Origin of the sequence: Actinokineospora sp. PR83, from assembly GCF_021056305.1 — a bacterium.
In the GTDB taxonomy this organism is placed as follows: Bacteria; Actinomycetota; Actinomycetes; order Mycobacteriales; family Pseudonocardiaceae; genus Actinokineospora; species Actinokineospora spheciospongiae.
Genome location: NZ_JAJCXD010000040.1, coordinates 134,316 through 247,169, shown reverse-complemented (window position 1 = coordinate 247,169; position 112,854 = coordinate 134,316). Strand labels below are relative to the sequence as shown.

Below are 112,854 nucleotides of genomic sequence, written 5' to 3'. Positions count from 1 at the left end.
TGATCCGGGTGGACGCGGACGACGCGCACGCCGAGGTCACCTACCGGACCGCCGACGGCGAACAGGTGCTCGGCGCCGGGCACGTGCTGTCCGGGGTGGCACCCGCTGTGCTGGACCGGTTGCGCGGCAGGGAATCGGTGTCGCCGGTGGGTGCGCAGTTGAAAATCAACGTCCTGCTGGACCGGTTGCCCCGACTGCGGTCCGGTGTGGACCCGCGTCAGGCGTTCGCGGGCACGTTCCACCTCGACGAGTCCTATTCGGACCTGGAAAGGGCTTACCGGCAGACGGCTTCCGGTGCGCTGCCGGACACGCCGCCCGGTGAGATGTACTGCCACACGCTGACCGACCCGTCCATCCTGGACCCGGAACTGGCGGCCCGCGGTGCGCACACGCTGACCCTGTTCGGCCTGCACCTGCCACCCGCCCTGTTCGCAGGCGACAACGACGGCGTGCGCGACACCCTGGTCCGCCGCTACCTCGACGGCCTCGACCGCCACCTCGCCGACCCGATCGACGAGTGCGTCGCGCGCGACGCCGACGGGCGGCCGTGCGTCGAGGCGCGGACCCCGCTCGACCTGGAGGCGGAATTGGCCATGCCCGGCGGCAACATCTTCCACGGCGACCTGTCCTGGCCGTTCGCCGACGACCCCGACTGGGGTGTGGAGACCGACGTCGCCGCACTGCGGGTGTGCGGTTCGGGCTCCCGGCGCGGCGGCGGGGTCAGCGGCATCGGCGGGCACAACGCGGCGATGTCCCTGCTGGAGCCGGTCCGATGACGACGTGGAGCAACCGCCGGGCGGCCCGCAAGGTCGCGCTGGCCTACCTGGTGGTGGTCACGCTGGTGTTCATCGGCGTCGCCCTGGTGATCGCCACGAACGACTCACCGGACGGCTCGTTCGCCCCGGTGCTGGCGTTCGTGGTGACGCTGCCCGCGTCCCTGGTGATCATCCTGCTGCCCGAGTTCCCCGAGCCGTGGGGCGGGGTCGTCGCCGGGGTGGGCCTGGTCGCCGTCGCCCTGGTGCAGGCGTGGCTGCTGTGGCTGCTGTTCCGCGGTCACCGCAGGCCCTGACCCGACGCCGAACCCGGACCGGTCGCGGGTCGGAGCCAGGCGGTGCGCCCGATCCTGACCCGCGCGGTCCGGCCGTGGCCCGGTCACCGACCGGGCGCGGGCCTCAGGCGGCCAGGGCGGCCTTGACCTGCGACACCGACGGGTTGGTCTGGGTCGAGCCGTCCGGGTAGTGCAGGGTCGGCACCGTCCGGTTGCCGTTGTTGACGCTCATGACGAACTCGGCGGCGTCCGGGTTCTCGTCGATGTCGATCTCGGTGTACTCGATGCCCTCGGCTGCCAGCCCCGCCTTCAGGCGCGCGCAGAAGCCGCACCAACCGGTGGAGTAGAAGGTCAGGGTGCTCGGCGCGGACGACATTCGGTGGCGCTCCCGGTTCGCTGGGGGATCGGACACCACAACAACACCGGCGACCGGGCCGACCATGCCACCCCCGGGTGAGTCCTGGATCACAGCAGGCGCGATCGGCCCCGCCTCCCGCCCGCCCGGCCCGGCGGCGACCCCCGTTCACACGTGGTTGTGGGCGCTCACCTCCAACCGCACGACGATCGACTTCGAGGTCGGGGTGTTGGACTGGTCGGCCGTGGAGTCCAGCGGCACCACCGCGTTGGCCTCCGGGAAGTAGGCGGCCGCGCAGCCGCGGGCGGTCGGGTACGACACCACGCGGAACCGCTCCGCCCGACGCTCGACCCGGCCGGTCGGGTCGTCCGGCCACTCGCCCACCAGGTCCACGATCGCCCCGTCCGCCAACCCCAGCTCGGTGAGGTCGCCGGGGTTGACCAGCACCACCCGGCGCGCGTCCTTGATGCCGCGGTAGCGGTCGTCGAGGCCGTAGATGGTGGTGTTGTACTGGTCGTGGCTGCGCAGGGTCTGCAACAGCAGGCGGCCCTCGGGGACCTCCAGCACGGTCAGCGGGTTCGCGGTGAACACCGCCTTGTCGTCGCGCGTGCCGGTGAACTCCCGGGAGTCGCGCGGCGCGTTCGGCAGCACGAACCCGTCGGGCCTGCGGACCTTGGTGTTGTAATCCTCGCACCCCGGCACGACCCGGGCGATGTGCTCCCGGATCAGGTCGTAGTCCCCGGCCAGCTCCGCCCACGGCACCGGGTGCTCCGGCCCGAACAGCGCCAGCGCCAGCCCGCAGACCACACCCACCTCGGACAGCAACCGGTCGCTCGCGGGTTCGAGCCTGCCCCGCGACCGGTGCACCACCGACATCGAGTCCTCCACGGTGACGAACTGCTCGCCCCCGGCCTGCAGGTCCCGCTCGGTCCGACCGCGCACCGGCAGGATCAGCGCCGTCTCCCCGTGCACCACGTGCGAGCGGTTGAGCTTCGTCGACACCTGCACGGTCAGCTCGCACGACCGCATCGCCGCCTCGGTGACCTCGGTGTCCGGGGCCGCGGCGACGAAGTTGCCGCCCACGGCGAAGAACGCCCGCACCTTCCCCTCGCGCATGGCCCGGATCGCGCCCACCGTGTCCAGGCCGGGTTCGCGCGGCACGTCGACGCCGAACTCCCCCTCCAGCGCGGCGAGGAACTTCTCCGGCATCTTCTCCCAGATCCCCATCGTGCGGTCGCCCTGCACGTTGGAGTGCCCGCGCACCGGGCACAGCCCCGCCCCCGGCTTGCCGATCATCCCGCGCAGCAGCACCACGTTGGCGATCTCGCGGATGGTCGGCACCGAGTGCTTGTGCTGGGTGATCCCCATGGCCCAGCACACGATCGTCCGCTCGGAGTCGGCGAACATCCGGGCGACCCCCTCGATCTCCGCCCGGTCCAGCCCGGTCGCCCGCAGCACCCGCGCCCAGTCCAGCCCGCGCAGGTGCTCGGCGTACTCGGCGAAGCCCTCGCTGCGGGTGTCGACGAAGTCCCGGTCGACCACCGTGCCGGGGGCCTCGTCCTCCCAGGCCAGCAGCAGGTGCCCGATCGCCTGGAACAGCGCCTGGTCGCCGCCGAGCCTGATCTGCAGGAACTCGTCGGCCAGTTCGGTGCCCCGGCCCAGCAGGCCGCGCGCGTTCTGCGGGTTCTTGAACCGCAGCAGCCCCGCCTCCGGCAGCGGGTTGACGGCCACGATCTTCGCCCCGGCGTCCTTGGCCTCCTCCAGCGCGGAGAGCATCCGCGGGTGGTTGGTGCCCGGGTTCTGCCCGACCACCACGATCAGGTCGGCGATCGTCAGGTCGGCCAGCGTCACCGAGCCCTTGCCGATGCCGGTCGTCTCCGCCAGCGCCGCGCCGGAGGACTCGTGGCACATGTTGGAGCAGTCCGGCAGGTTGTTGGTGCCGAACGAGCGCACCATCAGCTGGTACAGGAACGCCGCCTCGTTGCTGGTGCGCCCCGAGGTGTAGAACGCCGCCTCGTCCGGTGTGGACAGACCGCGCAGCTTCCCGGCGATCACCTCGAACGCGGTCGCCCAGTCCACCGGCTCGTAGTGCGTCGCCCCCGGCCGCAGCAGCACCGGGTGGGTGATCCGGCCCTGCTGCCCCAGCCAGTGGTCGGTGCGCCCGGCCAGCTCGGCCACGGAGTGCTCGGCGAAGAACTCCGGGCCGACCCGCCGCTTGGTCGCCTCCTCCGCGACCGCCTTCGCGCCGTTCTCGCAGAACTCCGCCAGCTTGCGGTGCCCCTGCGGCTCCGGCCAGGCGCAGCCGGGGCAGTCGAAGCCCTCGCGCTGGTTGAGCAGCCGCAGCGTCCGCGCCGTCCGCGCGGCGCCCATCTGCTGCACCCCGCGTTGCAGCGACACCGCGACGCCGGGGATGCCCGCCGCCCAGCGCTTGGGCTCGCGCACGTCCGGGTTGTCGTCGTCGACATCGTCGACAGGGGGTTTCCGCGTCATGGGGACCATGGTCACCCCTCGGCGGAACATGCGCCACCAGTTGTCCACAGGCACCTCCCACGTAGCGCTGACCTGCGCCGGAGCCGCTGGTGCCTGCCGGAACGCGACCTCAGACCCCGGGCGGGCGGCTCAGGGCGGGCAGCCGATCTCGGCGGGCAGCGGGGCGCTCGGGTCGAAGTAGGCACCCGGGTCCGGGCGCGGCAGCGGGCGCCGGTCGTCGAGGTCGGCGTGGGTGGGGGCGAGGAAACCGCGCTTGTAGGCGTCGCAGGCGATCGAGTAGCCGTAGCCCGCGACGCGCCCGTACCAGAGCCCCTGGCTGCTCTTGGTCCACTTGCCGCCGATCCGCAGGACGTAGTCCACGTCGGCGCGGACGACCACCACCGCGTCCATCGGGTCGACCACCGCGCCCGGCGGGGCGTCGAAGGCGTAGGCGAACAGGTAGTTCGTGTGCACCACCAACTCGCCCACCTCCCCCACCTCCACCCGCATCCCCCCGGTCACCCGGGGCGGGACGGGCAGCAGCGGGCTGGCCGGGTCGGCCAGGCTGACCAGGGCCTGGGCCTCAGGCTCGCGGCCGGTGCCGAACAGCGGGCGCAGCGCCGCGGCCGCGTCCTGGGCCAGCAGCCCCAGGTACCCGCTCGGGTCGTGCCCGCTCACCAGGTTCGGGTCGAGCCTGCTGGCCACCAGCGCGTCGCGCACCAGCGACGTGGCGGCGGCGACCTGGGCGGCGTCGTACGGCCCGACCGGGGCCGGGGGCGGCGGGACGATCCCCGCCGCGCCCTCGGCCCAGCCGGACGCGGGTGTGCCCTCGAACGGCGCGGTCCGGCTGCGCACGGACTCCGGCGGCGCCCCGGCGGCGCCGTCGGTCGGCGACAACCCGCCGCGGCCCGCGAACAGCCCCATGCCGACCAGCAGCATCAGCACCGAGACGGCGACCACCAGCACCATGGCGGTGACCAGCCTGCGCTCGAGCGCCCACAGCCGGGTCCGCCGCGCGTCCCCTCGTCGATCCACCGGCCTCCCCTGCCACCCGCCTGGTGACCACCACATCGAGAGGACGACCGCTCGCGTTAACAACCTGACCGCTCGCTGCGTCGAACGGCACAGGGCGCGCGCTCAGCCGAGGGTGACGGCGACCTCGAACGCCTCCCCGCGCCGGTAGCGCACGGCCGTGATCGAGCCCGCCGCCCGCAGGTCCGCCTCGACCGCCCGCAGCACGTCCTCCTGCCAGGGTAGGCAGGTCAGGTCCACCGCGGCCACCGGAGCGCGCTGCGACAGCTTCGCCGCCGACTTCGCCCCCCTGACCTGTGCCAGCACCAGCGACACCAGCGGCAGCACGCCGGAGGTGTCGGCGCCGCCGGTCGCGGTCGGCCACGGCGCGCGGTGCACCGAACCCGCCTGCCACCAGGACCAGCACTCCTCGGCGGCGAACGGCAGGTACGGCGCGAACAGCCGGTGCAGCCGCGACAGCGCCGCCCGCAGCGCCGACCGGGCCGAGTCCGCGCCCGGGCCGTCGCCGTAGGCGCGATCTTTCACCAGTTCGAGGTAATCGTCGCACCAGAACCAGAAGAACCGCTCCACCTGCACCAGGGCCTCGGTGTGGTCGAACCCGGCCAGCGCTGCGGTGGCCTCGGCGACCACCGCGTCCAGCGCGCCGAGCACCGCCAGGTCGACCCGCTCGGTCACCTCGCCGGTCCCGGCGGGGAAGCCGAGCACGAACCGGCTCGCGTTGAGCAGCTTGGTGGCCAGCCGCCTGCCCACCCGCATGGTCGACTCGTCGAACGCGGTGTCGGTGCCGGGTCGCCCGCCCGCCGCCCAGTAGCGCACCGCGTCGGCGCCGAAGCGGTCGAGCAGGTCGGTCGGGGACAGGCCGTTGCCGCTGGACTTGCCCATCTTCTTGCGGTCAGGGTCGAGGATCCAGCCGGAGATGACGGCGGTGCGCCAGGGCAGCGTCCCCGAGTCCAGCCCGGCCCGCAGCACCGAGCTGAACAGCCAGGTCCGGATGATCTCGTGCGCCTGCGGGCGCAGGTCCATCGGATAGGTGCGGGCGTAGAGGTCCGGGTCGTCGTCGCGGCCGCAGACCAGCTGCGGGGTCAGCGACGAGGTGGCCCAGGTGTCCATCACGTCCGGGTCCGCGGCGAACCCGCCCGGCACCCCGCGCTGGTCCTCGGTGTAGCCCGGTGGGGTGTCCGAGGCCGGGTCCACCGGCAGCGACGCGGGCAGGATCGGGTGGGCGTGGTCGGGTTCGCCCGCCGCGTCGAGCGGGTACCAGAGCGGGAACGGCACGCCGAAGAACCGCTGGCGGCTGATCAGCCAGTCGCCTGCCAGGCCCTCCACCCAGTTCTCGTAGCGCACCCGCATGTGCTCGGGCTGCCAGCGCAGCTCGCGCCCGCGCGCCAGCAGCTCGTCGCGGTGCGCGGTCGAGCGGATGAACCACTGCCTGCTGGAGACGATCTCCAGCGGCTTGTCGCCCTTCTCGTAGAACTTCACCGGCCGCACCACCGGCCGCGGCTCGCCCGCCAGCGCACCCGCGTCCCGCAGCATCGCCACCACCCGCTCCCGGGCGGTGTGCGCGGTCGCGCCCGCCAGCTCGGCGTAGCGGTCCGCGTCCACCCCGGCGGGGGCGTCGGGCAGCAGCCGACCGTCGCGGCCGATCACCGTGCGCGCGGGCAGGCCCAGCTCCCGCCACCACTGCACGTCGGTCAGGTCGCCGAAGGTGCAGCACATGACCAGCCCGCTGCCCTTCGCCGGGTCGGCGGCCGGGTGCGCCAGCACCGGCACCTCCGCGCCGAACACCGGCGTGCGCGCGGTGGTGCCCACCAGGTCGCGGTAGCGGTCGTCGGACGGGTGCGCGATCAGCGCCACGCACGCGGGCAGCAGCTCCGGGCGGGTCGTCTGCACCGGGTGGCCGTCGAACAGCAGGGTGTGCCAGGCGCCAGGGTGGTCGCGGTCCACCAGTTCGGCCTGGGCCACCGCCGTGCGCAGCCCCACGTCCCACAGCGTCGGCGCCTCGGCCTGGTACGCCTCGCCCGCCGCGAGCAGGTCCAGGAACGACCGCTGCGACAGGCGCCGGGCCCGCTCGCCGATGGTCGTGTAGGTGCGCGACCAGTCCACCGACAGCCCCAGCCGCCGCCACGTCTCCTCGTAGACCTGCTCGTCGCGGGCGGTCAGCTCCGCGCAGAGGGCCACGAACTCGCGGCGGGACACCGAGCGCGGCTTCTGCTTGGGCTTCGCGGGTGGCGGGATGCGGAAATCGGGGTCGAACGGCAGGGAGGGGTCGCAGCGCACGCCGTAGTGGTTCTGCACCCGCCGCTCGGTCGGCAGGCCGTTGTCGTCCCACCCCATCGGGTAGAACACGTCCTTGCCGCTCATGCGCTGGAAGCGGGCCACCACGTCCGTGTGGGTGTAGGAGAAGACGTGCCCCACGTGCAGGTCACCGCTCACCGTCGGGGGAGGGGTGTCGATGGAGAACACCTCGGCGCGCGGGCGGTCCCCGGCGAAGCGGTGGACGCCGACCCGGACCCACTCCGCGGCCCATTTCGCTTCCAATCCGTCCAGGGAGGGGCGCTGCGGCACCGCGTGCGCGTGGGTCGTCATGGCGAGACGGTATAGCCCCAGGTCCGCCCGCCTCGACCCCATTTCGCGGACGTTCGTAGACTCTTTCCCGTGACTGAGACCCCCACCCTGCGCAGTATCGACCTCCCCCCGGCCTGGGAGCCGGCGACGGTAGAGGCGGAGCTGTACCGGGGCTGGGTGGACGCCGGGTACTTCACCGCCGACGCGACCAGCGACAAGCCGCCGTTCACCATCGTGCTGCCCCCGCCCAACGTGACCGGCAGCCTCCACATGGGCCACGCCCTCAACCACACGGTCATGGACGCGCTCACCCGCCGCCGCCGGATGCAGGGCTACGAGGTGCTGTGGCTGCCCGGCATGGACCACGCGGGCATCGCCACCCAGAACGTCGTGGAGCGCACGCTCGCCGGTGAGGGCGTCTCCCGGCACGACCTGGGCCGGGAGAAGTTCGTCGAGCGGGTCTGGGAGTGGAAGGCCGAGTACGGCGGCAGGATCCTCGACCAGATGAAGCGCCTCGGCGACGGTGTGGACTGGTCCCGCGAGCGCTTCACCATGGACGAGGGCCTGTCCCGCGCGGTCCAGACGGTGTTCAAGCGCCTCTTCGACGACGGCCTGATCTACCGGGCCGAGCGGATCATCAACTGGTGCCCGCGCTGCCGCACCGCGCTGTCGGACATCGAGGTCGAGCACTCCGACGACGACGGCGAGCTGGTCTCCATCCGCTACGGCGACGGCGCCGACGCGATCGTGGTCGCCACCACCCGCGCGGAGACCATGCTCGGCGACACCGCCGTGGCCGTGCACCCCGACGACGAGCGGTACCGCCACCTCGTGGGCACCGAGGTCGAGCTGCCGCTGACCGGCCGCCGCATCCCGATCGTGGCCGACGAGCACGTCGACCCCGCGTTCGGCACCGGCGCGGTCAAGGTGACCCCGGCGCACGACCCGAACGACTTCGAGATCGGCCGCCGCCACGACCTGCCCTCGATCACCGTCATGGACGACTCGGCGGTCATCACCACCCCCGGCCCGTTCCAGGGCCTCGACCGCTTCGAGGCCCGCCCCGCGGTGGTCGCCGCGCTGCGCGAGGCGGGCCGGATCGTCGCCGAGAAGCGCCCGTACGTGCACTCGGTCGGGCACTGCTCGCGCTGCGACACCGTGGTCGAGCCGCGGCTGTCGTTGCAGTGGTGGGTCAACGTCGAGCCGCTGGCCCGCGCCGCCGGGGACGCGGTGCGCGACGGCCGCACCCAGGTCCACCCGCCGGAGCTGGCCAAGCGCTACTTCGACTGGGTCGACAACATGCACGACTGGACCATCTCGCGGCAGTTGTGGTGGGGCCACCGCATCCCGGTCTGGTACGGCCCGGACGACCAGGTGGTCTGTGTCGGCCCGGACGAGCAGCCGCCGACCGGCGAGGGCTGGCGGCAGGACCCCGACGTCCTCGACACCTGGTTCTCCTCGGGCCTGTGGCCGCTGTCGACCCTGGGCTGGCCGGACAAGACCCCGGACCTGGCGAAGTTCTACCCGACCAGCGTCCTGTCCACCGGCTACGACATCCTGTTCTTCTGGGTCGCCCGGATGATGATGTTCGGCCTGTACGCCGGCGAGGACGTCCAGCCCTTCGACCACGTCTACCTGCACGGGCTCATCCGCGACGCGCAGGGCAAGAAGATGTCGAAGTCGCGCGGCAACGTGCTCGACCCGCTGGACTGGCTCGACCGCTTCGGCGCCGACGCCACCCGCTTCACCCTGGCCCGCGGCGCGAACCCGGGCAGCGACATGGCGCTGGCCGAGGAGTGGGCGGCGGGCTCGCGCAACTTCTGCACCAAGCTGTGGAACGCCAGCCGCTTCGCCCTGATGAACGGCGCCACCACGGCCACCGCGGTCCCGGACCGGTCGACCCTGACCGACGCCGACCGCTGGATCCTGGACAGCCTGGACACCCTGGTGTCCGATGTGGACGCGCTGTTCGACGGCTTCCAGTTCGCCAAGCTGTGCGACGCGCTCTACCACTTCACCTGGGACCTGTACTGCGACTGGTACCTGGAGCTGGCCAAGGTCCAGATCGCCGAGGGCGGCGAGCGCGCCGACGCCACCCGCGCGGTGCTCGGCCACGTCCTCGACACCGTGCTGCGGCTGCTGCACCCGGTGACGCCGTTCGTCACCGAGGTCCTGTGGAAGTCGCTGACCGGCGGCGAGAGCCTGGTCGTCGCCGACTGGCCGAAGCCCGCCGGTGCGACCGCCGACGCGGCCGCCGCGCAGCGGGTCGAAGGGGTGCAGAAGCTGGTCACCGAGATCCGCCGCTTCCGCGCCGACCAGGGCGTCAAGCCGGGGCAGCGGGTGTCCGCCCGGCTGTCCGGTGTGGACGCCGCGGGGCTGTCCGCGCACACCGCCGCCGTGACCGCGCTGGCCAGGCTGACCGCCCCGGGCGAGACGTTCGCGCCGAGCGCGGCGCTGGAGGTGCCGCTGGCGGGCGGCGCGGTCACCGTCGAGCTGGACCTCTCCGGCACCGTCGACGTGGCCGCCGAGCGCAAGCGGCTGGGCAAGGACCTGTCGGTCGCCGAGAAGGAACTCGCCCAGTGCGAGGCCAAGCTGGGCAACCCCAAGTTCACCGACAAGGCCCCCGCCGACGTGGTCGACAAGATCCGCGCCCGCCGCGACACCGCCGCCGCCGAGATCACCCGCATCCGGGGCAGGCTCGACGCCCTCCCGACCGGGGGCGAGTGACCGTGATCGACCCCGGGGCGCTCGACGACCTGCGCCAGGTCGAGTCCGAACTGGACACGCGGTGGTCCGAGGACAGGATCGAGCCCTCGCTCGACCGGATCCGCGCGCTGCTCGACCTGCTCGCCGACCCGCAGACCGCCTACCCGGTGGTCCAGGTCGCGGGCACCAACGGCAAGACGTCGGTCACGCGCATGGTCGACGCGCTGATGACCGCCCTCGGCGTGCGCACCGGGCGGTTCACCAGCCCGCACCTGCAACTGGTCACCGAGCGGATCAGCCTCGACAACGCGCCCATCGACCCGGCCCGCTACGTCGAGGTCTACCGCGACGTCGAGCCGTACCTGGCGATGGTCGACAACGCCGGGGACATCCGGCTGAGCAAGTTCGAGGTGCTCACCGCCATGGCCTTCGCCGCCTTCGCCGACACCCCGGTCGACGTGGCCGTGGTCGAGACCGGCATGGGCGGCGGCTGGGACGCCACCACCGCCGCCGACGCGCGGATCGCGGTGATCACCCCGATCGGCCTCGACCACGTCGACCGGCTCGGCCCCGACCTGATCTCGATCGCCCGCGAGAAGGCCGGGATCATCAAGCCCGGTTCGATCGCCCTGCTGGCCGAGCAGGACACCGAGACGGCCAAGGTGCTGCTGGAGCGCGCCGCCGAGGTCGACGCCACGGTCGCCCGCCAGGGCCTGGAGTTCGGCGTCCTGCGGCGCGACGTCGCCGTGGGCGGGCAGATGCTGCGGTTGCAGGGCCTCGGCGGGGTCTACGACGAGGTTTTCCTGCCGCTGCACGGCGCCCACCAGGCCGCCAACGCGGCACTCGCCCTGGCCGCGGTGGAGGCGTTCTTCGGCGCGGGCGCGCAGAAGCAGCTCGACGTCGACGCCATCCGCCAGGGCTTCGCCTCGGTCACCACCCCCGGGCGGCTGGAGCGGGTCCGGATGGCGCCCAGCGTGTTCGTCGACGCCGCGCACAACCCCGACGGCGCGCAGGCCCTGGCCACCGCGCTGGACGAGGAGTTCGGCTTCCGCAAGCTCGTCGGCGTCGTCGCGGTCCTGGCGGACAAGGACGCCGAGGGCATCCTCACCCCCCTCGAACCGGTGCTCAGCGACGTGGTCGTCACCACCAACTCCTCGCAGCGCGCCATGGACCCCGACCGCCTCGCCGAGATCGCCGTCGACATCTTCGGCGACGAACGCGTCACCGTCGCCGCGGGCCTGGTCGACGCCATCGAGCGGGCCGTCGCGCTGGCCGAGGAGAGCGACGACCCGAGCGAGTCGATGTCCGGGGCGGGCGTGATCGCCACCGGTTCGGTCGTCACCGCGGGCGAGGTCCGCGCCCTGTTCGGGAAGGAACCGGCATGAGCGAGCAGGACCCGCCGCCCGCCCCGGTGGACCCGATGAAGGGCTTCCGCGGCGTCATGTCGGCGATGTTCGTCCTGGAGGCGATCGTGGTGCTGCTGGCGCTGCTGGTCGTCGCCAAGGACGACACCATCAGCACCGGCCAGGGCTGGTTCGTCGGCCTGATCGCGCTCGCCCTGGTGCTCGGCTGCGCCCTGGTCGCCCGGCCGTGGATCACCTGGGTGGTCGCGGGCCTGCACGTGGCCCTCATCGCCTGCTTCCTCTTCCTGCCGACCCTCGGCATCGTCGGCGTCCTGTTCGCCGCCGCCTGGGGCTGGATGTTCTGGGCCCGCAACGACGTCCGCAAGCGGATGGCCGAGGGGACCCTGCGCAGCCGGCAGTAGCCTGGCGCCATGACGCCGGAGCAGTTGACCCAGTCGATGCCCTTCGCCGCCGCCAGTGGTGTCCAGGTCACCTCGGCCACCCCGGCGGAGGTCCGCGCCCGCCTCGACTGGGCACCCGACCGCTGCACCCTCGGCGGCGCCCTGCACGGCGGCGCGCTGATGACCCTGGCCGACAGCGCGGGCGCGGTCGCGGCGTTCCTCAACCTGCCCGAGGGCGCCGCGGGCACCTCGACCCTGGAGAGCAAGACCAACCTGTTCGGCGGCGTCCGCACCGGCCACGTCGAAGCGGTCGCCAAGCCCCTGCACGTCGGCCGCACCACGATCGTCGTGCAGACCGACCTGTTCGACGCGGCGGGCAAGCGGGTCGCGCAGACCACGCAGACGCAGGTGGTGCTCCAGCCCCGCTGAAAAGCGTCACCCCCGCGTCGCCCGGCGTTGGCCGGGGCGTCGGACTGCTCACCTAGACACCGCACATGGAAATCTCCCGGCGCACCCTGCTGCGCGCGAGCGGTCTGTCCGTGGCGGCCGGGGTCGCCGCCCCCGGGATCGCGTTCGCGGTCCCGAAGGACCGCCCGGTCCTCACCCACGGCGTGCAGACCGGCGACGTCACCACCGACGGCGCCGTCGTCTGGACCCGGGCCGACCGCCCCGCCCGGATGCTGGTCGAGGTCTCGGGCAACCCAGACTTCCGGCACGCCCGCACCCTGCGCGGCCCGCTGCTGACCCCCGCCACCGACGGCACCGGCCGACTCCGCCTCACCCACCTGCCCGCGGGCCGCGAGGTCCACTACCGCGTCCGCGCCGAAGACCTCGACGGCCGCACCACCAGCGCCCCGCTGACCGGTTCCTTCCGCACCGCCCCGCAGGGCCGTGCCGATGTCCGCTTCACCTGGTCCGGCGACGTCGTCGGCCAGGGCTGGGGCATCAACCCCGACCTCGGCGGCCTCACCGCCTACCGCGCCATGGCCGCCCGCGACCCCCACTTCTTCCTGCACAGCGGCGACACCGTCTACTCCGACGGCCCCCTCGTCGAGCGCGTCACCCTCCCCGACGGTCGGGTCTGGCGCAACCTGGTCACCCCCGCCAAGTCCAAGGTCGCCGAAACCCTCGACGAGTACCGAGGCCAGTTCGCCTACAACCTCCTCGACGACAACGTGCGCGCCTTCGCCGCGAAGGTGCCCACCCTTGCGCAATGGGACGACCACGAGGTCACCAACAACTGGTACCCCGGTGAGATCCTGGACCTGCCGCAGTACACAGAGAAGCGGGTCGACGTGCTGGCCGCGCGGGCTTCGCAGGCGTTCCACGAGTGGCAGCCCATCGACCGGCGCCGGGCCGTCGACGGGCGGATGTACCGCAGCTTCTCCCACGGCGCGCACGTCGAGGTGTTCGTGCTGGACATGCGGACCTACAAGGACGCGAACACCGCGCCCCGCGACGGCGTCGGGCGCATCCTGGGCGATCGGCAGGCGCGCTGGCTGGTCGACGGGCTCAGCCGCAGCCGGGCCACCTGGAAGATCGTCGCCAACGACCTGCCGGTCGGGCTCACCGTGCCGGACGGGGCGGACATCGAGGGCGTGGCCAACGGGCTGCCGGGGGCGCCGGGCGGCCGGGAGCACGAGCTGGCCTGGGTGCTGCGCTCGCTGGCCCGGCGGCGGGTGCGCAACGTCGTCTGGCTGACCGCGGACGTGCACTACACCGCCGCGCACCACTACTCGCCGGACCGGGCCGCGGTGGGCGACTTCGACCCGTTCTGGGAGTTCGTGTCCGGGCCGCTGCACGCGGGCGCGTTCGGGCCCAACGCGCTGGACCCGACGTTCGGGCCGGAGGCGGTGTTCGTGCACGCCCCGCCCGCGGCGAACACCTCCCCGATGGACGGTTTCCAGCACTTCGGCGAGGTGAACGTGGACGGCCGCAGCGGTGAGCTGACCGTCGACCTGCGCGACGGGACCGGTGCCGCGCTGTGGTCGAGGACCTTGCGGCCGGAGCGCTGACCGGTCGGGTTACCCTGCTCACACAATTCTTCCCCACTAAGGAGTTCGGAACGCCGTGAGTGAGCGCACGCTGGTCCTGGTCAAGCCCGACGGTGTGAGCCGCGGTCTGGTCGGCGAGGTCATCTCCCGCATCGAGCGCAAGGGGCTGACCCTGGCCGCGCTGGAGCTGCGCTCGGTCGAGCGCGCCGTCGCCGAGCAGCACTACGCCGAGCACGACGGCAAGCCGTTCTTCGAGTCGCTGCTGGAGTTCATCACCTCCGGCAAGGTGGCCGCGATCGTGGTCGAGGGCGAGAACGCCATCGCCGCGTTCCGCCAGCTCGCGGGTGGCACCCACCCGGTGGAGAAGGCCACCCCGGGCACCATCCGCGGTGATTTCGGCCTGGAGGTCCAGTACAACCTGGTGCACGGTTCGGACTCCCCGGAGTCCGCCGAGCGCGAGATCAAGATCTGGTTCCCCGCGCTGTAACCCCCGCCCCCCGACCGGCCCGGAATCCCCGCGATTCCGGGCCGGTCGGCGTTCCAGAGGAGAACCTCCACCGACCGCGGCCCGAACTCGGGCGAAATTGTCGTGCCCCCCGTTTAGGGTCTGGGGTGTGGCGGGTGACGGTGCGCTGGTGCGGGCGCGGGGACTGGGCAAGCGGTTCGGGGACTTCGAGGCGGTCAAGGGCATCGACCTGGAGGTGCGGCCGGGGGAGGCGTTCGGCTTCCTCGGCCCCAACGGGGCGGGCAAGTCCTCCACGATGCGGATGATCTCCTGCGTGTCGCCGCGCACCGGGGGTGAGCTGACCGTGCTCGGGATGGACCCCGAGCGGGAGGGACCGCGGATCCGGGCCCGGCTCGGCGTGGTGCCGCAGCAGGACAACCTCGACACCGAGCTGACCGTGCGGCAGAACCTGCACGTCTACGGCCGCTACTTCGGGCTGTCCAGGGCGCACGTGCGGGCCAGGGCCGAGGAGCTGCTGGACTTCGCCCAGCTCACCGAGCGCGCCGACGACGAGGTCGAACCGCTCTCCGGCGGCATGAAGCGGCGGCTGACCATCGCCCGCTCGCTGATCAACGACCCCGAGTTGCTGCTGCTCGACGAGCCGACGACCGGGCTCGACCCGCAGGCCAGGCACCTGCTCTGGGACCGGCTGTTCCGGCTCAAGCAGCAGGGCGTCACGCTCATCGTCACCACCCACTACATGGACGAGGCCGAGCAGCTCTGCGACCGGCTGGTGGTCATGGACGGCGGCCGGATCGTGGCCGAGGGCAGCCCCGGCGAGCTGATCTCCCGCTACGCCACCCGCGAGGTCCTGGAGCTGCGCTTCGCCCCCGGCGCCCAGGCCGCCGCCGAGCCCACCGTCGTCGACCTCGCCGAGCGCGTCGAGGTGCTGCCCGACCGGCTCCTGCTCTACACCGGCGACGGGGAGTCCGCGCTCAAGGCCGCGCACAACCGGGGTGTCGTGCCGGTGTCCAGCCTGGTCCGCCGCGCCACGCTGGAGGACGTCTTCCTCCGCCTCACCGGCCGAACGCTGGTGGACTGATGACCACCACCGGTCAGCGCTCCACCGGCACCGTGCCCAGTTCGACGCGGGCGGCGCTGCTGGTCGTCGAGGGCCTGTGGGCCTGGTACCGGCGCAACTGGCGCTCCACGGTCATCTCCACGCTGGTCCAACCGGCGCTGTTCCTGGTCGCGCTCGGCGTCGGGTTCGGGTCCCAGGTCGAACCGGGCCCGGCCACCGGGGGGCTGCCGTACGTGCAGTTCCTGGCCCCGGCCCTGCTGGCCGCCACCCTGATGCAGACGGCGACCTTCGAGTCCACCTACCCGATCCTGTCCGCGTTCAAGTGGCAGCGCACCTACTGGGCGGTCGTCGCCACCCCGATCAGCGCCGCCCAACTGCTCGCCGGGCAGCTCACCTGGCTGGCCGCCCGGCTGGCGTTCACCGCGGTCGCGTTCCTGGCCGTGTCCGCCGCCCTGGGCGCGGTCGCCGGGCCCGGGTTCCTGCTCGCCGTGGTGTTCTCCCTGCTCACCGGCCTGGCGTGCGGGGCGCCGATCGTCGCCTACGCGGCCACGATCGAGTCCGAGGGCCAGCAGTTCAACGTCATCTTCCGGTTCATCGTGCTGCCGATGATGATGTTCTCCGGCACGTTCTTCCCGGTCGAGCAGTTGCCGGGGTGGGTGCAGCCGGTCGTGTGGCTGACCCCGCTGTGGCACGGCACCGAGCTGTGCCGGGGCGTCACCCTGGGCACCCTCGGCGCGCTGCCCGCCCTGGGCCACCTGCTGTACCTGCTCGCCCTCCTCGGGGTGGGCGCGTACCTGGCCCGCCGCAACTTCGTCCGCAGGCTGGAGGTCTGAGGTGACGACCACCGCCCCGCCGCCGTCGAGCGGTCTGCTGCTGCGCGTGCTCCCCACCGGCCTGTACGCGGGCCGGGCCCGGGTGCTGGTCGAGCGCTCGCTGCTGGTCAACCGGCGCGCCTGGCTGGCCCTGTTCTCCGGTTTCTTCGAGCCGCTGTTCTACCTGTTCGGCCTGGGTTTCGGCTTCGCGCAGCTCGTCGGCGACGTGGTGGGCCCCAGTGGCCAACCGGTCAGCTACGTCGCCTTCGTCGCCCCCGCCCTGATGGCCGCCGCGGCGATGAACGGCGCGGTGTACGACGCCACCTTCAACATCTTCTTCAAGTTCAAGTACGCCAAGCTCTACGACGCCATGCTCGCCACCCCGCTGGGCCCGCTCGACGTGGCGATCGGCGAGATCGCCTGGGCCCTGATCCGCGGCGCGCTCTACTCGGCGGGTTTCCTCGCGGTCATGCTCGGCATGGGCCTGCTGACCTCCCCGTGGGCCCTGCTGGCGCTGCCCGCGTCCGTTCTGGTGGCGTTCGCGTTCGCCGCCATCGGCATGGCCGCCACCACGTTCATGCGCTCCTGGCAGGACTTCGACCTGGTCCAACTGGCCCTGACGCCGATGTTCCTGTTCTCCACCACCTTCTTCCCGCTGTCGGTCTACCCGGAGCCGTTGCAGGTGGCGGTCCAGTGCTTCCCGCTGTACCACGCCATCGAGGTCATGCGGGCCCTCACCATGGGCGACGTGGACCTGTCCCTACTCGGCCACCTGTCGTACTTCGTGGTGATGGCCGCCGTCGGCACGGTGGTCGCCTCCCGCAGGCTGGGCAAGCTGCTGCTGTCCTAGGTCAGCCGCGCCCGCAGGGCCTCCAGGTCGGCCGCCGCCACCCCGGCGGCCAGCAGGTAGGCCTCCGCGTCGAAACCGTCGAGGAGGTCCAGGACGGTCCGGGTGGTCGTCGTGCCGCGCCCGGCGAGCAGGTCGGCGATGAACGGGCCGTGGTCGTCGCGGCCTTCGGCGGCGAACAGTTCCCGCAGCGCGGTCGTCGACAGGTCGTAGTCCGCGGCGATGGCCTCCGGTTCGACCCCGACCAGCGACAGCAGCAGCAGGGCCACCAGCCCGGTCCGGTCCCGGCCGATCGCGCAGTGGAACAGCACCCCCGGCTCGGCCGCGGCCAGCGCCGTGAACGCCGCCGCGCACCGCCCGGCCTTGGCGGCCAGGAACGGCCGGTAGTACAGCGGTGTCCCGTGCAGGCCGCCCGCCCGGATCTCCGCCCAGAACGCCGCGTCCGGGGTGTCGTCCAGGTCGACGTGCGCGACCGCGATGCCCTCGGGGACCGCCACCGCCCCGGCGGTCGACCGCAGGTCGAGCACGGTGCGCACCCCCGCCGCCCTGGCCGCCCGCCAGCCCTCCTCGGTGGCGCCGCCCGGGTCGGCCGACCGCACGAACGCGCCGAACCGCGTGGTCCCGCCCCCGGTCAGCGGCAGTCCGCCCAGGTCGCGGGTGTTGTGGAAACCCGCCCAGTCCCGAGTCCGCCCGTCTCCCACGCCTCGCCCTCCGTTCGCCGCTCCCGGACACCGTCTACCCTGGTTCGCTGTGAGCGTCGAGTCTGTTTTCCCCCAGCTTGAGCCCCTCCTGCCCCGGATCTCCAAGCCGGTGCAGTACGTCGGCGGGGAGCTGAACGCCACCGTCAAGGAGTGGGACAGCACCACCGTCCGGTGGGCGCTGATGTACCCGGACGCCTACGAGGTCGGGCTGCCCAACCAGGGCGTCATGATCCTCTACGAGGTGCTCAACGAGATCCCGGACGTCCTGGCCGAGCGCACCTACGCGGTCTGGCCGGACCTGGAGGAGCTCATGCGGGAACACGGCGTCCCGCAGTTCACCGTCGACGGGCACCGCCCGCTCGGCGCGTTCGACGTGCTCGGCGTCAGCTTCTCCACCGAGCTGGGCTACACGAACATGCTCACCGCCCTCGACCTGGCGGGCATCCCGCTGCGCGCCGCCGACCGCACCGGGGACCACCCCGTGGTGCTCGCGGGCGGGCACGCGTCGTTCAACCCCGAGCCCATCGCCGACTTCATCGACGCCGCCGTGCTCGGCGACGGCGAGGAGGCAGTCGGGGAGATCACCGACATCATCCGCCGGTGGAAGGCCGAGGGTCGCCCCGGCGGGCGCGACGAACTGCTGACCCGCATGGCCGAGACCGGCGGCGTCTACATCCCGCGCTTCTACGACGTGTCCTACCGCGAAGACGGCCACATCGACTCCTACGCCCCCAACCGCGAGCGCGTCCCCGCCACGGTGGCGAAGCGGACCACGATGGACCTCGACGCGTGGCCGTACCCGAAGAAGCCCCTCGTGCCGCTGGCCGAGAGCGTGCACGAGCGGATGAGCGTGGAGATCTTCCGCGGCTGCACCCGCGGCTGCCGGTTCTGCCAGGCCGGGATGATCACCCGCCCGGTGCGCGAGCGGTCCGTCGAGGGCATCGGCGCGATGATCCAGACCGGCCTGGAGAACAGCGGCTTCGAGGAGGTCGGCCTGCTCTCGCTCTCCAGCGCCGACCACTCCGAGATCGGCCCGCTCACCAAGCAGCTCGCCGACCGCTACGAGGGCACCAACACCGGCCTGTCGCTGCCCTCGACCAGGGTCGACGCGTTCAACATCGACCTGGCCAACGAGCTGTCGCGCAACGGCCGCCGCTCCGGGCTCACCTTCGCCCCCGAGGGCGGCAGCGAGCGCATCCGCCGCGTCATCAACAAGATGGTGTCCGAAGAGGACCTGATCAAGACCGTCAGCGCCGCCTACGCCAACGGCTGGCGGCAGGTGAAGCTGTACTTCATGTGCGGGCTGCCCACCGAGACCGACGAGGACGTGCTCCAGATCGCGGAGATGGCCAAGAACGTCATCCGCGCGGGCAGGCAGGCCAGCGGCCGCAAGGACATCCGCTGCACCATCTCCATCGGCGGGTTCGTGCCCAAGCCGCACACCCCGTTCCAGTGGGCCGCGCAGTGCGACCCGGACACCGTGGACAACCGGTTGCGCAAGTTGCGCGCGGCGGTCAACTCCGACTCCGACCGCAGCCTGGGCCGCAACATCGGGATGCGCTACCACGACGGCAAGCCCAGCCTGGTCGAGGGACTGCTCTCCCGCGGCGACCGCAGGGTCGGCCGGGTCATCGAGCGGGTGTGGCGCGAGGGCGGCCGGTTCGACGGCTGGAGCGAGCACTTCTCCTACGAGCGCTGGACCTCCAGCGCCGCCGCCGAGCTGGAGCCCCTCGGCGTCTCGCTGGACTGGTTCACCACCCGCGAGCGCACCGAGGCCGAGGTCCTGCCCTGGGACCACCTGGACTCCGGCTTGGACAAGGAGTGGCTCTGGGACGACTGGCAGGACGCGCTGGACTCCCGTGAGCAGGACGACTGCCGCTGGACCCCGTGCTTCGACTGCGGCGTCTGCCCGGCCATGGGCACCGACATCGAGATCGGCCCCACCGGCCGCACGCTCCTGCCGATCAGCCCGGTCGGCGTCGGGTCCCCGGTCCAGAACCCGTCGCTGCTGCGGTGACGGTCCGCCGCGCCGGGGAAGCCGACACGGCTTCCCTGGCCGCGCTGCGGCGGGCCTGGACCGAGGAGGACCGCGGCCCGGTCGACGACCCCGGCTTCGACGCCGCGTTCGCCGACTGGCTCGCCGCCGAGTGGCACCACCGCGCGTTCTGGCTGGCCTTCGACGGCGAGACGCCGGTGGGCTCGCTGAACATGCTCGAATTCACCCGGATGCCCAGGCCGGGCGTACCCGCGAGCCGGTGGGGCTACATCGGCAACGCCTACGTCGTCCCCGGCCACCGCGACCGCGGGATCGGCGCGGAGATGCTGGCCGCCGCCCTGGCCCACGCCGACGCCGAGGGGTACGTGCGGGTCGTGCTGAGCCCCACCGAGCGGTCCGTCCCGTTCTACGGCAGGCACGGCTTCGCCCCGGCGACCTCGCTGCTGCTGCGGCTCCCGCCCGGCTGACCGGCTAGCCGACCGCCGCCAGCGCGTCGACCATGCCGTGGCCGTAGAAGCTGTTGAACGCCGCGTAGCCCGAGCAGTAGGCGTCCTGCGCGCCGGAACCGTCGAGGTCGTAGTCCGACGGGCACGGGACGGACTCGGCCTGCGCGGTGACCATCCGGGTGAGCTGCTGCGGCGTGGCCCACGGGTGCCGGGAGGCCAGCAGCGCGACCACCCCGGTCGCGTGCGGGGTCGCCATCGACGTCCCGCAGTCCGTGGCGTAGCCGCCGGGCACGGTGGACAGCACGCAGCGGTCGTCGCGCTCGCCGCCGGGGGCGGTGACGTCGACCGAGCCGAGGCCGTAGGAGCTGTACCCCGCCTTGAGCCGGTCCGGGCCGACCGCGGACACGGTCAGCACCCCGCGCAACCCGCCCGGCAGCACCTTGCAGCCCGAGTCCAGCACCCGCCTGCCGCCCGCCAGGTCCGAAGCCTCGCCGCGGGGCTCGGCCAGGTCGATCCCGCCGTTGGACGCCGCCGCCACGGTCAGCACCCCGGAGTCGGTCGCGTGCTCCACCGCCCGGCGCACCGCCTCGAAGACCACGTGCTCGGCACCGCGGTCGCAGGTCAGCTGCCACGGGTCGACGAAGTAGCTGCTGTTGGCCACCCGCACGCCGTGGTCGGCGGCCCACATCAGCCCGCACACCACCGCCTCCGGGAACACCAGGCCGCGGTCGTCGACCACCCGCACCGAGGCCAGCCGCACCCCGGGGGCCACGCCGGTGACGCCCCGGCCGTCGTCCGCGGCGGCGATCAGGCCCGCCACGTGCGTGCCGTGCGCCGAGGTGGTGGGCGCCCAGGCGGCGGGGGAGGGGTCGGCCACCCCGGTGAGGCAGCCCGCCGACGCGGCCGGGTCCACCGTGGCGGCCAGGTCGGGGTGGCTCGCGTCCACCCCGGAGTCCAGCACGCCCACGAGCACGTCCCGGTCGCCGGGGGACACCCGGTGCGCGGCGGGCGCGTCGATCATGTCCATGTCCCACTGCTCACCGGTGCGGTCGGTCTCGGGCACCGGCCCCACTGCCTCCGGCAGCGGCTCCCGCTCGGCCACCCGGCCCACCGCGGCCCCGGCGCTGAACGCCCGGTCGCGGCCGATCCGGTCGGCGAAGCGCGAGTCGGCGGAAGTGACGACCGCCACAGCGATCGCGTCGTGGAAGACGACCGCGGTCCCGCAGGCCAGGGTCGTCGACACCGAAGCCGCCTCGGCGGTGGTCCCGGGGTCGAACAGCACCAGGTAGCGGGCGGTCGGCACGTCGGCACGGCACGGCACCGCGTCGTCGGGCAACGGGGCCGCGTCCGCTGTGACCTGGGTCAACAGCGCGCTCGCGGCCAGCGTGGCACCGACCGCGGCCGCCGTCGCGCGGCGGAGCAGGAGCACGGCGACCTCCAGGGCTGGACCGCCGGATCTCCTCGGGCACCGGCTGTCGACTCGCCTGCGGACGGTAATCACCACCCCGGACCGAAACAAGCGCGCGGACCGAAATGGGGCTGCCGGTACGGTGCCACCATGCCGCTCCGCGCACCACCGGAGCGGTGCCGCACCACCGTAAGGAGTAGTCCTGAGCCGCCAGGATCAGCCCAACCCCTCGGCGCCGCCGGTGCAGAAGCTGCGCCTGCGCTACGCCAAGCGGGGCAGGCTCCGCTTCACCTCCCACCGCGACGTCGCGCGCGCCTTCGAACGGGCGCTGCGCCGGGCGGGCGTGCCGATGGCCTACTCGCAGGGGTTCAACCCGCACCCCAAGATCTCCTGGATCGGCGCCGCGCCGACCGGGGTGGCCAGCGAGGCCGAGTACGTCGAGCTGCAGGTCGTGCAGGCGCTCGACCCGGACCGGCTGGCCAGGGTGCTCGACGCCGCGCTCGCCCCGGGCCTGGACGTGCTGGAGGCCGTGCAGGCCGGACCCGGCGGGCTGGCCGAGCGGATGGAGGCCAGCCGCTGGCGGATCGCCCTGCCGGGCGTCGGCGCGCCCGAGCTGGCCGCCGCGGTGGACAGGCTGATGGCCACCGAACACGTCGAGGTGGAACGCCTCACCAAGGACGGCAGGCGCCTGATCGACGCCCGACCTGCGGTTATCTCCGCCGAGGTGGTCGATTCCGCGGAACTCCCGGCGGACTCGCCGGACGCTGTGGGCATCGACATGTCTGATGCGGGGGGTTCGTGTGGGATACTGGTGGTGGTCGTCCGGCAGACAACACCGGCCGTGCGACCCGACGACGTGCTGAGCGCGCTCCGTGTCGTCGCCGCCCTGGAACCGCCGGTGCCCGCGAAGGCGACCCGGATGGCCCAGGGACGGCTTGACGACGGTGGCGGTCTGACCGATCCGCTCGCCCACGACCGGGCGGCGATCGGCTAGTCCGACCGGGGAGACAACAGAGCGCCTCGACCCGTTGTCGAAAGACCTGCCGTCCGCAGGCCGCCGGTCCCATGTCCGGTGGTCAGGGCGGTGAGAGGCGAGGATTCCCGCCGCTTCGCGCGGTGGAAATGACAACGAGGCCCCTGAGCGGCGGCGTCCACACGACGCGCCCGGGGGTGGAGGAGCTACATGTCCGACAAGTCCAGCCCTGCCGGCACCACCGGCGGGGACACAACCACATCCACCGAGGCCGCACTGGCCGAGCTGCCCGCCAAGGTGCGGGTGCACGCGCTCGCCAAGCTGCTCTCGGTCAGCAGCAAGGACGTCATCGCCGCCCTCGCCGACCTCGGCGAGGCGGTGCGCGGCGCGCAGTCCAGCGTGGCCAGGGAGACGGCCCTGCGGGTCGCCGCGGCGCTGACCGGCGACGCTCCGTGGGAGGGCGACGCCCCCGCCGACGAGAACCACGTCGAGCCCGAGGTCGTCGAGGCCGCCGTGGTCGAGACCGCGCTGACCCCCGAACCCACCCGGCGGATCCCCCCGACCCCGGTGTTCGCCTCGGCCTCCCCGCTGTTCCTGCCGCCCGAGGCCGCCCCGGTCAAGCCCGTGCGGGTCTCCCGCCCCGAACCGGTCGAGGACGAGCCCGCCCCGGTCGAGTCCGACGAGCACTTCGACGACGGTGACGACGACGAGGACGGCTCCGGCAGCCGCCGCCGCCGTCGCGGTCGCCGCGGCCGCGGTCGCGGCAAGGGCGCCGCCGACGACACCGACCAGAACGACTCCGAGCAGCCCGACAAGCCGGAGAAGCCCGCCAGGGCCGAGGCCGAGCAGCCCGCGGACGCCGAGGAGCCCACCGAGTCCGACGCGGACTCCGACGGCGACACCGACGACGACGGCGACTCCGGTGGCAGCCGCCGCCGTCGCCGTCGCAGGCGCCGCAAGGGCGGCGACGACGACAGCACCACCCACGACGACCCGCCGAACACCGTCGTCCACGTCCGAGAGGCGCGCGAGGCCCGCGAACCGCGTGAGCCCCGCGAACCGCGCGACGAGAAGACCGAGGCGGCCAACGCCCGCGACGAGGTGCGCAGCGTGCGCGGCTCGACCAGGCTGGAGGCCAAGCGCCAGCGCCGCCGCGACGGCCGCGAGGCGGGCCGCAGGCGCGCGCCGATCCTGTCCGAGGCGGAGTTCCTGGCCCGCCGCGAGGCCGTCGACCGCGCCATGGTCGTGCGCGAGCACTCCGACCGGATCCAGATCGGGGTGCTGGAGGACGGCGTCCTCGTCGAGCACTTCGTCACCTCCGCGGGCAGCGGCTCGCTGGTCGGCAACGTCTTCCTGGGCCGGGTGCAGAACGTGCTGCCCAGCATGGAGGCCGCCTTCGTCGACATCGGCCGCGGCCGCAACGCCGTGCTCTACGCAGGTGAGGTCGACTGGGACGCCGCCGGGCTCGACGGCAAGGCCCGCAAGATCGAGCAGGCGCTGTCCACCGGCGACAGCGTGCTGGTGCAGGTCACCAAGGACCCGGTCGGCCACAAGGGCGCCCGGCTGACCACCCAGATCAGCCTGCCCGGCCGCTTCCTGGTCTACGTGCCCGGCGGCGGCGCCACCGGCATCTCCCGCAAGCTGCCGGAGAACGAGCGGCGCAGGCTCAAGGACGTGCTCAAGCGCATCGTCCCCGAGGACGCGGGTGTGATCATCCGCACCGCCTCGGAGGGCATCAGCGAGGAGGAGCTCGGCCGCGACGTGCGCCGCCTGCAGGCGCAGTGGCAGGTCATCAAGGAGAAGTCCGACGGCAGCGTGGGCAAGAAGACCGGCGCGCCGACGCTGCTCTACGAGGAGCCCGACCTGCTGGTCAAGGTCGTCCGCGACCTGTTCACCGAGGACTTCACCTCGCTGGTGGTGCAGGGCGAGACCGCCTGGGAGACCATCGACGCCTACGTCCGCCACGTCGCCCCGGAACTGCTGGAGCGGGTCCGCCGCCACGTCGGGCCCAAGGACGTCTTCGCCGAGCACCGCATCGACGAGCAGCTGCTCAAGGCGCTCGACCGCAAGGTCTGGCTGCCCTCGGGCGGCTACCTGGTGATCGACCGCACCGAGGCGATGACCGTCATCGACGTCAACACCGGCAAGTACACCGGCTCCGGGGGCAACCTGGAGGAGACGGTCACCCGCAACAACCTGGAGTCGGCCGAGGAGATCGTCCGCCAGCTACGGCTGCGCGACATCGGCGGCATCATCGTCATCGACTTCATCGACATGGTGCTGGAGTCCAACCGCGACCTGGTGCTGCGTCGGCTGACCGAGTGCCTCGGCCGCGACCGCACCCGCCACCAGGTCGCCGAGGTGACCTCGCTGGGCCTGGTCCAGATGACCCGCAAGCGGGTCGGCACCGGCCTGCTGGAGGCGTTCAGCCACACCTGCGAGCACTGCAAGGGCCGCGGCGTCATGGTCTCCACCGAGCCCAACGTCAAGGCCGCCGCGGGCGGTGGGCAGCCCCAGCAGCCCGCGCAGCCGGAGAAGAGCCAGGGCGGCGGCAGCGGTCGCAACCGGAACCGCAACCGCAACGGCGACGACAACGCGGCCAAGGACTCGGCGGCCAAGGACTCGAAGGACTCGACCAGGGACGAGGGCCAGAACAACGGCCACCAGCCCGGTCAGTCCAGGGACAACGGCAACCGGGACAACGGCCGCGAGAACGGCCAGCGCGACGGCGGTCACAAGGACAACGGCGCCAAGGACAACGGCAGGGACGGCGGTCACCGCGGCGACCGCGCCAACGGCAGGGCACAGCGCGCCGCCGCCGCGGACGAGCAGGCCAAGACCCCCGTCCGCGACGTCCCGGAGGCCGTGAGCACCCCGGCGGCCCCGCCCGCCCAGCGCGACGGCTCCGAGCCGCTCACGGGCGAATCCGGGGACCGCAACGGCCACGCGAAGGTGGAGAGCCCCACGCGGCTCGACAGCCGCACCGAGGCCGCCCTCGCCGAGCCGGAGCCCGTGTCCGTGCCCGCGGCCCCGCGCAGGCGCGCCCGACGGGCCGCCTCGCGCCCGGCGGGCCCGCCCGTCGGCGGTCCGGAGGCCTGAGGAACCGGGGTCGGACCGGGGAAAGCACCCCCCGGTTTGACCCCGATTCCCGCCGACACGTAACCTGACACACGGCCCTCCCATCGGCGGGCTGTGTCGTGCGAAGCCCGGACCGCGGTCGTTTCCCTCGCGGTCGAGGGCGCGCAAGACCCCCATCGTCTAGTAGCAGGAGACTTCCGTCCCGATGTACGCGATCGTCAAGACCGGCGGCAAGCAGTACAAGGTGGCTGTTGGCGACGTCGTCGAGGTCGAGAAGCTCGAGGGCACCCCGGGCGCCGAGCTCAACCTCACGGCTGTCCTCGTGGTCGACGGCACCGACGTCACCACCGACGCGGACGCCCTCGCCAAGGTGTCCGTGACGGGCAAGGTGGTCGAGCAGACCAAGGGCCCCAAGATCCGCATCCACAAGTTCAAGAACAAGACCGGATACCACAAGCGCCAGGGTCACCGCCAGAAGTTGACCCGCGTCGAGGTCACCGGCATCACCAAGTAGAGGGACTGAGCAGACATGGCACACAAGAAGGGTGCATCCAGCTCCCGCAACGGGCGTGACTCGAATGCCCAGTACCTCGGTGTGAAGCGCTACGGCGGCCAGGTCGTCAAGTCCGGCGAGATCCTGATCCGCCAGCGCGGCACCAAGTTCCACCCGGGTGTCAACGTCGGCCGCGGCAAGGACGACACGCTGTTCGCCCTCGCCGCCGGTGCCGTCCAGTTCGGCGCCAAGCGCGGTCGCAAGACCGTGAACATCGTCCCGGTCGAGGCGTAAGCCCGAACCGAGCGAGAAGACCCCACGAGGGGCGGGCTGGAGCTTCATCCGGCCCGCCCCTCGTTTTTTGTCTCTGAGAGGAACCCCAGGTGTCCCGATTCGTCGACCGCGTGGTGATCCACGTCGCCGCGGGCAGTGGCGGCAACGGCTGCGCCTCGGTGCACCGCGAGAAGTACAAGCCCCTCGGTGGCCCCGACGGCGGCAACGGCGGCAACGGCGGCAACGTCGTGCTGGTCGTCGACAGCAACGTCCACACCCTGCTCGACTTCCACTTCCGCCCGCACGCCAGCGCGGCCAACGGCAAGCAGGGCCACGGCGCCAACCGCGACGGCGCCACCGGCGAGGACCTGGAGCTGCACGTCCCCGACGGCACCGTCATCCTCGACCCGGACGGCGAGATCATCGTCGACCTCGTCGGCCACGGCACCCGCTTCGTCGCCGCCCAGGGCGGCCGGGGTGGCCTCGGCAACGCCGCGCTGGCCTCCAAGGCCCGCCGCGCCCCCGGCTTCGCCCTGCTCGGCGAACCGGGCGAGACCCGCGACCTGGTCCTGGAGCTGCGCTCGGTGGCCGACGCCGGGCTGCTCGGCTTCCCCTCGGCGGGCAAGTCGTCGCTGATCTCGGTGCTGTCGCAGGCCCGCCCGAAGATCGCCGACTACCCGTTCACCACCCTGGTGCCCAACCTCGGGGTGGTCACCGCGGGCGAGTCGATCTACACCATCGCCGACGTGCCCGGCCTGATCCCCGGCGCCAGCCAGGGCAAGGGCCTGGGCCTGGACTTCCTGCGGCACATCGAGCGCTGCTCGGTGCTGGTGCACGTGGTCGACTGCGCCACCTTCGAGGCCGACCGCGACCCGCTGTCGGACATCGACGCGCTGGAGGAGGAGCTGGCCCGCTACACCCCCGCCCTCGGCGGCGACCTCGCCGACCGGCCGCGCCTGGTGGTGCTGAACAAGGTCGACGTGCCCGAGGCCCGGGAGCTGGCCGAGCTGATCCGCCCGGACATCGAGGCCCGCGGCCTGCCGGTGTTCGAGGTCTCCACCGCCACCCGCGAGGGCCTGCGCGAGCTGAGCTTCGCCCTGGCCAAGGTCATCGAGGACGACCGCGCGGCCAAGCCCGCCCCCGAGCCCAGCCGCATCGTGCTGCGCCCCACCGCGGTCGACGACGCGGGCTTCACCGTGGTCGCCGACCCGGAGGAGGAGGGCGCGTTCTTCGTGCACGGCGAGCGCCCCGCCCGCTGGATCCGGCAGACCGACTTCAACAACACCGAGGCCGTCGGCTACCTGGGCGACCGGCTGGCCCGCCTCGGGGTCGAGGACGCGCTGGCCAAGGCCGGTGCGGTCCCCGGCTGCCCGGTCACCATCGGCGGCGTCACCTTCGACTGGGAGCCCTCCACCCCCGCGGGCATCGCCATGCTCATGCACAACCGCGGCAGCGACCCGCGGCTCGACCTCAACGAGCGCGTCGGCGCCTCGGAGCGCAAGGCCGCCAAGATCGCCCGCCGCACCCGCACCGACGACGAGGACCTGTGAGCGTCGTAGGCTCCCCCACCCGGGCCGCCATCGCGGCGGCCCGGGTGATGGTGGTCAAGGTCGGCTCGTCGTCGTTGACCACCGCCGAGGGCGGGCTCGACCCGGCCCGGCTCGACGCGCTGGTGGACGCCCTGGCGGCCAGGCTCGCCGCGGGCAGCCAGGTCATCCTGGTGTCCTCGGGCGCCATCGCGGCGGGCCTGGCGCCACTGGGCATCGCCCGCCGCCCCCGCGACCTGGCGACCCAGCAGGCCGCCGCCAGCGTCGGCCAGATCCTCCTGGCGCACGCGTACGTGGAATCCTTCGCCCGCTACTCCCTCCAGGTCGGCCAGGTCCTGCTGACCGCGGACGACGTGGTCCGCCGCTCGCACTACCGCAACGCCCAGCGCACCCTGTCCCGCCTGCTGGCCCTCGGCGCGGTCCCGGTCGTCAACGAGAACGACACCGTGGCCACCGAGGAGATCCGCTTCGGCGACAACGACCGCCTCGCCGCCCTCGTCGCCCACCTCGTCGGCGCCGACGCCCTGATCCTCCTGTCCGATGTGGACGCCCTCTACGACGGCGACCCCCGCCTCGGCGCCGCCCGCCGGATCGACGAGGTGGCAGGCGAGTCCGATGTGGATGGTGTGCGGGCGGGCAGCACCGGCGCCTCCGGCCTCGGAACCGGTGGCATGGCGTCGAAGCTGGCCGCCGCCCGCCTCGCCTCCGCCGCGGGCGTCCCGGTCCTGCTGACCTCCGCCGCCCAGGCCAAGGCGGCCCTCGGCGCGGCCGACGTCGGCACCGCCTTCGCCGCGGGCGGCCGCCGCCTCACCTCCCGCCGCTTCTGGCTCGGCTACGCCGCGGACACCAAGGGCACCCTCACCCTCGACGACGGCGCCGTCACGGCCGTGGTCACCCGCCGCCGCTCCCTCTTGGCCGCGGGCATCACCACCACCACCGGCGACTTCGTCGCAGGCGACGTCCTGGAACTGCGGAACACCAACGGCGTCACCGTCGCCCGAGGCATCACCAACTTCGACTCCGCCGAACTCCCCGCCCTCCTGGGCCACTCCACCCAAGACCTCCCCCTGGACCAACGCCGCGAAGTAGTCCACGCCGACGACCTCGTCCCCCTGATCTAGCCCCGCCCCGAAGCCGGTAGACCACCCCGCGCGCCACAAGGCCGGCTATCACCCGGAAGCCCGCCACCCCGGCCCGAACCTCCGGCCTGCACCCCGCAGGCACCGCGCCGACCGCTGGTCCGGCTGCCAGGCACCCAGAACCCACCGGCGCAGCGGCCAACCACCCCGCCCCCGGTCTGGCGACCAGCTACACCAAACCCCACCGTGCGCAGCCGCCGACCACCCCACCAACCGGCGGCCTGGCGGCCCGCCACCCGCCACCCCATCGCGCGCAGCCGCCGACCACTCTGCCAACCGCCGGCCTGGCGACCAGCCACCCCGAGCCGTCAGCGGCGTAGCTGCCGATCACCCCCACTCACCCGGGCACCACCACCAAACGATCGGCGCTTGAGCCGACAGCACACGGCAAGGTTCCGGCGAAGCAGATCCACCCACCCGAGCACCCGCGACAAATCCCCGGCGCTCATAACAGAACACGGCCCAACAGCCACGTCACGCCGCCCCCGGCGTGCCCGCGCTACCGCCCCCGCCCCACATCAACTGGTGGCAGCCAACACAAACGGCAACACCCCCTTCGCCCCAACCCCACGCAGCAGATAAGCGGCCAAAGTGACAGTCCACCCACTGTCCACCCGCTCATCGACCAGCAGAACCGGCCCGTCCGCCTCCGCCACCCGCGCTGCCAGCTCCTCCGGCACCCGCAGCGCCTCCCACAGCCGCGCCACCCGGTGCGCACTGTTGCCCGGCGCCACGGCACCCGCCACCTCGACCACCCCCAGCACCGGCAACCTGCCGATCGAGGCGATCCGCGCGCCGAAGTCCACCGCCAGATCCGACGACCCCACCGTCACCACGCCGACCGGCCGCTGCTCCCACCCCCAGCCCGCCAGCACCTGCACGCACCCGCGCATGACGTCGTCCGGCACCGACGTGGCCCCCTCGGCGAACAGCGCCCGCAACCGGTTTCCCCACCCGATGTCGGTCAGCCGCCCGAGTGCCCGCCCCACCTCGGCCACCCGCCCGGCGGCGATCTTGCCGCTCAGCGGGACGTCCAGCGCCGACATCCCGGTGGGCCACATCTTCTTCGGCGCGACCTCCACGCCCGGCCGCGCCAGCCGCTCCTCCGCCGCCGCGGACCCGGCCTCCGACACCGCGTCGCTCCACCGCTGCCCGGTGCAGTTGTCGCACCGGCCGCACGGTGCCGCGTGCGGGTCGTCGAGCTGCCGCAGCAGGAACTCCATCCGGCAGCCGTCGGTGCGCTGGTACTCCAGGATGGCCTGCTGCTCGGCGGTGCGCGCCTCCGCGATCCGCCCGTACCGCTCCCCGTCGTACTCCCACGCCGCCCCGGTGGCCTCCCAGCCGCCGCGCACCCGGCGGACCGCCCCGTCCACGTCGAGCACCTTGAGCACCATCTCCAGCCTGCCCCGGGCCAGGTCGACCATCGGTTCCAGCGCCTGCGTCGACAGCACCCGCCCGGCCCCCTCCAGCGCGGCCAGCACCTCCCGCACCACCGGCTCCGGCGGGAACGCCAGCGACGCGAAGTACGCCCAGATGTCGCGGTCCTCGGTCCCCGGCAGCAGCAGCACGTCGGCCCGCTCGACCCCGCGGCCCGCGCGCCCGATCTGCTGGTAGTAGGAGATCGGCGACTGCGGCGCCCCCACGTGCACCACGAAACCCAGGTCCGGCTTGTCGAAGCCCATGCCCAGCGCGGACGTCGCCACCAGCGCCTTGACCCGGTTGGCCAGCAGGTCGTCCTCGGCCCGCTGCCGCTCGGCGGTGTCGGTGCGCCCGGTGTACGAGGCGACCTCGTACCCGCGGTCGCGCAGGAACGACGCCAGCTCGTCGGCGGCGGCGACGGTCAGCGTGTAGATGATCCCCGATCCGGTGAACTCGCCGAGGTGGTCGGCCAGCCACGCCAGCCGGGCGCGCGCGGTGGGCAGCCGCAGCACCGCCAGCCGCAGGCTCTCCCGGTCCAGCGGCCCGCGCAGCACCAGCGCGTCGTCCTCGGCCAGCCGCAGCTGCTGGGCCACGTCCCGCACCACCCGGTCGTTGGCGGTGGCCGTGGTCGCCAGCACCGGCACCCCCCGGGGCAGTTCGCCCAGCAGCGTCCGCAACCGCCGGTAGTCCGGCCGGAAGTCGTGGCCCCAGTCGGAGATGCAGTGCGCCTCGTCGACCACCAGCATCCCCGCCGAGGCGGTCAGCTTCGGCAGCACGGTGTCGCGGAAGTCCGGGTTGTTCAGCCGCTCCGGGCTCACCAGCAGCACGTCGACCTCGCCCGCGGCCACCGCGTCCTGCACCCCGTCCCACTCCTCGACGTTCGCCGAGTTGATCGTCCGCGCCCGCACCCCGGCCCGCGCGGCGGCCTCCACCTGGTTGCGCATCAGCGCCAGCAGCGGCGACACGATCACCGTCGGCCCCTCGCCCCGCTCCCGCAGCAGCGCCGTCGCCACGAAGTACACAGCGGACTTGCCCCACCCGGTCCGCTGCACCACCAGCGCCCGGCCGCGCCCGGCCACCAGCGCCTCGATGGCCGTCCACTGGTCCTCGCGCAGCCGCGCGCCCGGACCGGCGAGGGCCCGCAGCCGTTCCTCGGCGGTGGCGCGCAGTGCGGTCGTGGTCGTGTTCATGCCCTCTTGGTACCGGACCGGTACGACACGGCCAACTCTTTGTCCACAGGCCTGTCCGCGATGAGGTGGGCCACACGCCGCGACGGGGTGCCGAACCGGACGTAGGCTCACCCCCATGCGGCGTCGCGTGGGGATCATGGGCGGCACCTTCGACCCGGTGCACCACGGCCACCTCGTGGCCGCCAGCGAGGTGCAGGTCAGGTTCGGGCTGGACGAGGTCGTGTTCGTGCCGACCGGCCAACCCTGGCAGAAGACCGCACACGGGGTCAGCGCCGCCGAGGACCGCTACCTGATGACGGTCGTGGCGACCGCCTCCAACCCGAGGTTCTCCGTCAGCCGGGTCGACATCGACCGGGAGGGCGCCACCTACACCGTCGACACCCTGCGCGACCTGCGCGAACGCCACCCGGACGCCGAGCTGTTCTTCATCACCGGCGCCGACGCCCTGGAGCAGATCCTGTCCTGGCACCGGGTCGAGGAGCTGTTCACCCTCGCCCACTTCGTCGGCGTCACCCGCCCGGGTTACACCCTGGGCGACCAGCACCTGCCCAGCGGCTCGGTCACCCTGGTCGAGGTGCCGGCCATGGCGATCTCCTCCACCGACTGCCGCGCGCGGGTCGCCAAGGGCGAACCGGTCTGGTACCTGGTGCCCGACGGGGTCGTGCAGTACATCTCCAAGCGCGGCCTCTACGCCGATGGTGTCTGACCGGCAAGACCCCGTACCGGTGCTTCCCCGTCGGGCGCCGCGCGCACCCGGGTACCCTCGCCTGGTTGAGTCCCCAGCAGGATCCCGAGGAGAACTGTGACCGCGACGCCCGACGCCCGCGAGCTGGCCCTGGTAGCCGCCAACGCGGCTGCCGACAAGAAGGCCAGTGACGTGCTCGTCCTGGACGTCTCCGATCAGTTGGTGATCACCGACTGCTTCGTCATCGCCTCCGCGAGCAACGAGCGCCAGGTGAACGCGATCGTCGACGGCGTCGAGGAGAAGATGCGCGAGGCCGGGAGCAAGCCGGTCCGCCGCGAGGGCACCCGCGAGGGCCGCTGGGTCCTGCTGGACTTCGTCGACGTGGTGGTGCACGTCCAGCACGCCGAGGAGCGCACGTTCTACAGCCTGGAGCGGCTGTGGAAGGACTGCCCCCGGATCGAGTTCGACCCCGAGCCCCCGGCCGAGGACGGCGCCGAGTGACCCTGCGCAGGGTGGTGCTCTGGCGCCACGGGGAGACCGACTACAACGCCACCGGGCGGATGCAGGGTCACATCGACTCGCACCTGACCGAGACGGGCTGGAACCAGGCGCGGTTCGCCGTGCCCGGCCTGGCCCGGTTCTCCCCGGACGTCATCGTCGCCTCCGACCTGCGCCGCGCCACCGACACCGCCACCGTGTTCAGCGACGCCATCGGGGTGCCGCTGCGGCTGGACAAGCGCTTGCGCGAGACGAACCTCGGGCAGTGGCAGGGCCGCACCGGCGCCGACATCGACCTGGAGTGGCCCGGCGACCGGGCCCGCTGGCAGACCGACGCCACCTGGGCACCGCCGGACGGCGAGACCCGCGTCGAGGTCGCCGCCCGGGCCGTCGAGGTGGTCGCCGACCTCGACGAGGGCACCGACGAGACCGCGCTGCTGTGCGCGCACGGCGGCCTCATCACCGCGCTGACCGGGCGGATGCTGGGCCTGCCGGTGGAGAACTGGTCGCAGCTGGGCGGCATCAGCAACTGCCACTGGACCGTGCTGGCCCGCCGCCCGAACAGCGGCCCGACCTGGCGGCTGGTCGCGTACAACGCCGGGACGACCAGCTGAACCGCATGTCCCCGACCCTGCTCGTGTTCGGCGACTCGCTGTGCTTCCACGGGCCACGGGGACCGATGCCCGCCGACGACCCCCGGCTGTGGCCCAACCTGGCCGCCGCGGCGGTCGGCGGCCGCGCCGAGCTGTTCGCCGGGCTCGGCTGGACCGCCCGCGACGCCTACTGGTCGCTGACCGGCGACCCGCGCGTGTGGGCCGCGCTGCCCGACGTCGACGTGCTGGTCCTGGCCGTCGGCGGGATGGACACGCTGCCCTCGCCGCTGCCGACCTACCTGCGCCAGGGCATCCGCTACCTGCGCCCGGACGGCCTGCGCCGCCGCGTCCGGAGCGCCTACCTGGCCGCGCAACCGCACCTGGCCCGGCTCACCCGCGGGTGGCCGGTGGTGCTGCCCGTGGCCCAGACCGTGCGCTACCTGGACGACATTGTGGTCGCCGTGCGCGCCCTGCGCCCCACCCTGCCCGTCGTCATCGCCCTGCCCGGTGTCCACCGCGCCGCCTCGTACGGCTACGTCCACACCGCCCGCGACGCCGCCGTGGCGGCCATCGAGGCGTGGGCCGAGGAGTCCGGGGTGCCCGCCCTGGACCTGCGCGCCACCATCGGTGACCACGTCCTGGGCGGCCACGGCAACGTCGACGGCCTGCACTGGGGCTGGGAGGGGCACGCGCTGGCGGGCAAGGCGCTGGCGGAACTCATCGCCCCGCTGCTCGACCCGCGCACGAACCGCGTGTCGTAGGTTCCCGGCGGGGCGGCAACTAGGCTCCCGCCCCGTGCCGTTCGCCGTAGTCACCGACTCGACCGCGTACCTGCCGGAAGGCTTCGCCGACCGGCACGCCGTCCGCGTCGTGCCACTGCTGGTCCACCTCGACGGCCGCGAGTTCCGCGACGGCGTCGACCTCGGACCCGGTGAACTGGCCGAGGCGCTGGCCCGGCACCGCGCGGTCACCACGTCCCGGCCCAACCCGGACGAGTTCATCGCCGAGTACCGCTCGCTGCTGGACGCGGGCGCCGACGGCGTGCTGTCGGTCCACCTGTCCCGCGAGCTGTCGGGCACCTGGGAGTCGGCCCGGCTGGCGGCCGAGGAGGTCGGCTCGGACCGGGTGCGCGTGGTCGACTCCCGCACTACCGCGATGGGCCTGGGCTTCGCCGCGCTGCGGGCGGCGGAGGCGGCCGCCACGGGCGCCGGGGGAGCGGAGGTCGAGGCGGCGGCGGTGGCGGCGGCGGAGCACACCAGGAGCTTCTTCGTGGTGGAAACCCTCGACCACCTCCGCCGCGGCGGGCGCATCGGCGCCGCGGCGGCGCTGATGGGTTCGGCGCTGGCGGTCAAGCCGCTGCTGCACGTGCACGACGGTCGGATCGTGCCCCTGGAGAAGGTGCGCACGACCAGCAGGGCGCTGGGCAGGCTGGTCGACCTGGCGGTCGAGGCGGCGGGGGACGGCCGGGTCGAGCTGGCCGTGCACCACCTCGCCGCCCCCGACCGCGCCGCCGAGGTCGCCGCCCGCTTGGACGAGCGCGTCCCGAACTCCTCCGGGTGCGTGGTCTCGGAACTGGGGTCGGTGATCGGCGCCCACACCGGTCCCGGCGTCATCGGCGTCGTGGTCTGCCCCGGCCGCCTCTGACCAACCCTTCAGCGTCCCACCCGAAACCGACGTTTTTCCTTTTCCACAGGGGCATTCCGCCTGAGTTGTCCACATGGGTCGAATCCATCCACAGGCGACGAACACCCCTCGATTCCGCCTCGCCCCGCCCCTAGCGTCGATCTCATGACCGACCGCACCGCACGCACCGCGCAGATGGACACCGTCCTCACTCGGCTGGCCGCCGTGGCGGGCCGCCCCTGGGACGCCACCGCACCCGAGTCCCGCGAACAGCGGTGGCGCGGCACAAGCCAACGCCACCCCGATCCGCCACCCGGCCCCGGCACACCCCGGCCACCCCGCACCGATCCCCCTCCGACCCCCGGCGATCCCCGGCCCCGCACCACGAACCCCACCAACAGCGGTTCGCCCACGACTGCCGATCAACCCGACCCCGCCTCCCCACCTGACCCGCACGCCGCCGAACCCACCCAGGAGGAGCCCTTCGTCGTCGACCCCCAGACGCGGCCCGACCGCGAGCGCACGCCCCGGTGGTGGCACGACCACCCCGCCGCGGCCCTGCTCCGCCGCGTGACACCGCCCCGCCGCACGCCCATCGCCCTCGTCGTCGGCGCCCTGGCCCTGCTGGCCGTCGTCACCTACTGCACGCTCTCCACCAACCCGACCCCGGAACCGGCCCCCGACCTCGCCGCCGCCACCGTCGACCACTCCCCGCGCCCGTCGTCGACCGCCCCGCCCCAGGTCGTCATCGACGTCGTGGGCAAGGTCAACGCCCCGGGCGTGCGCACCCTGCCCACCGGTTCCCGGGTCCGCGACGCCCTCACCGCCGCGGGCGGCCCCACCCCCGACGCCGACCTGACCACCCTCAACCTCGCCCGCCCCCTGGTGGACGGCGAACAGGTCCGCGTCGGCCTGCCCGCTGCCGTCCCCGCCGCCGCCGACCCCCAGAACCCGCCCACCACCGCACCCGTCGACCTCAACACCGCCACCGTGCAACAACTCGACTCCCTGCCCGGCGTCGGAACCGTGACCGCCCAACGGATCCTCGACTGGCGCACCCGCCACGGCCGCTACTCCGACGTCGCCCAACTCCAGGAGGTCGACGGCATCGGTCCGGCCCGCTTCGCCAAACTGCGCGAACTGGTGACCGCCCGATGAGCGCATCGACACCACCACCCGCCCACCGCCCCACCCGAGTCGGTTCGACGCTTGGTTCCTGCCGCTTCCGTGGTGTGCTCACCACGGCAGGTGCCCGAATCCGGTGTCGGTGCGGACCAGCGCTCCCCGCCTGTGGCCCACACGGGTTCCTCGATCCGGCGGTTGATGTGCGAGCGGCTCGTTCACCCGGCCGAGCGTGCGGGCCCAGGTCTTGGGTGTCCCGTCCTGGACGGTCGCAGCGAGCATGTCCTGTGCGCCGCGTTTCGCGGGGAGCGGGTGACCGCCCGGTGAGTCCGTCGTGATCGGTGCCTGCCGGCTGACCGATGCCCCGGTCCGCCACGACTGGCGCCTGGTTCCCGGTGCGCTCGCGGTGTGGGCCGCCGCCCTGCTCGCGCTGCTCGTGCACTGGTCGTCCGCCCTGGTCATCGGCGCGGTGACCGTCGTGGTCGCCTGCCTCCTCCTCCGCACCGGGCGGCGTGCCTGGCCCCTGCTGGTCTCCGGGCTCGTCGCGGCCTGGCCCGTCCTGGCGGCCGTGCACGACGCGGCGACCCACCCCCTGCGCGAAGCAGCCGCCCGCCAGGTCTCCCGCGAGCTGGACCTGGTCGTCGCCGAGCGGCCGCGGCCGGTGCGATCGGCCGGATTCGGGGCCACCCCGACCGGCCCGCGGTCCGTGGTCGTCCCCGCCGACACCCCCGACGGTGCCAGGGTCGCGCTCCTCGCCCCGGTCCAGGCGTGGGCGGACGTCCTGCCCGGGCAACCGGTGCGGGCACGCGGCACCCTCGCACCCGCCGACCCCGGCACCCTGACCGTGGCCCTGCTGCGCGTGCGCGGTCCGCCGCTGTGGGCGGGGGAGGCGCCGGGCTGGCAGCGACTCGCCCGGGACCTGCGGGTCGGCCTGCGGGACGCGGCCGGGGTGCTCGACCCGGACTCGGCGGGACTGCTGCCCGCGCTGGTCGTCGGCGACACGGACGGCCTGCCCGACGTGGTCGAGGACGAGTTCCGGGTGGCGGGCATGTCCCACCTGCTGGCGGTCAGCGGCTCGAACCTGGCGATCATCTGCGTGGCCGTGCTGTTCCTCCTGCGGTTGCTGTGGTTCGGGCCGCGCGGGTCGGCGGCCGGGGCGTTGGCGGCGCTGGTCGGGTTCGTCGTCCTGGTCGGGCCGGAGCCGAGCGTGCTGCGGGCCGGGGTGATGGGCGCGGTCGGCCTGCTGGCGTTGGCGCTGGGCCGGGAGCGGTCGGCGATCCCGGCGCTGGCCGGGACGGTCCTGCTGCTGGTCGCGGTCGACCCGGGGTTGGCGGTGGCACCGGGGTTCGTCCTGTCGGTGTTGGCCACCGGGGCGCTGGTGCTGCTGGCACCGAGGTGGGTGGACCGGATGACCCGGCGGCGCGTGCCCAGGGTGGTGGCGGAGGCGTTGGCCGTCCCCGCCGCCGCCCACCTCGCCACGGCACCGGTGGTGGCCGGGCTGAACGGGCAGGTCAGCGTCGTCGCCGTGGTGGCCAACCTGGTGGCGGCGCCGGTGGTCGCGCCCGCAACCGTGTTCGGGGTGCTCGCCGCCGTGCTCGCGCCGCTGTGGACCTGGGCCGCGGTGTGGTGCGTGCGCCTGGCCGGGCCCGAGGTCGACTGGCTCGTCGCCGTGGCCCGGTGGGCGGCGGACGTGCCGGGAGCGGCGATCGACTGGCCCTCGGGGTGGTGGGGCGGGCTGGTGGCGGTGGTCGTCCTGCTGGTGCTCGTGGTGGCCCTGCGCGGCCGGGGGACCGTCGTCGCGGTCGGGTTGGTCGCCGTGCTGCTGGTGGTCGTGCCGGTCCGGGTGCTCGCCCCGGGGTGGCCGCCCGCCGGGTGGGCGGTGGTCGCCTGCGACGTCGGGCAGGGGGACGCGCTGGTGCTGGCCACCGACGAGCCGGGGCGGGCGGTGGTGGTGGACGCCGGACCGGAGGCGAGTCCGGTCGACGGCTGCCTCGACCGGTTGGGAGTGGACAGGGTGCCGCTGGTGGTGCTCAGCCACCTGCACGCCGACCACGTCGGCGGCCTCGCCGGGGTCCTCGCCGGACGCGCCGTCGGCGGGATCGCGGTCGGTGCGGGTCGTTCGCCCGCGTGGGCGTGGGACCAGGTCCGGCACGAGGCCGCCGACGCCGGGGTGCCGGTCGTGGGGCTGCTGCCCGGGCAGCGGCTGGGCTGGCCGGGCCTGACCCTGGACGTACTGGCACCACAGCGGAAGGAGGCAGGAAGGGCACCGGACGGCACGGAGATCAACAACCGTTCGGTCGTGCTGCGCGCGTCGACCCGCGCCGGGCGGGTGCTGCTGGCGGGTGACGTGGAACTGGGCGCCCAGGCGGAACTGCTGACCTCGGGAGTGGACCTGCGGGCGGAGGTGGTCAAGGTGCCGCACCACGGCTCCGGCTACACCGCCCCGGAGTTCCTCACCGCTGTCGGCGCCCGCATCGCCCTGCTCAGCGTCGGCGCGGACAACCGCTACGGCCACCCGAGCCCGCGCACGCTCGACGTCCTCACCCGCGGGCACACCCTGGTCGGGCGCACCGACCGCGACGGCGACAGCGCGGTGGTCGTCGACGCGGGGGTACCCGCCCTGATCGGTCGCGGTGGTGCCCGCTCACCGCCGAAGCCCTGAGCGGCGGCGAACCGGGACAGGCGGGTGGTGCGAAGACCGGTGCCGCCGTGGGATCACGGCGGCACCGGTCGGTCGGGGCGTGGCTCGCGGTGGCCGCGAGCCGGGTGGCTCAGTAGCCGAGGACCTCGCGGACGGCGGCGGCCGACGGCGGGATCGTGGCCTTGGGGCCGATCTGGTCCTGGACCGCGTCCAGGGTCTTGAGGCCGTCGCCGGTGATGAGCAGGACGGTCTCGGCGTCGGGGTCGATCTTGCCCGCCGCGATGAGCTTCCTGGCCGTGGCGACGGTGACCCCGCCCGCGGTCTCGGCGAAGATGCCCTCGGTGCGGGCCAGCAGGCGGATGCCCTCGACGACCTCGGCGTCGGTGACGTCCTCGACCGCGCCACCGGTGCGGCGGACGGCGTCGAGCACGTACGGGCCGTCGGCGGGGGCGCCGATGGCCAGGGAGCGGGCGATGGTGTCCGGCTTGACCGGGCGCACCACGTCGTGGCCGCCCTTGAACGCCGTCGACACCGGCGAGCAGCCGGTGGCCTGGGCGCCGAACACCTTGTACGGGGTGGCCTCGACCAGGCCCAGCTCGCCGAACTCGCGGAACGCCTTGTCGACCTTGGTCAACTGGGAGCCGGAGGCGACCGGGATCACGATCTGCTCGGGCAGCCGCCAGCCGAGCTGCTCGGCCACCTCGTAGCCCAGGGTCTTGGAGCCCTCGGCGTAGTACGGGCGGACGTTGACGTTCACGAACGCCCAGTCCTCGTGCTCGGCGGCCAGTTCGGTGGCCAGCCGGTTCACGTCGTCGTAGTTGCCGTCGACGGCGATCAGGGCGCCGTCGTAGACCGCGGTGGTGAGGATCTTCGCCCGCTCCAGGTTGGAGGGGATCAGCACGACCGACTCCCAGCCCGCCCGCGCCGCGGCGGCGGCGACGGCGTTGGCCAGGTTGCCGGTCGACGGACAGGCCAGCACCCGGAAGCCGAGTTCGCGGGCGGCGGCGAGCGCCACGGCGACGACCCGGTCCTTGAAGGAGTGCGTGGGGTTGCCGGTGTCGTCCTTGACCCACAGCGACTTCAGGCCCAGGGCGGCGCCGAGCCGGTCGGCCTTGACCAGGCGGGTCATGCCGGGCTCGGTGTTGGGGTGCTCCCGCACGTCCGACGGCACGGGGAGCAGGCCGCGGTAGCGCCAGATCGACTGGGGCCCGGCCTCGATGCTCTCCCGGGTGATGTTCCCGAAGTCGTAGGAGACCTCGAGGGGGCCGAAGCACTCGGCGCAGGCGAACTCAGCGGCAAGCGGGATGCGGTGGCCGCACTCCCGGCACGACAGGGCGCGGGCGGGGCCGAGGTCGAAGGCGCCGGTGGTGGCGGCCTGCTGGATGTCGACGGTCGATGTCATCGAGGACACTCCTCATCTCTCCCGCGTGGCGGGTCGGAATTGGCACCGTGGCCCGCCGACCTCCCGGCCGCTGATTCGTCGCGGTGGAAAGTGGTGGGTGCCGGTTGCCGGGGCTTCGTCGGGCCGTTCCCTCTGCCCCTCTGGATGAGCGGTATTCAGTTGTCTGGCGCACACAAGGACCGAGGTTGCCCCCGGCACGCCCGCAACGCTACGGCAACAAACGCGCCGTCGGCCAATCCCCTTTCCAGAATCCGAGAGCGCCCCCCGCCGCGTCTGCGCAATCCTGAGCGCCGCCGCCGTGGCAGGATTGCCCGGGTGAGTTCCCCCTCGGTCACGCCCGCGCCGCTGCAACTCGTGCTCGGCGAGGAGGAGTTGCTGGTCGAACGGGCGGTGCGCGCGGCGCTGGAGACCGCCCGGCTCGCCGACGCCTCGGCTGACCTCACCCGGATCCGGGTGTCCGAACTCACAGCCCCTGAGCTGGCCGAACTGGTCAGCCCCTCGCTGTTCGCCGAGGGCAGGGTCATCGTCCTCGACGCCGCGCACGAGGCCACCCAGGACATTGCCGCCCTGGTCACCTCCTACGCCAAGCAGCCTGCCGAGGGCATCGTGCTGGCGGTCGTGCACAACGGCGGCGGCCGCAAGCCGGGCAAGGACATCGTCGCGGCGATGCGCAAGGCGGGTGCGGTGGTCACCGAGTGCGCCAAAATCACCAAGGCTCCCGAGCGGGAGAACTTCGTCCGCAACGAGATCCGCCAGGCGGGCGGCAAGACCGATCCGGCCGCCGTCGCCGCGCTGATCGATTCGGTCGGCTCCGACCTGCGCGAACTCGCCGCCGCCGCCCAGCAGCTGGTCGCCGACACCGCCGGGGCGGTCACCGAGGAGGCCGTCCGCCGCTACCACCGCGGCCGCGCCGACGTCACCGGCTTCGCCGTCGCCGAGAAGGCCGTCACCGGCGACACCGCGGGCGCCCTGGAGGCCCTGCGCTGGGCCATGCAGACCGGTGTCCCGCACGTCCTAGTGGCCGACGCCCTCGCCGACGCGGTCCGCACGGTCGCCAGGGTCGCGGGCGCGGGCCGCGCCGACCCGTTCCGGCTGGCGGGCGAACTCGGCATGCCCGCCTGGAAGGTCAAGAAGGCGCTGGCCCAGGCCCGCGGCTGGAAACCGCGCGCCCTCGGCGAGGCCATCCAGATCACCGCCCGGGTCAACGCCGACGTCAAGGGCATGGCCGCCGACGCCGACTACGCCCTGGAGCGCGCCGTCCTCGGGATCGCCCGCGCTCAGCGCTCCGACCACTGACCCGCGCCCGCACCGGGTTTGCCGCCCACTGGACCGCGCCCGCGCTCGACGTGCTGATCACCGTCCCGCGCCCGTGTTGCGCCTGTTGATCACCGGCCTGCGCCCGTGTTCGGCCTGCCGGTCACCGTCCCGCGCCCGGCGTTCCGATCTGTGCGCTCAGCACCGGGGCTGGCGGGCACCGGTCCGCGCCCGGCGCTCCGAGCGCCTGCCACTCGTCGGAGTCCCGCGCGGACCGCAGGTCAGTCGGGCGTGGCAGCAGGTGGCGCACTTGCCTTGTACGGGACCGGCTTCCTCGGTCTGCGGTGCAGGTGGTCACCGCCGCGCCTGTGGACAACTGCCGTCACTCTCCGAGAACTGTCGGACCCCTTCGGTAATGTGGAATTCGGGGGTCCCCCCGGGCTGTGGATGGACGGGGGCGGGGAGTCGGGGGAGCGGCTAGCGTTGGTGGGTCAGGGGTTGGGGCCGCGGCTGGCGAGGATCTCGTCGCGGCGGGTGAGGCGGTGGCGGCGGCGGATCTCGGCTTCGCGGAGGCGGCGTTCGTCCTCCGGGGTCTCCGGGAGCAGGGGCGGGACCTCGCGGGGGTTGCCGTGGGCGTCCACGGCGACGAAGACCAAGTAGGCCGTGGCGACGCGGGTGGGGGCGACCCCGGCGCGGTCCCAGGGTTCGGCGACGACCCGCACGCCGACCTCCATGGAGGAGCGGCCCGCCCAGTTCACCTGGGCGTGCGCGTGGACCAGGTCGCCCACCCGGACCGGGTGCAGGAAGGTCATGCCGTCCATGGCCGCGGTGACCGCGGGGCCGCCGGAGTGCCGCTGCGCGACCGCGCCCGCCGCGTCGTCGACCAGCTTCATGACCACGCCGCCGTGCACGGTGCCCAGCAGGTTGGTGTCCACCGCGGTCATGATGTGCGACAGCGACGTGCGGGCGGCGGACGGCGGCTTGGGGTCCATGCACCCGAGTGTGCAAGAACGACAGCGGCGCCGCCCACCCGGGGGTGGACGGCGCCGCCGCGGAACTGGCTTCGGTCAGCCGATCTTGTTGGCGCGCTGCGCCATGGCCGACTTCTTGTTCGCGGCCTGGTTGGCGTGGATGACGCCCTTGCCCGCGGCCTTGTCCAGCGCGCGGCTGGCGGACTTGAGCAGCTCCTGCGCCTTGGCGGCGTCCCCGGCGTCGGCGGCCTCGCGGAACTTGCGGATCGCGGTCTTCACCGAGGACTTGACCGACTTGTTGCGCAGCCGGGCCTTCTCGTTGGTCTTGATGCGCTTCATCTGGGACTTGATGTTGGCCATGGCGGCTCTCCTCAGTGTCGTACCCGGGTGACGCGCCGTGCTGTGGAACGGTGGCCCCGCTGAGCGGGTCTCCTCCTGGGCGGAGTGCCGCACGGGCGCGTCGAACGAGAAGGGTAACAGCCGGTCACGGGTTGTCCGGCGGCGGCTCCGCCGGGGGCTGCTTCGGCGGTCGCCCGCGCCTGGGTGGGCCGCTCGTGCCTCCGGGGAGCCTGCCCGCCTCGGCCAGGGCCCGGCGCAGCAGGAACTCGATTTGCGCGTTGGTGCTGCGCAGCTCGTCGTTCGCCCAGCGGGCCACCGCGTCGTGGACGGCGGGGTCGAGGCGGAGGAGGACCTTCTTGCGTTCGGCCACGGCGCGTCAGTGGTAGAGGGACCCGGCGTTCACCACGGGGCTGGCCTCCCGGTCGCTGCACAGCACCACCAGCAGGTTGCTCACCATCGCCGCCTTGCGCTCCTCGTCCAGGTCCACCACCTCGCGGGCCGCGAGCCGGTCGAGTGCGGATTCCACCATGCCCACCGCGCCCTCGACGATCCGCTGCCGCGCAGCGACCACCGCGCCCGCCTGCTGGCGGCGCAGCATCGCCCCGGCGATCTCGGCGGCGTAGGCGAGGTGGGTGATCCGGGACTCGATGACCCCGACCCCGGCCGCCTCCACCCTGGCGGCGATCTCCGCGCAGAGCCGCTGGGTGATCTCGTCGGCGTTCTCGCGCAGGGACAGGCCGTTCTCGTGGGAGTCGTACGGGTAGGTGGTGGCGATGTGCCGCACGGCGGTCTCGGTCTGGGTGATGACGAAGGCGAGGAAGTCGTCCACTTCGAACACCGCCCGCGCGGTGTCCTGCACCTGCCAGACGACCACCGCGGCGATCTCGATCGGGTTGCCGTCGGCGTCGTTGACCTTCATGACGGCCGTCTCGTGGTTGCGGATGCGGGTGGAGACCTTCTGCCGGGTGGTGAACGGGTTCACCCACCGCAGCCCGTCGAGCCGCACGGTCCCGGTGTAGCGGCCCAGGAACTGCAGGACGCGCGCCTCGCCGGGGGCGACCATCGTCAGCCCGCCGCCGACCAGGCCCGCGCCGACCACGGCCAGCACGCCGACGGCGAGGGAGGCGATCGCCGGACCGCGCCCCAGGCCGACCAGCTCCGCCAGGCCTGCCACGCCGACGACGACCAGCGCCACCCCCGCCAGGCCGCCGACGACCGCCACCGCCAGCAGCGGCAACCCGGCGACGCCGAACGCGACCCGTTCCCGCACGTGCGGGGCGGGCAGTGCCGGTCGATCGATGTCCACGCTCATGACTCCCCCTCGGCTGAGGCTTTTTCCTAGCAAAGTGATATCACTTTTTCGACGGGAGGGCCAGGACGGGGTGTTCGGTGGAGTGTGGGACCGGCTGCGGGTACCGCCGGGGAACGTGTGCGTTCCCGGTCCGTCCGGTGCGGAGTGGACGGTCGGGGTCGGTTCGGCAGACGGCGTCGCGGGGCGTCGACCGAACCGCGGGTGCCCTGCGGCGCCCGCGTCAGCTCACCAGCCGCAACGGGCGCGCAGCGTGGCCGCCACCACGTCGAAGCGGTCTTCCTCCAGGACGGCGCCCTCGCGGCGGATGTCGCCCTCGCCCAGTTCGAAGAGGCGGTCCAGGCGCACGTAGGACACCCTGCCGTCGCGGTCCCAGCGGCCGCTGCCCAGCTCCAGCCAGTCGTCGCGCTCGTTGTCGTGCGGCGCCTTGCTGGAGAGCATCAGCGCGCGCAGGGTGCCGCCGCCCCGGCCGATCACCAGCAGCGGACGGTCCTTGCCGCGCTCGGGGTCGTCCTCGTAGGGCACCCAGGCCCAGACGATCTCCCCGGGATCGGCGTTGCCGTCGGCGTCGGGGGAGTAGGCGAGCGACTCGGGGCGGTCGTGCGCGGGCGCCTGCCACACCGCGCCGCGGGCGGGGCGGGGGTCGTCGGTGGAAGTCACGGAGGGTGACCTTAGTCGCGGATGGCCGCGCGGACCGGTAAGACGGTCAGCGTGGAGTTTCTCAGCAGTCGAGTCCTCATCCGCCCCGCCGACCGCGAGCGGTCCCTGGCCTTCTACCGCGACGCCCTCGGCCTCGCCACCTTCCGCGAGTTCCCCGGCGGCACGGTCTTCTTCCTGGGCGGTGGCTTCCTGGAGGTGTCCGGGGAGGGGGCGGGTGGGTCGGCCGGGGTCGCCCTGTGGTTGCAGGTGCGCGACCTCGCCGCGACCGTCGAGGAGCTGCGCGGCCGCGGCGCCCCGATCGACCGCGAGCCCCGGCTCGAACCGTGGGGCCTGCGCGAGGCCTGGACGTCCGACCCCGACGGCACCCGCATCCACCTGGTGCAGGTCCCCGCCGACCACCCCATGCGCCGCGACACCCGCTAGCGCCCGAACCAGTCCCACGGCTGGTCCGGCCCGATCCGCATCCCGTCCGCGATGCGGACCAGGTCGGTGTCCGCCACGCCGCCCCTGATCTGCAGCCACCGGCCGTCGGCGAGCCGCGCGGTCAGGGCCCGATCGCTCACGTAGGGAACCTCGGGGGTGATCGAGCCGGGCAGGCCGCGCACGGTGACCTCGGTCCGCTCGCCGTGCAGGACGGGGGAGTCCCGGGTGATGACGGCGGTGACCGGGCGTTCGTCGAAGCCCGCGGTGACGGAGGTGAGGTAGACCGCCTCGTCGCGCATCGAGCCGCGCGTGCCGGGGCCCACCTGGACCATGCCGCGCATGAGGTCGTCCGGGAGCCAACCGAACTGGGCCGGGACCGTCAGCCCGGCCCCCGGGTCCGCCACGACCGACGCCGCGGCGGTCCTGGCCACCAGGAGTGCGTCCGGCACGTCCCCGAGCACCACCAGTGTCAACTCGTAGTCGGGCCTGGGCCGCCAGGTGATCCGGGGGCGGCCCTGCGGGATGTCCTCCACCGGCGCGGTCACGGGATCGGTGGCGGCGGTCGCGGACGGCTCCACCTCCCGGCCGCCCAGGACGATCCACTTCGTGTCGTTCAGCCAGGTGCGCGACCAGCTCCCCTCGGCCAGGTCGACCATCCGGTGCCCCTCGGCGAACCCGGGGGGCAGGACCGTCGGTCGGTATTCCATGTCCACCGCCAGGGTGGGCGCGTCCGGCGGGACGTAAGCCGCGGGCAGCACAGCCTCCGGCCGGGACCACACGCCGAAGCCCAGCACGACGGCCACCACGGCCGCCGCCACCGCGGGGATCGCCCACTGACGTGGGCCCCGCCGGGGGGTGAGCGCGGCCCGCAGGCCCGCCACGTCCGGTGCGCGGTCGGCCTGCTCCTCGAACACGGCCCTGATCAGGTCTGTCATCGCGCACCTCCTGGTGTCCCGGCGAACTCGTCCACGCGCAGCGCCGCCAGCGCCCGGGACGCGTGGCTGCGGACGGTCCCGGGGCGGGACCCCAGGACCTCGGCGATCTCCGCGTCGGTGAGCCCGCTGTAGTACCTCAGGGCCAGGACCGCCCGCTGTTTCGGCGGCAGCGCTCTGATCCGGCCGAGCATCTCCTCGCGTTCGCCGTAGTCCGGGTCCCCCACGGCGGGGGAGAGCCCCGCCAGCACCTCCGGGCCCGCCGGGAGGTCGCCGAACGACTTCCGCCTGCGCAGGCTGAGGTATTCGTTGACCACCATCTTGCGCAGGTACCCGTCCGGCGCCCCCGCCGAGACGATCCGTGACCAGCGGCGTTGTGCCCGCAGCAGCACCTCTTGCACGATGTCCTCCGCGAGGTGCGGATCGCAGGTGAGCGCGGTGGCGAAGCGCAGCAGCGCCCGCCCCCGGCTGTCCACGAACTCCTCGATCGTCACGGCGCGTCCCCCGTCTCCCAGTGCACATCACACGCGGTGGAGCCCCTGATGTGTTGAGCGAGTAGTGCGAAATGACCTCCGGTTGGGTGAAGATGCCGGGATGGAGCGTTCAGCGACAGCCGTGACAGCCGCCCGGCCCAAGCGCGGGGCCCGGGACACCGGGCCCGACCTCGGCGGGTTGTTCGAGGGTTACCTCGACCCGCGGCGCCCGCACGCCGGGGCCTACGACGAGATGTTCGCCCAGGACGACGCCGCCGTGCGCCAGGCCTACCGGCGGCTGCACGAGCAGTTGGCCGCCTCCCAGCCCGGTGACCTGACCGCCCGCTCCGAGGCCCTCGACCGGGCGCTGGTCGACCAGGGCATCACGTTCTCGCTGTCCGGGCAGGAGCGGCCGTTCCCGCTGGACCTGGTGCCCAGGGTCATCACCGCGCAGGAGTGGTCGCGGTTGGAGAAGGGCATCGTGCAGCGGGTCAGGGCGCTGGAGATGTTCCTCGCCGACATCTACGGCGACCAGCAGATCATCCGCGACGGTGTGCTCCCGCGCAGGCTGATCACCTCCTGCGACCACTTCCACCGCTCCGCCGCCGGGGTGCTGCCGCCCAACGGCGTGCGCATCCACGTGTCCGGCATCGACGTGGTCCGCGACGAGGAGGGCACGTTCCGCGTCCTGGAGGACAACCTGCGCAACCCCTCCGGCGTGTCCTACGTGATGGAGAACCGGCGCACCATGGCCCGGGTGTTCCCCGACCTGTTCGCCAAGCACCGGGTGCGCGCGGTGGGCGACTACGCCGTGCACCTGCTGCGGTCGCTGCGCGCGGCGGCGGCGGCGAACGTGGCGGACCCGAACGTCGTCGTGCTGACCCCGGGGGTGCACAACTCCGCCTACTTCGAGCACTCGCTGCTGGCCAGGCAGATGGGGGTCGAGCTGGTCGAGGGGCGCGACCTGTTCTGCCGCGACAACGTCATCTACCTGCGCACCACCGAGGGCGAGCGGCAGGTCGACGTCATCTACCGGCGCATCGACGACGACTACCTGGACCCGGTGCAGTTCCGGCCGGACTCGGTGCTGGGCGTGGCGGGCATCCTCAACGCCGCCCGCGCGGGCAACGTCGTCATCGCCAACGCCGTCGGCAACGGGGTGGGCGACGACAAGCTCGTCTACACCTACCTGCCCGAAATCCTGGAGTACTACCTGGGCGAGTCCCCGCTGCTGCCCAATGTGGACACGTTCCGCTGCTGGCTGCCGCAGGAGCAGGAGCAGGTGCTCGACCGCATCGACCAGCTCGTGGTCAAGCCGGTGGAGGGGTCCGGCGGCTACGGCATCGTCTTCGGGCCCGACTCCAACCCCAAGGAGTTGAACGCCCTGCGCAAGAAGATCCGGGCGCACCCGCGCGGGTGGATCGCCCAACCCGTGGTGCAGTTGTCGACCGTGCCCACGAAGGTCGGCCAGCGGCTCAAGCCGCGCCACGTGGACCTGCGCCCGTTCGCGGTCAACGACGGCAAGTCCGTCTTCGTGCTCCCCGGCGGCCTGACCAGGGTGGCCCTGCCGGAGGGTTCGCTGGTGGTGAACTCCTCGCAGGGCGGCGGCTCCAAGGACACCTGGGTGCTGGCCGCCCGTTCGTCCACCGCGGACGCCGAACTCAGCGGTCAGGGGCTCGTCGGGGTCGCCGCGCTCGACGAGTTCGCCCCGGAGCAGGGGCCGGAGCTGACCTCCGCGCAGCAACAGCAGCAGTGATCGCTTAACGTGGCCGTCACGACCAGCGGCTAAACAGGTGCGGACCGCGCACGTCACGGCGAGGAGGCAGGGATGCTCGCACGCAACGCTGAGTCGCTCTACTGGATCGGCAGGTACGTCGAGCGCGCCGACGACACCGCCCGCATCCTCGACGTGTCCGTCCACCACCTGCTGGAGGACGCGACCGTCGACGCCGACGCCACCAGCCGCCAGCTGCTGGCCGTGCTGGGCATGACCCCGCCGGAGGGCACCGAGCTGGAGATGCGCTCGCTGACCGACCTGGTCGCGTTCTCCCGGGAGCACGCCGGGTCGATCGTGTCCTCGGTCTCCAGCGCCCGGGAGAACACCCGCGTCGCCCGCGAGGTGGTCTCCACGGAGCTGTGGGAGTGCATCAACGCGATGTGGAACGCCCTGCCCGAGCGGCAGCGGGCGTCCCGGCGCACCGGCCCGCACTCGTTCTTCGCCTTCGTCGAGGAGCGGGCGGCGATGTTCGCCGGGCTGGCCGACTCCACGATGTCGCGCGACGACGGCTGGCGGTTCCTCGTCCTGGGCCGTTCGGTGGAACGCGTGGACATGATCGTCCGGCTGCTGATGTCGCGGGTGGGCGACAAGCCGTCGTCCCCGGGGTGGGTCACCGTGCTGCGCTCCGCGGGCGCCCACGACACCTACCTGCGCACCTACCGCGGCGCCCTCGACGCCCGCCGGGTGGTGCAGTTCCTGCTGCTCGACCGGCTGTTCCCGCGCTCGGTGTTCCACGCGCTGAGCCAGGCCGAGCGCTGCCTGGAGCACCTCGACAACCGCCCGACCAACCGGGTCGGCTCCAAGGCCGAGGCCATCCGGCTGCTCGGCAAGGCGCGCAGCGACCTGGAGTTCCTGCGCCCGGACGAGCTGCTGGAGAACCTGACCGACCGGCTGGCCCAGCTCCAGGAGACCGTCCGCGAGGTCGGCGAGGCCGTGTCGCAGCAGTACTTCCACTCCGTACCGTGGGTGGCCTGGACGAACGCGGAGGTGAGCCTGTGACCGCGGCGAGCACGACCCCGTCGACGACGGACACGACGGGGTCCAACGGCACCGGGACCTGGCGGTTGCGGGTGGTCCACACCACCGGCTACCGCTACCAGGCCCCGGTCGTGCAGTCGTTCAACGAGGCCCGCCTCACCCCGCGCAGCGACCGGTGGCAGAACCTGGTGGTGACCCGGATCGAGACCACCCCGCCCACCCGGTCGTTCCGCTACACCGACTACTGGGGCACCGAGGTCACCGCCTTCGACCTGCACGCCCCGCACACCGAGCTCAAGATCGTCGCGTCCTCGGTGGTGGAGACCGGCGAGACGGTGCTGCCGCTCGACGGCGCCACCTGGGCAGACCTGCGCGCGGACCGGCTGGTCGACCGCTACGGCGAGTACCTGGAGTGGACCCGGTACGTGCCCCGGCACAAGGAGCTGGGCCAGTTGGCCCGCGAGCTGCGCAAGGGCCGCAAGCCGCACGAGACCGTGCTGGCCATCGCCGAGCTGGTGCACGACCGGCTCACCTACAGGCGCGGCACCACCGGGGTGCACAGCTCCGCCGTCGACGCCTGGGAGGCCCGCGAGGGCGTCTGCCAGGACTACGCGCACCTGACCCTGGCCATGCTGCGCGCGGTGGGCATCCCGTCGCGGTACGTCTCCGGCTACCTGCACACCAAGCCCGACGGCGTGGTGGGGGAGACGGTGGTGGGGGAGTCGCACGCCTGGGTGGAGGCCTGGACCGGGGGTTGGTGGGGGTTCGACCCGACCAACGACATCGAGATCAGCCCCCGCCACATCTGGGTCGCCACCGGCCGCGACTACGCCGACGTGTCCCCGGTGAAGGGCACCTACAGCGGCGGTCCGGCGGCGGCGATCGAGGTCTCGGTGGAGGTGACCCGGCTGGCGTGAGAGCCCCACGGCCCGGCATGGGACGATGGGGTGTACCCGGAGACCATGCGAGGACCTTGAGTGGCTACGTTCGCTGACACGACCTTCACCGCGCCGGAGCGCATCCGGAACTTCTGCATCATCGCCCACATCGACCACGGCAAGTCGACCCTGGCCGACCGGATGCTGCAGATCACCGGTGTCGTCGAGGCGCGGGCCATGCGCGCGCAGTACCTCGACCGGATGGACATCGAGCGCGAGCGCGGCATCACCATCAAGGCGCAGAACGTCCGCCTGCCCTGGGTGGTCGACGGCGACGAGCACGTCCTGCACATGATCGACACCCCCGGGCACGTCGACTTCACCTACGAGGTGTCCCGGGCGCTGGACGCCTGCGAGGGCGCGATCCTGCTGGTCGACGCCGCGCAGGGGATCGAGGCGCAGACGCTGGCCAACCTCTACATGGCCCTCGACCGCGACCTGACCATCATCCCGGTGCTCAACAAGATCGACCTGCCCGCGGCCGACCCGGACAAGTACGCCGCGGAGATCGCGCACATCATCGGCTGCGAGCCCGACGACGTGCTGCGCGTGTCGGCCAAGACCGGCGTGGGGGTGCGCGAGCTGCTCGACAAGGTGGTCGAGCAGGTGCCCGCCCCGGTCGGCGACGCCGACGCCCCCGCCCGGGCGATGATCTTCGACTCGGTCTACGACACCTACCGCGGCGTGGTCACCTACATCCGCGTGGTCGACGGCAAGATCACCCCGCGCGAGCGGATCCGGATGATGTCCACCAACGCCACGCACGAGCTGCTGGAGGTGGGCATCATCTCCCCGGAGCCCAAGCCCAGCAGCGGCCTCGGCGTCGGCGAGGTGGGCTACCTGATCACCGGCGTGAAGGACGTCCGCCAGTCCAGGGTCGGCGACACGGTGACCTCCGAGCGCAAGGGCGCCACCGACGCCCTCGCCGGTTACCGGGAACCGCAGCCGATGGTCTACTCCGGGCTCTACCCGGTGGACGGCTCGGACTACCCGGACCTGCGCGAGGCGCTCGACAAGCTCCAGCTCAACGACGCCGCGCTCACCTACGAGCCGGAGACCTCCGCGGCGCTGGGCTTCGGCTTCCGCTGCGGCTTCCTCGGCCTGCTGCACCTGGAGATCACCCGCGACCGGCTCGAGCGCGAGTTCGGCCTCGACCTGATCTCCACCGCGCCCAACGTGGTGTACCGGGTGGTGCTCGACGACGGCAAGGAGCTGGTGGTCACCAACCCGTCGGACTGGCCGGTCGGCAAGATCGCCGAGGTCTTCGAGCCGGTCGCCAAGTGCACGGTCATCGCCCCGAGCGACTTCGTCGGCACGATCATGGAGCTGTGCCAGGGCAAGCGCGGCCAGCTCGGCGGCATGGACTACCTGTCCGAGGACCGCGTCGAGCTGCGCTACACCATCCCGCTCGGCGAGATCATCTTCGACTTCTTCGACTCGCTCAAGTCGCGCACCCGCGGCTACGCCTCGCTGGACTACGAGGAGTCCGGCGAGCAGGCATCCGAGCTGGTCAAGGTCGACATCCTGCTGCAGGGCGAGGCGGTGGACGCGTTCAGCGCGATCGTGCACCGCGACTCGGCCTACGGCTACGGCACCCGGATGACCACCAAGCTGCGCGAGCTGATCCCGCGCCAGCAGTTCGAGGTCCCGATCCAGGCCGCGATCGGCGCCCGCGTGATCGCCCGCGAGACCATCCGCGCCATCCGCAAGGACGTGCTCGCCAAGTGCTACGGCGGTGACATCAGCCGCAAGCGCAAGCTGCTGGAGAAGCAGAAGGAGGGTAAGAAGCGGATGAAGATGGTCGGCCGCGTCGAGGTCCCCCAGGAGGCGTTCGTCGCCGCGCTGTCCACCGACGAGCCCACCGGCAAGGGCAAGAAGTGAGCCGGTGGGGAGGCCCGGTCTCGGGCCTCCCCACCCGGTTCAGTTGAACTTGTAGTCGATGGTGAAGTGGTGGGTGTCGCCCACCATGGTGATCACCATCTCGCCGGTCAGGCCGGTCAGCTCACCGGTCGCCGAGTCGGCCACCACGGTGATGTCCATCCCCTGGCGCTCCGGGCTGGCCGTGGCGCTGTGCTGGAGCACGAACGTGCCGCTGCGCCCGTGCAGGGTGCCGGTGATCCGCTCCACGGCGACGTAGGACTGCGAGCCCGCGACCGGGGTCTGCACGGTGAACATGGTGACGACGCTGGTGCCGGTCAGGTCGCCGGTGTAGCTCTTGCGGGCGGTGTTGCGGCCGATGACGGTGCCGTGCTGCTCGTCGCTCTCCTCCGGGCGCCACTCGTCGATGTCGAAGGTTCCGGTCGCCTGCTCGCTCATGTGGGGTCCTCTCCGCGGCTGCTGGTGCGGATTCTGGACCGCCGCGGCGGTCCGGGAGGAGCCACTTTTGCGCATTCCGCGCGGCCTGTGGACAACCGTTGGACAGCATCGGCCCCGTCCGGGATTCTTGGTCGCGGAAAGGGGAATCCGATGTCCACACCGCTCGACCGCCTCCGCGAAGTCTGCCTGGCACTGCCCGGCACCACCGAGAAGATGAGCCACGGCTCCCCGTCGTGGTTCGTGAAGAAGATGTTCGCCTCCCACACCTTCACCGACGACCGCCACCACGGTGACGGGCGGGAGTCGCTGTGGTGCGCGGCCCCGCCCGGGGCGCAGGAGGAGGTGGTCGGCCAGGAGCCGGACCGCTTCTACCGCCCGCCTTACGTCGGCCACCGCGGCTGGCTCGGGGTGTACCTCGACGGCCCGGTGGACTGGGACGAGTTATCGGAGGTCTTGGAGGAGGCGTACCGGGTGGTGGCGCCGAAGAAGCTCATCGCCGAACTGGAGGCCCGGCCCTAGACCGCGCGGCCGTTGAGGTGGGCGAGGGCGGTGGAGTACTTGGCGCGCAGGCGTTCGCGGGTCGGTTCGTCCACACGGGCCAATCGTGCGGGGGAGGAGTTGTCGGCGATGTCGGCGCGCTTCACGGCGAGGGCGAGCGGGTTGGCGGCGACCCGGTCGAGGTAGTCGGGCTGGGACTCGCCCGGTCGCTTGCTGATGGCCTCGACGGCGGCGACCACCTCCGGCGGGCAGCCCGCGGCCAGCAGGTCGTCCGGGGTGACCGGGGTGTCCTCGACGACGTCGTGCAGCGCGGCGGTCATCTTCTCGTGCTCGCCCTCGACCGCGGCCAGCACGCGCAGCGGGTGGCCGATGTAGGGCATGCCGGACTTGTCGACCTGGCCCGCGTGGGCGTCCCTGGCGATCCGGATCGCGTCGTCCACGGTGAACATGGTGAGAACTCTAGAACCGACAGGTGGGGATCGGTACGGTCTCCGCCCTGGGATTGGGGGACCTGTGGAGGACGAAGCACCCTGGGGGATCGGCGCCTGGCAGTTCCTCTGGCTGTACTGGATCGCGTTCGCATTGGCGCTGGTCGCGGTCCTGGCCGCCGCGGCCTACCTCCGGCGGGAGGCGGCGGCGGGCGACGCCGACACCCGGCCGTTGGGCCACTACCACCTCGCCTGGCTCGCCGGTGGCGCACCGCGGGTGGAGGAGGTCGTGATCGCGGTGCTGCTGGCGTCGGGCCGGGCAGGCATCGACGACCGCGGCGTGCTGGCGCCGGTGCCGGGCGCCGAGCCGTCCGACCCGGTGGAGCACTGGCTGTTCCGGTCCATCGGCACGGGCCGGACGCTGCGCGGCGCGGGCTCGCTGCGGTTCGGGGACAGCCAGGTGGGCCGGGAGCTGGTCGGCGACCTCACCCGGCGCGGATACCTGCGCCGCGGTGGCGCCGAGTCCCCCGGCTACCAGGGGCACTGGTTGCTCGGCGTGGTCTTGGGTGTCGGGGTGGCGCGGCTGTTCGCCGAGCTGGACTGGCAGTGGCAGGTCGGCCTCCTGTCGATCAGCCTGGTGCTCAGCGGGGCAGGCTGGCTCGCGGTCGCGTTCGCCCTGCGGGCGGGGGAGGACCGGCCGTCGGACCGGGGGCGGGCCGCGCTCGCCGCGGTGTCGGTGCGGGTGGCCCAGGTCGAGGACCTGCGGGCCCAGCCCGACTGGCTGCCCGCCGCGGTGGCGGTCGAGGGCATCGCGGCATACCCGGACCCGGAGGTCGCGGAGCTGGTCGCTGCGCACACCCGACCGGGACCCCTGACTTGGCCGTCGAACGCAACCGGGAGGTGATGCGGATCGTCTGATGTGGAAAGCGCCGCCGGTCGCCGCCCGGAGGGGACGGCGGTCGCGCGAATCGGCAGGAGGTCCGATGGAACCGTGGGGCATGACCGGACCGGAGTTCCTCTCCGCGTACTGGGTGGCGGTGCTGACCGCCTTCGTGATCGCGGTGGTGGCCGCGGTCGTCGGCCGGTCCGGTTCGGGGGGCAGCGGGCCCGACACCGGGCGGCTGGACGAGTACCAGCTCGCCTGGCTGGCGGGTGGGCCGGTGCGGGTCGAGCAGACCGCGATCGCGGGCCTGGTTTCCCGGGGCGTCGTGCGGGTCAGCCGCTCCGGGGTGGTCACCCCCAACCGCGGCGCGACGCAGGCCGACGACCCGGTGCAGGCCCAGGTGCGGCGGCTCCTCGGCAGCTCCCACCGGCTGTCCAAGGCCAAGCCGCTGGGGCTGGCGGAGACCCGGATCGGGCAGGACATGGCCCGTGACCTGGTCGCGCGCGGCTACCTGACCTCGGCCGGGCGGGCGCGGGCGGCCAAGCGGGTGCACTGGTTGTTCGTGCTGGTCATGGCGGTCGGCGTGGTGCGGTTGGTCAACGGGATCAGCCTGGACCGCCCGGTCGGCAACCTGGTGTTCTCGCTGGTCGGCACCCTCGCCCTGTGGCTGCTCGTCCGGTTCGCCCTGCTCAACATCCGCCAGCGCCCCGCCGCCAAGGGCCGCGCCGTGCTCAACCAGGCCCGGGGGCACACCACCACCCGGCGGGGTTCGGTTCCGGAGCCTTCACCGCTGGGCGCGGGTGCCCTGGTCGGTGCGGCGGTGCTGGCCCCGGTCGCGCTCTACGGGCTCACCGCCTACCCGGACGAGGAGCTGAGCCAGGTGTTCGCGCTGAACGCCCGGCCCACCGGGGCAGGCGGCGGCGACGGCGGTGGCAGCTCGTACGGCTGCTCGAGTTCGAGCAGCAGCAGCTCGTGCGGGGGCGGCAGCAGCTGCGGTGGTGGCGGCGGGTGCGGGGGCTGACCCCGCTCGGCGGGTTCCGCCCGGCCTGCTGTGCCCGGCTGGATGCGCGCAGGCCGTGCCCGGCTGGACCTGCCTGACTTGGCCCTGCCTGGTGGGAGCCGCCTGGCTGGGGCCTGTCCGGCCTGCCCTTCGGGGGCGGGAGGGTCAGCTCTCCGGTGCGACGAGGACGACCTTGAGCGGTCGGTCGCTGTCGGCTGCGCCCTCGACGGCGTCGGCCAGGACCTCGCGGATGCCGCGGTAGCCCACCGGGTCGGCGGTGGCCAGCACCTCCGGGTGCGTCCACACCAGCACGTGCTCGCCCGCGGGCAGCCACGACAGGTCGGTGAGGCAGTCGTAGAGCGCGTCCAGGTTGTGGCCGAACCAGTCGGGGAAGCGCAGCAGCCGGGCCAGCGCGGTCATCATGCCGCGCTTGCTGCGCACCGCGGCACCGTCGAGGCGGTGCTCGGTGGTGGTCATCGGCCGGTGTCCACGGAGACGAACGAGTCGTAGTGGTCCTCGGTGTAGAAGACCTCGCTGCCGGAGCCGGTGATCAGGCGCCGCGCGCCGCGGTCTGGGCTGCCCGGAGTGGGCACGGTGTACTCCTTGTAGTAGCCGGAGGCCTGCTTGGGCAGCCTGCCCTCCCGGTTCTGGAAGGTGACGCCGTCGTTGCGCGGGTACGGGAACGGGCCGCCCTTCTCGATCAGCGCCCAGGTCTGCCCGGCCTGCGGCGGCAGCTCCGACAGCGCCCGCACGACCATGCCCTCGACCGCGCGGCCCCTGCTCGGCACCGCCGCCGAGCCCGAGCCGCTGCCCGGCAGGTTGTGCACGACGGTCGTCGTGGAGCCGGTCGGGGGCGCGGACGTGCTGTCGGAGTCGTCCGCCACCTGGGTCAGCCAGCCCAGCAGGACGATCAGGACCAGGCCGACGAGTGCGCCGGTGATGCGTTTGCGGGAACCCACTCGGCCAGCCTACGAATCGGCTTCGGTGCTCGACCGCGACCCCAGCGGTGTCTCCTCCGGGGCGTGCCCGAACCGGGCCGACGCGTAGTCCACCACCCGGTCGATGAACCACGCCACGACCACGCACAGCGGCAGCAGCACGGCCATGACCAGGGCGAATTGGACCAGGAACGGCGCGCTGCTGAGCCACAGCTCGACGTCGTCCCACCAGTCGGAGAGCCCCTGCACACCACCGAGACTAGACCTGGGCCACTTCCGTGGGGCGGCGGGCGCCGCGCGTCGCTATGTTTCAGCCATGTTCGCTGTCTACGCCGCCGAGCCCAACCCGGACGACCCGCTGGCCTCGCTCACCATCGGTGAGCGGCCCGAGCCGGAGGCGCCCGACGGGTGGGTGCGGGTCTCGGTCAAGGCCGCGAGCCTCAACATGCACGACCTGTGGACGCTGCGCGGCGTCGGCATCAAGCCCGAGCGCTTCCCGATGATCCTGGGCTGCGACGGCGCCGGTGTGCTGCCCGACGGCACCGAGGTCGTGCTGCACTCGGTCATCGGCGACCCGGCCTGGGGCGGCGACGAGACCCTCGACCCGACCCGGACCCTGCTCACCGAGAAGCACCAGGGCACCTTCGCCGACACCGTGGTGGTGCCCGCCCGCAACGCGCTGCCCAAGCCCCCGGGCCTGAGCTTCGCCGAGGCCGCCTGCCTGGGCACCGCCTGGCTCACCGCCTACCGGATGATCTTCGTGAAGTCGGGGCTGCTGCCCGGCCAGACCATGCTGGTGCAGGGGGCCTCCGGCGGGGTGTCCACCGCGCTGATCGTGCTCGGCAAGGCGGCGGGCCTGCGGGTGTGGGTCACCGGCCGCACCGAGGACAAGCGCGCGCTGGCCACCTCGCTGGGCGCCCACCAGGTCTTCGAGTCCGGTGCCCGGCTGCCGGAGAAGGTCGACGGCGTGTTCGAGACCGTGGGCAAGGCCACCTGGTCGCACTCGATGCGCGCCCTCAAGCCCGGGGGCGTCATCGTCGTCTCCGGCTCCACCAGCGGCCCGGACCCCAGCGCCGACCTGCAGCGGCTGTTCTTCCTGCAACTGCGCGTCATCGGTTCCACCATGGGCACCCGCGAGGAGCTGGGCGACCTGATCCGGTTCTGCGACATCGCGGGCATCAGGCCGACCATCGGCGCCGAGCTGCCGATGGAGCAGGCCAAGGCGGGCATCGAGGACATGCTGGCGGGCGAGACGGCCGGGAAGATCGTCTTCACCCGCTGACCCGCGCCCGGCGCCCGGGTGCACTAGCGTCGCAGGCATGATCGCCGAGACGCGCATCCCGGTCGTGGTGGCTCCGATGGCGGGTGGGCCCACCACTCCGGAACTGGTGGCGGCGGCGGCCGAGGCGGGGGCGTTCGGCTTCCTCGCCGCGGCCCTGGTCACCCCGGACCGGCTCCGCGCGCTGATCGCCGCGACCCGCCAGGGCACCACCCGCCCCTTCGGGGTCAACATCTTCACCCCCAGCCGCGAGTCCGCCGCCGACGTCGACTCCTACCGCGACCGCGTCCTCGCCGACGCGGAGCGCTACGGGGTCCTCCTCGGCGACCCGGACTGGGACGACGACCACTACGCCGCCAAGGTCGACGTGGTCGTCGAGGAGCGGGTGCCGGTGGTGTCGTTCACCTTCGGCCTGCCCCGCCCCACCGACGTGGAGCGCCTCAAGGCGGCGGGCACGCGGGTCGTCATCACCGTGACGACACCGGCGGAAGCCCGAGCCGCGGCGGCCGCGGGCGCCGACGTCCTCTGCGTGCAGGGCCCGGCCGCGGGCGGGCACCGCAGCGTCTTCACCGACGACCCGGCCCACCCCGGCGGTGCCCCCGCCTACGACCTGCTGCCCCTGCTCCGCCTGGTCGCCGCCGAGACCGACCTCCCCCTGGTCGCCGCGGGCGGCCTCGTCCACGGCGCCGACGTCGCCGCCGTCCTCGCCGCCGGGGCCGTCGCCGCCCAACTGGGCACGGCGTTCCTCCGCAGCCCGGAAGCGGGAACCTCCCGAGCCCACCGCACCGCCCTCGCCGACGCCGACCGCGAGACGACGGTCACCAGGGCCTTCTCCGGCCGCCCCGCCCGGGGCCTGGTGAACCAGTTCATCACCGACCACGGCGAAGCGGCCCCCGCCGCCTACCCCAACGTCAACAACCTCACCAAGCCCCTCCGCGCCGCCTCCACCGCCGCCGACGACCCGGAGTCGATGTCGCTGTGGGCGGGCCAGTCCTACCCCCTGGCCAGGGAAGCACCCACCGCCGAGATCCTGGCGACGCTCATGGCCCAGGCGCGGGAGGCTGTCGCAAACCTCACCGCCCGCTTCCCGGTCTGACCCGCTTCACCCGGTCCACCACCGCAGCTCTGTCCACGAGCGACCCGGTTTCCCGCTGTTCACAGGGGTCGTCGGGAACTCCGCGGAGCGCCTGGTTGCCCACAGGACGCGCGGGGATCCCCCCGATTTCCATTCTATTCGGGGGGACCGACGGAAATGGTGCGCGGCGGGTGGTTGTCCACAGGGGACGTCGAAGCCACCCGGGGTCCCCCCGGTGTCAACTTTACCGGTGGGGGGTGACAGGAAATGGGGTGCGCGGTGGGTTGTCCACAGGTCAGGGGACCCAGTTGGCCTTGCGCTTCTGGGTGAAGGCGGTGATGCCCTCCTGGCCTTCCTCGCCCGCGAAGAAGCCCGCCGACAGCGACAGCATCTCGGCGAAGTCCGCGGACATCGTGTCGGCGGGGGTGCGGCGCAGCAGTTCCTTGGTGGCGGCCAGGGCCTTCGGGCCGCCGAGGGCGAGCATGCCGGTGTAGCGGTCGACCTCGTCGTCCAGGGTGGTGAGGGGGACCGCGGAGTTGAGGAGGCCGATGCGGACCGCCCGGGTGGCGTCGAAGGTCTCGCCGGTGAGGAAGAGTTCGTGGGCCGCGCGGGGCAGGAGGCGGGGGAGGACCGTGACCGAGATGACCGCGGGGACGACGCCGATGCGGACCTCGGTGAAGGCGAACGTCGCCGAGTCGGAGGCGATGGCGATGTCGGCGGCGGCCACGATGCCGACGCCGCCCGCGCGGGCCGGGCCCGCCAGGCGGGCCACCACCGGCTTGGGGCTGGTCCAGATCTGCTCGAGGATGGCCGGGAACTCCTGCACGCCCTGCGCCGACGACGAGGCGCCGCCCGCTTCCTTGAGGTCCATGCCGGAGCAGAAGACCGGGCCGGTGTGGTCGAGGACGATGACCCGGACCGCGTCGTCGGCGATCGCCGTGGTCAGGTGGGTCCGCAGGTCCGCCCGCAGGCGCGCGGAGAGCGCGTTGCGGTTGTGAGGGGAGTCCAGGGTGATCCGGGCGATGCCCGCGGACACGTCGTAGTGCACCAGCTCTTCGGCCATGGGGTCACCCTAGCCGGGGATCAGTGGTGGTACCGGTGCACGACCGCGTGCCCCCTGCCGCGGCTGATCAGCCAGCGGTTGACCGGGACCGTGACGGCGAACGCCACGACCAGGGAACCCGCCAGCGACACCCAGAACAGCCAGTCGGCCAGGCCCGCGGTCATCGCGCCGGGGACGCCGACTATGACCAGGTTGTCGACGACCTCCATGGTGGCGATGGACACCGTGTCGGCGGCCAGGGCCACGCCGAACGCCGTGCCCAGGGCCACCCCGGCCGCCAGGACCGAGCGGGCGGTCAGCGCGTAGCCGAACAGGAAAGCCAGCGCGACCGACACGGCGACCGTGGTGACCGTCGACCAGCCCAGGGCGGTGCCCAGCACCATGCCGAGGACCTCTCCGACGGCGCAGCCGGTGAGGCAGTGCAGTGTGGCCGAGACAGCGGTGCGCCAGGTCGACGCGGGGTGCTCGTGGTGCTCCATGCCCCGCTCAACTACCCCTGGGGGGTATCTATTCCGGGCTGGGGACCGACGGTGGATCCGAGGAGCCGCACGTGTGTTCCGGTGGAAGGCCCAGCCGTTTCCGCGCCGATCGGCAGAGCGGCGGCCACGGGTTCGATCCGGCGTCCTGCCCGCTCAGGCCGAGCGGACACCGGCGAGGAGGCTCTCGTCGTAGCGGGCGAGCACCAGGTCGGCCACCTCGACGGCCGCGCCGAGCGGTGCCGCGACCGCCACGACCCCCTCGACCTCCGCCGCCCGGGCCGCCACCCGGTCCGGCAGCAGGCCGGGCGCCAGGAAGTACGACGCCACCGCGATCCGCCGCGCCCCGCGGGCCCGCAGCGCCGCCGCGGCCGCCGCCACCCCCGGTTCGGCGGTGGCGAACGCCACCCGGACCCCCGCCCAGCCGAACCGCGCCGACCAGCGGCGGGCGATGTCGTGCACCCGCGCGTTCGCGGGCGCGTGCGAGGACCCGGTGGCCGCCAGCACCACCCCCAGCGACGGGTCCCCCGGCCGCACCCCGGCCTCGGCGAGCCTGCGCAGCACCGCCGCCTCCAGCCGGTCGTCCGGGCCCAGCACGTCGGTCACGGTCACCGACAGCCGCGGCCGGTCGCGCTCGGCCTCGGCGACCAGGCCCGGCAGGTCGACCCGCGCGTGGAACGCCCGCCCCAGCAGCAGGGGGGCGACCACGACGGGCCCGCGCAGCGTCGCCAGGACGTCGGAGAGCAGCGGGGCGGACAGGTCCAGGAACGCGGTCCGCACGTCCAGCCCGGGCCGCCGCGCGCGCACGACCTCCACCAGCTCGGCCACCGCGGCGGCGGAGCGGGGGTCGCGGCTGCCGTGCGCCACGGCGACCAGGGGGGTGTTCACCGGCCGGTGCCTCACAGCGACCCGGACAGGCCGCGGGCGCGCAGCACGGCCCGCTCCAGCGGGCGGAACAGCAGCAGCTCGATGCCCACGCCCACCAGGAAGATCAGCAGGATGCCCGCCATCACCATCGACATGTCCGACAGCGACATGCCGTTGTGCAGGTACTGCCCCAGGCCGAAGCCCAGCTGCGGGGAGGTCGCGATCAGCTCGGCGGCCATCAGCGACCGCCAGGAGAACGCCCACCCCTGCTTGAGCCCCGCCAGGTACCCGGGCAGGGCGGCGGGCAGCAGGATGTAGCGGGCCGCGTCGACCCGGCCCGCGCCGAGCACCTTGCCCACCCTGGGCAGGATCGGCGGGATCTGGTCGATGCCCGCCACCAGCCCGTTGGCGATCGAGGGCACCGCGCCGAGCAGGACCACCGTGTAGATGGCCGCGTCGGTGGTGCCGAACCACAGCACGGCGGCGGGCACCCAGGCCACCGACGGCAGGCTCTGCAGGCCGGAGATGACCGGGCCGATCGCCGCCCGCACGATCGCCACCTTGGCCAGCAGCAGGCCCAGCGGCGTCGCCACCGCCACCGAGATCAGGAAGCCGATGATCGCCCGGTGCACCGAGACCCAGAGGAACTCCCACACCTGGCCGGTCTGCGTGACCTTCCAGACCTGCTCCCACACGGCGATCGGCGCGGGGAGCTGGTACTCCGGCCAGATCGCCGCCGCCCACAGCGCCTGCCAGGCCACGACGAACACCACCAGCGCGCCGATCGGGGCGAGCACCGACCGGACCAGCCCCTTGCGCCTGCGCGGCTGCTCGGGTGGCGCGTCGAGCGCGTCGAGGCCCTCGACGGCGTGGTCGGCCACCGGGGCCGTCGCCTCAGGCGGCATGGCTGCTGATCACCTCGCGCAGGCGGGCGTTGATCTCGTCGGTGACCAGGGCACCGTCCGGGGCGTCGAGGTCGGCCACGGCCCACTCCTGCACGACCCGGCCCGGCTTCGACGACAGCAGCACCACCCGCTGCCCCAGCCGCACCGCCTCGCGCACGTCGTGGGTGACGAACACGACCGCGGTGCCGGTGGCCTGCCAGACCCGCAGCAGCTCGCTCTGCAGGAAGTCGCGGGTGATGGCGTCGAGGGCGGAGAACGGCTCGTCCATCAGCAGCAGCGTGGCGCCGTCGCCGTCGCGGTTGAGCGCCGAGGCCAGCGCCCTGGCCAGCGCGACCCGCTGGCGCATCCCGCCGGACAGCTCGTGCGGGCGCTTGTCGCCCGCCCCGGAGAGGCGGACCAGATCGAGCAGCTCGGCGGCGCGGGTCTCCCGCTCGGCCTTCTTCACCCCGGCCAGCCGCAGCGGCAGCTCCACGTTGCGCGCGGCGGTCAGCCACGGCATCAGCGCGGCCTCCTGGAACATCACCGCGGGCCGGGAGGTGGACAGCTCGATCGTGCCCGCGCTGGGCTGGTCCAGGCCCGCGATCAGGTTGAGCACGGTGGTCTTGCCGCAGCCCGAGGCGCCGAGGAGGCAGACGAACTCGCCGGGCGCGACCCGCAGGTCGATCCCGTCGAGCGCGGTCACCGCGCGGGTGCCCTGCCCGAAGGTCTTGCGGACCCCGGTGAGCCGCACGGCGGTGTCGGTCCCGCGGTGTGTGGGGAGCGTGGCGGTCATCGTGTCGCCTGCCTTCCTCGGTCGTCCTGTGTCAACGGGGCTTCGGCTCTACTTCTTGTCCAGACCGGCGGCGTCCGCCTCCGGCTTGCCTGCGGCCTTGAGGACGGTGTTGAGCGCGCCGAGGTCGAGGAAGCCGCCCAGCTCGGTCTCCTCGGTGGCGATGCCCGCGGCGACGGCGTCCTTCGCCAGCCGCGGGTAGGTCGCGGCGAGCGGGTCGGTGTCCAGGCTGATCGAGGTGAACGCGCGGTCGATGACGGCGGCGTTGAGGCCCTTGCCGGTCAACGCCTCCAACTGCTTGTTCACCGCGAGCTTGGCGTCCGCGCTGTCACTGCCCGCGTAGGCGTTGGCGGCCAGCAGTCCGCGCAGCAGCGCCTGCACCGTCTGCGGGTGCTCCCTGAGGTACTGGGTGCGCACCAGCAGGGTCGTGGTCGGGAACTTGCCGTCGGCCCACAGCTCCTTCTCGTCGAGCAGGACCTTCGCGCCCGCGTCGAGCACCAGCCGCGACGACCACGGCTCGGGCAGCCACGCGGCCTGCACCTCGCCCTTCTTGAACGCGTCGAGGGTCTGGGCGTTCTCCCGGTTGGTGACCTGCACCTTGTCCTTGAGGCCCTTGTCGACGAGCCACTTCTTCAGCGCCACGTCCTGGGTGTTGCCCAGCGCCGGGGTCACCACGGTCTTGCCGACGAGGTCCTCGGGCTTGGTGATGTCGGCGGTGGTGACGAGCTGCGCGCCCGCCGACGTGCCGCCCGCCACCAGCCGCACCGCCTCGCCGTCGGACTTGGCGAAGGCGTTGATGGCCGGGCCGGAGCCGATGAAGCCCGCGTCGAGCGAACCGCCGAGGAACGCCGCCACCTCGGTGGGGCCGTCGTTGAACTTCGTCGGGACGAGCTTGGTGGCGCCCAGTTCCTTGGCGAAGAAGCCCTTCTCCAGGCCGATCAGCGCGGAGGCGTGCGTGACGTTGGGGAAGTAGCCCAGCCGCAGCTCGGCCGCGGGTCCCTGGTCGGTCGCGGTGTCCGCGGCGGAGGTGCCGCCGCTCTCGGCGCGGGAGCACCCGGCGACGGCGGACGCTAAGGACAGGGCGGCGATTCCGGCTGCGAAGGCGCGGCGGGTGCTTCTCACGGTGGTGGGCCTTTCGGGGATCTGCAGGGGGTTCAGGGACCGGGGGAGACGAGGTCTGCGGCTGGGGTGGCGGCCTCTCCGCCGCCGGTACAGCCGCTCCCGGTCTCCGGTTCGGGCAGCGGTGCCCCGACCAGGCCCGCCGCCAGGGTCGACCCGTCGGCGGGGTCGATCACCAGGAAGGCGCCGGTGCGCCGGTTGAGGGCGTAGTCGTCGACCGGGAGGGGCTCGGCCGTGCGGATGGTGACGCGGCCGATCTCGTTGAGCGCCAACGACTGCGGGTCCGGCACGCTCAGCAGCCGCTGCTCGTCGAAGCGGGCGCTGAGCTCGCCGACGAGCGCGGGCACCGTCCGCGCGCCGTGCTTGACCAGCACCCGGGCGCCGGGGCGCAGCGGCTTGTCCGACAGCCAGGCCACGGTCGCGCCGAACTCGTCCGCGCTGACCGGGGCGTCGGCCGCGGGGGCTATCAGGTCGCCGCGGCTGATGTCGATCTCGTCGGCCAGCACCAGGGTCACCGACCGGCCCGCCTCGGCCTCGGGCAGCGACCCGCCCGGGGTGTCGATGCGCGCCACGGTGGTGCGCAGGCCCGCGGGCAGCGCCACGACCTCGTCGCCGACGCGGACCGTGCCCGCCGCGACCTGGCCCGCGTAGCCGCGGTAGTCGGGGAACTCGGGGGTGTTGGTGCGGATGACGTACTGCACCGGGAAGCGGAACGGCACGTCGTGCGGGTCCGGCTCCACCGGGACGGTCTCCAGGTGCTCCAGCAGCGTCGGCCCGGCGTACCAGGGGGTGTGCGCGGAGCGGTCCACCACGTTGTCGCCGACCAGCGCCGACACCGGGATCGACAGCACCGAGCCCAGCGGGTAGCCCAGGGCGGTGGCGTGCTCGGCGAACTCGGCGGCGATGGCCTCGAAGACCGCCTCGTCGTAGCCGACCAGGTCCACCTTGTTCACCGCCAGCACCAGCCGCGGCACGCCCAGCAGCGCCAGCACCGCGGCGTGGCGGCGGGTCTGCTCCAGCACGCCCTTGCGCGCGTCGACCAGCAGCACCGCCAGTTGCGCGGTGGAGGCGCCGGTGACGGTGTTGCGGGTGTACTGCACGTGCCCGGGGGTGTCGGCCAGGACGAACGAGCGGTTCGGGGTGGCGAAGTAGCGGTAGGCGACGTCGATGGTGATGCCCTGCTCGCGCTCCGAGCGCAGGCCGTCGACCAGCAGCGACAGGTCGGGGGTGGTCAGTCCCTTGTCGACGCTGGCGCGGTGCACCGCGTCGAGGGTGTCGGCCAGCACGGACTTGGTGTCGTAGAGCAGGCGGCCCACCAGGGTGGACTTGCCGTCGTCGACGCTTCCGGCGGTTGCCAGGCGCAACAGGTCCATCAGAAGTAGCCCTCCCGCTTGCGGTCTTCCATGGCCGCCTCCGACATCCGGTCGTCGGCGCGGGTCGCGCCGCGCTCGGTGAGCCTGCTGGCCGACACCTCGGCGATGACGGTGTCGATGTCGGCGGCGTCGGACACGACGGCCCCGGTGCAGGACCCGTCGCCGACCGTGCGGTAGCGCACGGTCAGCTCCCGGACCGGTTCGTCGGCCCGGGGACCGAACCACGGGCCCGCGGTCAACCACATGCCGTCGCGCTGGAACACCTCGCGACGGTGTGCGTAGTAGATGGACGGCAGCTCGATCGCCTCGCGCTTGATGTAGCGCCAGACGTCGAGTTCGGTCCAGTTCGACAGCGGGAACACGCGGACATGTTCGCCGGGGCGGTGCCTGCCGTTGTAGAGGTTCCACAGTTCGGGACGCTGGCGCCGCGGGTCCCACTGGCCGAAGGAATTGCGTAGGCTGAAAATTCTTTCCTTCGCCCGGGCGCGCTCCTCGTCGCGGCGCCCGCCGCCGAACACCGCGTCGAACCTGTTGCCGGTGATCGAGTCGAGCAGCGGCGTGGTCTGCAACGGGTTGCGGGTGCCGTCCGCGCGCTCCTTCAGCCGCCCGTCGTCGATGTAGTCCTGCACGCTGGCCACCACCAGGCGCAGGCCGTGGCGCTCGACGGTGCGGTCGCGGAACTCGATGACCTCGGCGAGGTTGTGCCCGGTGTCCACGTGCAGCAGCGGGAACGGCACCGGCGCGGGCCAGAACGCCTTGATCGCCAGGTGCAGCAGGACGGTGGAGTCCTTGCCGCCGGAGAACAGGATCACCGGCCGGTCGAACTCGCCCGCGACCTCGCGGAAGATGTGGATCGCCTCGGACTCCAACCGGTCGAGGGCGTCCAACCGTGTCTGTGTGCTCGTCATCCCCGCCTCACCCGTGCAATCCGCACTCGGTCTTGCTCTGCCCGGCCCACCGGCCGCTGCGCGCGTCCTGCCCCGGCAACGGCTTCGCCGTGCACGGCGCGCAGCCGATGGACAGGTAACCCGTGCTCACCAACGGGTTCTCCAGGATCCCGTTCTCGGCGATGAAGCCGTTGAACTCGTCGTCGGACCAGGCCGCGATCGGGTTGACCTTCACCAACCCGTTGCGGTCGTCCCACTGCACGATCGGCGTGTTCGCCCGGGTGGGCGCGTCCACCCGGCGCACCCCGGTCACCCACGCGTCGTAGCGCGACAGCGTCTCCCGCAGCGGCACCACCTTGCGCAGGAAGCAGCACTGGCCGGGGTCGGTCTTGTTCAGCGGCCCGAACTCCGCCTCCTGCTCGGCCACGGACTGCTTCGCCTCGGCGTCGACGATCCGCAGCTCCGGGTAGACCGCCTCCACCGCGTCGCGGGTGCCGATGGTCTCGGCGAAGTGGTAGCCCGTCTGCAGGAACAGCACGTCGATGTCGCGCTTGTGCTGGTAGGCCAGGTGGACCAGCACCGCGTCCTGCATGTTGGAGGCGACGATGAACCGGTCGCCGAACGTCTGCGTGGTCCACGCAAGCGCTTCCGCCGCGCTCGCCCCGGCCAGCTCGTGCTCGGCCCGCTCGGCCAGCGCGCGCAGGTCCTCGGTGTGGGTGGTGGTCACTGACCGGCCTCCTTGCTCAGGTTCAGCCCGAGGAACTTCACCGTGAACACCCGGCGGCACCCGGTGCACAGCCAGGCCGAGGGCGGTTCCTCCTGCGGCCGAAGGTCCTCTTCGCCGCAGTACGGGCAGTGGAACGGGGTTGCTCGCTCGCTCACCTCAGGGCGCCGTCGTCGGCGCGGGCGACCCACTGGGCGAACCGCTCGTCCGGCTCGCGCCCGGCGACGAAGTTGCGCACGACCCGCTCGACGTAGTCGGGCAGCTCGTCGCCGGTCACCTTGTGCCCGCGCAGCTTGCGGCCGAACCCGGTGTCGAGGCCGAGGCCGCCGCCGAGGTGCACCTGGAAGCCCTCGACCTGGTTGCCCGCGTCGTCGGTGACGATCTGGCCCTTGAGGCCGATGTCGGCGGTCTGGATGCGGGCGCAGGAGTTGGGGCAGCCGTTGATGTGCACCGCGAGCGGCGCCAGCGCCTGGGTGTCGGTGACGTCCTTGAGCCGGGTCTCCAGCTTGGTCACCAGGTCCAGCGCGCGGCCCTTGGTCTCCACGATCGCCAGCTTGCAGAACTCGATGCCGGTGCAGGCCATCACCCCGCGCCGCCACGGCGACGGGTCCGTGTGCAGGCCCAGCTCGGCCAGCGCGGCCTGGAGCGCGGGCACCTCGGCCTCGGGGACGTCCAGCACCACCAGCTTCTGCAGCGGGGTGAACCGCACCCGCCGCGACCCGGCCCGCTCGGCCGCCGCCGCGACCTCCAGCAGCGTCGTCCCGGACACCCGGCCCGCGACCGGCGCGGCGCCGACGTAGAACAGGCCGTCCTTCTGCCGGTGCACGCCCACGTGGTCGTACGGGGTGGCGGGGACCTCCGGGGCGGGGCCGTCGACCAGCTTGCGCCCCAGGTACTTCTCCTCCATGACCTCGCGGAACTTCTCCACGCCCCAGTCCTTGACCAGGAACTTGATGCGCGCGCGGTGCCGCAGCCGCCGGTAGCCGTAGTCGCGGAAGACGCCGATGACGGCGCCGTAGACGTCGGCGACCTCGTCCAGCGGCACCCACGCGCCCAGGCGCCGTCCGATCATCGGGTTGGTCGACAGCCCGCCGCCGACCCAGACGTCGAAGCCGGGGCCGTGCTCGGGGTGGACCACGCCGACGAAGGCGACGTCGTGGATCTCGTGGGCCACGTCCGGCAGCCCGGACACCGCCGACTTGAACTTGCGCGGCAGGTTGGCGAACTCCGGGTTGCCGATGAACCGGCGCTTGATCTCATCGATGGCCGGGCTGCCGTCGAGCACCTCGGCCTCGGCGATCCCGGCGACCGGTGAGCCCAGGATCACCCGGGGGCTGTCGCCGCAGGCCTCCATGGTGGTCATGCCCGCGCCCTCGAGCCTGGCCCAGATGGTCGGCATGTCCTCGACGCGGATCCAGTGGTACTGGATGTTCTGCCGGTCGGTGATGTCGGCGGTGTCGCGCGCGTAGTCCTTGGACAGCTCGCCGAGGACGCGAAGCTGGTCGGTGGTCACCGCGCCGCCGTCGGTGCGCACGCGCAGCATGAAGTACTCGTCGTCGAGCTCCTCGGGTTCGAGGGTGGCCGTGCGGCCGCCGTCGATCCCGGGCTTGCGCTGGGTGTAGAGGCCGAACCAGCGGAACCGGCCGCGCAGGTCACCGGGGTCGATGCTGTCGAACCCGTTGTGCGCGTAGATGTTCTCGATCCGCTCGCGCACGTTCAGCGGGTTGTCGTCCCTCTTGGACCGTTCGTTGGGGTTCAGCGGCTCGCGGTAGCCGAGGGCCCACTGGCCCTCACCGCGACGGGTTTGCGCTCGCTTGCCTGCACTGGCCGGTGGTGTGGTGGGAGACACCGGGCTTGTCCTCCGGGGTCGGGGCGCGCGCGCCCGCTGACGAATCCCGGTGTGTGCCTGGGATCACGCAGCCTGCGCGCCGACGCCAGCTGAACGCGAACTGAGGCGACGACAGGTCAGGTGGCCCGGCACAACGCGCTGGACACGCGACGGAGGTCCACGTGGCGGCGGACCACCAGGAAGACCTCAGTCGCTGACATGTCCTCAGCGTGCCACGCGTCCACGGTGTGGTCCACAGCCATCCGCATACTGGGACGGCGCACGATGTGCTTGCGCCGAGGCGGCCGAAACCGCACGTCGCGCCCTGCGATGATGGGTGTCGTGCCCTCCGCTCCCCCCGACGGCGACCCCGCCCCGCCCGACGGCGCGCTCCCGCCCGCCGCCCTCGCCGGACTGGGCGCCCGCCCCTTCGGCGTCTACGTCCACGTGCCGTTCTGCGCGACCCGCTGCGGCTACTGCGACTTCAACACCTACACCCCCGGTGAACTGGGGACTTCCGCCTCGCCCGCCTCCTGGATGGAGGGCTTGCGGCGCGAGCTGGAGCTGGCCGCGACGATCTTGGGCAGCCCGCCGCGCGCGGAGACCGTCTTCGTCGGCGGTGGCACACCGTCACTGCTCGGTGCCGCGGGGTTGTCCCAGGTCCTGGACGCGATCCGCGCCACTTTCGGGCTCGCCGACGGCGCGGAGGTCACCACCGAGTCCAATCCCGAGTCCACCTCGCCCGCCTTCTTCGCCGGGCTGCGTGACGCGGGATACACCCGGGTGTCGCTGGGGATGCAGTCCGCCGCCCGGCACGTGCTGACCGTGCTCGACCGCACACACACCCCCGGCCGCGCCGTCGCCGCCGCCCGCGAGGCGCGCGCCGAGGGCATCGCCCACGTCAACCTCGACCTGATCTACGGCACCCCCGGCGAACGCCCCGGGGACCTCGCGGCGTCGCTGGAGGCGGTGCTGGAATCCGGGGTCGACCACGTGTCGGCCTACGCGCTGATCGTCGAGGAGGGCACCGCGCTGGCCCGCCGGATCCGCCGCGGCGAACTGCCCGCCCCCGACGACGACGTGCTCGCCGACCGGTACGAGCAGGTCGACGCGGCCCTGGAGGCCGCCGGTCTGCACTGGTACGAGGTCTCCAACTGGGCCGCCGACGCCGGGGCCCGCTGCGCGCACAACATGCTCTACTGGCGCGGCGGCGACTGGTGGGGCGCCGGTCCCGGCGCGCACAGCCACGTCGGCGGGGTGCGCTGGTGGAACGTCAAGCACCCGGCCAGGTACGCGGAGCTGCTGGCGGGCGGGCTGTCCCCGGCGCTGGGCCGCGAGGTCCTCACCGCCGACGACCGCCGCGTCGAGCGCGTGCTGCTGGAGCTGCGGCTCGCCGACGGGTTGCCGGTCACCGCGCTGGACGCGGCCGCGACCGAGGAGGCGGGGGTGGCCGCCGCCGACGGCCTCCTCGACCCCGCCGCCCTCGCCGACGGCCGCTGCGTGCTCACCGACCGGGGCAGGCTGCTCGCCGACGCGGTGGTGCGCAGGCTGACCTGATCCGGCCGGAGTCCGGTGCGGGGTTGTCCCGGGGCGTCAGTGCCTGCCCGCGGCCAGCTTGGTGCCGGACCAGTCGGCCCCGGCGGCGACGGACTTCATCGCGTTGAACCCGGCGGTGTCCGCGGCCTCGGTGATGTCGCTGGGTTCGACGTAGCCGTCCCGGCCCACCTTCGGCGTCAACAGCCACACGGTGCCGCCCTCGACCAGTCGGGAGCCCGCGTCGACCAGGGTGTCGGTGAGGTCGCCGTCGTCCTCGCGGAACCACAGCAGGACCACGTCGGCCTCCTCGTCGGAGTCCTCGTCGAGCAGTTCCTGCCCGGTCACCTCCTCCACGGAGTCGCGCAGGGCGGCGTCGGTGTCGTCGTCGAAGCCGATCTCCAGGGCCTGCTGGCCCCGGGTGAAGCCCAGGCGGTCGGCCAGGGCGCGTTCGTCGCTCATGGGTCCTTTCTCCTGGACGCGCCGTTCGCGTCCGAGTCGAGGGTAGCCACCGGGCGCGGCCCGGGTGACCACGACGGGCCGATCACATCCGGTCGGCGCCGGAGCGCAGGCCGACGAGCAGCCTGCGGGCGACCTCGGCGTAGTCCGCGCGCAGCGCGGTCCGTTCCGCCGGGTCCGCCTCGGCCAAGCCCAGCCCGGCCGCGCCCAGCGCCCAGAAGACGACCCGGGTGGCGGGCCCCAGCGGCAGCGGGTCGATCTCCCCGTCCCGCACCAGGTCGCGCAGGATCTCCTCGATCTGACCGTAGGCGTACTTCTGCTCGGTGGCCTGCCAGGCCCGCCAGCCCAGGGCGACCGGCCCCTCCTGCCAGACGACCCGGCTGTAGACCGGGTCCATGCAGCGGTCGAGGAAGGCTTCGAGCGCGGCCATCGCCCCCGCCCAGGGCGAGTCCGCGCCCGCGCGGGCGCGCACGATCTGCTCGAACGCCGCCGCGGCCAGTTCCTCCATCACCGCCTCGAACAGGGCCTTCTTGTTGCCGAAGTGGTGGTAGACCGCGCCCCGGGTGGCCCGGATGTCGGCGGCGACGTCCTCCAGGGCCGTCGCGGAGTAGCCCTCGGTGGCGAACCTGGTGGTGGCGGCGGCGATGAGCGCCGCGCGCGTCGCGTCGGAGTACTGCTCCCGCCGACTCTTGACATCCGACATACGCTGAGACCCTACTGACATACACGGTGTATGTGACCAACACAGAGTAGGTGAATTGGTGACCGCCGCACTGTTCAACCCGTTCGCACCCGGTTTCGCGGAAAACCCGTACCCGCACTACCGCGAGCTGCGCGACCACGACCCGGTCCAGGATCACCCGATGGGGTTCTGGCTGGTGTCGCGGCACAGCGACGTCACCGCCCTGCTGCGGGCCGACCTGTCCGTCGAGCAGCGCAACGTCGCACCGCACCCGGTGCGCGACGCCATGCGCGAGGCCGCGGGCGGGGTCGACTTCCGCGCGGGCGGCATGTCCATGCTCGACCGCGACCCACCCGACCACACCCGGCTGCGCGGCCTGGTGCAGAAGGTCTTCACCCCCCGGGCGATCGGCGCCCTGGAACCCCGCATCACCGAACTGGTCGACACCGCCCTGGACCGGCTCGCCACCGACGGCGGCGGCGACCTGGTCGAGGAGCTGGCCTTCCCGCTGCCGTTCGCGGTCATCAACGACATGCTCGGGATGCCGCTCACCGACGCCCCCCGGATGCGCGAGCTGACCGGCCTGCTGGTGCGCTCCCTGGAGCCGATGGCCGACCCCGAACTGGCCAAGCGCGTCGGCGAGGCCGACCGCGAACTGTGCGACCTGACCGCCGAGGCCGTCGAGTGGAAGCGCCACCACCCCGGTGACGACCTGCTCACCGCCCTGATCCGGGCCGAGCACGGCGGCTGGGTCCTCAGCCAGGACGAACTGGTGGCGCAGGTCGTCCTGCTCTACGTCGCAGGCCACGAGACCACCGTCAACCTGGTCTCCAACGGCGCCGTCGCACTCCTGCGCCACCCCGACCAGCACGCCGCGCTCAAGGCCGACCCCGGCCTGGTCGGCAACGCGGTGGAGGAGATGCTGCGCTACGACAGCCCGGTCCAGTCCAGCAGGCGGGTCACCCTCCGCCCGGCCGAGGTGGGCGGACAGGAGATCCCCGCGGGCACCTTCGCCATCGCCAGCCTCGCCTCCGCCAACCGCGACGAGCGCTTCTGGGGCCCCGACGCCGACGAGTTCCGCGTGGACCGCCCCAACGCCCGCCAGCACGTGTCCTTCGGCGCGGGCCCCCACCACTGCCTGGGCGCGGCCCTGGCCCGCCTGGAGGGCCGGGTGGCCTTCGACCGCCTCATCCACCGCTTCCCCGACCTCACCCTGGCCGGGGACGTCACCTGGAACGGCCGGATCAACCTGCGCGGCGCCACCTCGGTGCCGGTTTCCCTCTAGGCACCTGCCTCCCGCCCGGGCATCAGCCGGTGGGTCGGATCACCGGCCCGACGCCCCCCGGCTCCTGACGGCGTCCTGGTCGGACTGCGGCCAGAGCCCGGTCGCCAACCGCACCAGGTCGGCGACCGGGCGGGAGCGGCTCAGCGACGGCCACGCGATCACCGTGGTCACGGGTTGGCCGTCGACGACCGGGACGGTGGCCAGGTCGTGGTTGAGGTCGGTGCGGCAGGACTCCGGGAGCACCACCGCGCCCCGGCCCAGCGCGATCAACTGGTAGAGCTGGGTCAGGTTCCGGATCTCCACGCCAGGGCCGTCGGGGTAGGTCCCGTCGACCCTGGGCCAGCGGGCCAGCGGCAGGTCGGTCCTGGCGTTGATCTGGGACATGTGCAACCGGGTGCGCCGGGCCAGGGGGTGGGAAGTGGGCAGGACGAGCACCTGGCCCTCGGTCAGCAGCGGCTCGATCTCGAAGCCCGCCGTGGCGTCGAAGGGCAGGTGCAGCAGGGCGACGTCGGCCTCACCGCTGCGCAGCCGGGCCTCCTGCTGGTGGGCGTCGCCGAGGAGGAGGTCGACCGGCACGGAGCCGGGTTCGCCGGTGTAGGCGTCGAGCAGCTTGGCCAGCAGCTCGCCGGTGGTCCCGGCCTTGACCGAGAGCGTGATCCGCGGCTGCTCGGCGGCGGCCTGGCGGGTGCGGCGCTCGGCGGCGGCCAGCGCGCCGAGGATCGGCCCGCTCTCGGTCAGCAGCGTCGCACCCGCATCGGTCAGCACGACCCGGCGGCTGGTGCGCTCCAGCAGTGCGACACCGAGCCGCTGCTCAAGCCGGGCGATCGTGCGCGACAGCGGCGGCTGGGTGATGCCCAACCGGTCGGCGGCCCGGCCGAAGTGCAACTCCTCGGCGACGGCGACGAAGTAGCGCAGCTCGCGCGTGTCCACGCCCACAACGATACCCCCGGGGTATCGAAAGCCCGCCCGGACGGTGTTGGTGCGATGCCGACCCGCGAGCACGATGGAACGCATGGATGGACAGAAGATCGCGCTGGTCACCGGCGCCAACAAGGGGATCGGGTACGAGATCGCGGCCGGGCTCGGCGCTCGCGGGTTCACCGTCGGTGTCGGTGCGCGGGACACCGGGCGACGCGAAGACGCGGTGGCGAGGCTGCGCGCGGCCGGGGTGGACGCGTTCGGCGTGCCGCTGGATGTCACCGACGACGCCTCGGTCACCGCCGCCGCGGCGTTGCTCGACGAGCGGGGCGGCCTCGACGTGCTGGTCAACAACGCCGCCACCGCCGGGGCGTGGCCCATGCCCGCCACCGAGGCCGACATCGACGTGCTGCGCTCCGGCGTCGAGACCAACGTCTACGGGGTCGTCCGGGTCACCAACGCCGTGCTGCCGCTGTTGCGGCGCTCCTCATCACCGCGCATCGTCAACCTGTCGAGCAGCGTGGGCTCGCTGACCTTGCAGGCCACGGGCCGCGAGGAGGGCGTCGGCCCGGCGGACACCGCCTACTCGCCCACCAAGACCTACCTCAACGCCATCACCCTGCAGTACGTGCGGGAGCTGGCGGGCACCCACATCCTGATCAACAACGTCTGCCCCGGCTACGTGGCCACCGACCTCAACGGCCACGCGGGTCACCGCACGCCGCGGCAGGGCGCGGCCATCGCCGTGGAGATGGCCACCATCCCCGACGACGGCCCGACCGGGACCTACGTCGACGAGAACGGCCCGATCCCGTGGTGACGACCCCCGGCGCCCGCTCCTGATCCAGCGGCGTCGACCACCCGGCGGCAACGGGCGGTGGCGGCGGGGGAGGACGCGACAGCACGGCCTCGGCCGCTGGACGCGGGGGAGTCGCGTCACCTCCCCGGCTCCTCCGACCGGGCAGCCGCTCCCCGGGCAGCCACCGCCCGCCCCCGCCGGGCGAACCACCACGCCAACGCCCCGGCCGGGAAGAACATCGCCACCCCGTACACCGCCGCGGGCACCGCCATCGCCGCGTTGTCCAGCAGCGCCGGGCTCAGCGCCACGGTGATCGCCAGCGTGCTGTTGTGCAGCCCGATCTCGAACGCCGACGCGATCGCCTGCGGCCGCGCCACCCCCGCCAGCAGCGGCACCGCGTACCCGATGGCCAGGCTCAGCAGGCACAGCAGCACCGTCACCGCCCCGACCGAGCGCAGGTAGCCGCCCACGTTGCCCCGGTCGGCGAACACCGCGGCCAGGATCACCCCGACCAGCACCACCACCGACGCGACCTTCACCGGCCCGCGTGCCCGCGCCGCGAACCCCGGGAAGCGCCGGTTCACCGCCATCCCGACCGCCACCGGCACCAGGACCAGCGCGAACACCTGCAGCGTCTTCGCCGGTTGCAGGCCGATCGTGCTGTCGGCGCCGAGGAACCCCGCGATCGACAGGTTCACCACCAGCGGCAGCGTCACCACCGCGAGCACCGAGTTCACCGCCGTCAGCGTGACGTTGAGCGCCACGTCGCCGCCCGCCAGGTGGCTGAAGATGTTCGCCGTGGTCCCGCCCGGCGCCGCGGCCAGCAGCATCAGCCCCACGGCGAGTTCGGGCGCCAGGTCGAACGCCACCGCCAGGCCCAGGGCCAGCGCCGGGAGCAGCAGGACCTGCACCGCCAGCGCCAGCAGCGCGGGCTTGGGCACCCGCGCCACCCTGGCGAAGTCGGCCACCGACAGCGACAGCCCCAGGCCCAGCATCACCACCGCCAGGGCGATCGGGAGGAACACCGTGGTCAGCGTCGAGGAGGCCATGGCGGGGATGATCCAGACACAACGGTCGGCCGCGCAAGGTGCCCCGGGCAGTGGTCCTGATCGCGCTTGGGCCAACCGACTCCACCACGACCCCGCCCGCCTCCGTAAACTCGAACCGACACGCACCGGACGCACGAGGGAGGTGGCGGGTGGTCAGCTCGGACGAGCGGCGCTTCGAGGTGCTGCGGGCCATCGTCGCCGACTACGTGCAGCACCAGGAGCCGGTGGCCTCCAAGGCCATCGTCGACCGGCACAACCTGGGCGTGTCCAGCGCGACGGTGCGCAACGACATGGCCTCCCTGGAGGAGGACGGCTACATCACCCAGCCGCACACCAGTGCGGGCCGCATCCCCACCGACAAGGGCTACCGCCTGTTCGTCGACCGGCTCAGCGAGGTCAAACCGCTGTCGTCGGCCGAGCGCAAGGCCATCCAGAGCTTCCTCGAGGGCGCGATCGACCTCGACGACGTGATGCGGCGCAGCGTGCGGCTGCTGGCCCAGCTCACCCGCCAGGTCGCGGTGATCCAGTACCCGACGCTGACCACCTCCACGGTGCGCCACGTCGAGCTGGTGACGATCACCCCGGCCCGGCTGATGCTGGTGCTGATCACCGACAGCGGCCGGGTCGACCAGCGCATGGTCGACCTGGGTGACGTGGTCACCGACGAGTCGGTGGCCCGGCTGCGCACCCTGGTCAACTCCGCGCTGGCCGGGCGCAAGCTCACCGACGCCGCGGCCAAGGTCGCCGAGCTGCCCGAGGGGGCGCCGAAGGAGCTGCGCGACGCGGTCGTGCGGATCGCCACCGTGCTCGTCGAGTCGCTCGTCGAGCACCCGGAGGAGCGGCTCGTGCTCGGCGGGACGGCCAACCTGACCCGCAACGCCGCGGACTTCCCCAACTCGCTGCGCCAGGTGCTGGAGGCCCTGGAGGAACAGGTGGTCGTGCTCAAGCTGCTGGCCGCGACCGCCGACCCCGGCACCATCACGGTGCGCATCGGCGAGGAGAACGAGGCCGCGGAGATGCGCAGCACCTCCGTGGTGTCCATCGGCTACGGCACCAGGGCCACCCTGCTCGGCGGCATGGGCGTGGTGGGGCCGACGCGGATGGACTACCCCTCGAACATCGCCGCGGTGCGCGCCGTGGCCAACTACGTCGGCGAGATCCTCGGTCAGTGAGAGGGTCCGCCCGCATTCGACTGGTATCGACCGATTATCGACTGATTACTGCGACGGTGACCCCGGATCGGCCGGGGCAGGAGGACTGGACACGGTGGCGAGGGACTACTACGGCACGCTCGGGGTGCGCCAGGACGCGGGCGCCGACGAGATCAAGCGCGCCTACCGCAAGCTCGCGCGCGAGCTGCACCCGGACGTCAACCCGGACGAGGCGGCGCAGACGCGGTTCCGCGAGGTCACCGCGGCCTACGAGGTCCTGTCCGACCCGCAGAAGCGCAAGATCGTCGACATGGGCGGCGACCCGCTGGGCAACGGCGGCGGGGGCGGCGGGCGCGACCCGTTCGGCGGCGGCGGCTTCGGGCTGGGCGACATCATGGACGCCTTCTTCGGCGCGGCCGGGGGCGGCCCAGGGGGCGGCGGGCGCGGCCCGCGCAGCCGGGTGCAGCCGGGTTCGGACGCGCTGCTGCGCATCCAGATGACGCTGGAGGAGTGCTTCTCCGGCATCAGCCGCGAGATCACCGTGGACACCGCGATCCTGTGCGACCTGTGCCGCGGCTCCGGCTGCGTGGCGGGCACCTCCCCGGTCACCTGCGACACCTGCGGCGGGCGCGGCGAGGTGCAGTCGGTGCAGCGGTCGTTCCTCGGCCAGGTCGTCACCGCGCGCGCCTGCCCCACCTGCCGCGGCCTCGGCGAGACCATCCCCGAGCCGTGCACCCAGTGCGCCGGTGAGGGCCGGGTCCGCTCGCGGCGCACCATCACCGTCAAGATCCCGGCCGGGGTCGCCGACGGGATGCGGGTGCGGCTGTCCGGGCAGGGCGAGGTCGGCCCCGGCGGCGGCCCGGCCGGTGACCTCTACGTCGAGGTCGAGGAGCTGGCGCACAACACCTTCGAGCGCGACGGCGCCCACCTGCACTGCACGCTGCGCGTCCCGATGACCACCGCGGCCCTGGGCGCGTCGCTGCCGCTGGAGACCCTCGACGGGGTCGTCGACCTCGACCTGGACCCGGGCACCCAGTCCGACACCGAACTGGTCATGCCCGGCCGCGGCCTGCCCCGGCTGCGCTCCACCGGCCGCGTCGACGGCCGCGGCGACCTGCACGTGCACATCGAGGTCGAGGTCCCCACCCGACTCGACGCCCGGCAGACCGAGCTGCTGCGCGAGCTGGCGACCCTGCGCGGCGAGGAGGAGCACACCCTGGCCTCGGCGAACGGCCGGGGCGGCGGCCTGTTCTCCAAGTTCCGCGGTCGCCGGTGACCCTCGCGCTGTTCCTGGTCGACGCGCTGCCCGCGGGGAGCGCGCACACCCTGGACGGCCCCGAGGGCAGGCACGCCGCCGCCGTCCGCAGGCTGCGGGCGGGGGAGTCGCTGCTGCTCACCGACGGCGCGGGCGCCGTGGCCCGCTGCACCGTGGTGGCGGCGGGCCGCGACACCCTGGACCTGGCCGTGCAGGAGCGCTGGACCGAGCCGGAACCCAGCCCGCGCGTGGTCGTCGTGCAGGCCCTGCCCAAGGGTGACCGCGGTGAACTCGCGGTCGAACTGGCCACCGAGGCGGGCGCCGACGCCATCGTCCCGTGGCGGGCCACCCGCTGCGTCACCAAGTGGGAGGACGGCCCGCGCGGGGCGAAGGCCCTGGAGCGCTGGCGCAAGACCGCGCGCGAGGCCGCCAAGCAGGCCCGCCGCCCGTGGGTCCCGCCGGTGCGCGAGCCGGTCGCGCTGCGCGGGCTCCTGGCCCTGGTCGGCTCCAGCGCGCTGACCCTGGTGCTGGAGGCGGGCCTGTCCACCCGCCTGGCCGAGGTGGACCTGCCGGACTCGGGTGACGTGGTGCTGGTCGTCGGCCCCGAGGGCGGCATCACCCCGGACGAGCTGGACGCGCTGTCGGCGGTGGGTGCCCGACCGGTCCGCCTGGGCCCGTCGGTCCTGCGCACCTCCACCGCCGCCGCGGTCACCCTCGGCGCCCTGGGCGTGCGCACCGGCCGCTGGGGTTGATGGCGGAAATCCGCAACGCGGCGGTCCCCCGGGGCGATCCAGTGATCACGAAACCCGGGAACGGGGCCGGTGGCGGTGCCCGGCCCGCCCGGCACCACCGCACACTGGGGAACACCGATGCGCCCTGCTCTCGCCCTGCTCACCCTCGCCCTGCTGGCGGGTTGCTCCAGCCCCGGCGGGGACGCCACCCCGGCAGCCGCCCCGCCACCAGCCGCCGCCGTCCTCGGCGACCCGGCCACGGTCGACTGGTGCGCCCTCCTCGACCCCGCCCCGCTCACCGCCCACGGTTCCCCGTCGCCCGCGACGGCCGACGGGTACGACGCCTGCCACACGTCGGTTTCCGGGCCGGTGTCGATGATCCTGCGCGTGGGCGCCCAAGACTTGGAGTACCCGGGCTCCCTGGCGGTGGGAACCCGGCGTGCGGACGACGGGACCTCGGTGATCACCCAGTACGAGGACTCGGTGGAGTGCAGCAAGCTGCTCGAGCTGCCCGGTGGCGCTCGGGTCCTGGTGCGCGTCGAGGTCCGGGGTGAACCGTTGGCGACCGGCACGGCCTGCGCCGTCGCCGACGCCGAACTGACCTCGTTGCGCACCACCCTGATGTCCGGCACGCCGGTCGCCCATGTCCGGGCCGATCCGGGCAGCGCCCGCACGGCCGACCCGTGCGCCGCCGTCCCGGCCGACCTCGCCGCCGCTCCCGGGCTGGCGGGCACCACCCCGCGCCGCGGCCCGCTGTCGCACCACTGCACCTGGGAGGCCACTCCCGGCACCGGGGAGGGACCGTGGATGTTCGTGACGCTGTCGTGGGAGACGCGTGATTCCGGTCAGTTCCGCGAGCACAGGACCATCGAGGGCCAAGAGGTGAGCGGGATCCTGTCCGACCTCGGCCGCGGCCCCTGCGTGCTGATCCTGCCGCTGCGCCCGGTCGCGGGCGGCGCGGACGGCGACGTCGAGACCGTCGAGGTGAAGTACCTGCCCCCGACGGCGGGGACGGATCCCTGCGTCGTCGCCGCCAAGGTCGCCGCAGGCGTGAAGAAGGCCGTCGTCGCCTGAGCGCGGCCGCTGTTACGCGGAGGCCGTGACCGGCGATGCGCGGGGTGACGTAGACACCTGGGGGTAGTCCATGCGGTTCCACCACGCCCTGATCGCCTTCGCGGCCGCCCTGGCCGCGGGGTGCTCCACGACGGTCGCGGGCACCGCCGTCCCCGTCGACCGCGACCCGCTCGCGGGCAGCACGTTCTTCGGCGACCAGAGGACGGTCGACTGGTGCTCGCTGGTCTCCCTCGACCCGATCAAGGAGTACGGGGTGCCGGATCGGCCGTCGAACGAGGGCTTCGACAACTGCCAGGTCTACGTCTCCACCGACGCGGAGCACGGGTTCGGCCTGTCGGTCGGCGCCCCGGACGACGTCTACCCCGAGGACATGACGTTCGACGTCCGGAGGCTGCCCAGCGGGCTCCAGGTGGCCACCGTGCTCGACGAGGACGACCTCTGCCACAAGCTGCTGCGGTTCAGCGACGGGGTGCGGTTGCAGGTCGTGGCTGCGGCGCTGGTGGGCGACCCGGCCACCGACATCTGCGCCCCGGTGGACGCCGTCCTGACCGGTCTCGCCGAGCGCGTCACCTCCGGGCAGGTGGCCCGGCACCACCGGGTCTCCGCGGCGACCCTGCGCACCGCCGACGCCTGCGCCGCCACCCCGGAGGACACCGCCACCGGGGTGGCGGGTCTCGCCAGGGTCGAGGCCGCCCCGGTCCCGCTGGCCCACCTGTGCGTGTGGGAGGACACCGGGCGCACCCAGGGGCCGCTGCTGATCGTCTCCCTCGACGTGGAGTTCGGCCTGCGCGACGACCCCGAGGTGCGCCGCGAGCAGGTCGAGGGGCAGGAGGTGTTCTTCGTCGAGAACGCCGAGGAGGGCTTCTGCACGGCGATCGCGGTGGTGCGGCCGGTGCCCGGGGCCGCGGACGAGGCCGAGGTCGTCGAGGCGTTCCTGGACCCGGGCGCGGCCGGGTCGGCGAGCACCTGCGCGGACGCCGCGCGGGTGGCCCTGGCGACCAGGAAGGCCCTCGTGGGGTGACCGATAGTCTGCCGCGCATGAGTGCCGACTGCCTGTTCTGCAAGATCATCGCCGGTGAGGTGCCCTCGACGGAGGTCTACTCCGACGACAGCGTCTACGCCTTCCGCGACATCAACCCGCAGGCCCGGGTGCACGTGCTGGTCGTGCCGAGGGCTCACCACGAGGACGCCGAGGAACTGGCCACCGCCGACCCGGTGCTGCTCTCGGAGGTGCTGCGGGCCGGTGCCGAGGTCGCCAGGGTGGAGGGGATCGACCGGTCCGGCTTCCGGTTCGTCTTCAACACCGGCGACGACGCCTGCCGCACCGTCTTCCACGCCCACCTGCACGTCCTCGGCGGTGAACAACTCGCCGGGTTCGGGCGCTAGACCCGTTTCTCCGGTGCGGAGTGTCGGCCCCGAGGTCTAGCATTCACAGCACAGGCAGCCCGCTGACCAGCAGGCCGGAGACGAGCAGAGGCAGGACCGAGACCACGTGACGGGTACTCCCGAGCAGCGCCCCAGCGACGTGCACGCCGCCGAGCACGACGCGCAGTCCCGCTTCCCGATCCCCGAGGGCGCCACCCTGGCCCTGCTCGGGCGGCGCGACGAGAACCTCCGGCTCCTGGAGGACCTGCTGGACGCCGACGTGCACGTGCGCGGCAACGAGGTCACCCTCACCGGTGTCCCGTCCGACGTGGCGTTCGCCGAGCGGGTCTTCTCCGAGCTGGGGACCCTGGCGGCCCGCGGCCAGCAGGTGGGCGTGGACACGGTCAAGCGCACGGTCGCGATGCTCTCGGCGGGGACCGCCGAGAGCCCGGCCGAGGTGCTCAGCTTCGACATCCTGTCCCGGCGCGGCCGCACGATCCGCCCGAAGACGCTGAACCAGAAGTTCTACGTCGACTCCATCGACGAGAACACCATCGTCTTCGGCATCGGCCCGGCGGGCACCGGCAAGACCTACCTGGCGATGGCCAAGGCCGTGCAGGCGCTGCAGGCCAAGCAGGTCAGCCGGATCATCCTGACCCGGCCCGCGGTCGAGGCGGGGGAGCGGCTCGGGTTCCTGCCCGGCACCCTGTTCGACAAGATCGACCCGTACCTGCGCCCGCTCTACGACGCGCTGCACGACATGCTGGACCCGGAGTCGATCCCGCGGCTGATGCAGGCGGGCACGATCGAGGTCGCCCCGCTGGCCTACATGCGCGGCCGCACCCTCAACGACGCCTTCGTGGTGCTCGACGAGGCGCAGAACACCACGCCCGAGCAGATGAAGATGTTCCTCACCCGGCTCGGCTTCGGTTCCAAAATGGTCGTCACCGGCGACATCACCCAGGTCGACCTGCCCGGTGGGCACCGCAGCGGCCTGCGGGTGGTGCGCGACATCCTCACCGACGTCGACGACGTGCACTTCGCCGAGCTGACCAGCAGCGACGTGGTCCGGCACAGCCTGGTCGGCGACATCGTCGACGCCTACGAGCGCTGGCAGGGCGCCGAGGACATGGCCACCCAGCGCCGCGGCCCGGTGCGCGCGGGCGGGCGGTCCCCGCAGGCCCGGGAGAACGGCCACTAGGGCGACCAGGGACACTGGCGCGGTGAGTATCGAGATCGCCAACGAGTCCGGTGTGGCGGTCGACGAGGCATCCATCGTCGCCGCGGCCCGGTTCGCCCTGGACCGGATGAACGTCAGCGCCCTGGCCGAGCTGTCGGTGCTGCTGGTCGAGCTGGACGTCATGTCCGACCTGCACGAGCGCTGGATGGACCTGCCCGGGCCCACCGACGTGATGGCCTTCCCGATGGACGAGCTGGACTCCGCGCGCCGCCCGGACGCCTCCGACGCCGGGCCCGCCCTGCTCGGCGACATCGTGCTGTGCCCGGCGTTCGCCAAGGACCAGGCCCGCACCGCCGGGCACTCCCTGCTCGACGAGCTGCACCTGCTGACCGTGCACGGCGTGCTGCACCTGCTCGGCTACGACCACGCCGAACCCGCCGAGGAGCGGGAGATGTTCACCCTGCAGAAGCGCATCCTCGCCGACTTCCGCTCGGCCGCGGCCGAGGCCAGGCGCCGCGCCGCGCAGCGGGTCGAGGACGACAAGCTGCTCGGCGCCGTCGGCCTCGGCGAGACCGAGCAACCCCCCCAGACCCCCTGACCCGGAGGCATCGTTGTCATCGGACTCGGCAGGTCTGCTCGTCCTCGCCGTCCTGCTGGTCCTCGCGGCCGGGTGCTTCGCCGCGGCGGACGCCTCGCTCTCGGCGGTGTCCAAGGCCAGGGTCGAGGGCCTGCTGCGGGCGGGCCGCACCGGCGCCCGGCAGCTCCTCGCCGTCGTCTCCGAGCGGCCCCGGCACATCAACCTGCTGCTCCTGCTGCGGCTGGGCTGCGAGCTGACCGCCACCGTGCTGGTCACCGTGGTGTGCCTGCGCTCGATCGGCCCCGGCTGGGTGGCGGTGCTCGTCGCGGGCGTCGCCATGGTCGTGGTGTCCTACGTGCTCGTCGGCGTCGGCCCGCGCACCATCGGCCGCCAGCACCCCTACGGCGTCGGCCTGATCGCCGCGGGCCCGGTGCGGGTGCTCGGGTCGGTGCTCGGCCCGCTGTCGCGGCTGCTGATCCTGGTCGGCAACGCGATCACCCCCGGCCGCGGCTTCCGCGAGGGGCCGTTCTCCTCCGAGGTGGAGCTGCGCGAGCTGGTCGACCTGGCGCAGGAGCGCGGGGTGGTCGACGCCGACGAGCGCGAGATGATCCACTCGGTGTTCGAGCTGCGCGGCACGATCGCCCGCGAGGTCATGGTGCCGCGCACCGAGATGGTGTGGATCGAGCAGGGCAAGTCGGTGCGGCAGGCGCTGGCGCTGTCGCTGCGCACCGGCTACACCCGCATCCCGGTGATCGGCGAGAGCGTCGACGACATCGTCGGCCTGGTCAACCTCAAGGAACTCGTGCGCACCGCCATGGAGTCCGCCGCGGAGTCGCAGCAGGTGGGGCAGGTGATGTCCGCGGCGGTCTTCGTGCCCGACACCAAGCGCCTCGACGACCTGCTGCGGGAGATGCAGCTGTCGAAGTACCACATGGCCATCGCCGTGGACGAGTACGGCGGCACCGCGGGCCTGCTGACCATCGAGGACATCCTGGAGGAGATCGTCGGCGAGATCACCGACGAGTCCGACGCCGACGAGCGCCCCCCGGTCGAGCACCTCGACGACGGGGCCGTGCGGGTCAGCTCCCGGCTGCCGGTGGAGGACCTCGGCGCGCTGTTCGGCCTGGAGCTCGACGACCAGGACGTGGAGACCGTCGGCGGCCTGCTCGCCCAGCGGCTGGGACGTGTGCCACTTCCCGGGGCGGAGGCCGAGATCGCCGGACTACGGTTCCGGGCCGAGGGCGGCAAGGACAACCGGGGGCGGATGCGCATCACCTCGGTGGTGGTCCGCCCGACCGAGACCGTCGAGGCCCGCGACGACCGCGCCGGGGCCGACGACCAGGAGTGGGAGAGGAGCGGCGAGCGTGGCTGACGGCGAGCTGGACCCGGAGGACGCCAAGATCGTGACCCTGGCGAGGTCGAGCCGGGCCAGGACCGGTGCCGCCGAGGGGGCCGCGGTGCGCGACACCGACGGCCGCACCTACGCCGCCGCCACCGTCGCGCTGCCCTCGCTCAAGCTCACCGCGCTGCAGGCCGCCGTGGCCGCCGCGGTGTCCAGCGGCGCCCGGGGGCTGGAGGCCGCCGCCGTCGTCACCGCGGCGGGCGACGTCGACGCCGACTCCGTCGCCGCCGCCCGCGACCTCACCGCCGGGGTGCCCGTGCTGCGCGCCGACCCGTCCGGCGCGGTCGTCGAGACGCTCGCGTGAGCACCCTGGTCTCGGTCTGCCGCGACTGCTGCTGCGGCACCGTGAAGAAGCACCCGACCACCGACCACGGCGCGCACCTGCGCCGCATCCGCGAGGCCGCGGCCACCATCGGCGCGACCGTGCGCGTGGCGGCCTGCCTGGACACCTGCGAGACCTCGAACGTGGTGGTCGTGCAGGCCAGGGGGGTCAAGCCGGTGTGGCTGGGCTGGGTCCTCGGCGAGGACGCCATCGCCGACCTGGAGCGCTGGTTGCGGGCGGGCGGACCCGGGGTCGCACCCCTGTCGGACACCCTCGAACTGCACCGCATCACCCCGCCGGGTCTGCGGTCCAGGGACGACAGGGCAGAATGACCCGGTGACCAGCACCGCCGCAGCACACCGTTCCGGATTCGCCTGCTTCGTGGGCAGGCCCAACGCGGGCAAGTCCACCCTCACCAACGCGCTGGTCGGCAGCAAGGTCGCCATCACCTCCAGCAAGCCGCAGACCACCCGGCACGCCATCCGCGGCATCGTGCACCGCGACGACGCGCAGCTCGTCCTCGTCGACACCCCCGGCCTGCACCGCCCGCGCACCCTGCTCGGCCAGCGGCTCAACGACATCGTCCGCGAGACCTGGTCCGAAGTGGACGTCGTGGGGCTGTGCGTGCCCGCCGACCAGAAGGTCGGCCCCGGCGACCGGTTCATCGCCGCCGAACTGGCCAAGGTCGCCAAGCGCACCCCGGTCATCGGCGTGGTCACCAAGACCGACCTGGTGACCCCGGACCAGGTGGGCGAGCAACTGCTCGCGCTGCAGGAGGTGATGGAGTTCGCCGAGCTGATCCCGGTCTCGGCGGTCGACGGCTTCCAGGTGCAGACCCTGACCGACCTGCTGGTGGCCCGCCTGCCCGAGGGCCCGCAGCTCTACCCGGGCGGCGAGCTGACCGACGAGCCCGAGGCCACCCTGGTCGCCGAGCTGATCCGCGAGGCCGCCCTGGAGGGCGTGCGCGACGAGCTGCCGCACTCCATCGCCGTCACCATCGAGGAGATGAACCCGCGCGAGGGCCGCGACGACATGCTCGACGTCTACGCGGTGCTCTACGTGGAGCGCTCCAGCCAGAAGGGCATCGTCCTCGGCCACCGCGGCGAGCGGCTCAAGCACGTCGGCTCCACCGCCCGCAAGCAGATCGAGGCGCTGCTGGGCACGAAGGTCTACCTCGACCTGCACGTGAAGATCGCCAAGGACTGGCAGCGCGACCCCAAGCAGTTGCGCCGCCTGGGCTTCTGACGTGCCGCTCGCGCTCCGGCGCCCGGTGTACGTGCCGCCGCGCCCGCTGGGCCGGGCACTGGCCGCGCCGCTGGCCCTCGTCGGCGCCGGGATCGCGGGCTGCGTCGTGGTCGCGCTGTCGGACCCGACCACGCCGGGCAGTTGGCTGCCCGCCTGCCCGACCAAGGCGTTGACCGGTGTGTGCTGCCCGGGCTGCGGGGGCGTGCGGATGGTCTACAGCCTGCTGCACGGCAGGTTGGGGGACGCGCTGCACTACAACGCGGTGTCGCTGGTGTTCCTGGTGCTGTTCGCGTGGAGCACCGCGGCCTGGGCGGTGAGCCGGGTGCGCGCCCGGCACGTGCGGAGCTGGATCCACTGGCGGTGGACGCCGCTGCTGGCAGGCGTGGTCATCGGCGGGTGGTTCGTCGTCCGCAACATCCCGGCGCTCGGTCTCTCCGTGTAGCCGTCCGGGTGCTCAATGTCATATCAACGCGGTCCCACTACGCCTGTCGGCGGTAGGAGATACCCTCACCGGCACCCAGTCGAAAGTCCTAGGGGGAACCTCCGTTGAGCAGTCCTTACGGCCCGCAGCCGCCTTACGGCCAGCAGCCCCAGCAGTACGGGCAGCAGCCGCCTTACGGCCAGCCGTCGCCGCCCTACGGCTCGCCCGCGCCGTACGGCCAGCAGCCCGGTCCGTACGGTCAGCAGCCCGGCCCCTACGGACAGCAGCCCGGGCCCTACGGACAGCCCGGCTACGGCCAGCAGCCCTACGGCTACGGCATGCCCGGCGACATCAACGCCATCCCGGACTACAAGGGCTGGGCCATCGCCACGATCTTCATCGGCGGCCTCCTCTTCGGCATCCTCGCGATCATGAAGTCGAACGAGGTCGGCCAGTACAAGATGCAGGGCAACTACCAGATGGCCGAGTCCGCGTCGAACACCACGCGCACCATCTGCCTCATCGGCAACATCCTCGGCGGCATCGGCTGCGTCGTGGCGATCATCTTCCTCATCATCGGCCTCTCCGCGTCGTCGTTCTGAGGTCCCCCAGCGGGGAAGCCGTTCCGGAGAAGCTCGCACGACTCGTGCGGGCTTCTCCCGTTCGAGGTGGGAGAATGCCGGGGTGAGCCTGTACCGCGACACCGGCGTGGTGCTGCGCGTGCAGAAGCTCGGCGAGGCCGACCGGATCATCACGCTCATCACCCGCAACCACGGCAAGGTCCGCGCCGTGGCCAAGGGCGTGCGCCGCACCACCTCCCGGCTCGGCGCCCGGGTCGAACCCTTCGCCCACGTCGACGTCCAGTTCTACACCGGGCGCACGCTCGACGTGATCACCCAGGTGCAGACCATCGACGCCTTCGGCGCGGGCATCGTCGGCGACTACCAGCGCTACACCTCCGCCTGCGCCGTGCTGGAAACCGCCGACCGGATGTCCGCCGAGGAGGGCGAACCGGTCCTGCGGCTGTACCTGCTCGTCGGCGGCGCCCTGCGCGCCCTGGCCGACGGCACCCGCGACCCGTCGCTGGTGCTCGACGCGTTCCTGCTGCGCGCGCTCGCGTTCGCGGGCTGGTCACCCGCCCTGTCGGAGTGCGCCCGCTGCGGCGACCCCGGCCCGCACCGGGCGTTCAGCATCCAGGCGGGCGGCTCGGTGTGCCCGAGGTGCAAGCCCCCCGGCTCGGCCAGCCCCACCCACGAGGTGCTGACCCTGATGGCCGCCCTCGCCGACGGGACCTGGGCCGTCGCCGAGCGCGCCACCGACGCCGCCCGCCGCGAGGCCAGCGGCCTGGTCGCCGCGCTGCTGCAGTGGCACCTGGAGCGGCAGTTGCGCTCGCTGCCGCTGGTGGAGCGGCGCAGGCCCTGACCCGCACCCGGTGTGCGCATGTGGCAACCGACATCCGCGTGCCCCCCGGTTTCCCGGGGCTCGTACTGTTGACCGCCGAGTCCCCTGGTGTCGTGAAGGAGTGGTCGTGCTGCGTCGGCGGCGGGTCAGCAGAATCGAGGAGGGGCGCCCGGTGCGCCCGCCGGAACCGCACGCCTCGGGCGCGCAACCGCCCGCCATCCCGCTGGAGTTCGTGCCCCGCCACGTGGCGATCGTCATGGACGGCAACGGCCGCTGGGCCAACCAGCGCGGCCTGACCAGGGTCGAGGGCCACAAGCGCGGCGAGGCGCAGGTCGTCGAGGTGGCCCGCGGCTGCATCGACCTCGGGGTGCGGTGGCTGTCGCTGTACGCGTTCTCCACCGAGAACTGGCGCCGCAGCCCCGAGGAGGTCCGCTTCCTGATGGGCTTCTCCCGCGACGTCATCCGCGACCGCACCGACGAGCTCGACGACATGGGCGTGCGGGTGCGCTGGGCGGGCCGCCGCCCCCGGCTGTGGCGCAGCGTCATCAAGGAGCTGGAGGTCGCCGAGGAGCGCACCCGCGGCAACGACGTGCTCAACCTGGCGATGTGCATCAACTACGGCGGCCGCGCCGAGATCGGCGACGCCGCCCGCGAGATCGCCCGCCTCGCCGCCGCGGGCAAGATCAACCCGGAGAAGGTCGACGAGCGGACCATCGCCCGCCACCTCTACCAGCCCGAGATGCCCGACGTGGACCTGTTCATCCGCCCCTCCGGCGAACAGCGCACCTCGAACTTCATGCTCTGGCAGTCCGCCTACGCGGAACTGGTCTTCCAGGACATCCTCTGGCCCGACTTCGACCGCCTGCACCTGTGGGCCGCCGTGGAGAACTACGCCCGCCGCGACCGCCGCTTCGGCGCCGCCGCGGACTCCGAGGAAGTGGCGCGCAAGCTCCTCCTGGAAGGACAGCAATGACCACCGAGGCCACCACCGAGGCGACGCTGCTCACCAAGGCCCGCCAGTCCCTGGAGACCTTCCACGACGTCCACGTCGACGACGACGGCGCCCTCACCTTCCGCCACGGGGAGGTGCCCTGCGCCGTGCAGGCCATGCAGCTCGCGGAGGGCCTCACGGTCCTCAGCCTGACCTGCGTCGTCGCCTGGGACCTCCCCGAGGACCAGGGCCTGGCCGTTTCCGCGGCCGAGCGGGCGGGCCAAGGCCTCTTCGGCACCCTGGGCGTCGTGCACTCCGACCGCGGCATGGACGTCACCCTCCGCTATGCCTTCCCGGCCGACGGCCTGGAGGTCACCGCCCTGGGCACACTCCTGATGCTGGTCGTGTCCACCGCCAGCCAGCTCCGCGTCGACCTCCTGGGTGAATCCACCACCTGATCGAGGAAAAGCGTCCCTTACCGACGAGTACCGCCCTCTGGGTATCGAACAGCACCCCGGCCCCACCCCACCGGACCCCACGAGGCACCCATGACCACGTCCGACCCGACCCCGACCCCCGCCGAGCCCACCCCGGCCCCCGCCGAGCCCACCCCGGCCCCCGCCGAGCCCACGGCGACCTCCGGCGGGCCCACGGCGACTTCCACCGGGCTCACGGCGACCCCCGGCGGGTCCACCGCGGCCTCCGCCGGGCCCACCGCGTCCGCTCCGACGGGCGCCGGGTCCTCGGTCCCCGGGTCCGCCGCGCCCACCGGAGAGCCGGGAGGCGCCCCGGGGCGGACCGCGACCCTGGACCCGCAGCCACCACCCGCGGCGGGTCCCACCCGGCCGCGGCGGGTGACCTCGCTGGAGGTCCTGTGCGCGCTGCTGGTCCTGGCTCTGCTCGGGCAGGAGTGGATCGCCTCCTGGCTGGACGCGCCCGCGGTGCGCACCGGGGCGACGATCTTCGTGGCGGTGTGCGTGCAGGCGCTGCCGTTCCTGGTGCTCGGGGTGCTGATCAGCGGGGCGATCGCCGCGTTCGTGCCCGCGTCGCTGCTGGACCGGCTGCTGCCCAAGCGCGAGGCGGTGGCGGTGCCGGTGGCGGGCATCGCCGGGGTGGCGCTGCCGACGTGCGAGTGCGCGGCGGTGCCGGTGGCGCGGCGGCTGATGCAGCAAGGGGTGCCGACCTCGGTGGCACTGGCGTTCCTGCTCGCCGCGCCCGCGGTCAACCCGATCGTGCTGGTCGCGACGAGCGTGGCGTTCCCCAACGCCCCGGCGATGGTCCTCGCCCGGCTCGCCGGGTCGCTGGCGACCGCGGTGGTGATGGGCTGGTTGTGGGCCCGCTTCGGCAAGGCGTCCTGGATCGTCGAACGCGCCCTGCGCCGCATCCCGGAGCCCGACGGCCGCACCCGCTGGCGGATGTTCTTCGAGACCTCCCGCGCCGACCTGGTCGACGCGGGTGGGTTCCTGGTCATCGGCGGTCTCACCGCGGCGGTGCTCAACGTCGTCATCCCCCGGTCGTGGGTCGACTCGCTGGGGTCGCAGCTGGTGCTGGGGATCGTGGTCATGGCCGCCCTGGCCGTCCTCCTCGCCCTGTGCAGCGAGGCGGACGCGTTCGTCGCGGCGTCGATCGCGGGGATGCCGCTGCTGCCGAAGCTGGTGTTCCTGGTGGTCGGCCCGGCCATCGACGTGAAGCTGTTCGCCCTGCAGGCGGGCACGTTCGGCCGCGCGTTCGCCCTGCGCTTCGCCCCGGCGACCCTGGTGGTGGCCACCGCCTGCGCGGTCGTGTCCGGTGTGGTCTTCCTGGGAGGTGCCGGATGAGGCGCGAGACGCAGAACGTCCTGCTGGTGCTGGTGGGCGGCGCCCTGCTCAAGATCGCCCTGACCGGCACCTACCTGCTCTACGTCAAGCCGTCGCACCAGTACTGGCTGATCGCGGGCGGCGTCGTGATGCTGCTCCTCGCCGCCGTCTCCATCACCCGCGACCTGGTCTCCGCCGCCCGCACCCCCCGGGACCAGCCCCTCCCCGCCCACGACCACGCGGGAGGCGGTCAACCGGGACACGACCACGCGGGGGAGCACCAGCACTCGGCGCGGAGCGCGTGGCTGCTCCTGCTCCCCGTACTGGCGATCTTCCTGATCGCCCCACCCGCCCTGGGCGCCGACTCGGTCAAGCGGGCCGACAGCGGCGCGGCCGTGGCCCGCTCGGCCACCACCGACTCGGCCCTCTACCCGGACCTGCCCCCGGGCGACGTCCTCCCGCTCGGCATGGCTGACTTCGCCTCCCGGGCCGCGTTCGACCGCTCCCGCGCCCTGGAGGGCCGCACCGTCCGCCTGACCGGCTTCATCGTCCACGACGGCGACGACGCCTACCTGGCCCGCCTGAGCATCGCCTGCTGCGCCGCCGACGCCTTCCCGGTCCGAGTCCGCCTCGACGGCCGCTCGGTCGACAACCTCCCCAACGACACCTGGGTCGACGCCGTCGGCAAGCTCGCCCCCGGCAGCGCGACCAAGGAGAACGACTTCATCCCCACCCTGTCGCTCCTCGGTGTCACGCCCGTGCCGCAGCCGGAAAACCCGTACGAGCAGTAACCACCCACCGCCTGCGCGGCACTGCCCGCGCGTGGCGCTCGTGCAGCCGATGCCCAGGCCAAGCACCCGTGTCCGCACAGCGGCCCGACCACCACCACACCGCCGGTCCGGCTCCACCCAGCCGGGCGCCGACGACAGGCCCGGCTCTGAGACACGGTCTGGCTGTGGTGCCCGCAGGCAGTGTTCTGCCCTCGGTTTGGTGGTGTGGTCTCAGCGGCGGCTGGGCGGTGGTGCTCAGGCGCAGCGTTCGCAGGTGCCGAAGATCTCCACGGTGTGGCTCACCTGGGAGAAGCCGTTCTCCGCCGCGATGCGGTCGGCCCAGCGCTCGACGGCGGGGCCCTCGACCTCCACGGTGTGCCCGCAGGAGCGGCACACCAGGTGGTGGTGGTGATGGCTGGAGCAGCGCCGGTAGATCGCCTCGCCGCTGTCGGTGCGCAGCACGTCGATCTCGCCCGCGTCGGCCAGGGACTGGAGGGTGCGGTAGACCGTGGTGAGGCCGATTCCCTCGCCGCGCTTGCGCAGTTCCTCGTGCAGTTCCTGGGCGGAGCGGAAGTCGTCGAGCTGGTCGAGCAGCTGGGCCACGGCGGTGCGCTGGCGGGTCGAACGCCTGCCCGGCACCGTTGCCGAGGATCGGTCCGTCGTCACCGGCGTTCGCCTTCCTCCACGTGGGCCACCGCGTCCACCACGATGTGCGACAGGTGCTCGTCGACCAGCCGGTAGACCACCTCGCGGCCGTGCCGCTCCCCGTGCACGACCCCGGCCGACTTGAGCACCCGCAGGTGCTGGCTGATCAGCGGCTGCGCCACCCCCAGCGCCTCGACCAGCTCGTGCACGCACAGGTCGGCGGCGCGCAGCTCCAGCACGATGGCGATCCGCACCGGCGCGGCCAGCGCCCGCAGCAGGTCGCCCGCCGCGCTCAGCGTGCTCACCGGCCTGCGCGGCAACTGCTGCGGCGCGGGCCGGTCGGGCGAGTGGTCGTGCCGCTCGGGAGCGACGGGCAGTTCCCGCGACGCGGCGTCCGAGGTCACGATCGACATCGTCCTCTCCTGCTGGCCTGGCCCGGGGTGATGGTTACCGTTGTCAACATCCTAGGCCGTTTCCGCCGGAGCCGGGATTGCGCCTGCTCACAGCGGGGTCGGCCACGTCGACCGGGTGGTGTCACCGCGCCGTGGTGGGCCCCGCCGCCTCGCCCAACCGCACCGTGCCCGCGTCGGCGGCCAGCAGGCTGGTGTGCCTGCGGACCGACCCCGGCGCGGCCTCCACCACCACCTCGAAGGCGGCGGGTTCGGTCGTGTCGGCCTCGGCCAGGAACGGGATCACCTCGGTGCGCACGTCGAACGGCGACAGCGACCGCCGGTAGGCCGCCACCGACTCGAACTCCACGGTCAACACCCACGAGCCCGCGTCCTCGGTGGAACGCACGAGCAGCCCGCGCACGCACCCGGGCTGCGCCAGCAGCAGCCCCAGCGCCCGCTCGGCCCGGGCGGTGAACGGCTCGGGGTCGGTCACGGTGAACCGGGCGATCAGCAGCACGCGCGCGCCTTCCGGTGGTGTTCGGTGCGAGGATGCAGAACGGTAGCCCACGCAGCCGTCACCGACCGGGAGGCACCGTGCCACCGCAGCGCCCCGTGCGAGCACCACTGCTGGGGGGCCGCGGCCCCCTGTCGGGGGTGTCACCATCGCTGGCCTTCCTGGTCGTGGTCGCCGTGTTCGCGACCGGGGTCCTGGTGCGCGGCGAGGTCGGCGCCGGGCTGCTGTTCCTGCTGGCCGCGGGGGTCGCCGCCCTGCTCGCGGGCACCTGGCGGGTGCTCTCGGCCGGGCAGCGGGCGGGCCGCGCCCTGGTGCTGGCGCTGCTCGTGGGGATCGCCTTCTCGGTGCTGTGACCGACCGGGCGGGCGCCGTACGGCCCACCGCCGTCGCGGACTACCCTGGGCACCTTCGCCGACCTTGATCTCCCCGCATGGAGGGTCAGTGCCCGCCGAACGGCTCGACTCCGTCGTCAACCTCTGCAAGCGCAGGGGCTTCGTCTACCCGAGCGGTGAGATCTACGGCGGCACCCGGTCCGCCTGGGACTACGGTCCCCTCGGCGTCGAGCTCAAGGACAACATCAAGCGCGCCTGGTGGAAGTCCGTGGTGCAGGGCCGCGACGACGTCGTCGGCCTGGACTCCTCGGTCATCCTGCCCAAGCAGGTCTGGACGGCCTCCGGCCACGTGAACGCCTTCCACGACCCCTTGGTCGAGTGCACCTCCTGCCACAAGCGCTTCCGCGCGGACCAGCTCGCCGAGCAGTACGCCGCCCGCACCGGCAAGGACGTGGCCGAGAACGACGTCTCCGACGTGCCCTGCCCCAACTGCGGCACCCGCGGCGCGTACACCGAGCCGCGCGAGTTCAATATGATGCTCAAGACGCACCTCGGGCCGGTGGAGACCGAGGAGGGCATGCACTACCTGCGCCCGGAGACCGCCCAGGGCATCTTCGTGAACTTCCTGAACGTGTTGACCACCTCCCGCCGCAAGCCGCCGTTCGGCATCGGCCAGATCGGCAAGTCGTTCCGCAACGAGATCTCCCCGGGCAACTTCATCTTCCGCACCCGCGAGTTCGAGCAGATGGAGATGGAGTTCTTCGTCGAACCCGGCACCGACGAGGAGTGGCACCAGTACTGGATCGACGAGCGCCTGCGCTGGTACACCGAACTGGGCATCGCCAGGGACAACCTCCGCATCTACGAGCACCCGCAGGAGAAGCTCTCGCACTACTCCAAGCGGACGGTGGACATCGAGTACCGCTTCCGGTTCGACGGGCAGGAGTGGGGCGAGCTGGAGGGCGTGGCCAACCGCAGCGACTTCGACCTGACCACGCACTCCAACAACTCCGGCGTCGACCTGTCCTACTTCGACCAGGCCACCAACTCCCGCTACCGGCCGTTCGTGATCGAGCCCGCCGCCGGTGTCGGCCGCCCGATGATGGCGTTCCTGCTCGACGCCTACACCGAGGACGTGGCGCCCAACGCCAAGGGCGGTGTCGACCAGCGGATCGTGCTGCGCCTCGACCGCAGGCTGGCCCCGGTGAAGGCCGCCGTGCTCCCGCTCTCGCGCAACGCGGACCTCTCGCCCAAGGCCCGGGACGTGGCCGCCGCGCTGCGCAAGCACTGGAACACCGACTTCGACGACGCGGGCGCCATCGGCCGCCGCTACCGCAGGCAGGACGAGATCGGCACGCCGTTCTGCGTGACGGTCGACTTCGACTCCCTCAACGACCACGCCGCCACCGTCCGCGAGCGGGACACCATGTCGCAGGAGCGGGTTTCCCTCGACCGCCTCGAGTCCTACCTCGCCGCCCACCTCATCGGCTGTTGATCCACCCCCGTCTCCCGGCCACCGCCGCCTGTTCCGATCGGCACTGATCCCCACCGGCGGCAGGTGGGCGCCATCCGCGTCGGTCCCGCGCGCCGCCGGTGGTCCGGTTCACCCCTTGTGCGCCACCACCTCCGGGCGCGGCAGCCCCGCCGCGAGCCGGTACGCGCCCCGCAGTTCGGCGACCACCGCCGCGGTGTCGTCCCGGATGCGGGCGGGCGCGGTGTGCACCGGGATCACCCCGGCCGCGGTCAGCCTGGCCGCCCGGGTGAGGGTGGCCCGGTGGCTGCTCGGCGCCCACGGCCGGTGCAGGTCGGCGTCCCAGGCCAGCCCCACCTCGTCCCACCACGCGTCGACGATGCCGAGGTGGACGTCGTTCGGTGTGCTCAGCCGCACCGACCACCGCGGCGGCGGCAGCCCCGCGCGGTCCACCAGCGACGCCGCGATCCGCGTGCCCGCCGACCGGACCCCGCGGTCCACTTCGGACAGGACGCGGCGGAGCAGGCCGACACCGGTCGCGGAGGTGGTCGCCAGTTCCCGGTGGATCGCCGCGAGCGGCACCGGACCGCCGAGCGCCAGGGCGCGCACCTCCTCCGCCGACGGCGTCCGCCTGCACGCGTCGACGAGCGCCCTGGCGGCCGGGGCGGTGGGGAAACCCCGCCGCCACAACGCGTCCGGCATCCGGTCGGTGCGCTCGACCGCCACCGACCCGTCCGACCGCCCGCGCGCCGACGACGGCACGAGCAGGTGGATCGCACCCAGCGGCGGCACCGCCATCCCGTGCAGCCACAGGGCCTCCCGGCCCGTGACGACGGCGTGCGGACCGGCCACCCGCAGCGCCGCCTGCAACCGCTGGGTGCGCGCGGGCGGCGCGTCGCTGAGCAGGACGACACCCTCGTCGAGGCGCTGCCACGGCCCCCGGGGCGCGCAACGGGCGGCGATCCGGGGACCGGAGAGGCCCAGGGCGACCAGTTCGGACGAACGGGCCACGCCGTGCGGGAACAGGGCGGGCAGGTGGTCGAGGTCGAGGACTGCTCGGTTCGCTGTCATGGCTTCGAGGAAACCGGCTCGGGGGGCGGGCGGGAAGGTGGACCGCGAACCTGTGGATGGATTCGGGGGATGTGGACAACTCGGGGGTCGGGCAACCCCCGGCCGCCACGAACGTCATACCCTGCGCGTAGCGTGTTCGCCGCACCACGGCTCGTCCCCGGTCCTGGAAGGATGTCGGAGTGCCCCCCCACCCCCACCCGGTGCGCCGGTTCCTGCGCAGGCTGCTCGTCGGTTTCGTGCTGATGGGCTTCCTCGTCGTCGGCGGCACCGCGTTCCGGGTCTGGCAGGTCGCCCGCATCGACGACCGCGACCGCGCCGACGTGGTGGTCGTGCTCGGCGCGGCCCAGTACGCGGGCAGGCCGTCGAAGGTCCTCGAAGCCCGGCTGCGGCAGGCCAAGGCGCTGTTCGAGGAGGGCGTCGCCGAGCACATCGTCACCGGCGGCGGCAGGCGGGAGGGCGACCGCTACAGCGAGGCCGAGGCGGGCAAGCGCTGGCTGGTCGACCACGGCGTGCCCGACGACCGGGTCATCCAGGTCAGCGAGGGCAACGACACCCTGGGCACCCTGCACGCCGTGGCGGGCGAGGTGATGAACCGCGGCTGGGAGTCCGCCGTGATCGTCAGCGACCCCTGGCACTCGCTGCGCGCCCGCACCATGGCCGAGGACGCCGGGCTGGACGCCTGGACCTCGCCCACGCACTCCGGGCCGATCGTGCAGACGCGCGAGACCCAGGCCCGCTACATCCTCCGCGAGACCGCCGCCCTGCTGTACTACCGCGGCACCCACGCCTCCGCCGACCGCATCGCCCTCGACCAGGAAGTCGGCTGACGCCCCCGGGACGTACCCTCTCCGGGTGACCGACGGCTACAGCGCACACGACCGCGAACGGCTGGTCGCCGAGCCGGACAAGGGCGCGGGCCTGCCCGGTGCGCGGGCCCCCGTGCGCACGCCGTTCAGCCGGGACCGCGCGCGGGTCCTGCACTCGGCGGCGCTGCGCAGGCTCGCGGGCAAGACCCAGGTCGTGGGGCCCAACGAGGGCTCCGAGGCGCACGGCATCCCGCGGACCAGGCTGACCCACTCGCTGGAGGTCGCCCAGATCGGGCGCGGCATCGCCGAGGAACTGGGCTGCGACCCGGACGTCGTCGACACCGCGGGCCTCGCCCACGACATCGGCCACCCGCCCTTCGGCCACAACGGCGAACGGGCGCTCGACCTCGCCGCCCAGCCCTGCGGCGGGTTCGAGGGCAACGCGCAGACCCTGCGCATCCTGACCCGGTTGGAGCCGAAGGTGCTCGGCCACGGCCTCAACCTCACCCGGGCCTCGCTCGACGCGGCCGCGAAGTACCCGTGGCCGCGCCGCGCCGGGGTGGTCAAGTTCGGCGTCTACGACGACGACCTGCCGGTGTTCCGGTGGCTGCGCGACGGCGCCCCCGACGACCGCCGCTGCCTGGAGGCGCAGGTCATGGACTGGGCCGACGACGTGGCCTACTCGGTGCACGACGTCGAGGACGGGGTGCGCGCCGGGCGGATCTCGCTGGCCTCGCTGGCCGACCCGGCGGAGCGCGCGGTGATCGCCGGGCTGGCCGCCAAGCACTTCTCCACCGAGCCGGTCTCCTGCCTGGAGGAGGCCGCGGCGCAGCTGCTGGGGCTGTCCCCGGTCGCCGACCTCGTCGCGCGGGAGTACGACGGTTCGCTGGCCGCCCAGGTCGCGCTCAAGCGGCTGACCAGCGAACTCGTCGGTCGGTTCGCCACGGCGGTCGTCGCGGGCACCCGACGCGCGCACGGCGACGGGCCGCTGACCCGCTACGCCGCCGACCTGGTCGTCCCCGGGCGGGTCGCCGCCGAGGTCGCGCTGCTCAAGGCGATGGCGGTGCGCTACGTGATGAGCGACCCCGACCGGCTGGCCCTGCAGGCCGGGCAGCGCGAACTGCTCGGCAGGCTGGTCGCGGTGCTGGTGCGGCGGGCCGCGGAGGTGCTGGAGCCCGCGTTCCTCCCGGCCTGGTCGGAGGCGGCGGACGACGCGGCGCGGTTGCGGGTGGTCATCGACCAGGTCGCGTCGCTGACGGACTCGCAGGCGCTGGTCTGGCACGCCGCGCTTGTGGACAACCGCCGAGCCCCCGGCCGCTGAGCCGGCACACTCGGACGCGTGTCGCACCTGGACTTCACCCTGGCCCTGCTCCGCGCCGTCGCGCCCGACCCCGCGGAGCAGGTGTGCTGGTCGCCGTTCTCGGTGGCCAGCGCGCTCGGCCTGCTCGCGGAAGGGGCCCGCGGGGACACCCGCGCCGAGCTGACCGCGCTGCTCGGCGACCTCGACGAGCTGCACGGGGCGTTGGCGGGGACGACCGAACCGGGCACCGACGAGGACCGGATGACCCTCTCCGTGGCCAACACGCTGTGGGTCGACCCCGCGATCCGGGTCGAGGAGGAGTTCGCCTCCCGGATGTCCGGCGGGGTGCGCGCGGTGTCGTTCCGCGACGACGCCGAGGGCGCCCGCCGCACGATCAACGCCGATGTCGCCGAGACGACCCGGCAGTTGATCGACGAGCTGCTGAAACCGGGCGACGTCCGCGCCACGACGGTCTCCGCACTGGTGAACGCGCTGTACCTGAAAGTGGCGTGGCGCAACAGGTTCGCCGAGGGCGGGACCGGGCCGAGGCCGTTCCGCACCCCGTCCGGACCGGTCGACGTGCCCACCATGGTGCTGACCGAGACGGTGGGGTACGCCGCGGTCGACGGGTGGCAGGTCGTGCGGCTCCCGGGCGCCGGGCAGGTGGAGGCGCTCGTCCTGCTGCCGGACGGCGACCTCGCCGAGGCCGAGGCCGCGCTGACCGGTGAGTCGCTGGCGGCACTGGTGGAGGCCGGGGGGCGGGCCATGATCACGCTGCTGCTGCCCAGGCTGGTGGTGCGGTCGGAGGCGAAGCTGCGGTCCGCGCTGTCCGGGCTGGGCGTCCAGGCGGTCTTCACCGACGAGGCGGACCTCAGCGGGATCAGCCCGGACCGGCTGGCCGTGGACGAGGTCGTCCACGAGGCGGTGCTCAAGGTCGACGAGCAGGGCTTCGAGGGCGCGGCGGCCACGGCGGTCATGATGCGCGCGGTCAGCCTGTCCATCGGCGAGCCGCTGCAGGTCGCGGTGGACCGGCCGTTCCTGTTCCTGGTCCGGAATCGTCGTACCGGTGTGCTCTACTTCGTGGCGAGGGTGACGGACCCGTCCTGATCCCGTTCCGACCGGCTGTCACACATCGACCCGGTACCTCGTCTCCCGAGTACACGGCCCCGCACGGGGCCCTGCGACGGAGGAGTCCGAGATGGCCCGTATCGACGGTGTGGACGGCAAGTCGGGTGGTCCGGTGCTGCGGGTGCTCTACCGGTTCGCGGCCAAGCGGTTCGGGGCCGTGCCCGAGCCGCTGACCGTGCTGGCCCACCACCGCGGGCTCATGGGCGCGAACGTCGTCCACGAGCTCGCCGCCCAACGGGCGTCCACGGTGCTGCCCGCCGCCGTCCGCGAGCTGGCGGTGTACCGGGTCGCCCAGCGGCTGGGCTGCTCGTGGTGCGTCGACTTCGGCGCCATGCTCCAGCGCCTCGACGGGCTGGACGTCGAGCGGCTCGCCCACATCGATGACCACGCCACCTCGTCCGCCTACACCGACGACGAGCGGCTGGCCATCGCCTACGCCGACGCCATGACCGACACCCCGGTCGGCGTCACCGACGCGCAGTTCGCCGAACTCCGGGAGCGGTTCGGCGAGAAGGGAGTGCTCGAACTGACCTACCAGATCGCGCTGGAGAACATGCGCGCCAGGATGAACGGCACGCTCGGCATCGTCGACCAGGGCTTCAGCTCGGGGGAGGCGTGCCGGGTGCCGACCCGGTGACCCCGACCAGCTTGTCCGGGTTGACCACGTCGTAGACCTCCGCGATCCGGCCGTCCCGGACCGCGAAGGTGGTGACCCGGGCACCGAGCGGCCGGTGCCCGTCACCGCCGGTGGTCGCGGGCAGCACCATGCCCAGGTCGCCGTTCACCAGCACCAGGCGCCCGCCCGCCAGGGCGGCGGGGCCGTACATCGCGAGCAGCCCCAGCAGGAACCGGCCGATCCGGTCGGCGCCGACCACCCGCTGCCGCGCCGTGCGGGCCTTGCCGCCGCCGTCCCCGGTGAGCACGGCGTCGGGGTGCAGCAGGGCCACAACCCTGGCCAGGTCGCCGGAGGCCAGGGCGGCGAGGAAGTCCTCGACGAGCCCGCGCTGCTGCGGCAGCGGCACCCGCGGTGGCGGGTCCGCCGCGGCCGCGGCCCTGCGGGCCCGGGTGGCGTGCTGGCGGGCCGCCGCGGGTGAGCAGCCCAGGGTGGCGGCGATCTCGCCGAACGGGACGCCGAACGCGTCGTGCAGCACCAGCGCGACCCGCTGCTCCGGGGTGAGCCGGTCGAGCACGACCAGGGCGGCCAGCCGCACGCCGTCGTCGCGGACGACCACGTCCAGCGGGTCCTCGGCGGCGGCCGGGCCGGGGGCGCCGGGCAGCGGGGTGACGATCGGCTCGGGCAACCACGGGCCGACGTAGCGCTCGCGGCGGGCGGTGGCCGACCGCAGCCGGTCCAGGCACAGCCTGCCCACGGCGGTGGTCAGCCAGGCCCGCAGGTCGCGGATGCCCACCAGGGTCTGTTCGTCCACACCGGACAGGCGCAGCCAGGCGTCCTGCACCGCGTCCTCGGCGTCGGCCAGGGTGCCGGTCAGGCGGTAGGCCACGCCCACCAGGTGCGTGCGGTGCTCGGCGAACCGCGCGGCGAGGTCGGCGTCGGCTGGCACGCGACCATGGTAGGCGCCGCCGCGGGCGCCCGTGGCAGCCGAGGTGACCACCGGGAGGGCGGGGGGCGGTGACCTGAAAGCCGGGAGTCGGCGCACGCGCATAGACTTGACGACCGTGGCAGGACGCATCCGGGAAAGCGACATAGCACTCGTTCGCGAGCGCAGCCGGATCGACGAGATCGTCGGCGAGTACGTCCAGTTGCGGCGGGCGGGCGGCGGCGCGCTCAAGGGGCTGTGCCCGTTCCACGACGAGAAGACCCCGTCGTTCAACGTGCGGTCGACGCACGGGACGTTCCACTGCTTCGGCTGCGGCGAGGGCGGCGACGTCATCGCGTTCGTGATGAAGATCGACCACCTGTCGTTCGTCGAGTCGGTGGAGCGCCTGGCCGAGCGGGTCGGGTTGCAGTTGACCTACGAGGGCGGCGGCGCCAGCGTGCAGCGCGACCGGGGCACCCGGTCGCGGCTGGTCGACGCGCACAAGGCGGCCGCGGAGTTCTACGCCGAGCAACTGCGCACCCCGGAGGCGGTGACCGCGCGGGAGTTCCTGGCCGAGCGCGGCTTCGACGAGGCGGCCGCGGCGGTGTACGGCTGCGGGTTCGCCCCGGCGGGCTGGGACCGGCTGACCAAGCACCTGCTCGGCCGCGGCTTCGAGGTGGCCGAGCTGATCAAGGGCGGCCTGGTCAAGGAGGGTCGGCAGGGGCCGATCGACCGGTTCCACCGGCGGCTGCTGTGGCCGATCAAGGACATCGGCGGCGACGTGGTCGGCTTCGGCGCGCGCAGGCTCTTCGACGACGACCAGATCCAGGCCAAGTACCTCAACACCAGCGAGAGCCCGATCTACAAGAAGTCCAACGTGCTGTTCGGGCTCGACCTGGCCAAGCGGGAGATCGCCAAGCGCCACCAGGTCGTCGTCGTCGAGGGCTACACCGACGTGATGGCCATGCACCAGGCGGGCGTGCCCACGGCGGTGGCCTCCTGCGGCACCGCGTTCGGCGCCGACCACATCCGGGTGCTGCGCAGGCTGCTGATGGACGACGACGCCTTCCGCGGCGAGGTGATCTTCACCTTCGACGGGGACGAGGCCGGGCAGAAGGCCGCCCGCAAGGCCTTCGACGACGAGCAGGAGTTCGCCGCCCAGACCTTCATCGCCATCGCCCCCGACGGCATGGACCCCTGCGAGCTGCGCCAGGCCAAGGGGGACGTGGCGGTCAAGGACCTGGTCGCCCGACGCACCCCGCTGCTGAGCTTCGCCATCCGCTCCGAGCTGGCCAGGATCGACCTCGACACCGCCGAGGGGCGCGTCGACGCGCTGCGCCGCACCGTGCCCATGGTGGCCCGGATCAAGGACCACTCGCTGCGCGACGAGTACGCCCGCCAGCTCGCCGGGTGGGTCGGCTGGGACGACACCGCCGCGGTGGTCCGCCGGGTCCGGGAGAGCGCGGGCGGCCCCGCCCGGCGGTCCCGCACCCAGGTGGACCAGAACCAGGGCGCGCTCGCCGTCGAGACCACCGGCCCGGCCCGGCCGGATCCGCGCAACCCGCGCCTGCACGCCCAGCGCGAGGTGCTCAAGCTGGCGCTGCAGGAGCCCGCCCTGGCGGGCCCGATGTACGACTCGCTCCCGGTCGAGGTCTTCACCGACCCGGCCTACGCCGCCCTGCACCAGGCCGTGATCGACGCGGGCGGCACCGCCTCCGGCCTCGGCGGCGGTGAGCTGCTGGAGGCCGTCTCCAAGCAGTGCCAGGGCGACGTGGTGCGCAAGCTGGTCAGCGAGCTGAGCGTCGAGCCGATGCCGCTGCCGAACAAGAACGCCGCCGCCGAGCGCTACGCCTCCGCCATCCTCGCCGCGTTGCAGCGGGAGTTGGTGGCCAAGCAGATCGCCGACATCAAGTCGCGGTTGCAGCGGGTCTCGCCGATGGAGCACCCGGACGAGGCGCGCGCGCTGTGGGGGGACCTGGTGGCGATGGAGGAGTGGTACAAGGCGCTCGGCAACCAGGCCGCGGGCGGTGCGGCGTGATCGGCTTCCTGCAACGGCTGCTCAGCGGCGTGCCGAAGGGATTCACCGGCGAGCTGGAGCGCGACGAGACCGTCGGTGCGGCGGCGACCGTGCGCGGCGGTGGGCACCTGCTGGCCACCTCGCTCGGGCTGTGGGTGCCGGAGCCGGAAGGTCCGCGCCGCATCGGCTGGCACCTGGTCTCCAAGGCCACCTGGGGCGGCGGCGCGCTGGAGGTCGTCGAAGCGGAGGAGGTCGGCGAAGCGGGTGCCGCGGTTCTCCTGGCCGACCTGCGGCCCCGCCGCTACGTCGTGGAAGCGCCCGGGAAGCTGCCGCAGGCCGTGCACCGCAGGGTCACCGGTTCGATCCGCTCGCGGCACCACCGCGAACTGCCCGGTGGCGGGGCGTGGTTCGTCCAGCGCAAGCTGCCCGGCCGGGACGGAACGGTCCTGCAGGTCCGCCCCGACCCGGGCACCGACGCGGAGCTGGTGCGCGAGATCGCCGCCGAGGTCGCGGCCAAGATGTCCGGCGGGCTTCCGGATGAGGAGCACCCGCAGTAAGGTAACCGTACGGACGTACTGTTACCAGGGGGCGCCATGTGGGATCCGGCCGAGTACCTGACCTTCGGCGACCACCGGGGCAGGCCGTTCCACGAACTGGTCGCCCGCATCGGCGCCGACAGCCCACGAGCCGTGGCCGACCTGGGATGCGGACCCGGCAACCTCACCACGACCCTGGCCCGGCGCTGGCCCGACGCCCGCCTGACCGCGATCGACTCCTCCGCGGAGATGGTCGCCGCGGCCCGCGAACGCGGCGTCGAAGCCGAGGAACGCGCCGTCCAGGACTGGGAACCCGCCGCCGACACCGACGTCGTGGTGACCAACGCCGTGCTCCAGTGGGTCCCCGGGCACCAGGACCTGCTGCGCCGCTGGGCGGCCGAACTGCCCCAGGGCGCGTGGATCGCGGTGCAGGTCCCGGGCAACTTCGGTGCCCCGTCCCACGCCCTGGTCCGCGAACTGGTCGCCGAACCCGAGTGGCGCGACCGCCTAGAACCGGTTCACCTGCGCGAAGAGGACGCCGTCCTCGACCCCGAGGGCTACGCCGACCTGATGAGCACCGCGGGCTGCACCGTCGACGCCTGGGAAACCACCTACGTGCAACGGCTGACCGGCCGGGACGCGGTCCTGGAGTGGATCACCGGCACAGCCCTGCGCCCCATCCGCGCCGCCCTGCCCGACCCCGACTGGACCGCCTTCCGCGCGGCCCTGGCCCCGCGCCTCGCCGCGGCCTACCCGCAGCGGCCCGACGGCACCACCTGGTTCCCGTTCCGCCGGGTCTTCTTCGTCGCCAGGACGCCCTGAGGCCGCACCCCGGGGCGTCCCGGCGACCGACCGTCAGCCCTTGGAGTCCGCCTTGGTCCCGAGCATCTCCCCGACCTTGGCCCGCGCGATCCCCGCCGCACCCTGCACCGCGGGGTGGTCGGCGACCTTGCGGTACGTGCGCACGATCTGGTCGTACCGCCCCCGCCCGGCCTTGGCGCCGAGCACGTACCCGACGCCTGCTCCTACCAGGAACCCCATCACGTGCTGCCTCCTGAATGTGTCGACTTGTCGGACATCCTCCCCTACCTGCCGGTCTGCCGCTCCGGGCCGGGGTGGGCACCCCCCGGTAAAACCGGTCGCGGGGATGCGCTAGAGTTACTGCTCGTCGGGTTGAAGCCCGGCGGAACGCCCTTCCTCCATAGCTCAATTGGCAGAGCATTCGACTGTTAATCGAAGGGTTACTGGTTCGAGTCCAGTTGGAGGAGCCAAAACCCCAGGTCACATGGCCTGGGGTTCTTTGCTGTCCGGGACCCGTGCACGGTTTATGCACGGTTTTCACGTCGACTCGTTCTCGCCGCTCAGCGCCTCCAACACGGCCGCCGCCCCCGTTCGTTGTGCCTTCCGACCCAGGTACACGTCCTGGGTCATGGACACCTTCGCGTGGCCGAGCTGGTCGGCGATCACCCGCGCCGGAAGCCCGGAGTCGTCCATCAGCGTCGCCACCGTCTTGCGGTAGACGTGGCTGGTCACCCACTCGAAGCCCGCGTCATCGAAGACCACCCGAAGGTCCGCGTTCGTGTTCGACGGGTCGCGCAGCCCACCGAGCGGAGCGGTGAACACCGGATCGTCCGCCCCCGGGTTCTCCGGCCGCCGAGCCCGCAGCATCGCCACCGCCCACGAGGGCAGCTCCAACTTCCGCCACCCGCTCTTGCTCTTGGGCTTCGGCTTGATCCACAACCCCTTGCCCCGCTCCCGGATGACCGTCCCGCGCACCTCCACCGTCTTCCCGTCCAGGTCCACCGCACCCCAGGTGATCGCCGCCGCCTCACCGATCCGCAAGCCAGTGGCGAGCATCACATCCGTGAAGTCGGGCAGATCCCACCCCGCCGACTTGGGGTGAGCCGCGATCCTGGCGCGCAGCAGCACCGCCTGCTCCAGGGTGAGCGCCACGGCCACCCCCTGCGCCAAGCCCTCGATCCGGATCACCCCCTTGGCGACGTTCATCGACAGCGCGTCGTGTCGCACGGCCAGGCCGAGCACCCCGCTCACCACCGTCCGCACCGCCTTCGCCGTCGACTTGCCGTGGTTCTTCGCCGTCACCCTGATCAACCGGTCGACCCGCGACACCGTCACCTGCCGCACCCGCAACTCACCCAGTGCGGGAATCACCTGCTTGTCGAGTCGATCCCGGTACAACCGAGACGTGTTCGGCGACTTCCGCCCCTCGCTCACCGCCTCCTCGATCGAGGTGAACCACGCCTCCGCCACCACGGCCACCTTCGTGTCCGGCGTGATCTCCTCCGACTGGTCCACCCGCCCCCGATCCCGCAACGCGCGCTTGAGCCGCTGATCGGCATCCGCCTTCGAGACCCCGGTACGCCGCACTCGCCGAACGCGGCCGTCGTAATCGCAGTAGTCGGTTTCCGCCCGCACCCGCCGCCCCGCGAGCTTGTAGTACCGCACAGAGCCGTAGGTGCCGACTTCCAACGGTGGCCGAGGCATCAGGCCGCCTCCGCCACGTCGTCCAACCCGTCCACCCAGGCCCGCACATCCTCTTCCCGATATCGCACGTGCTTGCCCATCCGACGCCCCACCGGCCCGTACCCGCGCGTCCGCCACCGGTACAACGTCGTCACCGGCACCCGCAGGTACGCCGACAGTTCCTCGATCGTGAGCAGGTTGCCCATGGATTCCCTCATGCTGTTCCCCCAGGTCAGGCGGCCATCGGCCGAGTTGCTGAAAGATTCGATTCCCCTGGTGGCGGCTGCGCGGCGAGTAGCGCCGTCTCGTACTCCGCCCGCCACGTGATCCGCTCCGAAATGGCGTGCATCAGCAGATGCGCCCGAGGCGGAGCACTCGTGTCCCCGGGCGCGAGCTTGCGCCACACCAACCGCGACGTGTCCCGCTCCGGCTTGGCGATGCCCACCGCCGCCAACATCCGCCGCACGAACCCGACCCGATCCGCCTTGTGATCGGCGAGCGTCTTCCCCGACCACTTCCGCGACACCAGCACCCGCCGCCCAGGCAGCCCCAACGTCGACCGGCGATGAGCCCGCCCCTTGCAGTGCCCCGGGACCGTCTTGGACGTCACCCCCAGCGGTTGCACCCCGTAGAGCAGCCACACCGCACACCGGGGCGAACACGGCGTGATCTGCAACTCCGCGTGCAGCCGCTCGTGGTGCGCCCGTTGGGCGTCGGTGGTCGCCTCCACGACCTCACCGGTGGACTTCGTGAGGTACTTCGTCAGGTAACCGATGTGCCGCCCGGACTCCTCCGTCCCGCCGAGGATGCCTTTCGAGTGAACTTGTGCCCCGAACGTGGCCACGTGCGCGGGGTCTTCCACCTGGTCCACCGCATCGGCCCACGCGGTCAACGGAGCACGGGTGTCCGGGTCGACAAATTCCCTCTCCTCCGGGTCCCACACCGGCAACCGGTACCTGCCATAGACCTGTTCGTCGTGCGAAGGCCACCACACCTGCAAGTACGTCGCCGCCGTCACCTGCCGCAACACCTCATGCGACACCGAACCCCGAATCGCCGCGTGCAGGTGCGGAGCCGTCCGCTTCTGCGGCTCCACCGTCGCGAAGTACTGCACATCCCACCCCACCGCGCGCCGAAGGTTCTGCCACCACCTGTCCACCAGCGAAGCGAAGTGCACTGCGTCCCGAGCAGCCCGCCGGTAGTCATACGCGGCCGGGTTCACCGGAGAGCCGTCACCGCGGACCCGCCCATAGGAATCGCAAGTCAGCGTGACGAACATCGACGGCCGGTAAGCCCCCGCGTACTCCCGCCCCACCGTGCGCTTGGCGACCTTGAGCCGAGGCAGATCCGGAACGTCCTGACGCCGCTTCGTCGACCGCTTCGGAGCCCGCCTGCCCGCACCATCCGGGTTCGGCATCCGCCCACGCATCCCCGACGCGTGCAACTCCCCGTCAACGGTGCGGATCTCCTCCCGCAGCTCGTCCGCCTCCCCGGCCTCCCCGTTCTCCACGGATTCCCGATACGCGGCAACCAGATCAGCCCGGTACTCCACCAAGGCCCGCTGATCCGCTGTGGCCTCACCACGCCGGTCGACAGGTTCGGTGGCCATGTGCCAACCCTCGCGGCACTGAACCATCCGCAACGCCTTGGCCTTCTTGGCACACGGCGCACACACCGACTCCACAGTGGAACCACACGGCACGCCGACATGCCGCACCGAACCCGTGTCCGAGTCCGTGACCTCCATCGTGAACGGCCGAACACACACCCCATGCTGCTCCGCCGCCGCCGTGATCACATCCGCCGACAACGGCCCACGCAGCCGAACCACGGTGTCGTCCTGCTCAGGGATGCTCACGCCGCCTCACCGTCCCACTCGACCTTGTCCGGGAACGGCACGACCGTCGCCGAGGTGCCCGTGACGTAGTGGCGCAGCTCCACGAGGTTCGTGTCTGTCGGGTAGAACGCCCGAGCCCGCACCGGCTCCCGACGGCCGTCTTCCTTTACCCAGGCGACCCCGGGTGTGTGTTCACTGATTTCGTGAGCGTTCGCCCCCCGCGCCCGGACACCGTCGCCAAGCACCATGTCGACCTGGGCGGCCTCATCCAGGCGCAGCGCGGTGCGGGTGGTGAACAGGTTGCGGAAGGGCACGATCTCCTTGCGCGGGTCCTGCACCAACGCCAGCACCCCGAACCCCGGTGCCCGCCCCTGTGAGGTGATGGTCTGCAACGCCGCTTGTGCCCGCTCCCGCAGCTTGCGATCCGGCTGATACGCGATCAGGTCCGCCAGCTCATCGACCACCAGCAGCGTGAACGGCTCCCCGGTGTCCCGGGACCACCAACGCTGCACACCCCGGTACCGGCCCGCCCGCTCCCGCACGTCGGCGGCAACCTGTTCCAGCAGCTCCACCGCCGCAGGACCGTTGTCGTAGGCGAGCCGGGCGAACAGCTCTGGTGCCTGCCCCAGCTCCATCCCGCCCTTGGGGTCGATGCCCACCAGGCGCACGGCCCCGGACCGGATCAGCGGTGCGAGAGCCCACAGCACCGCCCACAGGATTGAGCCCTTGCCCGCCCCCTGGACCCCGACGACCAAGTGTTGCCCGCCGAGGAGTCGCAGCCGCCAGGGCTTGCCGGTCTCGGTACGGCCGATGCTCACCCGTCGCAGATCCACCGCGGATTCCTCCGTCAACGCGGGCACCGGCAACACCCGGGCCAGCGGGTCAGCGTGCACCAGGTTCAGCGCCAGCGACCCGGGCCGCGTGACCCGGACATGGCAGGACCGGGCGCCGAAGGCGTGCGCCAACCCGGAGGCCCGCGCCTCCCAGTGCTCCGGAGCCTGACCCTTGACCATCCGAACGTGCACGGTGTCGCGCCACCAGTCCGACCGGGTCCGCCGCAGCCTTGGCAGGTACTCCCGCCCCCGAGCCTTCCCATCCAACGAGGTCAACCGCATGACCGTCCGCCACTGCACCGCGTACACCAACGCCCGCCGAACCTCAGTCCGCGCCCACCGGACACGGGTGTGGAACCCCTCCGGGTCCTGTCGCCACCACACCGCCGACCCCACACCTACGACGAGGACCAGGCCGCCGAGCACCCACCCGTTGACCCAGTACGTCCCCACCCCGACCAGGCCGAGGACAACCGTGGTCGGGTAGTACCAGGCCAGCCGCACCGCCTTGGCCGTCACCCACACGGCGACGATCACCAGGGCGACCGGGGCAAGGACGAGCTTGACTCCATCGGGCAGCAGAGTCCACCACGGCAGCCGAGGCCGGTTGATCTCCAACGGGGCGGGATCGGCCCACTTGTCACGCCGGGTCATCGCCCACCCCTGAAAAGATGAGCCGTTTCAGGGTGCGGACGGGTTCCGGGGGTTGACCGGGTCTGGTGGTGATCTTCTAAGGTTGCCATTGTCTGCTCCTGCGAGTGGACAGGCACAGAAGCGGAGGCCGCCAAACCATACCGCTTCTGTGCCCTTTACTTTGTTTCCCAACAAAAAGGCATGGGTCATCACCGCACCATCAGGGCGCGGTTCTAACTGTCTAATGTGGACGTGCGGAGGTCAGTGCTCCCGCAGCCAGGTCCGCCACTGATGCGACGGCGCGGCCACCGAGTCGAGGTGGTCGAGAACCTTGCGGTAGGCGCGTACGTCACCTGGGTTGTCGAGCAGGGTGGTCATCCCGTGGTGGTCGAGGCGGACGTAGCGGGTGGTGTTGCGCAGCCGTACCAGCTCGAACGGTTCCAGTCCGTGTACGCCGGTGACCTGACCGGGCAGGAACCGCAGGTGGACCTGCTCACGTCCGGCGAGGCCGACGAGGTAGGCGAACTGCTCCGCCCGTTGATGCGCGGGAAGTGCCGAAGGCATGGTGACCGCCTGCCGGGTCAGATACACCACGGTGTGCTGCTCTGTGCTCCAAGGCCGTTGGTGCTCCGGCCTGGTGGGTTGCCCGGTGAGCAGACAGTGGTAGCCGGAGGTGCGCAGCCTCGCCGGCAGCACCCACGGTGCCACGATCACCGATTCCCGGGTCAACTTGTGCAGACTGTCCAGCACCTCGTCGCGGTGGTGGATTTCCCCGGCCCCGGTGACGCTGGTGACCCACAATCGGCGCACCCGCTCCCGGGTCTCCCCGCCCCATCCGAACGCGGCCCCGAACGCGCCCAGTTCGTATTCGGAGATGTCGCGTTTGCCCATCATGCACCGGTTGACCGTGGCCGAGGACATCCCGGTCAACTCCGCCAACGACCGACACGTGTACCCGAACCGGGCCGCCTCATCGCGCACCACCGATGCCAACGCCAACCGGGCCACCGGTACGAACGACAGGGGCGCTGCGGTGTTCTCGCTTTCACGCATGATGAGCATCCGGGGTCACCCCCTGACCCCGGTCCAACTGCGCCTGTGCGGCCTGGGCGTGTCCCCGTTCCCGGGTGGCCCAGTACAGGGCCTCGTGGTGGTGGAACCGGTCGATCTCGGCCACCGCCGCGTAGATGCGCGCCGACTCCCGGAAGAACGCCACCCGCTCCGCAGCAGGAGCCGACTCCACCGGCCGTCGAGGCCCCAGGTAGGCGTGGGCCTCCTGCAACGTCCGAATGGACTGTGGTGACTGGGTGGGCTTCGATCGCCGTGTCACCGTGACCCCCGAACCCGCCGCGAGCGTGACGCCCGGATCTGTGAGACCCGAGCCGTCCAGTCCGACGCCTGCGCGGTGAACGCCTGCCCCGCGGCCTCCACCGCCGCCAACGACCACCACGACCCCGTGCAATACGCGGCGATCTCCTGCCACGCCGCCGCCACCTCCGCCGAGGTCTCAGCCATCATCCGGGCCGCTTCCGGGTCCCCCGGGGAAGCCGCCGAGACCGTCCCGGAGGCATGCCCGTACCGGCGGTACGCCGACTCCCACCGCGACAGCACCTCTACAGGAATGCCCCCTACGGCATTGGAATCGGGCAGCGACGAGACGAACTCGGTCCCGTTCGGCTCGGAAGTCACCACGATCACGCCGCCTTCTCCGACTCGCCCGACACCCGAGACGACCGCGCACCCGCACCGGAGCCCGATCCCGTCGCGTGGAAGCCCGTCGCCCGGAACACATACGCCTGGTACTTGAACTCCCCATTGCCCGCCACCCGGGGCTCAGCGGTCAGCCCGTCCAACTCCACCGGCCGCAACCCCGGCAACACCTCCGCCGTGGTCGGCACCGGCTGAACATCAGCCAACAACACCAAGTCGAACGACGCCCGCTTGGCGTTGACCTCCGACGGGTCGGTCACCGTCGCCTTCCACTGCCGCTTCCCGGTCAGCTCGTCCACCTTCTGCCGCACCGGCCGCCCCGCTGAGCGGTCCTCCCGCGACTGGTACTCGGTGTCCGGCGCAACCTCCCCCATAAGCACCAGACCCTGCGGGAACGCCACCCCGAACTCCACGGGGAACCTGTGCCCCTTGGCAATCGCCATGATCGAATCTCCCTGCACCAGGCGACCGCAGTCTCGGCCGCTGATACCAAATTCGGCCCGAACAGGTCCGTTCCCGAGACCACCGAGGTCCGCCTTCGCCCGCCTTGGTCTCGTAAAGTCCGTTCTGTGTCTGCTCCCGGTGCTACAGTCGTCTGCCTGGCCGAAACGGGGGATGATCGTGACCGAGATCGAGACAGCGCTGAAGGTGCTGCTCAGGCAGCGCCACCTACAAGGCCACCGAGCCTTCTGCCGCGAGTACGACCGCGCGGCGAAACGCATCGACCCGCACTTGGTCGGCAAGCACCCGGGAAAGGCCCAGTTCTACAAGTGGTTGTCCGGCGGCCTGCTAGGTCTGCCCTACGCGGACCACTGCCGCGTTCTCGAAGCCATGTTCCCCAACTGGACCGCCGACCGCCTCTTCGCGCCGTACGTAGGAGACATGCCCTTCGTCCCCAGCCCCCGAGACGACCAGCCAGCTCCCCACCCCACCCCCGCGCCACCAACGACGGCCGGAGTCGCGGACATCGTCGCCGCCTACAACAACCGGTCGGACTTCCTCCACCACCTACCAGCGCGCACTCTCTTTGACGACGCCCGCCAAATCAAGATCGCTGGTTTGTCCCTTAACATCCTCTGCCAGAACTACCCGGACAGGTCCCTCCTGGCGCTCCTAGAGGCCGGAACCACCGTCGATGCCCTCTTCCTCGACCCGGACGGCGAGAACATCACCCGCCGCGAGCAGGAGGAGGGAGACCCACCCGGCCACCTGGTCGCCCTGACCCGGATCAACCTGCAAGCCGTGACCCGACTGTGGGACCGCCTCACCCCCGAGGCCCGCCCCAACCTCCGCATCCGCACCTACGACGAGCCGGTCCGCTTCAACATCATCGTGACCGACGACCACACTTGTGTCGTGCAGCCCTACCTTCCAGACTCCCGCGGCTTGGAGTCCCCCACACTCGTACTCAAGCGGCAGCCCACCCCCGGCGGCCTCTTCGACACCTTCGCCGAGGTCTTCGACAACATGTGGGACCGCGCCAAGGACCACCAGTGCGCCTAGACCTCTACGAAGCTGCCCAAATCGCTAACAAGGCTGTAGACCTCGCGGTCCACCTCTTCACTACGCTTACCCCAGACCAGGTCATTAGCAAATCCGACCGCGACACCGTCACCAATGTCGATCTAACCATCGAACGCGAAGTCCGAGACTACCTCCACAGCCAGTTGCCCAACGCTGGATTTCTCGGCGAGGAGGATGGCCAGATTGGTCCTGCGGATGGTGCAGTGTGGGTGTTGGACCCGATTGATGGCACAGCCAATTTTACGCATGGTATGCCACTGTCGGGGATATCCCTGGCCCTAATAATTAACGGCGCCCCTGTTATCGGAGTCATCGCAACACCCAAACTTGCGAACCGCCGATACACGGCAATAGTGGGTGAAGGTAGTTGGTGTGGCACCGGCCGCCTGATGGTAAGCGCCACAGTTGACCCGCGTCAGGCCATTGTGTCAATCGGCGACTACGCAACTGGGCCAGGTTCAGACGAGAAGAACGCCAACCGCCTGCGCCTAACCGAACAGCTTAGCAAGAGCGTCGAACGTGTTCGTATGTTCGGTTCAGCCGCTGTGGACCTCGCTTGGGTGAGTGAAGGAATCACTGATGCAGTGATCATGCTTGTTAATAAACCCTGGGACACGGCCGCAGGTGTGCTAATCGCAGCCGAAGCAGGTGCAATAGTCTTAGATCACCTAGGAGAGCCGCACAACCTGCACTCGCCCTCCTTGCTGGTCGCCAACCCATCTCTTGCTCGGAAGTTAGTGCAACTGATTCGATAAGTCAACATGGTTAAATAGAAAGAGATTAAACTGCCATTAGGGATACCCAATGAAGCGTCACAAATCCCGGGTGTCTATTGTTCATTCTGTACTTGAAGCGCCGGAATGGTGTCAATTGCAACCGTCCGGATAATCCTGGCGTTGTATAGCCATGTGATATTACCGTCACGCTCCT

Annotated in this window: 121 protein-coding genes, 1 tRNA gene and 1 riboswitch (2 of these 123 running past the window's edge); of the genes, 71 read left to right on the top strand and 51 right to left on the bottom strand. The window is 72.6% G+C overall.

The window, feature by feature from the left end; translation table 11 throughout:
* Positions 1–776 carry the 3' portion of an NAD(P)/FAD-dependent oxidoreductase gene (locus tag L6E12_RS14895; protein WP_236228494.1) on the top strand. It extends 772 nt beyond the left edge of the window, so the window shows 776 of its 1,548 coding nt (coding positions 773–1,548); the start codon falls outside the window, past its left edge; its stop codon occupies positions 774–776.
* Positions 773–1,069 (top strand): SCO4225 family membrane protein, encoded by a 297-nt coding sequence (locus L6E12_RS14890; RefSeq protein WP_236228493.1) that lies wholly within the window; start codon positions 773–775, stop codon positions 1,067–1,069. The genes L6E12_RS14895 and L6E12_RS14890 overlap by 4 nt, the downstream gene beginning before the upstream one ends.
* Positions 1,070–1,172: 103 nt before the next feature.
* Here the strand turns inward: L6E12_RS14890 and L6E12_RS14885 are convergent, their stop codons facing one another.
* The 4 genes from L6E12_RS14885 to valS form a co-directional block, all read right to left on the bottom strand.
* Entirely contained in the window at positions 1,173–1,424 is a 252-nt protein-coding gene (locus tag L6E12_RS14885) for a mycoredoxin (protein WP_236228492.1), read from the bottom strand.
* A gap of 147 nt (positions 1,425–1,571) precedes the next feature.
* Positions 1,572–3,893 carry an FdhF/YdeP family oxidoreductase gene (locus L6E12_RS14880; protein WP_236228491.1) on the bottom strand — a complete coding sequence of 774 codons (2,322 nt, stop codon included), beginning with the start codon at positions 3,891–3,893 and terminating at the stop codon, positions 1,572–1,574.
* Between the two features lie 129 nt (positions 3,894–4,022).
* The gene (locus tag L6E12_RS14875; RefSeq protein ID WP_236228490.1) at positions 4,023–4,907 is read right to left on the bottom strand and encodes a hypothetical protein; all 885 of its coding nucleotides are present in this window, start codon (positions 4,905–4,907) and stop codon (positions 4,023–4,025) included.
* A 102-nt stretch (positions 4,908–5,009) separates the two neighbouring features.
* On the bottom strand, positions 5,010–7,490 hold the full coding sequence (valS, locus tag L6E12_RS14870; protein WP_236228489.1) for a valine--tRNA ligase: 2,481 nt from the start codon (positions 7,488–7,490) through the stop codon (positions 5,010–5,012).
* 69 nt (positions 7,491–7,559) lie between these two features.
* Here valS and L6E12_RS14865 point away from each other — a divergent pair, with 69 nt between their 5' ends.
* The 9 genes from L6E12_RS14865 (at position 7,560) to L6E12_RS14825 (ending at position 17,101) form a co-directional block, all read left to right on the top strand.
* Entirely contained in the window at positions 7,560–10,196 is a 2,637-nt protein-coding gene (locus tag L6E12_RS14865) for a valine--tRNA ligase (protein ID WP_236228488.1), read from the top strand.
* Positions 10,193–11,560: a folylpolyglutamate synthase/dihydrofolate synthase family protein gene (locus tag L6E12_RS14860; RefSeq protein WP_236228487.1), complete on the top strand. Its 1,368-nt coding sequence runs from the start codon at positions 10,193–10,195 to the stop codon at positions 11,558–11,560. The genes L6E12_RS14865 and L6E12_RS14860 overlap by 4 nt, the downstream gene beginning before the upstream one ends.
* Positions 11,557–11,940 carry a DUF4233 domain-containing protein gene (locus L6E12_RS14855; RefSeq protein WP_236228486.1) on the top strand — a complete coding sequence of 128 codons (384 nt, stop codon included), beginning with the start codon at positions 11,557–11,559 and terminating at the stop codon, positions 11,938–11,940. Before L6E12_RS14860 ends, L6E12_RS14855 begins: the two co-directional genes overlap by 4 nt.
* 9 nt (positions 11,941–11,949) lie before the next feature.
* On the top strand, positions 11,950–12,348 hold the full coding sequence (locus L6E12_RS14850) for a PaaI family thioesterase (protein ID WP_236228485.1): 399 nt from the start codon (positions 11,950–11,952) through the stop codon (positions 12,346–12,348).
* Between the two features lie 65 nt (positions 12,349–12,413).
* The gene (locus L6E12_RS14845; protein ID WP_236228484.1) at positions 12,414–13,934 is read left to right on the top strand and encodes an alkaline phosphatase; all 1,521 of its coding nucleotides are present in this window, start codon (positions 12,414–12,416) and stop codon (positions 13,932–13,934) included.
* A gap of 55 nt (positions 13,935–13,989) precedes the next feature.
* Positions 13,990–14,400, top strand: a complete 411-nt coding sequence (gene ndk / locus L6E12_RS14840; protein WP_236228483.1) for a nucleoside-diphosphate kinase — start codon at positions 13,990–13,992, stop codon at positions 14,398–14,400.
* A 127-nt stretch (positions 14,401–14,527) separates the two neighbouring features.
* A complete protein-coding gene (locus tag L6E12_RS14835; protein ID WP_236228482.1) occupies positions 14,528–15,460 on the top strand; it encodes an ATP-binding cassette domain-containing protein in 933 nt (310 codons plus the stop codon).
* Complete coding sequence (locus L6E12_RS14830; protein ID WP_236228481.1) at positions 15,460–16,272, top strand: ABC transporter permease; 813 nt, start codon at positions 15,460–15,462, stop codon at positions 16,270–16,272. The genes L6E12_RS14835 and L6E12_RS14830 overlap by 1 nt, the downstream gene beginning before the upstream one ends.
* A 1-nt stretch (position 16,273) precedes the next feature.
* Positions 16,274–17,101 (top strand): ABC transporter permease, encoded by an 828-nt coding sequence (locus L6E12_RS14825; protein ID WP_035282388.1) that lies wholly within the window; start codon positions 16,274–16,276, stop codon positions 17,099–17,101.
* On the opposite strand, the gene L6E12_RS14820 is transcribed toward L6E12_RS14825, so the two are convergent.
* Entirely contained in the window at positions 17,098–17,799 is a 702-nt protein-coding gene (locus L6E12_RS14820) for a tyrosine-protein phosphatase (protein ID WP_236228480.1), read from the bottom strand. The genes L6E12_RS14825 and L6E12_RS14820 overlap by 4 nt on opposite strands.
* A gap of 49 nt (positions 17,800–17,848) precedes the next feature.
* Between L6E12_RS14820 and L6E12_RS14815 the strand changes: the two genes are divergently transcribed.
* Both L6E12_RS14815 and L6E12_RS14810 read left to right on the top strand, forming a co-directional pair.
* A complete protein-coding gene (locus tag L6E12_RS14815; protein WP_236228479.1) occupies positions 17,849–19,816 on the top strand; it encodes a TIGR03960 family B12-binding radical SAM protein in 1,968 nt (655 codons plus the stop codon).
* A complete protein-coding gene (locus tag L6E12_RS14810; RefSeq protein ID WP_236228478.1) occupies positions 19,813–20,262 on the top strand; it encodes a GNAT family N-acetyltransferase in 450 nt (149 codons plus the stop codon). Before L6E12_RS14815 ends, L6E12_RS14810 begins: the two co-directional genes overlap by 4 nt.
* A 4-nt stretch (positions 20,263–20,266) precedes the next feature.
* Here L6E12_RS14810 and L6E12_RS14805 read toward each other — a convergent pair whose 3' ends face one another.
* The gene (locus tag L6E12_RS14805) at positions 20,267–21,670 is read right to left on the bottom strand and encodes a S8 family serine peptidase (RefSeq protein WP_236228477.1); all 1,404 of its coding nucleotides are present in this window, start codon (positions 21,668–21,670) and stop codon (positions 20,267–20,269) included.
* Positions 21,671–21,890: 220 nt separating this feature from the next.
* Here L6E12_RS14805 and L6E12_RS14800 point away from each other — a divergent pair, with 220 nt between their 5' ends.
* The 6 genes from L6E12_RS14800 to proB all read left to right on the top strand — a co-directional run bounded on the left by L6E12_RS14800 (position 21,891) and on the right by proB (position 29,134).
* The gene (locus L6E12_RS14800; RefSeq protein ID WP_236228476.1) at positions 21,891–22,643 is read left to right on the top strand and encodes a TIGR03936 family radical SAM-associated protein; all 753 of its coding nucleotides are present in this window, start codon (positions 21,891–21,893) and stop codon (positions 22,641–22,643) included.
* A 189-nt stretch (positions 22,644–22,832) separates the two neighbouring features.
* On the top strand, positions 22,833–25,721 hold the full coding sequence (locus tag L6E12_RS14795) for a translation initiation factor IF-2 N-terminal domain-containing protein (protein ID WP_236228475.1): 2,889 nt from the start codon (positions 22,833–22,835) through the stop codon (positions 25,719–25,721).
* Between the two features lie 184 nt (positions 25,722–25,905).
* The gene (gene rplU, locus L6E12_RS14790; protein ID WP_035282359.1) at positions 25,906–26,214 is read left to right on the top strand and encodes a 50S ribosomal protein L21; all 309 of its coding nucleotides are present in this window, start codon (positions 25,906–25,908) and stop codon (positions 26,212–26,214) included.
* Between the two features lie 15 nt (positions 26,215–26,229).
* Positions 26,230–26,487 (top strand): 50S ribosomal protein L27, encoded by a 258-nt coding sequence (rpmA, locus tag L6E12_RS14785; protein WP_018683188.1) that lies wholly within the window; start codon positions 26,230–26,232, stop codon positions 26,485–26,487.
* An 89-nt stretch (positions 26,488–26,576) separates the two neighbouring features.
* Entirely contained in the window at positions 26,577–28,016 is a 1,440-nt protein-coding gene (obgE, locus tag L6E12_RS14780) for a GTPase ObgE (protein ID WP_236228474.1), read from the top strand.
* Positions 28,017–28,063: 47 nt separating this feature from the next.
* A complete protein-coding gene (gene proB / locus L6E12_RS14775) occupies positions 28,064–29,134 on the top strand; it encodes a glutamate 5-kinase (protein WP_236228569.1) in 1,071 nt (356 codons plus the stop codon).
* A gap of 536 nt (positions 29,135–29,670) precedes the next feature.
* Here the strand turns inward: proB and L6E12_RS14770 are convergent.
* Positions 29,671–31,761 carry an ATP-dependent DNA helicase RecQ gene (locus tag L6E12_RS14770; protein ID WP_236228473.1) on the bottom strand — a complete coding sequence of 697 codons (2,091 nt, stop codon included), beginning with the start codon at positions 31,759–31,761 and terminating at the stop codon, positions 29,671–29,673.
* A gap of 115 nt (positions 31,762–31,876) precedes the next feature.
* Between L6E12_RS14770 and nadD the strand changes: the two genes are divergently transcribed.
* From nadD to L6E12_RS14730, 7 genes are all read left to right on the top strand, one after another.
* The gene (gene nadD / locus L6E12_RS14765) at positions 31,877–32,467 is read left to right on the top strand and encodes a nicotinate-nucleotide adenylyltransferase (RefSeq protein ID WP_236228472.1); all 591 of its coding nucleotides are present in this window, start codon (positions 31,877–31,879) and stop codon (positions 32,465–32,467) included.
* 96 nt (positions 32,468–32,563) lie between these two features.
* A complete protein-coding gene (gene rsfS, locus L6E12_RS14760) occupies positions 32,564–32,947 on the top strand; it encodes a ribosome silencing factor (RefSeq protein WP_035286048.1) in 384 nt (127 codons plus the stop codon).
* Positions 32,944–33,558: a histidine phosphatase family protein gene (locus L6E12_RS14755; RefSeq protein WP_236228471.1), complete on the top strand. Its 615-nt coding sequence runs from the start codon at positions 32,944–32,946 to the stop codon at positions 33,556–33,558. Before rsfS ends, L6E12_RS14755 begins: the two co-directional genes overlap by 4 nt.
* A 5-nt stretch (positions 33,559–33,563) precedes the next feature.
* Positions 33,564–34,298 (top strand): diglucosylglycerate octanoyltransferase, encoded by a 735-nt coding sequence (gene octT / locus L6E12_RS14750; RefSeq protein ID WP_236228470.1) that lies wholly within the window; start codon positions 33,564–33,566, stop codon positions 34,296–34,298.
* A 34-nt stretch (positions 34,299–34,332) separates the two neighbouring features.
* The gene (locus tag L6E12_RS14745) at positions 34,333–35,181 is read left to right on the top strand and encodes a DegV family protein (RefSeq protein ID WP_236228469.1); all 849 of its coding nucleotides are present in this window, start codon (positions 34,333–34,335) and stop codon (positions 35,179–35,181) included.
* Between the two features lie 144 nt (positions 35,182–35,325).
* The gene (locus tag L6E12_RS34755; RefSeq protein ID WP_255683183.1) at positions 35,326–36,318 is read left to right on the top strand and encodes a ComEA family DNA-binding protein; all 993 of its coding nucleotides are present in this window, start codon (positions 35,326–35,328) and stop codon (positions 36,316–36,318) included.
* Between the two features lie 298 nt (positions 36,319–36,616).
* Positions 36,617–38,944 (top strand): ComEC/Rec2 family competence protein, encoded by a 2,328-nt coding sequence (locus tag L6E12_RS14730; RefSeq protein WP_236228468.1) that lies wholly within the window; start codon positions 36,617–36,619, stop codon positions 38,942–38,944.
* Between the two features lie 109 nt (positions 38,945–39,053).
* Here the strand turns inward: L6E12_RS14730 and thrC are convergent, their stop codons facing one another.
* Positions 39,054–40,325: a threonine synthase gene (thrC, locus tag L6E12_RS14725; protein ID WP_236228467.1), complete on the bottom strand. Its 1,272-nt coding sequence runs from the start codon at positions 40,323–40,325 to the stop codon at positions 39,054–39,056.
* Between the two features lie 9 nt (positions 40,326–40,334).
* A riboswitch (SAM riboswitch) is annotated at positions 40,335–40,476 on the bottom strand.
* Between the two features lie 164 nt (positions 40,477–40,640).
* Here thrC and holA point away from each other — a divergent pair.
* The gene (gene holA, locus L6E12_RS14720; RefSeq protein ID WP_236228466.1) at positions 40,641–41,621 is read left to right on the top strand and encodes a DNA polymerase III subunit delta; all 981 of its coding nucleotides are present in this window, start codon (positions 40,641–40,643) and stop codon (positions 41,619–41,621) included.
* A 449-nt stretch (positions 41,622–42,070) separates the two neighbouring features.
* Here the strand turns inward: holA and L6E12_RS14715 are convergent, their stop codons facing one another.
* The 5 genes from L6E12_RS14715 to L6E12_RS34380 form a co-directional block, all read right to left on the bottom strand.
* Positions 42,071–42,571 carry an acyl-CoA thioesterase gene (locus L6E12_RS14715; protein WP_236228465.1) on the bottom strand — a complete coding sequence of 167 codons (501 nt, stop codon included), beginning with the start codon at positions 42,569–42,571 and terminating at the stop codon, positions 42,071–42,073.
* 75 nt (positions 42,572–42,646) lie between these two features.
* The gene (rpsT, locus tag L6E12_RS14710; protein WP_035286034.1) at positions 42,647–42,910 is read right to left on the bottom strand and encodes a 30S ribosomal protein S20; all 264 of its coding nucleotides are present in this window, start codon (positions 42,908–42,910) and stop codon (positions 42,647–42,649) included.
* Between the two features lie 124 nt (positions 42,911–43,034).
* Positions 43,035–43,259, bottom strand: coding sequence for a hypothetical protein (locus L6E12_RS14705; protein WP_236228464.1), 225 nt, complete (start codon positions 43,257–43,259; stop codon positions 43,035–43,037).
* A gap of 6 nt (positions 43,260–43,265) precedes the next feature.
* On the bottom strand, positions 43,266–44,201 hold the full coding sequence (locus tag L6E12_RS14700; RefSeq protein ID WP_236228463.1) for an SPFH domain-containing protein: 936 nt from the start codon (positions 44,199–44,201) through the stop codon (positions 43,266–43,268).
* A 225-nt stretch (positions 44,202–44,426) separates the two neighbouring features.
* On the bottom strand, positions 44,427–44,858 hold the full coding sequence (locus L6E12_RS34380; protein WP_236228462.1) for a type II toxin-antitoxin system PemK/MazF family toxin: 432 nt from the start codon (positions 44,856–44,858) through the stop codon (positions 44,427–44,429).
* 51 nt (positions 44,859–44,909) lie between these two features.
* On the opposite strand from L6E12_RS34380, the gene L6E12_RS14690 reads away from it, so the two are divergent.
* Entirely contained in the window at positions 44,910–45,281 is a 372-nt protein-coding gene (locus L6E12_RS14690) for a VOC family protein (RefSeq protein ID WP_236228461.1), read from the top strand.
* Here the strand turns inward: L6E12_RS14690 and L6E12_RS14685 are convergent.
* Both L6E12_RS14685 and L6E12_RS14680 read right to left on the bottom strand, forming a co-directional pair.
* Positions 45,278–46,216 carry a hypothetical protein gene (locus tag L6E12_RS14685; protein WP_236228460.1) on the bottom strand — a complete coding sequence of 313 codons (939 nt, stop codon included), beginning with the start codon at positions 46,214–46,216 and terminating at the stop codon, positions 45,278–45,280. The genes L6E12_RS14690 and L6E12_RS14685 overlap by 4 nt on opposite strands.
* On the bottom strand, positions 46,213–46,707 hold the full coding sequence (locus L6E12_RS14680; RefSeq protein WP_236228459.1) for a SigE family RNA polymerase sigma factor: 495 nt from the start codon (positions 46,705–46,707) through the stop codon (positions 46,213–46,215). The genes L6E12_RS14685 and L6E12_RS14680 overlap by 4 nt, the downstream gene beginning before the upstream one ends.
* 100 nt (positions 46,708–46,807) lie before the next feature.
* Here L6E12_RS14680 and L6E12_RS14675 point away from each other — a divergent pair, with 100 nt between their 5' ends.
* From L6E12_RS14675 to lepA, 4 genes are all read left to right on the top strand, one after another.
* On the top strand, positions 46,808–48,442 hold the full coding sequence (locus tag L6E12_RS14675) for a circularly permuted type 2 ATP-grasp protein (RefSeq protein ID WP_236228458.1): 1,635 nt from the start codon (positions 46,808–46,810) through the stop codon (positions 48,440–48,442).
* A 72-nt stretch (positions 48,443–48,514) separates the two neighbouring features.
* A complete protein-coding gene (locus L6E12_RS14670; protein ID WP_035286023.1) occupies positions 48,515–49,462 on the top strand; it encodes an alpha-E domain-containing protein in 948 nt (315 codons plus the stop codon).
* Positions 49,459–50,358 carry a transglutaminase family protein gene (locus tag L6E12_RS14665; RefSeq protein ID WP_236228457.1) on the top strand — a complete coding sequence of 300 codons (900 nt, stop codon included), beginning with the start codon at positions 49,459–49,461 and terminating at the stop codon, positions 50,356–50,358. The genes L6E12_RS14670 and L6E12_RS14665 overlap by 4 nt, the downstream gene beginning before the upstream one ends.
* 60 nt (positions 50,359–50,418) lie before the next feature.
* Positions 50,419–52,260, top strand: coding sequence for a translation elongation factor 4 (lepA, locus tag L6E12_RS14660; protein ID WP_236228456.1), 1,842 nt, complete (start codon positions 50,419–50,421; stop codon positions 52,258–52,260).
* 39 nt (positions 52,261–52,299) lie between these two features.
* Here the strand turns inward: lepA and L6E12_RS14655 are convergent, their stop codons facing one another.
* A complete protein-coding gene (locus L6E12_RS14655; RefSeq protein WP_236228455.1) occupies positions 52,300–52,695 on the bottom strand; it encodes a DUF3224 domain-containing protein in 396 nt (131 codons plus the stop codon).
* Positions 52,696–52,845: 150 nt separating this feature from the next.
* Here L6E12_RS14655 and L6E12_RS14650 point away from each other — a divergent pair, with 150 nt between their 5' ends.
* A complete protein-coding gene (locus L6E12_RS14650) occupies positions 52,846–53,214 on the top strand; it encodes an MmcQ/YjbR family DNA-binding protein (RefSeq protein WP_236228454.1) in 369 nt (122 codons plus the stop codon).
* Here the strand turns inward: L6E12_RS14650 and L6E12_RS14645 are convergent.
* Positions 53,211–53,642 (bottom strand): HD domain-containing protein, encoded by a 432-nt coding sequence (locus L6E12_RS14645; RefSeq protein ID WP_236228453.1) that lies wholly within the window; start codon positions 53,640–53,642, stop codon positions 53,211–53,213. The genes L6E12_RS14650 and L6E12_RS14645 overlap by 4 nt on opposite strands.
* A gap of 64 nt (positions 53,643–53,706) precedes the next feature.
* On the opposite strand from L6E12_RS14645, the gene L6E12_RS14640 reads away from it, so the two are divergent.
* Together L6E12_RS14640 and L6E12_RS14635 are read left to right on the top strand one after the other, a co-directional pair.
* A complete protein-coding gene (locus L6E12_RS14640) occupies positions 53,707–54,525 on the top strand; it encodes a TIGR04222 domain-containing membrane protein (protein WP_236228452.1) in 819 nt (272 codons plus the stop codon).
* Between the two features lie 79 nt (positions 54,526–54,604).
* Positions 54,605–55,525 carry a TIGR04222 domain-containing membrane protein gene (locus L6E12_RS14635; RefSeq protein ID WP_236228451.1) on the top strand — a complete coding sequence of 307 codons (921 nt, stop codon included), beginning with the start codon at positions 54,605–54,607 and terminating at the stop codon, positions 55,523–55,525.
* A 144-nt stretch (positions 55,526–55,669) separates the two neighbouring features.
* Here the strand turns inward: L6E12_RS14635 and L6E12_RS14630 are convergent, their stop codons facing one another.
* From L6E12_RS14630 to L6E12_RS14620, 3 genes are read right to left on the bottom strand one after another with little or no spacing between them, the layout of a single operon-like run.
* Positions 55,670–55,981: a barstar family protein gene (locus L6E12_RS14630; protein ID WP_236228450.1), complete on the bottom strand. Its 312-nt coding sequence runs from the start codon at positions 55,979–55,981 to the stop codon at positions 55,670–55,672.
* A complete protein-coding gene (locus L6E12_RS14625; RefSeq protein WP_236228449.1) occupies positions 55,978–56,463 on the bottom strand; it encodes a ribonuclease domain-containing protein in 486 nt (161 codons plus the stop codon). The genes L6E12_RS14630 and L6E12_RS14625 overlap by 4 nt, the downstream gene beginning before the upstream one ends.
* 9 nt (positions 56,464–56,472) lie before the next feature.
* On the bottom strand, positions 56,473–56,691 hold the full coding sequence (locus L6E12_RS14620) for a hypothetical protein (protein ID WP_236228448.1): 219 nt from the start codon (positions 56,689–56,691) through the stop codon (positions 56,473–56,475).
* Positions 56,692–56,758: 67 nt separating this feature from the next.
* Between L6E12_RS14620 and L6E12_RS14615 the strand changes: the two genes are divergently transcribed.
* Both L6E12_RS14615 and L6E12_RS14610 read left to right on the top strand, forming a co-directional pair.
* Positions 56,759–57,724 (top strand): zinc-binding dehydrogenase, encoded by a 966-nt coding sequence (locus L6E12_RS14615; protein ID WP_236228447.1) that lies wholly within the window; start codon positions 56,759–56,761, stop codon positions 57,722–57,724.
* A gap of 37 nt (positions 57,725–57,761) precedes the next feature.
* A complete protein-coding gene (locus L6E12_RS14610) occupies positions 57,762–58,817 on the top strand; it encodes a nitronate monooxygenase (RefSeq protein ID WP_236228446.1) in 1,056 nt (351 codons plus the stop codon).
* Positions 58,818–59,091: 274 nt separating this feature from the next.
* On the opposite strand, the gene L6E12_RS14605 is transcribed toward L6E12_RS14610, so the two are convergent.
* The 12 genes from L6E12_RS14605 to L6E12_RS35710 all read right to left on the bottom strand — a co-directional run bounded on the left by L6E12_RS14605 (position 59,092) and on the right by L6E12_RS35710 (position 69,028).
* A complete protein-coding gene (locus L6E12_RS14605) occupies positions 59,092–59,859 on the bottom strand; it encodes an enoyl-CoA hydratase-related protein (protein WP_236228445.1) in 768 nt (255 codons plus the stop codon).
* A gap of 20 nt (positions 59,860–59,879) precedes the next feature.
* Positions 59,880–60,338, bottom strand: a complete 459-nt coding sequence (locus tag L6E12_RS14600) for a DUF4396 domain-containing protein (RefSeq protein ID WP_236228444.1) — start codon at positions 60,336–60,338, stop codon at positions 59,880–59,882.
* Positions 60,339–60,491: 153 nt separating this feature from the next.
* On the bottom strand, positions 60,492–61,223 hold the full coding sequence (locus tag L6E12_RS14595; protein ID WP_236228443.1) for a sirohydrochlorin chelatase: 732 nt from the start codon (positions 61,221–61,223) through the stop codon (positions 60,492–60,494).
* Between the two features lie 11 nt (positions 61,224–61,234).
* The gene (locus tag L6E12_RS14590) at positions 61,235–62,107 is read right to left on the bottom strand and encodes an ABC transporter permease (protein WP_236228442.1); all 873 of its coding nucleotides are present in this window, start codon (positions 62,105–62,107) and stop codon (positions 61,235–61,237) included.
* Positions 62,097–62,879: an ABC transporter ATP-binding protein gene (locus tag L6E12_RS14585; RefSeq protein ID WP_236228441.1), complete on the bottom strand. Its 783-nt coding sequence runs from the start codon at positions 62,877–62,879 to the stop codon at positions 62,097–62,099. The genes L6E12_RS14590 and L6E12_RS14585 overlap by 11 nt, the downstream gene beginning before the upstream one ends.
* 48 nt (positions 62,880–62,927) lie before the next feature.
* Positions 62,928–63,998 (bottom strand): ABC transporter substrate-binding protein, encoded by a 1,071-nt coding sequence (locus L6E12_RS14580; RefSeq protein ID WP_236228440.1) that lies wholly within the window; start codon positions 63,996–63,998, stop codon positions 62,928–62,930.
* A gap of 32 nt (positions 63,999–64,030) precedes the next feature.
* Entirely contained in the window at positions 64,031–65,371 is a 1,341-nt protein-coding gene (locus L6E12_RS14575; protein ID WP_236228567.1) for a sulfate adenylyltransferase subunit 1, read from the bottom strand.
* On the bottom strand, positions 65,368–66,276 hold the full coding sequence (cysD, locus tag L6E12_RS14570) for a sulfate adenylyltransferase subunit CysD (protein ID WP_236228439.1): 909 nt from the start codon (positions 66,274–66,276) through the stop codon (positions 65,368–65,370). Before cysD ends, L6E12_RS14575 begins: the two co-directional genes overlap by 4 nt.
* A gap of 7 nt (positions 66,277–66,283) precedes the next feature.
* On the bottom strand, positions 66,284–66,982 hold the full coding sequence (locus L6E12_RS14565) for a phosphoadenylyl-sulfate reductase (protein WP_236228438.1): 699 nt from the start codon (positions 66,980–66,982) through the stop codon (positions 66,284–66,286).
* Positions 66,979–67,137 carry an Insertion element protein gene (locus L6E12_RS14560; protein WP_236228437.1) on the bottom strand — a complete coding sequence of 53 codons (159 nt, stop codon included), beginning with the start codon at positions 67,135–67,137 and terminating at the stop codon, positions 66,979–66,981. Before L6E12_RS14560 ends, L6E12_RS14565 begins: the two co-directional genes overlap by 4 nt.
* Positions 67,134–68,828 carry a nitrite/sulfite reductase gene (locus tag L6E12_RS14555; protein ID WP_236228436.1) on the bottom strand — a complete coding sequence of 565 codons (1,695 nt, stop codon included), beginning with the start codon at positions 68,826–68,828 and terminating at the stop codon, positions 67,134–67,136. The genes L6E12_RS14560 and L6E12_RS14555 overlap by 4 nt, the downstream gene beginning before the upstream one ends.
* Before the next feature lie 116 nt (positions 68,829–68,944).
* On the bottom strand, positions 68,945–69,028 hold the full coding sequence (locus L6E12_RS35710; protein WP_374201881.1) for a putative leader peptide: 84 nt from the start codon (positions 69,026–69,028) through the stop codon (positions 68,945–68,947).
* 121 nt (positions 69,029–69,149) lie between these two features.
* Here L6E12_RS35710 and hemW point away from each other — a divergent pair, with 121 nt between their 5' ends.
* The gene (gene hemW / locus L6E12_RS14550) at positions 69,150–70,364 is read left to right on the top strand and encodes a radical SAM family heme chaperone HemW (RefSeq protein WP_236228435.1); all 1,215 of its coding nucleotides are present in this window, start codon (positions 69,150–69,152) and stop codon (positions 70,362–70,364) included.
* Between the two features lie 36 nt (positions 70,365–70,400).
* Here hemW and L6E12_RS14545 read toward each other — a convergent pair whose 3' ends face one another.
* Complete coding sequence (locus L6E12_RS14545) at positions 70,401–70,802, bottom strand: DUF3052 domain-containing protein (RefSeq protein WP_236228434.1); 402 nt, start codon at positions 70,800–70,802, stop codon at positions 70,401–70,403.
* 82 nt (positions 70,803–70,884) lie between these two features.
* Entirely contained in the window at positions 70,885–71,502 is a 618-nt protein-coding gene (locus tag L6E12_RS14540) for a TetR/AcrR family transcriptional regulator (RefSeq protein ID WP_236228433.1), read from the bottom strand.
* Positions 71,503–71,560: 58 nt separating this feature from the next.
* Here L6E12_RS14540 and L6E12_RS14535 point away from each other — a divergent pair, with 58 nt between their 5' ends.
* A complete protein-coding gene (locus tag L6E12_RS14535) occupies positions 71,561–72,766 on the top strand; it encodes a cytochrome P450 (RefSeq protein WP_236228432.1) in 1,206 nt (401 codons plus the stop codon).
* A gap of 39 nt (positions 72,767–72,805) precedes the next feature.
* On the opposite strand, the gene L6E12_RS14530 is transcribed toward L6E12_RS14535, so the two are convergent.
* Positions 72,806–73,696, bottom strand: coding sequence for a LysR family transcriptional regulator (locus L6E12_RS14530; protein WP_236228431.1), 891 nt, complete (start codon positions 73,694–73,696; stop codon positions 72,806–72,808).
* An 82-nt stretch (positions 73,697–73,778) separates the two neighbouring features.
* Between L6E12_RS14530 and L6E12_RS14525 the strand changes: the two genes are divergently transcribed.
* On the top strand, positions 73,779–74,504 hold the full coding sequence (locus L6E12_RS14525) for an SDR family oxidoreductase (RefSeq protein ID WP_236228430.1): 726 nt from the start codon (positions 73,779–73,781) through the stop codon (positions 74,502–74,504).
* A 116-nt stretch (positions 74,505–74,620) separates the two neighbouring features.
* Here L6E12_RS14525 and L6E12_RS14520 read toward each other — a convergent pair whose 3' ends face one another.
* The gene (locus L6E12_RS14520) at positions 74,621–75,532 is read right to left on the bottom strand and encodes a bile acid:sodium symporter family protein (protein ID WP_236228429.1); all 912 of its coding nucleotides are present in this window, start codon (positions 75,530–75,532) and stop codon (positions 74,621–74,623) included.
* Positions 75,533–75,681: 149 nt separating this feature from the next.
* Between L6E12_RS14520 and hrcA the strand changes: the two genes are divergently transcribed.
* From hrcA to L6E12_RS14425, 19 genes are all read left to right on the top strand, one after another.
* Complete coding sequence (hrcA, locus tag L6E12_RS14515; RefSeq protein ID WP_236228428.1) at positions 75,682–76,704, top strand: heat-inducible transcriptional repressor HrcA; 1,023 nt, start codon at positions 75,682–75,684, stop codon at positions 76,702–76,704.
* A gap of 94 nt (positions 76,705–76,798) precedes the next feature.
* Entirely contained in the window at positions 76,799–77,959 is a 1,161-nt protein-coding gene (gene dnaJ, locus L6E12_RS14510) for a molecular chaperone DnaJ (RefSeq protein WP_236228427.1), read from the top strand.
* Positions 77,956–78,690 carry a 16S rRNA (uracil(1498)-N(3))-methyltransferase gene (locus tag L6E12_RS14505; protein WP_236228426.1) on the top strand — a complete coding sequence of 245 codons (735 nt, stop codon included), beginning with the start codon at positions 77,956–77,958 and terminating at the stop codon, positions 78,688–78,690. The genes dnaJ and L6E12_RS14505 overlap by 4 nt, the downstream gene beginning before the upstream one ends.
* 117 nt (positions 78,691–78,807) lie before the next feature.
* Positions 78,808–79,743, top strand: coding sequence for a hypothetical protein (locus tag L6E12_RS14500; RefSeq protein ID WP_236228425.1), 936 nt, complete (start codon positions 78,808–78,810; stop codon positions 79,741–79,743).
* A gap of 70 nt (positions 79,744–79,813) precedes the next feature.
* Entirely contained in the window at positions 79,814–80,764 is a 951-nt protein-coding gene (locus tag L6E12_RS14495) for a hypothetical protein (protein ID WP_236228424.1), read from the top strand.
* 17 nt (positions 80,765–80,781) lie between these two features.
* A complete protein-coding gene (locus L6E12_RS14490) occupies positions 80,782–81,129 on the top strand; it encodes a histidine triad nucleotide-binding protein (RefSeq protein ID WP_110081586.1) in 348 nt (115 codons plus the stop codon).
* A gap of 106 nt (positions 81,130–81,235) precedes the next feature.
* Positions 81,236–82,309 carry a PhoH family protein gene (locus L6E12_RS14485; RefSeq protein ID WP_236228423.1) on the top strand — a complete coding sequence of 358 codons (1,074 nt, stop codon included), beginning with the start codon at positions 81,236–81,238 and terminating at the stop codon, positions 82,307–82,309.
* A gap of 22 nt (positions 82,310–82,331) precedes the next feature.
* Complete coding sequence (ybeY, locus tag L6E12_RS14480; protein ID WP_236228422.1) at positions 82,332–82,886, top strand: rRNA maturation RNase YbeY; 555 nt, start codon at positions 82,332–82,334, stop codon at positions 82,884–82,886.
* A gap of 13 nt (positions 82,887–82,899) precedes the next feature.
* Positions 82,900–84,237, top strand: coding sequence for a hemolysin family protein (locus L6E12_RS14475; protein ID WP_236228421.1), 1,338 nt, complete (start codon positions 82,900–82,902; stop codon positions 84,235–84,237).
* Positions 84,230–84,571 (top strand): cytidine deaminase, encoded by a 342-nt coding sequence (locus L6E12_RS14470; protein WP_236228420.1) that lies wholly within the window; start codon positions 84,230–84,232, stop codon positions 84,569–84,571. The genes L6E12_RS14475 and L6E12_RS14470 overlap by 8 nt, the downstream gene beginning before the upstream one ends.
* Positions 84,568–84,921, top strand: coding sequence for a (2Fe-2S) ferredoxin domain-containing protein (locus L6E12_RS14465; protein ID WP_236228419.1), 354 nt, complete (start codon positions 84,568–84,570; stop codon positions 84,919–84,921). Before L6E12_RS14470 ends, L6E12_RS14465 begins: the two co-directional genes overlap by 4 nt.
* A 4-nt stretch (positions 84,922–84,925) precedes the next feature.
* Complete coding sequence (gene era, locus L6E12_RS14460) at positions 84,926–85,834, top strand: GTPase Era (protein ID WP_236228418.1); 909 nt, start codon at positions 84,926–84,928, stop codon at positions 85,832–85,834.
* 1 nt (position 85,835) lies between these two features.
* Positions 85,836–86,276, top strand: coding sequence for a DUF2752 domain-containing protein (locus L6E12_RS14455; protein ID WP_236228417.1), 441 nt, complete (start codon positions 85,836–85,838; stop codon positions 86,274–86,276).
* Positions 86,277–86,380: 104 nt separating this feature from the next.
* The gene (locus L6E12_RS14450) at positions 86,381–86,857 is read left to right on the top strand and encodes a CD225/dispanin family protein (RefSeq protein ID WP_236228416.1); all 477 of its coding nucleotides are present in this window, start codon (positions 86,381–86,383) and stop codon (positions 86,855–86,857) included.
* An 82-nt stretch (positions 86,858–86,939) separates the two neighbouring features.
* Entirely contained in the window at positions 86,940–87,677 is a 738-nt protein-coding gene (gene recO, locus L6E12_RS14445) for a DNA repair protein RecO (protein ID WP_035288816.1), read from the top strand.
* 106 nt (positions 87,678–87,783) lie between these two features.
* The gene (locus L6E12_RS14440; RefSeq protein ID WP_236228415.1) at positions 87,784–88,629 is read left to right on the top strand and encodes an isoprenyl transferase; all 846 of its coding nucleotides are present in this window, start codon (positions 87,784–87,786) and stop codon (positions 88,627–88,629) included.
* Positions 88,626–89,045, top strand: a complete 420-nt coding sequence (locus L6E12_RS14435) for a hypothetical protein (protein ID WP_236228414.1) — start codon at positions 88,626–88,628, stop codon at positions 89,043–89,045. Before L6E12_RS14440 ends, L6E12_RS14435 begins: the two co-directional genes overlap by 4 nt.
* 348 nt (positions 89,046–89,393) lie before the next feature.
* The gene (locus tag L6E12_RS14430; RefSeq protein WP_374201880.1) at positions 89,394–90,404 is read left to right on the top strand and encodes a permease; all 1,011 of its coding nucleotides are present in this window, start codon (positions 89,394–89,396) and stop codon (positions 90,402–90,404) included.
* Entirely contained in the window at positions 90,401–91,174 is a 774-nt protein-coding gene (locus L6E12_RS14425; RefSeq protein WP_236228413.1) for a TIGR03943 family protein, read from the top strand. Before L6E12_RS14430 ends, L6E12_RS14425 begins: the two co-directional genes overlap by 4 nt.
* Before the next feature lie 234 nt (positions 91,175–91,408).
* On the opposite strand, the gene L6E12_RS14420 is transcribed toward L6E12_RS14425, so the two are convergent.
* The 3 genes from L6E12_RS14420 to L6E12_RS14410 all read right to left on the bottom strand — a co-directional run bounded on the left by L6E12_RS14420 (position 91,409) and on the right by L6E12_RS14410 (position 92,707).
* The gene (locus tag L6E12_RS14420) at positions 91,409–91,819 is read right to left on the bottom strand and encodes a Fur family transcriptional regulator (RefSeq protein WP_035288810.1); all 411 of its coding nucleotides are present in this window, start codon (positions 91,817–91,819) and stop codon (positions 91,409–91,411) included.
* The gene (locus tag L6E12_RS14415; RefSeq protein WP_035288808.1) at positions 91,816–92,211 is read right to left on the bottom strand and encodes a metalloregulator ArsR/SmtB family transcription factor; all 396 of its coding nucleotides are present in this window, start codon (positions 92,209–92,211) and stop codon (positions 91,816–91,818) included. Before L6E12_RS14415 ends, L6E12_RS14420 begins: the two co-directional genes overlap by 4 nt.
* Before the next feature lie 121 nt (positions 92,212–92,332).
* A complete protein-coding gene (locus tag L6E12_RS14410; protein ID WP_236228412.1) occupies positions 92,333–92,707 on the bottom strand; it encodes an antibiotic biosynthesis monooxygenase in 375 nt (124 codons plus the stop codon).
* A gap of 137 nt (positions 92,708–92,844) precedes the next feature.
* Here L6E12_RS14410 and L6E12_RS14405 point away from each other — a divergent pair, with 137 nt between their 5' ends.
* A complete protein-coding gene (locus L6E12_RS14405) occupies positions 92,845–93,057 on the top strand; it encodes a hypothetical protein (protein ID WP_236228411.1) in 213 nt (70 codons plus the stop codon).
* 88 nt (positions 93,058–93,145) lie between these two features.
* Entirely contained in the window at positions 93,146–94,531 is a 1,386-nt protein-coding gene (locus tag L6E12_RS14400) for a glycine--tRNA ligase (RefSeq protein WP_236228410.1), read from the top strand.
* A 108-nt stretch (positions 94,532–94,639) separates the two neighbouring features.
* Here the strand turns inward: L6E12_RS14400 and L6E12_RS14395 are convergent, their stop codons facing one another.
* Positions 94,640–95,578 carry a hypothetical protein gene (locus tag L6E12_RS14395; protein WP_236228409.1) on the bottom strand — a complete coding sequence of 313 codons (939 nt, stop codon included), beginning with the start codon at positions 95,576–95,578 and terminating at the stop codon, positions 94,640–94,642.
* A gap of 242 nt (positions 95,579–95,820) precedes the next feature.
* Between L6E12_RS14395 and L6E12_RS14390 the strand changes: the two genes are divergently transcribed.
* The 4 genes from L6E12_RS14390 to L6E12_RS14375 all read left to right on the top strand — a co-directional run bounded on the left by L6E12_RS14390 (position 95,821) and on the right by L6E12_RS14375 (position 99,449).
* Positions 95,821–96,405, top strand: coding sequence for a YdcF family protein (locus L6E12_RS14390; RefSeq protein ID WP_052021918.1), 585 nt, complete (start codon positions 95,821–95,823; stop codon positions 96,403–96,405).
* A gap of 25 nt (positions 96,406–96,430) precedes the next feature.
* Positions 96,431–97,705, top strand: a complete 1,275-nt coding sequence (locus tag L6E12_RS14385; protein WP_236228408.1) for a deoxyguanosinetriphosphate triphosphohydrolase — start codon at positions 96,431–96,433, stop codon at positions 97,703–97,705.
* Between the two features lie 18 nt (positions 97,706–97,723).
* Positions 97,724–98,791 carry a serpin family protein gene (locus L6E12_RS14380; RefSeq protein ID WP_236228407.1) on the top strand — a complete coding sequence of 356 codons (1,068 nt, stop codon included), beginning with the start codon at positions 97,724–97,726 and terminating at the stop codon, positions 98,789–98,791.
* Between the two features lie 91 nt (positions 98,792–98,882).
* Positions 98,883–99,449 carry a carboxymuconolactone decarboxylase family protein gene (locus tag L6E12_RS14375; RefSeq protein ID WP_236228406.1) on the top strand — a complete coding sequence of 189 codons (567 nt, stop codon included), beginning with the start codon at positions 98,883–98,885 and terminating at the stop codon, positions 99,447–99,449.
* Here L6E12_RS14375 and sigJ read toward each other — a convergent pair.
* A complete protein-coding gene (gene sigJ / locus L6E12_RS14370) occupies positions 99,412–100,374 on the bottom strand; it encodes an RNA polymerase sigma factor SigJ (protein WP_236228405.1) in 963 nt (320 codons plus the stop codon). The two genes, L6E12_RS14375 and sigJ, sit on opposite strands and share 38 nt — an antisense overlap.
* Positions 100,375–100,489: 115 nt before the next feature.
* Between sigJ and dnaG the strand changes: the two genes are divergently transcribed.
* Genes dnaG through L6E12_RS14355 form a run of 3 tightly spaced genes read left to right on the top strand, consistent with a single transcriptional unit; the run spans position 100,490 to position 103,725 of the window.
* A complete protein-coding gene (gene dnaG, locus L6E12_RS14365) occupies positions 100,490–102,388 on the top strand; it encodes a DNA primase (RefSeq protein WP_236228404.1) in 1,899 nt (632 codons plus the stop codon).
* Positions 102,388–102,924 (top strand): hypothetical protein, encoded by a 537-nt coding sequence (locus tag L6E12_RS14360; RefSeq protein ID WP_236228565.1) that lies wholly within the window; start codon positions 102,388–102,390, stop codon positions 102,922–102,924. Before dnaG ends, L6E12_RS14360 begins: the two co-directional genes overlap by 1 nt.
* 36 nt (positions 102,925–102,960) lie before the next feature.
* Positions 102,961–103,725 carry a trans-aconitate 2-methyltransferase gene (locus tag L6E12_RS14355; protein ID WP_236228403.1) on the top strand — a complete coding sequence of 255 codons (765 nt, stop codon included), beginning with the start codon at positions 102,961–102,963 and terminating at the stop codon, positions 103,723–103,725.
* Between the two features lie 33 nt (positions 103,726–103,758).
* On the opposite strand, the gene L6E12_RS14350 is transcribed toward L6E12_RS14355, so the two are convergent.
* Positions 103,759–103,944 (bottom strand): hypothetical protein, encoded by a 186-nt coding sequence (locus tag L6E12_RS14350; RefSeq protein WP_035288789.1) that lies wholly within the window; start codon positions 103,942–103,944, stop codon positions 103,759–103,761.
* A gap of 154 nt (positions 103,945–104,098) precedes the next feature.
* On the opposite strand from L6E12_RS14350, the gene L6E12_RS14345 reads away from it, so the two are divergent.
* Positions 104,099–104,174 (top strand) — tRNA-Asn (locus L6E12_RS14345).
* Positions 104,175–104,241: 67 nt separating this feature from the next.
* Here the strand turns inward: L6E12_RS14345 and xerC are convergent.
* From xerC to L6E12_RS14305, 8 genes are all read right to left on the bottom strand, one after another.
* Positions 104,242–105,408, bottom strand: a complete 1,167-nt coding sequence (gene xerC / locus L6E12_RS14340; protein ID WP_236228402.1) for a tyrosine recombinase XerC — start codon at positions 105,406–105,408, stop codon at positions 104,242–104,244.
* On the bottom strand, positions 105,408–105,605 hold the full coding sequence (locus L6E12_RS14335; protein WP_236228401.1) for an AlpA family transcriptional regulator: 198 nt from the start codon (positions 105,603–105,605) through the stop codon (positions 105,408–105,410). Before L6E12_RS14335 ends, xerC begins: the two co-directional genes overlap by 1 nt.
* A gap of 14 nt (positions 105,606–105,619) precedes the next feature.
* Complete coding sequence (locus L6E12_RS14330) at positions 105,620–107,245, bottom strand: replication initiator (RefSeq protein ID WP_236228400.1); 1,626 nt, start codon at positions 107,243–107,245, stop codon at positions 105,620–105,622.
* Positions 107,242–108,711, bottom strand: a complete 1,470-nt coding sequence (locus L6E12_RS14325) for an FtsK/SpoIIIE domain-containing protein (protein ID WP_236228399.1) — start codon at positions 108,709–108,711, stop codon at positions 107,242–107,244. Before L6E12_RS14325 ends, L6E12_RS14330 begins: the two co-directional genes overlap by 4 nt.
* Before the next feature lie 240 nt (positions 108,712–108,951).
* Positions 108,952–109,611, bottom strand: coding sequence for a Scr1 family TA system antitoxin-like transcriptional regulator (locus L6E12_RS14320; RefSeq protein ID WP_236228398.1), 660 nt, complete (start codon positions 109,609–109,611; stop codon positions 108,952–108,954).
* A gap of 124 nt (positions 109,612–109,735) precedes the next feature.
* Entirely contained in the window at positions 109,736–109,972 is a 237-nt protein-coding gene (locus L6E12_RS14315) for an AMED_5909 family protein (RefSeq protein WP_236228397.1), read from the bottom strand.
* A 44-nt stretch (positions 109,973–110,016) separates the two neighbouring features.
* Positions 110,017–110,388, bottom strand: coding sequence for a hypothetical protein (locus L6E12_RS14310; protein ID WP_236228396.1), 372 nt, complete (start codon positions 110,386–110,388; stop codon positions 110,017–110,019).
* Complete coding sequence (locus L6E12_RS14305; protein ID WP_236228395.1) at positions 110,385–110,843, bottom strand: hypothetical protein; 459 nt, start codon at positions 110,841–110,843, stop codon at positions 110,385–110,387. Before L6E12_RS14305 ends, L6E12_RS14310 begins: the two co-directional genes overlap by 4 nt.
* Before the next feature lie 178 nt (positions 110,844–111,021).
* Between L6E12_RS14305 and L6E12_RS14300 the strand changes: the two genes are divergently transcribed.
* Both L6E12_RS14300 and L6E12_RS14295 read left to right on the top strand, forming a co-directional pair.
* Positions 111,022–111,903: a DUF5919 domain-containing protein gene (locus L6E12_RS14300; protein WP_236228394.1), complete on the top strand. Its 882-nt coding sequence runs from the start codon at positions 111,022–111,024 to the stop codon at positions 111,901–111,903.
* On the top strand, positions 111,894–112,679 hold the full coding sequence (locus tag L6E12_RS14295; RefSeq protein ID WP_236228393.1) for an inositol monophosphatase: 786 nt from the start codon (positions 111,894–111,896) through the stop codon (positions 112,677–112,679). Before L6E12_RS14300 ends, L6E12_RS14295 begins: the two co-directional genes overlap by 10 nt.
* Before the next feature lie 74 nt (positions 112,680–112,753).
* On the opposite strand, the gene L6E12_RS14290 is transcribed toward L6E12_RS14295, so the two are convergent.
* A protein-coding gene (locus L6E12_RS14290; RefSeq protein ID WP_236228392.1) for a hypothetical protein crosses the window boundary here: on the bottom strand, positions 112,754–112,854 show its final stretch. The gene runs 841 nt beyond the window's last position; the window shows 101 of its 942 coding nt (coding positions 842–942); its start codon lies beyond the right edge, outside the window; it ends in the stop codon at positions 112,754–112,756.

Bases quoted from the DNA above. Each gene is read 5' to 3' on its own strand.
- rplU (WP_035282359.1), top strand. From the start codon at position 25,906: ATGTACGCGATCGTCAAGACCGGCGGCAAGCAGTACAAGGTGGCTGTT.
- L6E12_RS14830 (WP_236228481.1), top strand. From the start codon at position 15,460: ATGACCACCACCGGTCAGCGCTCCACCGGCACCGTGCCCAGTTCGACG.
- L6E12_RS14490 (WP_110081586.1), top strand. From the start codon at position 80,782: ATGAGTGCCGACTGCCTGTTCTGCAAGATCATCGCCGGTGAGGTGCCC.
- L6E12_RS14305 (WP_236228395.1), bottom strand. From the start codon at position 110,843: ATGGCGATTGCCAAGGGGCACAGGTTCCCCGTGGAGTTCGGGGTGGCG.
- octT (WP_236228470.1), top strand. From the start codon at position 33,564: ATGTCCCCGACCCTGCTCGTGTTCGGCGACTCGCTGTGCTTCCACGGG.
- L6E12_RS14545 (WP_236228434.1), bottom strand. From the start codon at position 70,802: ATGAGCGACGAACGCGCCCTGGCCGACCGCCTGGGCTTCACCCGGGGC.
- proB (WP_236228569.1), top strand. From the start codon at position 28,064: ATGGTGGTCAAGGTCGGCTCGTCGTCGTTGACCACCGCCGAGGGCGGG.
- L6E12_RS14635 (WP_236228451.1), top strand. From the start codon at position 54,605: ATGGAACCGTGGGGCATGACCGGACCGGAGTTCCTCTCCGCGTACTGG.
- L6E12_RS14645 (WP_236228453.1), bottom strand. From the start codon at position 53,642: ATGTTCACCGTGGACGACGCGATCCGGATCGCCAGGGACGCCCACGCG.
- xerC (WP_236228402.1), bottom strand. From the start codon at position 105,408: ATGCCTCGGCCACCGTTGGAAGTCGGCACCTACGGCTCTGTGCGGTAC.
- L6E12_RS14880 (WP_236228491.1), bottom strand. From the start codon at position 3,893: ATGACGCGGAAACCCCCTGTCGACGATGTCGACGACGACAACCCGGAC.
- L6E12_RS14335 (WP_236228401.1), bottom strand. From the start codon at position 105,605: ATGAGGGAATCCATGGGCAACCTGCTCACGATCGAGGAACTGTCGGCG.
- L6E12_RS14845 (WP_236228484.1), top strand. From the start codon at position 12,414: ATGGAAATCTCCCGGCGCACCCTGCTGCGCGCGAGCGGTCTGTCCGTG.
- L6E12_RS14500 (WP_236228425.1), top strand. From the start codon at position 78,808: ATGCGCCCTGCTCTCGCCCTGCTCACCCTCGCCCTGCTGGCGGGTTGC.
- L6E12_RS14375 (WP_236228406.1), top strand. From the start codon at position 98,883: ATGGCCCGTATCGACGGTGTGGACGGCAAGTCGGGTGGTCCGGTGCTG.
- L6E12_RS14605 (WP_236228445.1), bottom strand. From the start codon at position 59,859: ATGGCCGAAGAGCTGGTGCACTACGACGTGTCCGCGGGCATCGCCCGG.
- L6E12_RS14715 (WP_236228465.1), bottom strand. From the start codon at position 42,571: ATGGACCCCAAGCCGCCGTCCGCCGCCCGCACGTCGCTGTCGCACATC.
- L6E12_RS14425 (WP_236228413.1), top strand. From the start codon at position 90,401: ATGAGGCGCGAGACGCAGAACGTCCTGCTGGTGCTGGTGGGCGGCGCC.
- L6E12_RS14675 (WP_236228458.1), top strand. From the start codon at position 46,808: ATGGAGCGTTCAGCGACAGCCGTGACAGCCGCCCGGCCCAAGCGCGGG.
- L6E12_RS14890 (WP_236228493.1), top strand. From the start codon at position 773: ATGACGACGTGGAGCAACCGCCGGGCGGCCCGCAAGGTCGCGCTGGCC.
- valS (WP_236228489.1), bottom strand. From the start codon at position 7,490: ATGACGACCCACGCGCACGCGGTGCCGCAGCGCCCCTCCCTGGACGGA.
- L6E12_RS14655 (WP_236228455.1), bottom strand. From the start codon at position 52,695: ATGAGCGAGCAGGCGACCGGAACCTTCGACATCGACGAGTGGCGCCCG.
- L6E12_RS14520 (WP_236228429.1), bottom strand. From the start codon at position 75,532: ATGGCCTCCTCGACGCTGACCACGGTGTTCCTCCCGATCGCCCTGGCG.
- L6E12_RS14670 (WP_035286023.1), top strand. From the start codon at position 48,515: ATGCTCGCACGCAACGCTGAGTCGCTCTACTGGATCGGCAGGTACGTC.
- L6E12_RS14850 (WP_236228485.1), top strand. From the start codon at position 11,950: ATGACGCCGGAGCAGTTGACCCAGTCGATGCCCTTCGCCGCCGCCAGT.
- L6E12_RS14395 (WP_236228409.1), bottom strand. From the start codon at position 95,578: ATGACAGCGAACCGAGCAGTCCTCGACCTCGACCACCTGCCCGCCCTG.
- L6E12_RS14525 (WP_236228430.1), top strand. From the start codon at position 73,779: ATGGATGGACAGAAGATCGCGCTGGTCACCGGCGCCAACAAGGGGATC.
- L6E12_RS14770 (WP_236228473.1), bottom strand. From the start codon at position 31,761: ATGAACACGACCACGACCGCACTGCGCGCCACCGCCGAGGAACGGCTG.
- L6E12_RS14390 (WP_052021918.1), top strand. From the start codon at position 95,821: ATGGGCTTCCTCGTCGTCGGCGGCACCGCGTTCCGGGTCTGGCAGGTC.
- L6E12_RS14320 (WP_236228398.1), bottom strand. From the start codon at position 109,611: ATGTCCTCGGCCACGGTCAACCGGTGCATGATGGGCAAACGCGACATC.
- L6E12_RS14415 (WP_035288808.1), bottom strand. From the start codon at position 92,211: ATGTCGATCGTGACCTCGGACGCCGCGTCGCGGGAACTGCCCGTCGCT.
- L6E12_RS14435 (WP_236228414.1), top strand. From the start codon at position 88,626: ATGACCACCGAGGCCACCACCGAGGCGACGCTGCTCACCAAGGCCCGC.
- L6E12_RS14615 (WP_236228447.1), top strand. From the start codon at position 56,759: ATGTTCGCTGTCTACGCCGCCGAGCCCAACCCGGACGACCCGCTGGCC.
- cysD (WP_236228439.1), bottom strand. From the start codon at position 66,276: ATGACGAGCACACAGACACGGTTGGACGCCCTCGACCGGTTGGAGTCC.
- L6E12_RS14885 (WP_236228492.1), bottom strand. From the start codon at position 1,424: ATGTCGTCCGCGCCGAGCACCCTGACCTTCTACTCCACCGGTTGGTGC.
- L6E12_RS14630 (WP_236228450.1), bottom strand. From the start codon at position 55,981: ATGACCACCACCGAGCACCGCCTCGACGGTGCCGCGGTGCGCAGCAAG.
- L6E12_RS14325 (WP_236228399.1), bottom strand. From the start codon at position 108,711: ATGACCCGGCGTGACAAGTGGGCCGATCCCGCCCCGTTGGAGATCAAC.
- L6E12_RS14590 (WP_236228442.1), bottom strand. From the start codon at position 62,107: ATGCCGCCTGAGGCGACGGCCCCGGTGGCCGACCACGCCGTCGAGGGC.
- L6E12_RS14650 (WP_236228454.1), top strand. From the start codon at position 52,846: ATGTCCACACCGCTCGACCGCCTCCGCGAAGTCTGCCTGGCACTGCCC.
- L6E12_RS35710 (WP_374201881.1), bottom strand. From the start codon at position 69,028: ATGTCAGCGACTGAGGTCTTCCTGGTGGTCCGCCGCCACGTGGACCTC.
- L6E12_RS14495 (WP_236228424.1), top strand. From the start codon at position 79,814: ATGCGGTTCCACCACGCCCTGATCGCCTTCGCGGCCGCCCTGGCCGCG.
- L6E12_RS14355 (WP_236228403.1), top strand. From the start codon at position 102,961: ATGTGGGATCCGGCCGAGTACCTGACCTTCGGCGACCACCGGGGCAGG.
- L6E12_RS34755 (WP_255683183.1), top strand. From the start codon at position 35,326: ATGACCGACCGCACCGCACGCACCGCGCAGATGGACACCGTCCTCACT.
- L6E12_RS14610 (WP_236228446.1), top strand. From the start codon at position 57,762: ATGATCGCCGAGACGCGCATCCCGGTCGTGGTGGCTCCGATGGCGGGT.
- rpsT (WP_035286034.1), bottom strand. From the start codon at position 42,910: ATGGCCAACATCAAGTCCCAGATGAAGCGCATCAAGACCAACGAGAAG.
- L6E12_RS14685 (WP_236228460.1), bottom strand. From the start codon at position 46,216: ATGACAGACCTGATCAGGGCCGTGTTCGAGGAGCAGGCCGACCGCGCA.
- thrC (WP_236228467.1), bottom strand. From the start codon at position 40,325: ATGACATCGACCGTCGACATCCAGCAGGCCGCCACCACCGGCGCCTTC.
- L6E12_RS14795 (WP_236228475.1), top strand. From the start codon at position 22,833: ATGTCCGACAAGTCCAGCCCTGCCGGCACCACCGGCGGGGACACAACC.
- L6E12_RS14855 (WP_236228486.1), top strand. From the start codon at position 11,557: ATGAGCGAGCAGGACCCGCCGCCCGCCCCGGTGGACCCGATGAAGGGC.
- L6E12_RS14585 (WP_236228441.1), bottom strand. From the start codon at position 62,879: ATGACCGCCACGCTCCCCACACACCGCGGGACCGACACCGCCGTGCGG.
- nadD (WP_236228472.1), top strand. From the start codon at position 31,877: ATGCGGCGTCGCGTGGGGATCATGGGCGGCACCTTCGACCCGGTGCAC.
- L6E12_RS14600 (WP_236228444.1), bottom strand. From the start codon at position 60,338: ATGGAGCACCACGAGCACCCCGCGTCGACCTGGCGCACCGCTGTCTCG.
- L6E12_RS14540 (WP_236228433.1), bottom strand. From the start codon at position 71,502: ATGTCGGATGTCAAGAGTCGGCGGGAGCAGTACTCCGACGCGACGCGC.
- L6E12_RS14350 (WP_035288789.1), bottom strand. From the start codon at position 103,944: ATGGGGTTCCTGGTAGGAGCAGGCGTCGGGTACGTGCTCGGCGCCAAG.
- rpmA (WP_018683188.1), top strand. From the start codon at position 26,230: ATGGCACACAAGAAGGGTGCATCCAGCTCCCGCAACGGGCGTGACTCG.
- L6E12_RS14700 (WP_236228463.1), bottom strand. From the start codon at position 44,201: ATGAGCGTGGACATCGATCGACCGGCACTGCCCGCCCCGCACGTGCGG.